We start from the raw sequence: 115,343 nt of genomic DNA, 5'->3' as shown, positions 1-115,343 counted from the left end.
TAGCAAGCGCTAGACAGAATCTGGATGGACTCGAACATCGCCTGTCCGATAACAGGTTCCATCACGTTCAACTGCAGCTGGCCTGCTTCTGCCGCCATGGTGACGCAGGTATCGTTGCCGATCACTTTGAAGCACACCTGATTCACGACTTCTGGTACAACGGGGTTAACTTTGGCTGGCATGATGGACGAGCCCGCCTGCAATTCCGGCAGGTTGATTTCGTTCAGGCCAGTACGCGGACCGGAAGACAGCAGGCGCAGGTCGTTACAGATCTTCGACATTTTAACTGCTACGCGTTTCAGGGCGCTGTGCATCATGACGTAAGCACCGCAGTCGGAGGTTGCTTCGATCAGATCTTCAGCCGGTACGCAAGGCAGGCCGCTGACTTTTGCCAGGTGCTGAACAGCCAGTTTCTGGTACTCATCCGGTGTGTTCAGACGTGTACCGATGGCGGTGGCGCCCAGGTTCACTTCCAGCAGCAGCTCCGCAGTACGCAGCAGGTTACGGTTTTCTTCTTTCAGCAGTACGTTGAACGCGTGGAATTCCTGACCGAGCGTCATCGGTACCGCATCCTGCAACTGGGTACGGCCCATTTTCAGGATGTTTTCGAATTCTTTCGCTTTGCGCTCAAAGCCATCACTCAACTGAGTAATCGCTTCGACCAGTTTCAGGATTGAGGTATACACCGCGATACGGAAACCCGTCGGGTAAGCATCGTTGGTGGATTGGCATTTGTTCAGGTGGTCGTTCGGGTTCAGGTACTGGTATTCACCTTTCTGATGACCCATCAGTTCCAGACCGATATTCGCCAGCACTTCGTTAGTGTTCATGTTGACTGACGTACCCGCACCACCCTGATACACATCGACAGGGAACTGATCCAGGCATTTACCGTTATTCAGCACTTCATCACAGGCTTGCAGAATAGTGTCGGCAATTTTACGCGGGATGGTTTGCAGTTCTTTATTCGCCAGTGCGGCTGCTTTTTTTACCATCACCATGGCACGAACAAATTCTGGAATATCGCTAATAGTGCTATTGCTGATATAAAAGTTCTCAATCGCACGCAGCGTATGGATACCATAATACGCGTCAGCGGGGACTTCACGAGTGCCTAACAGGTCTTCTTCAATACGGATATTCGTTGACATGGGGCTTCTTCCTTTTTCTTGTTCGATGTACGTAGCATCGCTTTCAATATTAAAATTATGATTTTTAAGGATTATTGTTTCCTGTTTTTGCATTTTTAGGTAACAAAAATCCATCACGACTTTGATAAAATCATGACTAAAAAAGAGTTCTCGGGGAGACGAACGTTGAATAAGCATCGTTAAATGACTATTGGTGGATATATTCCTCCATTTTTGCTGCGTCTCCCAATCGTTAAAAATGATACCTAATAGGTTATTCCGTATTATCTGGGTTAATCTCAACCAGCTTTTCTATTCCACGGTTCAGCGTTTTCAATTTTGGAACAAATACGGTTTTGATAATGTCATGCGTGACATCGCACGCTTCTTCAAAGAACGCACTGTATTCATCGCGGTGCCCGATAATATAAAGCGAACGCTTGATATTCAGCTGTTCCGGCATATGTGTTAGCACCTCGCGAGAGTGAGCAACGGATTGCAGGAAGCTGAGAGGGGTGGTTACTGCCCAACCGATGCCTGCCGCCACCATCGACGTTAACGTATCCGCATTATCAAATTCGAGCATGTTCGGCACGCGGATATCGATGCGGCGCAGGTAGCGCTCAATCTGCATTCCAATCTGCGAGTTCCGGTTAAAGCGCACCAGCGGCAGTGCGGCGGAAAGCTCGCGGATATCCTCAACCGTTTTGATGCGTTTGCGGTAATCCGGCGGCGTGATAATGAAATAGCCTTCGGAAAACAGCTGATGGCGCACCACGCTATCACTGTCGATCAACGGGTCGCTGGTTACGATCAGATCCAGCTCGCGGCGCATGAGCGCTTCACCCTGCTGTGGGCTGAGCCCAGTACGAATCAGCAACTGCGATGAACTTTTCATCAAACTCTTGGTAAACACGGAACCGCAGGTGATGGCAAACGAATCGACCAGCCCAATACGCAAGTCGGGTTTGATTCCTTTTCCCGCCTCCAGCACCTGTGCCTTGAGGTTTGCGATCTCCTCCGTCAGGATTTCTCCTCGGTTTTTCAACGCAATGCCATAGGGCGTCAGGACAAAGGGACGACGAGCCCGGTTAACCAACTTGACGCCAAAATCTTCTTCCAATAAGCGGATCGTTTGCGAGATGGCAGAGGGCGTCAGGCCTAACCGCGTAGCGGCTGCCGTCATGCTTCCTGCTTCCGCCATCGTCACAAAAACATAGACGGCGTACATATCGATCGATTTATTGGCGGACACTGTGCGTTTAACCATGTGAGTTTGCCTACGCTGCAAGGTGAATGTCGTCGAAATATGAAGCGTTAGTCTATCTCATCTCGCTGACTACGACCTCGCTAACTGATGTCAGAATAGTCGGCTAACTTCAGAAAAAATACAGGTTGCATCACTGATTAATTTTTTCTTATTTCTAGCTTTAGCGGATCTGAAGATATGGCATTCATGGATTTTACTGCATGAAATAGCATAGAGAAGGACGAAGGATCCCAACAGAAGCTGGCAGTATTTTCGGTAAATAAATAGCCATTATTGAGAAACGGCGAGTCAATAAAATGAGCGTAGAGGGACGGGGGAAAGATTCGTCATAGGGTGGAAAATGCGCCTGTATTTCAAAGGACTAAGGTATGACATTTCCATTTAACAGCTTGTTGACACCTTTGTTACGATACGAAATACTCTCTTACGGATTTACATCCGTTGGCGTTTAATTTCTTCATTTTTTACGCTAATTCAACGAGATAAATATAAAAACTGATTTCGTACCTTGTCCACTTTATTCACATTGAGTGGTGGTTGGGTGCGGAAAAAACTATGCCGAATTAATTAACCATTCTGATTATTGAGAAAGTGGCGCAGTGAGATATTTCATCTGATTCACGACTTTTTTCAAAAATATGACATAACAGCATGTTAATTAAGGGATAAAAGAATTCTATTTTTCGGGGTTCTTTCGCATTTTGGGTGGTTAAGGATGAGGGATATGGAGTGAAGCATTATCAAGTCAGAAGAATTAGCCTGCTTGCTGCCATTGTGGCACTGACAACAAGCTGTGCGACTTTGCATGATGCGGGCCGCAGCTATGGCACGGCGATTGGCTGTATTGGCGGGGCTGCGTTGGGCGGTGGAATTACTTATCTGGTAACGGGTGATGCCAAGAAAGCCGTAGCGGGAGGGTTGTTAGGCGGTGCCGCAGGCTGTGCATTAGGAAACGTTTGGCAGAACCGCGAGGAAGCGCTGGCAAAGATCGCTCAGGAAGAAAATATCGCAATTACAACGCGTTCTCTGCAATCTCAGGAAAAAAGTGGTACTGAAACTGTAGGGCTGGTGGCTCAGGTCCAAGATAGCGGCATGTTTGATACCAATAGTGCGCAGCTTTCTACGGACGGCTTACGGCAGGTCAAAAAGATTGCTACAGCGATGAAAGAGGGAGACCAAAGCGGTGTCATTCTGGTTGTTGGGCATACTGATGCTACTGGGAGTGCAGAATGGAATCAGCGTCTTTCAGAACAACGCGCACAGAATGTCGGTCGGGTGCTTGAACAGGCTGGCCTGAGTGCACAAAAACTTTATTTTCAGGGTGCAGGTTCCGCTCGTCCGGTAGCCGATAACGTCACGGTAACGGGGCGGACTGCCAACCGTCGGGTCGAGATCGTGGGTCTGGCAAATGAAACTCTGTTAAAACAGAGGCTTGAACAGGAAGGCAGTAACCTTGCTTATCTGCGTTATGGTACGGCTGAGCAGGCTACGTCGACAGCTAGCTCTTCTTCTACATCAAGCCGCAAGGCGAAGCTATCTACATCATCTTCCAATCGTAAAGTAGAGCCAACTCGTAAAGCAGAAATGGAGACTGCGGCGGTAACGCCATCAGCCCCGCCACAGCCGTCAGGTGCGCCTACTACGAAGAAAGCCTCCGAGCCCGCTAATAGCAAGAGCTTTGTTGATTTTGGCGGGCAGCCAGTCAACTCATCCACGCCTGTTCTGGCGGCGAACCTCAAGCCACGCAGCAGCGGATTCAGCCTGATTCCAGAAGCGAATGCCAGCAGTATGCTAAAAAGCTGTGTAGCAGATAATGTGCGCGTCAGTGGACAAGCTAAAAACCTGGCTAGCGGGAAAGCGGTTGAAACCCATGAAACCCGAGAATATCTGCCGGGCATGAATGGTCGTGCCTGGGCAGGGCTGGTGAATAATCATCTGGTCACGCTCTCGCCCGTTAAGGTACTGAGCGATAACGCCACGGTAGTGGAAAATCCGAAGGTGTATGTCACGCGCGATTACCAGTCCAAAGGTAACCGTAAAGCTGATGCGCCATTAAATGCGGTGGCGAATGCGTGGGAAGGCGAAGACAGCATTCTGTATCGGGTTTACCTGCAAGATGAAACACAGCAGGCACTTTCCTGCGTAGATTTACTGGTGCCGAAGAAGGCCAGTAAGGCGCAGCAAGGGCAGCTGTTCTACAGCAATTACAGCAAAGAATACATCGCGAGCTACACCCCAACGCGTAGTTAATTAGAAGGTATTGATCATGGAATTATTTCAAAGCATCGCTGAGGCGATTTCGCTTTATCGCTACATTTTCTGGCCGTTATTGGTGCTAATGACGTTGGTACTGGTCTTTATCCGTTGGTGGGATCAGGTCAGTTACTTTTTCCTTAACCTGATGAGCAGCCTGCCGCTGATTGGTCATGTATCTCGTTTGTCTCGCGCGAATGAACCGCGTCGTCAAGGCACGGGTAAACTGGCTTGGTATCCCGCGGAAGAAGCGATTTGCGCGAAATATTGGCAGTACTATAAAACCTCTAATCTGGATGCCGATTTTTACCTGCGCTGCGTCAACTACCTGAACAAGGTGGATGAGCGGGGTCGTAAACAGACGGGCGTGATCTTGTGGGGTTGCAGTGTCGTGTTGGTCCTGCTCGAAGCCTTTATTTTCGCGTTGGTACTCTCTCCGTTTATCGCGAGTAACATTTCTGCCAATCAGGCCGAGTTCTCGGCGATTGTTATCTCCGTTCTGATCGGTGTGGTGCTGGTGCCTGCCACTCATTTGATGGGATCCGAACTACATAAAAACACGCTGCTGAAAAAGATCCGTTACTGGTATTCAGAAGCGCGCCATAGCGGCTCTGCGAAGGGGTTGAGCAAGAACCACGAAATCTCGCTGGAAAATACCCGTTTGGATGACAACGATCCAAACTACATCCAGATGTTGAATCGCGTAACGCACAATGTTCACGTTAAGCCGCAGTATTGGGCAACGGCGGTTGCCCTGGCTCTGATTATTTTCTTCTCTGTTGGTGCCTATCTGGTGCGTGCGGCGACCATCAATGCGATGGATACACAGGCAGTGAACGGTTCGCCGTTTTCACAGGTCGTTCAAACTAGCGAAACCTCTCCGTTTGATTTGCCGTCGGGCGCGGCGGCGGATAATGCCAAGGCGGATACGCAGGCGTCACAAGAGATCACGGACAACCGTGTATTCGCTTCCAAATTGACGTTCATCATCCTGTCCGTCATTTTTGTTGGTGTGCAGCTGATTGGTATTTTGATTGGTATTTATCGCTCATTTGCTGGGATTGAGTCCAAAGCAGCGGCGAAATATATTGGCAATTTCAGTGGTTCTGAAGAATTTGCGTCATGGCACGCGATGCGGCGTGAACGCGTGGAGCGCGATGGACAAGAAAAACTGACCGCGTTGCAAAATCGCCTGATGATGAAGCGCACCAATAGCCAGAGTGAACCGCTCACTACGTTGCCGACGTTTGATGATTACATCAGTGGCAAGCTGCGTGATAAAGCGCGCTCTACTGCAGAGTTGAATGCGCATTTACAGGCGACAAACGAACCCGTACAGCCGAAGGCACCCATTGTTCAATCTGTCTCGGCTCAGCCAATTGAGCCTGCGCCAGTTGAGGTGGTGAGCCAACCTGTTGCACTTGTACCGACGTCTCCTGTCGTTGACACTGTCTCGGTAGCTCAGCCTGTAGCGGCGTCAGCCAGCACGGCAGAAGCGGATGACGAGAAGCAGCGTATTCATGAACTGGGTGATTTGACGTCGTTCAGCGAAGAAGAACTACAGCTGATTGCCGACGATTTGGATCTGTCGCTGGCGTCCTTGCTGAAGCGTCAGCGCGTGCAAGCGTTGCTGAATAAGGCGCGTCCGAAGGAGAACGTATGAGGTCGCTACTCGCGCTGCTGTTGCTGGGGGTAACCTGTATGTCGCAGGCCGCAGAACGTAACGATATCCCTAGCTGCTACAGTTTTGCCAAACTGGACCAACATCGCCCGGCAGACAGCGGTCGGGAACTGGTGGTGATTGTCGACCAGACGGTCAAAGTGCCTGTTGATCTGAAAAAATCGATCTGGAATCAAGTAGTGCGCTATGTGCAGCCCGGCGATCATGTGGTGATGTATCAGTTCTCGGCTCTGTTGCAGGATAATTACATGAAGCGCGTTTTTGACGGCAAGCTGGAAATGCCATTCACCGATCATAAGGTACGCAACAGTTTGGGCATGGACAGTCTGAAATCGCTTGATGGGTGTTTGGTGCAACAACGGCAATTCTTTGCACAAAATATCGGGAAAAAGATGGCAGAAAGCTTCGCCGATCGTGGGGATAATATCGCCAAAAGCGAAATTATGGATAGCCTTAAGCACATTGGTGATGACCTGAAAGAAACGCCCGCGAGCAGCAAAACGATCCTATTGGTGTCCGATATGCTGGAAAACAGCGAGTTTGGCAGCTTTTACAGTAACAACAGTATTCGTTTGTTAGAGCCGGAAAAAGAGATGGCGCGTGCCGGAAAGCAAAATTTGGTGGCGGATTTCACTGGCGCGAATGTGTATATCGCGGGAGCAGGGCTGATTGATACGGATTCGAAAAATAACTATCGATCCGGCAAGATCATGCAGCAGTTGGAAATTTTCTGGCGACAATATTTTGCGGCCTCGAAAGCCACTGTAGTGAGCTTTGGTGCACCCGAGTTGACGGTCGATCTAAAATAGCTTTTATCTGACAGAAAGGCGCTAATGTGTGAACGACATTAGCGCTTTTTTTGTTTTCAATGGGCCTGCAATCATCGATAGATTCGGCGGCAATCGCGCCGAGGTCGCAGAGCTGAACGTCATCTAATTGCGCGAAAGCCCGGCAGCGGATGTTGCCACAGCACAGAGACTCTATTCCAACGACGAAAAACGTGAAATAGGGTGGATGGATTTACAGTAGAGTTACAGCGGGTTTTGGAATGAAGCTCGCAGAAGTATGCTTATTTCTTGAAATAATCAGGATTCTTATTTTATTTCAATTGGCTACCGTAAAGAATGTCGCGGTATTTGCGAAAAATAATTACAAAGAGCTGTCTTGAAAAAGTTCGCATTTGTTAACGATGCTGGATGCAGTGCTGTATCGGACGGTGATGGCGTAAGGCGTCCGTGGATAAACGGAAAAAGGAGAGGGTAGGGAATATGGCATCGTACGAATTACTACTATATCAGTTGGAAAAGCTGGTGGCCTCGTCAGACAACGACTATCAGCCTATGCATTCTGATTCGCTGGATGAAGTGTCACGCCTGATAGCGCTTACGCGTCACTATAACGGGCATATTCGGCAGCGTGCGGTGCTGTGTTTAGGCTTCATGGACGAGGCCTCGGCATTACCGGCATTGGTTGTGCGGGTGAACGATTGGGCTGAGCCGGTACGCCGTGCGGCCAAACAGAGCGTGCGGCTGTTGTTAACGCCGGATAATACCGCGAATTTTGTCGCCAATTTACCTGAGATTTTCTGGCTGCTGCAATGTCAGAGGGAAAATCACCAGCCGCTGGTGGATGAGATTGTCAGCTTTCTGACCGAGGAGGTACACGCGCCGTCGCTACTGGCGGGGCTGTCTTCTGATGATAAAACCGTCGCCAGACTGTCACTGGATATTCTGGCTGAGCGTGACCTGTTTCCGCTGAAGCAGATCTTTGATCAGGCGATGTTACATCGCGATCCGTTAGTGAGGGCTAACGCGGTACGGTATCTGCTAAGCGCGGATCGGGATGTCGATCATGAGGTGATGGCGATTCTGTTGAAAGATACTTTCGCGCCCATTAAGCAGGTGGCGTTGCAGTATGTGATGGACAATGCGTTCCCTGTTCCTGAGCCCCTGTTGGTAGCGCTACTGTTTGATAAAAATGCGCTGGTGCGCCAACGAGCCTCAGCGCTGCTGCGTGAGCAAAACGACGATCCGGTTGCTCATTATCTTACCGCGTTGAATCGGGCAACTACCGTGACCGAGCGTAAAATCACGCTGTGGGGGCTGGATGAACATCGTTACGACGGCATTGTGGCGCTGACGGAACGCAACATGGATGAGCGTTATCCCAGCCTTTATCACAGCGCCTTACGCATTCTCATTCTGCGTACGGGTGACGATGCTCGCGAACGGCTGTTGGCCTCCCTACGCCATCCTTCTATTGCTATTGCGAAGGTTGCGCGCACGTTGTTTTATCAGCAGAAAATCTATTTGTCGCTGCCTGAACTTCAGCGCTGTCTGGAAGACGCGTCTTCCAGAGAACACATTGAGGTGTACTACTTTTTAGCCCAAAAGTTGAATAAATGGGACTGGCTGGTTTTCCTATTGGATAACGCGCAAGCAGAAAATGCTGCGCTAACGCAGGCTGGCGTGACGTATTGGACGCAGCGATTCAACCGTTCGGGCATCCTGCCGAATACCCGACAGCAGGCGCGTTTGCGGGAGTTGTTAGATAAAAACCCGCACGTTATCTCGCGCAAAAGCCCGTACATCGCTCTGTTTTTTTTTGGTGGCTGATTCGTTGCCTTCTATCCCTGCCCCAAAAAAATATGTTCACGATGGTATTCCATGCGTGTTTCGTCCGTTCGTTAGCGCATTCGGTTAGTGATAGCACTAACTATGCCAGGTCAGTTCGAAAAATGCATGCGTTTGCCCCCTGCTGGATAATTGGCGTGAGCTGCGCTAACGTTCTGGCAGCTTTCCTATCATGATGCCGAGAGACTATGCCTCATTCTTATGCTCCCTTGTTCCGTCCCTTGTGTGCGTTGGCTCTGCTGGTGCTGGCGGGTTGTGCCAGCAAAACGGCGACGACGCCGGAATCGCGGCCTGCGGATGTCCGTGCGCAGTTGCTCAAGTTGTTGCCTGATAACGTGAAAGATCGTCAAGGTTGGGCAACCGATATCTCGACGGCGTTTATCGCACAAGGGCTCGATCCCAGTAATGAAAACCTGTGTTCGGTACTGGCGGTGACTGAGCAGGAATCGACGTTTAACGCCGATCCACAGGTGCCGAATTTGTCGAAAATCGCCTGGCAGGAGATTGATCGCCGCGCTGAGAAAGTTCATGTCCCAGCCTTTCTGGTGCGCACCGCACTACTCATCAAATCTCCTAACGGCAAAAGCTACAGCGAGCGGCTCGATAAGGTACGCACGGAAAAAGAGCTCAGCGCGATCTTTGATGATTTCATCGAAATGGTGCCGATGGGGCAGCAACTGTTTGGTCGCCTGAACCCGGTACATACCGGCGGGCCGATGCAGGTTAGCATCGCCTTTGCCGAAGCTAACGCTAAGGGTTATCCGTATACCGTGGACGGCTCTCTTCGCCGCGAAGTCTTCAGCCGTCGTGGCGGGATGTATTTTGGCATTAAGCACCTATTGGGCTATTCGGCGAATTACCCGCAGTCAATTTATCGGTTCGCGGATTTTAACGCGGGTTGGTATGCCAGTCGAAATGCGGCGTTCCAGCAAGCTGTCAGCCGCCTGACAGGGGTTAAGCTGGCGCTGGACGGTGATTTAATCAACTACAGTTCGGATAAAGCCAGCGCCACAGAGTTGGCGGTGCGTGCGTTAGGGAAACGCTTGGACATGAGCGACAACGCCATTCGGCGTGCGCTGGAGAAGGGCAATAGCCTCGATTTTGAAGACACCAGCCTGTATGACCGAGTCTTTGCGCTGGCGGATAAATCGGGCAGTAAGGCTCCGCGCGCTATCTTGCCGGGGATTATGCTGGAAAGCCCGAAAATCACCCGTAAGCTCACCACAGCATGGTTTGCCCAACGCGTCGATGAGCGTCGGCAGCGCTGTTTGGTAAGAGCCAAATAGGCAACGCCCTCAATGAGGGCGTTAGTATCACAATGCTGGAAGAGCAAACCGGCCATTGGTTGGGCGTGATGCCACGTTCTTCGGCATTTTCGCGTAAATCTTCCAGCATCGTGCGGACATGGGGGATATCTCCGCGCTTCTCTAACGGTAGTCTCTACCTTGATAACAGCGCGTGCTGTAAAGGCTGCTGTGGTGCGCTGTCGTCAACCTTGAAGTGGCTGACCAGCGATTCCATTTCAATCGCCTGTTCATCCAGTAATTGGCTGGCGACGGAAGCCTGTGAAACCAGCGTTGCATTCTGCTGCGTGACCATTTCCAACTGGCTGAGCGCTTCGTTAATTTGTGCGATGCCCAGTGACTGTTCATCGGCGGCGACCGCAATCTCATTCACCAGATCGCGCACTTTACGCGTTCCGGTGACGATGTCGTTAATCCCCTGATTAGATTGGTTCACCAGCTTCGTACCTTCATTGACGCTGGCAATGCTGTCGGAGATGAGCGCGCGGATTTTTCCCGCTTCGTCAGCACTACGCTGCGAGAGCTGACGAACTTCCGCCGCGACAACAGAGAACCCGCGACCATGCTGTCCGGCGCGTGCAGCCTCAACCGCGGCGTTCAGCGCCAGCAGGTTGGTCTGAAAGGCAATGGCGTCAATGGCGGCAACCACCGCATTCACGCGCTGGCTGGTATCCTGAATTCTTTCCATCGCGTCGCTGGCTGATTCGGTAATGGTGCCGACGCGGTGAGCCTGATCGTCCACCTCTGTTGTTAATTGACGTGCCTGTCCGGCAAAGTCCGCAGTTTGTTTTACCGTGACGGTAATCTCTTCCATGCTGCTGGCGGTTTGCACCAGTGAAGCGGATTGCTCTTCGGTACGCTGCGCCAGATCCTGATTGCCGTTAGATATCTCGCTACTGGCACGCCCGATGGTTTGTGAACTGCGCTTAATATTCACCACCATGTCAGCGATGTTTTCCAGTGAGGCGTTATAGGCTTGATTCAGCTGTGAAAGCTCGTCGGTTCCCGGTACGCGCAGGCGACGGGTAAGATCGCCGCCCATCTCACGAATGGTCGTCAGGGTTTGCTGAAGCTGCTCGTTGATACTGCGCATAATCATCGAAGCCAGACCCAGCGCCATCAGGAGAGAAATCAATGCACCAGCTAAATAGCTAATCCAGGATTGACGTGCATCGGCGGCTAAGGCGTTAACCTGTGCCGTCAGATCGTTGGTGGCAAGCTGCTCAACGTTCTTCAGTTCATCGATTTTTACTGTTTGCTGGTTAAACCACTGGTTGGCATCGATGGAGAAATTGCCGCTGGGAGAAGCGATAGCCTTATTGCGCATCTGGAGTGCGTTCTGGGCCGCAGGGTTGTTAAGAGCCTGTTCAAAAGCTTTACGCAGCTCGGCATTGGCGAACATGTTATAGGCGGTGATATACGCCTCTCCCTTACCCACCATCTGGTTCAGACGCTCGAACATCCCGGTAGCAAAGCTATTGGCAGAGAAGGTATTAGAAAGCACGGCGCGTTCAAGCCCTGCCTGTTCTTTGACGTTCAGCAGGTTGTAATAGGCTGCCAGACGCTGAGCAATACCGCCGTCGCTGACCAAGTGGGTCATATCTCCGACAATACTCAGCAGATAGCTGACGGAATCGGAATAGTAGCCGAGTGCCTGCGTGACAGAGATCGACATGCTGTCGATATTGCGACGATACTCGCCAAGCTGTTGCATTTTTTGCGTAATTTTACCGATCTCTCCACTAACATCGTTACCGAGTTCACTGTCACTGAGATTCGCAGCCGTTTGTTGAAACTGTTGCTGTGCCCGATCGCTGGCTTGCCGCTGCGTAGTGAGTTCGGCACCAAATTTTTTCCCCTGGCTGCCAAAATAACCTGCGCTCATTCCGCGCTCACGCTGGAGCTGGTGGGCTAACTCGCCCGCGTCACGTGCTAGCGTAATCAGTTTCTCCATACGGACCATCTCATGCTCTGTGCTACGTCGCTCCATCACGCCGGAAAAACTGAACCATAGCAGGGCAAGGATGGGTGGGAGGAGGGCCAGAATGAACTTACTACGGATCGATATGTGATGAAGGGATTTCATAGGTGTGCTCCATATCCTGCAATCCGTCCTTTTCTGACATGTGCAGTTTGCAAAAGTAGACAGGGTTTATTTTAGTTTCGGCACAGGGAAGCAATGATTTAGCATTGATGATGCAACATCCATAAAAACAGTGCGTCTACTCTGGTTGGGCTTCTTTCATAAGAAGATTTCACTATTGCGGTATGGTACTACCCCGTCATCTTTCTTTTTAATAACCAAATGTAGGTATTTTAATTAAGGGTTTATGCCCTAAATAAGATCGTTAACTTATGCTACCGCGAGGGGCGGCTTTTTTTGCCACGGTATCGGTGTTTCTACTGTCTAGATAATGGTGAGCAGCATCGTGACGTTAATCAGTGAAATCAGGGTGAGAAAAAAGATAACGACGAGGAATGTGTGGCGAGAAGGTTTCATATGGGCTCCTAATTCGGCGGGTGAAAAACACCCGCCTTGTTGAAGGGATTAGAACCATTGGCCGAAGCGGCGGATGTAGGCGCGTTTGACCAGTTGTGCGACGGTGCAGTAGCCAATCAACGTGGCGGCCAGCCAAGGGAAATACTCCCACGGCAGCGGCTGTAAACCGACCAGTGGCCCCAGCGGAGAGAACGGCAGATAGATGCCCAGCGCCATCACCAGTCCGGTCATCAACATCACCGGCAGCGCCGCGGTACTCTGAATGAATGGGATCTTCTGGGTACGCAGCATGTGCACGACCAGCGTTTGTGACAGTAGCCCTTCAACGAACCAGCCTGACTGAAACAGCGCCTGATGCTCGACGCTGTTGGCGGCAAACACGAACCACATCAGCGCGTAGGTGGTGATGTCAAAAATCGATGACGTTGGCCCGATAAACAGCATGAAGCGACCAATATTTTTAGCATCCCATTTGCGGGGCTTGCGTAGGAACTCCTTATCCATTTTGTCCCACGGCAGCGACAGTTGGGAGATGTCGTACATCAGGTTTTGAATCAGCAGGTGGATCGCCAACATCGGCAGGAACGGAATAAAGGCGCTGGCGACCAGCACTGAAAACACGTTACCGAAGTTGGAACTGGCGGTCATGTTCAGGTATTTGATGATATTACCGAACGTCTCGCGACCTTTGATGATGCCTTCTTCCAGCACCATCAGGTTTTTTTCCAGCAGAATAATATCGGCTGACTCTTTGGCGATATCCGTTCCGGTATCGACGGAAATCCCGATATCAGCATCACGCAGGGCAGGGGCATCGTTGATGCCGTCGCCCAGAAAGCCGACCGTATGGTCATTACCTTGCAATGCTTTCAGTACGCGGGATTTTTGTAGCGGCGTCAGCCGAGCAAAAATGGTGCGCTGTTCTACCAGCACGCCGAGCTGTTCATCGCTGAGTGCATCAATCTCGTTCCCTTCTAGCACCTCGCCCGGCTCTAGCCCGACATCGCGACAGATCTTACTGGTAATAATCGCGTTGTCGCCGGTCAGGACTTTAACCGTCACGCCGTTTTCATGCAGGGCGCGAATCGCGGCGGAGGCACTTTCTTTGGGTGGATCGAGGAACGTCAGCAGACCGCAGAGGGTCAGATCGCGCTCATCCACGGCGCTGAGCGGCATCGTGCTGCCCACCGGGCTCAGCTCTCGTGTGCCAATCATCAGCACGCGGAACCCTTGCTGGTTGTAGCTCTCTGCCAGTTTTTTCAGCGTGTTGCGACGTTCGTCGTCCAGTTCATGCCGCTGTCCGTTCTCACAGACATGCGTAGCGACGGCTAGCATCTCTTCTACCGCGCCTTTGCAAATCAGGCGTTGCTGGTTGTGTTCATCGGCAACAATGATGGACAGGCGGCGACGAATAAAATCAAACGGCAGTTCATCGATTTTGCGATAGCGACCCAGCGCGGCGATGGCCGGATTATGGCGACCAAAATGCATGATGGCCTGATCCATCAGGTTTTTCATGCCGCTCTGGTGCGCGCTGTTGAGCCAGGCGAGTTGCAACACACTCTCATCGATCTGGCCCTGCGTGTTCAGGTGATGCTCAAGGATGATGCGATCCTGCGTTAGCGTGCCGGTTTTGTCGGTGCACAGTACGTCCATCGCGCCAAAATTCTGAATCGCGTTCAGCCGTTTGACCACCACTTTACGCCGTGCCATGGCAATCGCGCCCTTCGCCAAATTGGACGAGACAATCATCGGCAGCATTTCCGGCGTCAGGCCGACCGCGACCGCCAGCGCAAACAGGCTGGCCTCCATCCAGTCACCTTTGGTGAAGCCGTTGATCAGCAGTACGACAGGCACCATCACGATCATAAAGCGGATCAGCAGCCAGCTTACGCTGTTAACACCACGATCGAAGGCAGTTTGGGAACGCGTTCCGACGATGGATTTTGCCAGTGAACCGAAATAGGTGTGGCTGCCGGTTGCCACCACGATTGCCGTTGCCGTACCGCTGGAAATGTTGGTACCCATCAGGCAGATGTTGGATAGCGCCAGCAGATCGCTCTCGCTGCCGCAGCCAGTGGGCTGACAGCCTTTGGCACTGATATTGCTGAATACATCGTATTTTTCGATTGGCAGCGATTCACCGGTCAGTACCGCCTGGCTGACGAACAGATCGCGGGATTCCACCAGACGGACATCCGCAGGCACCATGTCGCCTGCGGAGAGGATCAGGATATCGCCGGGTACCAGTTGCTGAAGTGGGATTTCCTGCATGACGGCGGTGGCGCTGGCGTGAGGTCGGCGTAGTACGGTAGCTGTTGTCCGCACCATGGATTTCAGTGCTTCTGCGGCTTTATTGGTGCGAAACTCCTGCCAGAAGCGCAGTAGGCCGCTCAGGCTAACCATCACCAGAATAATGATCACGCCAGTGAGTGAGGTCTCTTCGTTATTGCGCTGCGGCAGCCAGTAATCGGTGAAAAAGCTGATAGCGGCCAGCGCCATTAGCACGTAAATAAAGGGGTTATTAAACGCGGCGGCTAACTGCACCAGCGCGTGCGGCGCCTTTTCATGGGCGACGCGGTTTTCGCCATAGGTTTGCTGACGCTCAATGACGTCATCATGGCTTAAGCCGTGCAGATGCGTATTTAGGTTCGCCAGTGTTTGATCGAGGCTGTTTTGTGCCTCACGGGCAATCGCAAAGGTGGCCGTGGGTGTCTTACGGGCGTGGCGATGCCCCGTTTGCGTGATCATATCGGTCATGATGCTGCTCTCTTAATGTTGCCTGTCCGCCGCGCACGGGCGCGCATCCCGGATAAAGGGACGTAAAGCGGAAAAAAATGAAGGTATTAAGGGAGGTAAACGGCGCAGACGGAGAGAACAGAGAAGTCGAGGAAGAAGACGGTCCTTATTCTAACGGATGCGGTTTACCGGGCCATCGAGGGTGTTCGTCCATGTTGTCTCCTTATCGCCGTGTGGCGAGATGTAAAATACAAATAGTTGTCGGCTGACGAAATAGATCACGTAGTTTAGTGGCGTAACCATAACCCTGTTTGCCTAAACCGGACGTCAACGTTTGTTCATGAACCAAACTGGGGGCCGGCGAGAAGGCGTTGCTATGGCGTGTTGCATTGCGGGAAAAGGCTCGGAAAGGCATTGATTAAAAGGAAGTGATTGCCCCGCCGACCACTCGGCGGGGCAGGTGAGAATTAATGAATTCTCAGCAAGTGGTCCTGATTCACCTTGAAGAAACGAACGGCATCGCGCAGCTGTTCGCCCTGTTCTGTCATGGCGTGTGCTGCTGTGGCGGATTCTTCAACCAGCGCGGCATTCTGCTGGGTGACCCGATCCATTTGTTCTACTGCGACGCTGATCTCTTTGATACCGATATGCTGCTCGTTGGAGGCCTGAGAAATTTCTGCAACGATATCCGTCACTTTTTTCACCGACTGCACAATTTCCGACATCGCCTGGCTGGCTTTGTCTGCTCGCGCGGAGCCGTCGGTAATCTTCTCAACGGTGCCTTCGATCAGCGTTTTGATCTCTTTGGCGGCGTTGGCGCTCTTCTGTGCCAGCGTCCGTACTTCACCAGCCACGACGGCAAAGCCTTTCCCTTCGCTACCCGCTCTGGCTGCTTCTACCGCTGCGTTCAGGGCAAGGATATTGGTCTGGAAGGCAATCCCTTCGATCACGGCGATAATATCGACGATTTTCTGTGAACTGTCGGATATCTCATGCATGCGCTTGAGCATGTCGTCCACGATAAGTCCGCCCTGAGACGCCGTTTCTGAGGTTTGCTGGGCTAACTGGCTGGCTTCTTTGGCGTTATCCGCATTCTGTCGTACGGTGTGCGTCAGTTGCTGCATATTGGCCGATGCCTGAATAAGCGATGCTGCCTGCTCTTCGGTACGCTGCGACAGATCGCTGTTGCCCTGAGCAATTTCGCTGGATGCCAGAGAAATGGATTCGCTACCACTCATGATGGTGTGTACGGTATTCACCAACTGCCGATTCATGTGGTTGATGGATGCCAGCAGGCTGCTGTTATCCCCCTGACGCAGTGTGATTTCTGTTGTCAGGTTGCCGGATGCAATCTCGGTCATGATTTCTTGTGCGTAGTGCGGATCGCCGCCGAGCTGACGTGAAATATTACGTGAGATGACGGTGGCGATCATGATGGTTGCCAGCAGGGCGAGTAGCAGTAATCCCCAAACATAGTACTGTGATGTCCGGTACGTCGAATCAGCACTGGCGACGATATTTTTTGCCGTCGCCAATTCCATCTCCACCAGTTTCGCCAGATCTTTCATCAACTGGCTACGATACTTGGAAGAGCTTGCGCCGCTGATTTTACTGGCTTCTGCCAGATCGCCGCGATTCACGGTATCAATCAACGTGGCATTGACCGAATTGAAACCAGAGAAATTTTCGCCAATCACCTTAATCAGCGCTTTTTTATCTTCGCTGTTAACAACGGTTTGATAGTTTTTCAACGCGGCAAGGAAGGTATCGGCATTTTGCAGTAACTCTTTGCGATGGCCTTCGCGTTCCTCAGGGGTTTTGGAGTCAATATACTGTATTTGCTGTAAACGGGTTTCAGATAAGGAGCCGCGCATTTCCAGGCTATATCGTACGCCGGGCAGGCTGCTGCTGCTTAATTCATCAATTCGACTATTATTAACGCTAAGCTGGAGTAGTGAAACCACACCTAATAGCAACATCATCGCTATCAGGACGGAAAAACCGAGTAACAACTTGGAAAGCACTGTGAGTTGAGAAAATTTCATCGCTATTCTTATTGTTTATATAGAGAAGGTAATAGTGATAACGGCAAATAAAATAAGATCTTTATAATGTGGAATTCGATAAATTGGCTTTAAAGAGTAAATGGAGTTTAATGGCGATTAGGTTCTATTTGTCGAAACTAAATCCTGACTAATGATTACTATATAATATATTATTTGTAAAAAAGAGAGGTGGATAGACATTGTCTTAATAGATGTTTTTATTCTTAACGTTGAAGTGGGTCTATTCACAAATAGGGAAAATAAAATGTGATTGCCATCAATAATCAATAAATATTTATGTATTTAAAAATCCTAATGATTATATGTAACGACTTTGATTAATTAAATGACAAATTATTTCTTTTTATATCTTCAACAATAATGATGCAGCGGCAATGTTATTACTGCTGCACGATTATGCGTAGTTCAAAGAATCTCTCAGTCCAGATAGAACACGGGGTCGAGTGCATCGCTGATCGGACTGTTGTCGGGATTCGAGGGCATCACGTCGCCCATGTGTTTCCACCAGCGCTGGCAGACATCTGTTTGCGCAATCGCTTCCCAGCGCGCTTCTGATTCGACTTCCACATAGCCGAACAGCAAATTGCGCTGTTTATCCAGAAAAATACTGTAGTGGTGTGCGCCGTGGTTTTTCAGCACCTCTGCCAGTTCTGGCCAGATAGGGTTATGACGGCGCTGATACTCGTCGTGGCAGTCAGGAAAAACTGACATCACAAAAGCCTTACGCAACATGGATGAGTCCCCGTAGTCGTTGGCAGAACGCCACGGCGGTGATGCCGTGGCGGTGTGAGACTGAAAGCAATTTTAGGTCGAAATGAGTTCTATGCTAAAAACCATTCTATGTATGAAAGCCATGCTACGTATGAAAACCCGTGCTATACGCGCAGCGCGGCTTCCAGTGGCGTAACGCCGAAACGTTTGCCCAGAGCGATCAGTTCTTCGGTCGAGATCGTCTGCTTTTTACCCCCCATTGATCTGACTTTCACCATGACTTCGGCGGATTTTTCCGCGGTATCGATCAGGCCAAAGGCTTCATCCAGCGTTGGACCCGTGCCGAAGATGCCGTGGAAGGGCCACAATACCAGCGAATGACGCTTCATTTGCTCGGAAGTGGCATCGCCAATGGAATCGGTGCCCGGCACCATCCATGGCACAATCCCCACGCCGTCTGGGAAGACGACCAGACACTCCGTGCTGCCTTCCCACAGCTCACGGGTGAACGTCGCGGTATTTAGCTCCAGCACGTAGCTCAGGGCAATCAGATTGGTCGCGTGGCAGTGCATGATGACGCGGTCGCGCCCGTGGGTTACGCCCATACGCACAATGTGCGACTGGAAATGCGAAGCTAATTCAGACGTTGGCAGGCCACCGTTGGTGAGTCCCCAGAAAATACGATAGCCTTTGCCATCACTATCGACCTGCAACACCACCAGTGAATCCGCTGGATCGAGTTGGACGTTGCGGAAGAATTTTCCGGAGCCGGTAACGATAAACCAGCAATCTGCCAGTTCCGGCATCGGCTGTGATAGTGCTTCATGACGCGGCTGCGGAGAGAAATCGCTTTCATAAGGCGTCACATCCTCAGCCGTCAGGCGCAGGCTGACGTTGCCGCCGTTACGTTCGTCCCAGCCTTTGAGCCACATGTCGCTGGTGGCTTTAATCATTCCCTGTACAAACCAGGAAGAGAGAATTGCTTGCATAGTCTTACCCTTGACGTTGAGTGAGGATGGTTTCTTCATACTGACGTACCTGTTGCAGCCATTCGCCGCCTGGGAGTACGTCATGACGCTGGCAGTAGTGTTCCCACACGGCATGCCACGGCAGCGATTTTTGCTCTTCCAGCAGAGCCAGACGCGCGGTGTAATCGCCGTTTTGTTCCAGTTTGCGCAGTGTTTCTGTGGGTTCCAACAGCGCGCGCAGCAGAGCTTTCTTCATATTACGGGTGCCGATGACCCAGGCTGCGATGCGGTTGATCGAGGCATCGAAGAAATCGAGCCCGATGTGCACGCGGTTAAGCAACTGATGACGGATGATTTCGTGGGCGATAGCCTGCGTTTCGTCATCCAGCAGCACGACATGGTCGCTGTCCCAGCGTACCGGACGGCTGACGTGCAGCAGCAGGCGTGGGACGTACAGAATCGCGCTGGAGATCTTGTCGGAAATGACTTCGGTCGGGTGGAAGTGTCCGGCATCCAGACAGAGCGCGGTGCCGCGGCTGGCCGCGTAGCCAAGATAGAATTCGTTGGAGCCGACGGTAAAACTTTCCGCGCCTATCCCGAACAGCTTACTTTCTACCGCGTCGATATGGTGTGCCTGATCGAGCGGCTCAGCGATGATCTCGTCCAACGCGCTGAGCAGCCGCTGGCGGAATGCCAGACGATCGATGGTTAAATCTTTCATGCCGTCCGGCACCCAGATGTTCATTACTGATGGCGTGCCGAGTTCGCGGCCAAAGTAGGCTGAAATCCGGCGGCTGGCCTGACAGTGTTCAATCCAGAAACGGCGTACTTTTTCGTCTGGGTGTGACAGCGTAAAACCGTCCGCGCTCAGTGGGTGAGAAAAACAGGTCGGGTTAAAATCCAGCCCGAGCTGGTGGCGTTTGGCCCAGGCAACCCAGTTGCTGAAATGCTCGGGAGCAATCTCGTTGCGGGCGACGGGCTGTGCGGATTCCAGATAGATGGCGTGCAGGTTCAGTCGTTTGGGGCCGGGGATCAGCGCAAATGCCTGTTCCAGATCGGCACGCAGCTCATCCGGCGTGCTCGCTTTGCCAGGGTAGTTGCCCGTGGCTTGAATGCCGCCGGTCAGTGGCCCGCCAGTGTTCTCGAATCCGGCCACATCGTCACCCTGCCAGCAGTGCATTGACACCGGAATCTGGTCGAGCTGTTTCAGCGCCGCCTCTACGTCAATATTCAGGCCGGCATAACGCGTTTTTGCCAACTGCCAGGCAGCTTCAATAGGTGTGCTCATTGCGTGGTCTCCTTTTTGCCCTGTGGGGCGGTTTCTGGCTGGCTGAGCGCCTGAAAACGACGCCAGTGCCCGGCAAAATCACTCTCCGCACGCGGGGTATAGCGATGCAGAGGGAAGTTATGAGTCAGCATGTGCCGGAATGCGGCAAGGTCTGTAACGGCGCCTAGCGCCATCAGCTGGCAGCCGATATTGCCAAGCGTCGAGGCTTCGACTGGCCCGGCGAGAACCGGAATCTGGCACACATCGGCGCACAGCTGGTTGAGAAAAGCGTTCTGACTGCCGCCGCCGACAATATGCAATTGGCGGATTGGCGCATGGCGCAGTTCACCCAGCTCCAGCACTACCTGACGGTAGAGCAGCGCGAGGCTGTCGAAGATGCAGCGTGCCAGCTCGGCATCACTTTGGGGAACGGGCTGGCCGTGCTCACGACAATAGTCGCGGATTGCCTGATGCATGGAGGGCGGATTGATAAAACGATCGTCATTAGGGTTAATCAGGCTGACGAAGGCGGGTAGCGCGGTGGCGGACTGAATCAGCGCGCCTAAATCTTTGATGTCACGCTCCTGACAAACCCGCTGTAGCAGCCATAGCCCCATGATGTTTTTTAGCACTCGGTAGGTGCCATCTACGCCGCCTTCGTTGGTGATATTGGCGGCCAGCGCCTGCGGGCTGTTAAACGGTGTGTCGCTCTCGATGCCCATCAGCGACCAGGTGCCGGAGCTGAGGTAGGCGCTGTCGCGGCTCTGCAACGGTGCACCGACTATCGCGCTGGCGGTATCGTGCGTCGCGACGGCGGTGACGGGAATCTGGCGTCCACTCGGCGCTGTCCAGTTTCCGACCGCGTGTCCCGGCTGTACGGGATCGCTCAACCAGCGGCGCGGTACACCCAGATAGTCCAGCAGTTCGCCGTCCCAGGTTTGCTGTTCCAGATTAAGCAGTTGGGTCGTGCTGGCGTTGGTATATTCACAGACCAGATTCCCCGTGAGGCGATAGTGAAAATAGTCGGGGATCATCAGCAGATGTTCCACCTTATCCAAATCGTCAGGAGGGGCGTCGCACAGCGCTTTGAGCTGATACAGCGTATTAAACGGCAGGAACTGAATCCCGGTATGCTGATAGATAGCTTCACGACCCAGTTCGGTAGTAACGGCGGCCATTACGCCGTCAGTGCGGTGATCGCGATAGGAATACGGCAGGCCGACACGCTGCCCATTTTTATCGAGTAACACATAGTCCACTCCCCAACTGTCGACCCCAATGCTATCGGGGGCGATACCCATGGCATCGATTTGCTGCAATCCGGTGAGGATGTCGCGTTCCAGTGCGACGAGATCCCACTGGTGATGGTTGTCCTGAAACACCAGCGTATTGCTGAAACGGTGAATTTCTTTCAGCGTCAGATGCTGCGTTGCAGTGTGTAAGGTTGCCAGCATCACCCGACCGCTGGATGCCCCTAAATCCACCGCCACGATATTCTTCACCGCCATAGCCGCACTCCTTTTGTTGGATGTGTTGCAGTGTAAAGAGCGGTAACAGAAGGCACCTTCCGATGAGTGCCACCTAAAACAGGTGGTTGGCAAAATGACAAAGCTGACCGTGAAAGGGCTCACAATCTGGGAAATTATTCAGAAAATAACCCCTAAAAAAGAAGGGAAAAGGCGGTGTGATCCTTGCCACACTTCAATCAATTGGGCGGTGCGATCTTAAAAAAAGAGCAGTCAGACGGCGAGTGGGTGACGGTATTTTAAGGCCAGTTTTGTTGCTTCTGACTACTCTTTTTCAAAGGCTGCGTTTTGCCAAAGGCTGAAGGGAGAACTGAAATGACGTTACTTCGTGGTGATGATTTTTTTACTTCGCGTGCCGTGACGGTCGCGGTAGAGCCGCGTACCCCACAGACGGCCTTTCCTGAGCACTATCATGATTTCTGGGAAATAGTGCTGGTGGAGCAGGGTGCAGGCGTCCATGTGTTTAACGATCAACCCTATGCGCTGTGCAGCGGGTCGGTGTTCTTTGTTCGCGATAATGATCGGCATCTGTTTGAAGATGTAGAAGGGCTATGCCTAACCAACATGCTGTACCGTTCGCCGCGTGGGTTCCGCTTCCTGTCTGATATCGCGGCATTTTTGCCGTATGGTCAAAACGGCGAGTGGCAAGGACAGTGGCAGGTGAATGCGGCGGGGATGCAACAGCTGAAACAGTCGCTGAACAGCCTGGCAGAGCTGGCGCAAAGCGATGTGCCGGAGGCGATTGCTGCCAGTGAAAGCCTGTTTCTGCAAATTCTGGTACAACTGCGTCAACACTGTTTCCAGACGCAGGGCAACGGCTCCGAGCGTCAGGGAGTACAGGCGCTGCTGGGGTGGCTGCAAAATAACTACAGCGAAGACGTTAACTGGGGCGGTTTGGCTGACCAATTCTCGCTGCCGTTGCGTACACTGCACCGTCAGCTAAAACAACATACGGGTATGACACCACAACGGTATCTGAATCGGTTAAGATTACTGGAGGCTCGTCGGCGGTTGCAGCAGAGTGATGACTCCATCACCACTATTGCGCACGCCTGTGGATTTAGCGACAGCAATCACTTCTCGACGCAATTCCGCAAGGCATTCTCGCAGGCACCTAAGTCACTACGCCATCAGGCGTTTTCTCGTGAAGAGTAGGTAACAGTAACTGCGGGTGAGGGAATGGCGACAGCAATTCGGGGTTTGAAATTACAGACTGAAGACTATTTCCTGACTGACAAGAATGCCGTGATGGTTGCCGAACGACACCCGCAGCCGGTATTTCCTCTGCATCATCATGATTTCGACGAACTGGTGATCGTCTGGCGGGGCAATGGTCTGCACCTCTGGAACGATGTGCCTTACCGCATTACTCGCGGTGATATGTTTTATGTCTCCGCGCACGATCGCCACAGCTATGAATCCGTCCACGAGCTTGAACTGGACAACATTCTCTATATTCGCAACCGCCTGACGTTATCCGCCGACTGGCAAACCTTACTGCCGGGCGGAGAGCTTCCACAAAGCCAGCGGCACTGGTGTTTAGGCTCCGAAGGCATGGATACCATCCGCGAGAAGGTAGACGCACTGACGCAGGAGTGTATGAAATCGGATGCGCTGTCGTTGCAGCTGAGTGAGGCGCTGCTGTTGCAGATTGCGCTGCTGGCGGCGCGTTATCGCCATTCGCCGGATAGCCCGCAGTTGGCGGATGCCCATCAGTTGGATATGTTGATGAATGCGCTACGTGCCAGCATTGCCGCCCCGTTTCGCTTTGAAGCCTTTTGCGAACAGCACCACTTCAGCGCCCGCAGTTTACGCTCGCGCTTTAAAGAGCAAACTGGAATGAGCGTGCCGCATTACCTGCGCCAATTGCGATTGTGCAAGGCGATGGAGCTGCTGCGCTACGATCTGCAAACTATCGGCGACGTTGCCGCGCTGTGCGGCTTTGAAGACAGCAATTACTTTTCTGTCGTGTTCCATCAGGCATTCGGCGTCTCGCCCAGCGCCTACCGTCAGCGCTTCCTGAATGTGGAGTGACTATTCTGTTTTAATTCGCGAGCTTTTTAGCTATTGAGAGTGATGAATTAATGGAGGGTTAATAGTGGTAGCGGCATGCGGCGATCATCATGGCATCATCTGTGATGGCATACACTAGACGATGTTCTTCGGTGATACGGCGCGACCAGAAACCAGCAAGGTTATGTTTAAGTGGCTCTGGTTTTCCTTTTCCTTCAAAAGGTGTTCTGCGCGTCTCTTTTATTAATTCATTGATATTTTTGACCATTCGCTTATCGATATCCTGCCAGTACAAGTGGTCTTCCCATGCTTCTTCTGACCAAATTAGCTTCACTCAATGATATCTCTTTCTTCGCCATTGCCAGCCTTAAGGCTCTCAATTGAATTCATCAGCCTTTTTGCATTTGCTGGTGAACGCAGTAAATACGCGGTTTCCTCTAGAGAATTATACTCTTCCAGAGACATAAGCACGCAGGCCTCACCATTCTGTCGAGTGATCAGAATGGGAGCACGATCTTCGACGGTTTTCATCATTGTCGCTGATAGATTTTGACGGGCTTCGCTGTAGCTAATTGTACGCATCTGTACCTCCTGTTTGTACTTGTCATTGTACAATGATGTTGCGTTTTTAACCACTCAATCCTTCTTCGACAAAATTATTCCGCCACCGTCGAGAGCAGCAGTCGCGTATAAGGGTGCTGCGGCTGGTTGAAGATCTGTTCGACGGGTCCAGTTTCTACAATATCCCCGTCTTTCATCACCGCGATACGGTGGCTCATATGCTGCACGACACCCAAATCGTGCGAAATGAACAGCATCGTCAGCCCCAGTTGGCGCTGCAACGCGACCAGTAAATCCAGTACCTGCGCCTGTGTGGTGACATCCAGTGCCGATACTGGCTCGTCACAGATCAGAATGTCAGGATCTGAAGCCAGTGCCTGTGCGATAGAGACACGCTGACGTTGTCCGCCAGATAACGCGGTGGGACGTCGGCTCAGTAGGTCCGGTGTTAGCCCGACATACTCCAGCAGCGTCAGAATACGTAGCTGTTTCTCATCGTCGTTCAGATCGCGACGCAAGCGTAGCGGCTGGCGCAGAATCTGGGCAACGGTAAATTGTGGATCGAACGAACTGAGCGGATCCTGCGTGATCGTCTGAATGCGTGCGCGTAGCGGTCGGCGTTCGCGTTCCGTCAGCGCACTCCAGGCATTGCCCGAGAGTCGGACTTCGCCGCTGTCCGGCTTTTGTAGCGCCAGAATGACTTTTCCCAGCGTGGTTTTGCCCGAGCCAGATTCCCCGACGATACCCAGTGTTTCGCCCCGTTTGATCTGGAGAGAAACCTGATTGACTGCCTGCATCCGGCTGCCGTCTGGTCGCTTGAACGACACCGCAATCTGATCTGCCGTTAGAGCTATTGCGTTAGTGCTGTCGTGATTCGTTGCTAGAGACGAGGCTGATGGCGCAATGCCGTTCTGTAATGGATCGACACCAGCCAGCCACTTTCCACGCGTAGAAGCTGTTGGGATCGCCGCCAGTAGCTTGCGGGTGTAGGGATGTGTCGGCGCTGATAGTAGTTGTCGTGCCTCGCCGCCTTCGACCAACGAGCCTTGCTGCATGACGATAACGCGATCCGCGACGTCTGCGACAACGGCCAGATCGTGAGTGATCAGCAGAACGCCGTGCCCAGCCTGTGCCAATGCGGTGAAGACTTTCAGAACCTGCTTTTGCACCGTGGCATCCAGCGCCGTCGTAGGTTCATCGGCAATCAGCAACTGTGGACCGGCTGCCAACGCGGAAGCAATAAGCGCACGTTGGCGCAGTCCGCCAGACAGCTCGTGCGGATACTGGGCTGCTCGATTCTCCGGATCGGGAATACCTGCTTTTATCAGAAGTTCGGCGACGCGGGCGGGAATCTGCTCGCGGGGTAACAGGCGGTGAGTCAGAATCGGCTCGGCGACTTCCTGCCCGATCTTGCGCAGAGGGTCGAGAGACACCAGCGCATCCTGCAAAACAAAACCGATTTCACGGCCGCGAATTGCTCGCCAGTCGCGATCGGTCAGATAGCGTAAATCACACAGGCTGCCGTCATGGCGCGTGAGCTCAATCGCATTTGCCTGTACGTCAACGTTTTCACCTGATAAGCCAACTAGCGTACGTGCGGTGACGGATTTTCCTGAACCAGACTCGCCGACCAGCGCCAGAATTTCGCCAGCATTCACCTGAAAAGAGAGGTTTTTAACCGAACGAATGGGACCGAAAGGACTCGGGAACGTGACGCTCAGGCCATCTACGCGCAGCAGCGGCGTTTTCGTCGGTGCCTCTGAAGAGAAATGAGAGGTGTGAGGGAGTGGGTTCAGGCTCATCGTGCCTCTCCTTTGGCCAAAATAGCCTGTAAACGACGCCCCAGCAGCGTAATGGAAATCACCGACAGCGCGACGACGCTGGCGGGTAGCAGGCTGACCCACGGCGCGATATCAAGGAAGTTACGTCCGTCGGCCAGTAGCGCGCCCCATTCGGCGGTCGGTGGAACGACGCCCAACCCCAGAAAGCTCAGTGCTGAAGCGGATAGCACCGCGTGGCCGACACCAATAGTGGCGACAATCAGCAGCGGGCGCAGCGTATTGGGGATGATATGGCGGAAAACGATATACAGCGGGTGTTCGCCCAGCGCAATCGCATGCTCAACATAGCCGGATAGCCTGACTTGCAGCACCTGAGAGCGGATCAAGCGCGCATAGCCAGCAATTCCCGCCAGACCGACGGCCAGCATGGTGTTTTCCGGACCGCGTCCTAGCACGGCGATGACCAGCAGCGCCAACAGCAGATCGGGAAACGCCAGCATGATGTCCAGCAAGCGTACCAGAAGCTGACGAATGCGCAGCGGTGCGAGCACCGACAGCGTGCCAAACAGCACGCCGCCGAAGCAGGCGATTAGCATCGCGCCGACGCCAATCCCCAGCGACAGCGATGTGCCGTGAACGATGCGGGAAAAAATGTCGCGCCCGAGTTGATCGGTGCCGAACCAATAAGTGGAGTTTGGCGACTGAAATACCGCGCCCATATCCATTTCATCTGCGGTGCGACTGGTAAACAGCGACGGAAAAAAGACCGCCAGCGCTAGCAGGAAAACAATAGCGGCAGGCAGCAGCGTCGCCGTACTCAGCCACGGACTGCGATAGGTTTTTCTTGATGGCGTCTGCGTGAAGGGCATCGGTTCACTACTCATGGGCGCTCGCCTTCTTGCGTAAGCGGGGATCGATGAGGAGGTACAGCGCATCCACCAGCAGATTGATGACGACGAACAGGAAGGCGGACAGCATCACGACGCCCAGCACCAGCGGCATGTCGCGGTTTTCAATCGCGCTCAGTGTGACTTGCCCAATACCGGCGCGACCAAATACCGTTTCGGTAAGTACGGAGCCACCGAGTACGCTTGCCAGCAATGTGCCGGTCAGCGTTGACGCTGCCAGCGCCGCGTGGCGCAAACCATGACGGAATCGTAGTCGGATTTCGCTGACGCCGCGCGTACGCACCGTTAACGAGAATGGCTGGGAGAGCGCATCTTCCAGACCGTCGCGCAGCACCTGACTCAGAATGGCGGCAATCGGCAAACCGAGGGTGATAACGGGTAACACCAGCGACATAAAGCCGTCGTTGCCCGTGACCGGAAACCATTGCAGGCGAAAACTGAACAGGCTCAACAGCACGATACCAATCCAGTAGACCGGTGTGCTGAGCAGCGTCAGTTCCAACCACGATACGGCGGTACGCAGCGGCCCATAGCGGCCTGCGGTGAGTAATGCGCTGGTAATGGCGAGGAACAAAGCCAGTATCAGGCCACCGATCGCCAGCGGCAGGGTTTCATGCATGGCATCGCTAATCACGCCGCCGACCGGCAGACGGTAGAGATAACTGACGCCAAAATCGCCCTGTAGCGCTTGCCCGCAGTAACGTAAATATTGCACCCACAGCGGCTGATCGAGCCCAAATTGCTTGATGAGTACCGCGCGATAGGCTGCATCCACCACGTTATCGCCGCCGCTGAGAATAGCGACCGGATCGCCGGGGATCAGTTTGACGGCAATAAACGTCAATGTGGCTGCGCCCCAGAGCACAGCCAGAATGGTGAGTAGACGTTTGCCTAACGCGTACAGGTTAACGTTTAATCCAGACATCATAGAAGTTCGGTTTTGCGTTGGTCGCCCAGCTTATGCCCTGTACCTGTTTGGACAGGCCGAGTTGGTAGGCTGGAACGTACAGAGGAACCACATACGCCTGATCGATGACTTCGCGCTGTATCTCGGTGTAGAGCTGTTTACGTTCCGCTTCGCCCGCGCCAATCGCTTTCCTCAGTTTGTCGTCCAGCACGCTGATACGCGTAAAGCCGTTACCGTTCGGTGGCGCATAGGCTGAATCGAACACGGTACGCAGAATATCGGGCTCTGCACGCACGAAGAAGTTAGACGCGATGTCGTATTCGTTAGCGTTGGTGCGCGTGGTGAATTCACCCGCATCGACCGGCGTTAACTGGACGTCAAAGCCTGCCTGTTTCACCTGGAATTGCACGGCCTGGAACAATGCGACGTCAGCGGCTTCCACATTGGTGGTGGCATAAACGAAGCTGACGCTCAGACGTTTGCCATCTTTGGTGCGGTAGCCCGCGCTGTCTTTCTGTTTCCAGCCTGCGTTATCCAGCAGTTCGTTAGCCTTTTTCACATCGAAGCCCCAGCGTGACGCGACGCTCGGATCGTAGTACAGCGTGGCTGGGCCGAGGACGTTATCAGCGGCTTTCAGCGTACCGAAGAAGGCGACTTTTACCGCTGCGTTGGTATCTACTGCGCTCTGGAATGCTTTACGCACCGCGACATCCTGGAATGGGCCTTTGGTGGTGTTGAGATAGAGTACGCGGTTAACACCCGGGTTCTCATAGGTAATGACTTCCAGTTTCGGATTGCGCTTCACCGTTGGGAAATTGGCGGGTGGCACGGCGTCAATCGCCTGAATCTGGCCGCTGCTCAGTGCGCCAAGGCGAACCGACGCTTCCGGCAGATATTTGAACACCAGACCATCGAGATAGGCTGGGCCGGTATGTTTGGCATAGCCTGGTCCCCAGTTGTAATCAGGACGTTTCGTCAGCTTACTGCCGCTGCCTTTGACAAAGGAATCAAGAATAAACGGCCCAGAACCCACCACGGTATTGCTGGTGTTTGGCGTGTTCTTCAGGTAAGTCGGCGATTGAATGCCCAGATATGGCAGGCTCAGACCCTGTAACAGCGGCGCAAACGCCGAGCTGTAGTGGATAACCACCGTATAGGCATCCGGCGTTGATATCTTGTCGATAGGGCCTAACAGTGATTTGGCATAGCTGGAGGTCGTTTTCGGATCGAGAATACGCTCAATGTTGTATTTCACCGCTTCTGCATCTAGCTTGGTGCCGTCGCTAAACGTGACATCTTTACGCAGATGGAAGGTGTATTCGGTGTTGTCATCGTTAATTTTCCAGCTTTCCGCCAGCCAAGGCGTAAAGCGGTTATCTTCTGCTTGTCCTACCAGTGAATCCACCACGTTGCGGGAAATCAGTGCCGTTACGCCATAGGCCGTAATGTGCGGGTCAATAATCGGCGTATCGCTACCCAGCCCTACATTTAGAATACCGCCAGAGACTGGTTTTTCACCGCTTTGTGCGGCGTAAGCACCGGGATTGAGTGCGAAAAGCAACGAAAGTAATCCTGCGGCGAGGGTCGTAACTTGCTGGTGATTTTTTTCCATTCCCTGTGTCCTTTACGATGACATGAGGCCATACACGGCGGTCTTTTCGCTACTCTAGAGGGCGGCCTTATGCATGTAAAAGAATAAAAATGGATTTTCAATTCCATAAAAATATATATATGCGAAGGGCGGTTAGTCGTTTCTAGAAAACCTGTCCCAGAAAGGGGGTGTCGATGACTACAGCGGAATCTGAGTCAAAAAGCGTGGTCAAATATTTCCGATTTATGGCGGCGTAGTCTGGCAGTTATGTCAGCAGTATGGGACGGCATGGGAAAATGGCGGCATTATTCTGGCGTGAGGAGTACGAGTTACTGAAGTGTTATGGTTTCACAAAAAAATAACCAAACTATTTTGTATCGGCTATTTATTGGTGAATTATTATTCATTTCTCTCGGAATAAATATACATTTTGTATACTTTATCGAATCTGGTTTTTCAATTATTGAATAAACATTTCACAAAAAATCAACTCATAATTTCTTCTGGTCATTTTATAAAATTTAAAACTGTATTTCTAATAACAAAATAACCTAGAGAGGTTGTTCGATATGTCAATTAACATCTTTCTAAGAGCATAATACCTATGTAAGAATATAACCTTTAATGGTTAGATTGGTAAAAAAATGAACTTCTTTGAACAAACCCCTCCATCTCGGAGACGCTATGGACTGGCTGCTTTTATTGGTTTGATTGCAGGTATTGTTTCCTCTTTTGTAAAATGGGGGGCAGAAAATCCGCTTCCTCCACGTAGCCCTACCGATATGTTTAGTAGTGCTTGTGTACCTGAATCACTGATTAGAGCGGCTGATCAAATTGATTGCTCTCGTAATTTTCTTAACCCTCCCTACATCTTTTTACGCGATTGGCTAGGCGTTGTTGATCCTAATGCGGCTGTTTATACTTTTGCCGGCCACGTATTCAATTGGGTTGGCGTAACTCATATTATTTTCTCTATTGTTTTTGCTTTAGGTTATTGCATTGTTGCAGAAGTATTTCCTAAAATAAAATTATGGCAAGGGCTGTTGGCTGGTGCGCTGGCTCAACTGTTTGTCCATATGATTTCATTCCCATTGATGGGTTTGACTCCTTCTCTGTTCGTTCTCCCGATGTATGAACATGTATCAGAGATTGTGGGTCACCTGATTTGGTTCTGGTCTATTGAGATTATTCGTCGTGATTTACGTAACCGTATGACCCACGAACCCGATCCTGAAATTCCGCTGAATGCTTCACGATAAGTCGTGATTTTATTTTAGAGATATAAAATATTGCGATGCTTATTATTTCTGTGTCACAGTAAAAATAAGTTCGCAGTAGAAATTGTATTCCAAAATGCCTTGAGATTTTCTCAGGGCGTTTTGATTTTCTGGTCATGAAATAGCCTGGTTTTATTCACTAACAATGGCGACTCGCCCTGTACGGCTTACGTGATGGGAAAGGTATTCGACGGGGAAATGATGGATTCAGACAGCAAATGTCATCTATTCAGCCTCTTCCTGCCAAACATCCTCATATCCAGCTCGATCGATGATGAATTTCGTTCCTTCGGGTAGAAATAGGTACCGTACGACTTCAGGCAATGTTTCTTCCAGATGACTCGTGTGCAAGGCTTGATAAAAGCCGCTCTCTGCTGAATACTCGCCACAATGGATAAACCAGCTTATCGTGCCATTTTCCGGTAATGCGATCCGGGTTCCGTAAATGGGCGAGCGCGGTAAGGTATCTAAAGCAATCGCGACCATTTCCTCTGGGGGATGCAGCGGCAATTGATACTTATCGCAGGTTTGTTTTTGTAGCGCGCTGGGCAGGGTTTGATCCGCTTTTTGCATGGTTAAATTCGCTGTGGTTTTTGAGGCATTCCGAAACTCCCGAAATGCGTTATTTCACTTGAGGGACGGGCTGAATCGTATTTAGCTATCTAGCCACCAATGTAAAAGCGTTTCGTCTTCATCGTCGTCAATGTTCTTATAAATATTCGCAAAGTACCATTCGATGCCTGTTTTTTCGCGAAAGGCGTCGAAAACATCTGCAATCTTATCCATCCCATTTCTTGCTGGAACGGCCAACGTTAAATTTCCCTCAAATCTGCCGTCTAATGTTCCGTTCAACTGGCTAACCACATCATTCTCTAAACAGGTGATGTTTTCAGGGGAGAGCTCATCGGCATAAATATGAATGCAAAAATTGCCGCCTCTTTTCAGCACTTCCGGATGCGCATGCTTGTCTTTAATTCGGAAGATATCCTCGCGAGCCAAATTTAGCGCCAGACCGGGAGAAGACAACAATTCGTAAGTATCCTTCTCGATTTCCCGGACGTGTAGCTGTTCAAACACGGGTCCATCATCATTATTTGCTACGTAGATATGAACTAACATAGGTGGGTATTACCAATATTTGAGTCAGTGACATAAATTTATGCCTCGATGTTAGCCCAAAAATACGTTTTCGTATCTTGTTTCCCATGAGACTGTTTTTTGTGCAGTCGACTGCGGTTATGACTGCGAGACGCTTGTTGGTGTGTCGATAAAGATTTGCCGAAGCGATGCTTCAATTTCGTCAACGCTCCCCAACTCAGGTGCGATTTCTATCTCAATCGTTTTTATCGTTTTGCACCAGTTTGTGGTGCCTGAGCACGTAAAAATGATTTTGTTTGTCGCGATCACAACATCATCAATCCCGCTATATCCAGCCATGCCTGGATTGCCGATCTCAACATAATAAGTATCTTGATCCAGCGCTTCGTCTTGTTCGTCAGGTTCTTCCGCCCGCTGCAAAATCAGAAAATGCTGTGGGTTATCTTCATTGTCTGCAAATCCAACGGTTAAAACCGCCTCTTCAGTGGACGAATCATAGTAGGCTGCCGAAAATTTAACACTCATGACGTTCTCCTGATGTTTTACCCGTGAAAATTAGCCATTTATCTTTCATTAACGTTATATCTGGCGATCCTGATGACGCCTTCGTCTGTATCTGCCAGCAATCTCTCAAGAATGTCAGCAGGTGCTTTCCTGTTAGCAGCAATGGCCACCCGCACTGTACGATTTGCATCACGAGAGAGACGATCGAACAAGGCATAGGACAATTTTCGTTTACTCGCGACACATGCCCTCGTCATTTCATCAAACGCACACAATGCTTCGAGGATCTCCAACGGCACCGTCTTATTATGTGCGACCCACCTTCCGTAGCTTGGATATTTCTTCAGAACGTCGAGCCAGACATCAAGTGGGGCCTCTTCCATGGCCGATCTATCATATTCACTTTTTATGTCGCTACTGCGTAAGGCAATAAACTCTTCGGCAGATTCGATCATTTTTCAGCCTTACCTCTTGGTGTTTGACTTTATATTTCTCGTCATGCTGCCCGTATGTTTGGGAACTCACGATTTTCTTATTTCAACGGTATTTCACCCAGAAATGAGCGAATACAGCAGCAGTTGGAACTTACCATGCAGGGCTGCATCTTTACAGCCGCCGACGCGATGAAAACATTTTCTGGCAAAATCTGTGGCAATATCGATGCAAAATGGAAAACGATGGATAGAAAAAATGGTGAATAGGGTTACTCATGACAGAGACTAAGCTGTTGCTTGATATTCCAATCGTGAAGTCGACGCTTGACGATCTCAGAAAACAATTTCAGGCATTTGATACAACCGATTCGTACCCTGTTTATCTGGCGTGTTGTGATTCGGTCGATGAATGGAAATTTTCTGACGGCGATTATTTTGGACATTTACCGTACAGCGATGAGCGTATGGGTTTTTCGTCACCCCGACTGATGAAAAGGAAATATGCCAATCTAGATGAAGCGCGTTGGCTGGGGAAATATTGCTCTGGTTTCTCTGGTGGCCATCATGTTATTACGGTTTCTCCTGGGCAGAAGGGCGTTCAAGCCATTCAGGCAACCCTATATAACCGTACTGGCGATGCTTTAGACATTGCGACGTTGGGTTTTAAGGGAATGGCTCGTTCAGCGTGTGGTGAATCGAAATTGCTCGGCTTGGGGAGAATGCTGCAATTAGAGGATCACGCGGTAGTTTATGTGGGCGTAGGGATTCGAGAGGCTTTTGCCGTATTTCTTTACCAATATTCCTCTGCTGGCCGCGTGCTGTCTGGCCGAGCCTTTTCCAAAGGGTGGCCCGGTGAAGATGAATGGTTCTGTCACTACGATAATGATGGGCAACTGGTTGAAATAACCTCAGGGAATGCATCCGTTTGGCGCAAGAAATCAGCCAGTTAAACGGCCTGCTGCTATCAATCATTCACACGAGAAATATCTATGTACGATGAACTGATTTTTGCCCATGAGCCTCATACCTCTCATGATGCCTATGTCGGCGGCGGGGCTTATTTACCCAGTGAAATATCCTGGCCATGTTCTGCTGATGGAGTGCCGCTTACTCATCTGGCAGCTTTTCCCAGAGAGTGGTTTTCACCGTCACTTGCTGCTAAGCCCTATTGGGTTTCTATATTTATACCTTATTTGACGGGGGAGGTTTTGCATTACCGGAGACTTCGTGCGATTCATGGTAATTCTGAGGCTATTGTCGTGGGTTATATTCGTTCTGAAGACGAAAGAAACGAAGCCGCTAATCAAATTCTCGATCGTGGAAGCATTCGGCTTTCAAGAAGTACTGAATCCGATGATGAAGAAAATTTAGCCTCTAAATTGGATGGCATTGATGCCTGGCTGCAAGGGCCTATCGCATCAAATATAGGGCAGAGACGAATGTCCATTTATGGGGGAGATTTAGATGTTGCGTTACCCCGTCATAAAGGAATACTGTCAGATGGCATGGGCTATCTCTTTTTAGATGATAACTTCGCAAATAACACAACAAATGAATGCGGCCGGTTTTTTCTGCAACTTGGCTAACAGCCAGCAGGCGGATAATTTTGGTGCGTTTCTGACGATGTCAGAGCGGATTGAGTAATGTGTTGAGGTGAACATTGTATGAAAGAACGCTCTCTATTTTTTTACCTGTAGGGTGTGAATCAACAGAGACATATCGGGAGTGGGGGAAACGATTAAGGTCCTAACTTCATTGAGCAGAGAATTGGCTTTGAATGATATTGCCTCTTTGTGGGCATATGTATTTGCCGCATCAAAAATTACAAGGTTGGTATTGGCCCACTCAATATCGAATTTTTCCTCATATGAGGCCAAACTAAAATCAAACGCATTAATTGCTCTTTGAACGTCAGTTTCACTTTCAGCCCATTTCCACCTGACAATCAATATCAAATTGTCCGCTGTTGCGACTGCCGCCTGCAAAGGTTCATCCCCAAGAATCAATACGTTTGAGTCGTGCATACGCCGCTTTTCTGCATAATCGATGGTCTGGCAGCAAAGATCATAATCCGCATGTGGGCCGAGGCTACCTGTCCACCGTTTGGCGGTATTCTCATCCATGATAACCAGAGGGCCGCCAGAGCTTGATAGCCACTTTGAGAAATTTAACCTATTCATACTCTTAGCTTTTGTCACGTTATTCTCAGTTTGTATTTGCCAGAAAGTAGAACGGTGAGTCGTATAGGGAAATAACCGATATCGGTCACTAACGGTTATGTAGACGAAAAGCCTCGTTGAGTTCAACTTCACTCTCCGCATCCCCATCTTCAAAGCATTTGAAAGATTTCTCGCCTAGTGTCTCCTGCACGAGCGCGTACAGATAGACAGATTTAACGTTAACCTGTAGCCACAGCGAGCCATCGTCTTCATCGATCAGGCGGATGTCATAATCAGCGCGATTGTTTAGGGATTTGTCTTTCAAATAGACATCACCGTTTTCGGCATGAATACAGGCCTCACTGCGTTTAATCGTACTCATGGCATGTTGAACAGTCGAGGCATCATCAAATACTAATTTGTACTCATAGCTCATGTTCTGAGTGTCCGCTGTTAGGTTTCACTATCTTCATCAGAACCCTGTCTCAATATTCTTGCTATTCTGGATACGACATTTATTTTACGTAAACCTCAGGCAGGTCGATATTATTTTGGGAAAGAATCATGGCTATTTTTCCTACAAATTCAACCGGAAGCGCCGTTGGTACCCCATACATATCGACTATGCCGACCTCAACGGCAGCATCAACAAGATAGGTGAATTCTTCAATATCTTGAGGTGCAATGGATAGGGCAAGATCTCGCGGCATATCATCTCCGCGCCCATTTAGCGGCAGCAATGCCCCTTTTCTTTCCCATTCAACCAGGTTGCCACTCTCAGGATAACAATTAAGATGCGCTAGCAACGCGTCGATCGAGGGATGTCGAATCAATTTTGCATCGCAATAGGCCTGTAAACAGGCAGAGGCGTAGCGTTGCAAATCTCTTGGGGAAAGCCTGTGCAGTGCGGTAAAAACGTCTGACATCCTCATGTTCCTCAATGCGTTCCCACAAGACCCAAGTTAAAGGCTAGATAAATTGTAAACTAACGGGGTGGGACTAATCTTGAGGGGAGTTACAGTTCATCACCGACTATCTGCCCTGAAATGGCTAAGTTGAGTGCAGATGTGAATGTCGATGCAATGCTCTTCATCTTTCTTGGGTCAAGATCGCCAATATTCACACTTGCAAATGTTGGCGTGTCTGTGAATCGATAATCTAATAAAAAACAAATGGATCCACCATCTGAGCCAATCGCGAGGACCCTATCGCCTAAATAATGGTTAATTTTATAATCCTGATTTAATTTCACTATCTGTGTTGACGGCCATATCGATAAATAAACATGCGAAAGTCTCCCTTCTCCGCCATCCGACCATTTCATAAACTCTCTATAATCAGGCGGAAAAATCAGTGCCGTACTGCTTTCGATAGTCTCCCACTCGGTGTCAGATGCAGGCACATGGCAATGCCAATGTGGCGTAATGGAAAGGATGCACTGTGCGATGTTCATTTATTATCCATAGAATCGTTAACCCAACGCTGCATTGATCAATGCACGGTTTTATGATGTTTGAATGATCCATTTCCCGGCTTGAAGATCTTCGCCATTAATCCCTTTCTTCAACAGCAAATATCCCATACCACCGGCAAGAATGCCTTTATGGCTGGGCGCTGCTTTATTTAGGCGAGAATGGTTAATTTGCAGGGTATAGCTCAGATCCTCATGACTTTCTTCGTCCTGAATCCATGCTGGAATACCCGCGATCTTGGCAATACCATTTTCATCGTTGTCGTCATTCGGGTTTTGCAATAGGGTTATTCGCCGCGATGGAATGATCGGGTTGCCATAGGCCTCTAACGGCTGGTTAGTGGGGATATAAGCTAACACTTTTCCTCCCTCATTCATTGCCTTCTCAATATAGCCATCAGATAACAGTGAATAGGGCGTGAAGACGGAAACCACAAGCCTATCGTCCAATTCCATGTCTGGAATATGCTGATTAATGAATGTTGATGGAAAACTGGCAAGGTGGAGTAAGTCTGAGCCGCTTGAGTCCGTCGGCCAGGTTATCGATGCTGGTAAAAAGGGACTGCCACCAAGATAGGGATGGTCCTTGTCAGGATTGCCTTCTACAAAAACCAGTTCATTGAACATCGTTATTCCTTCGCCTTCCCAATTGTATTAACCAGCGAGACTCTCATCGATCGAGATGATCATCGATATAGCTAGTGAGTTCTGGATATTCATCCAAAAACTCATCGCTGCGAATGAAGTCGTCGAATGATTTATGTTTTTTGGCCGCTAAAACGATGGCATTGATCTTTTCATCATTTTCCGAATTCACCATTCGCCCGATTAATATTAACGGCCATTCCTTGTCGCTTGCCTGATTCTTTATTTTGGCAAAATTGGTGGCAAGTCTTTCTGCATAAAGGGTGGCATCCGCATGATCGAGAACAACCAGTACTCGCTCCTGAATACCATAATCATCATCATCGCAAAATGTGTCTAACAACACATCTATCGTTTTTGCATCAAGCTTACCAATGACGCCTTTTACCAACGTTGAAAATTGGCGGGCATCTTCGGCATTCTCATATCTGTCCAAAGAAAGCAGCTCGTCTCGCCACGCTTCAAACGCATTACCATTCATATTTTTTCCTATAGCAATCCTATTCCATCAATCCAACCAGCCATCTTTGCTTTTATTAGATCAAGGGATTTGATATCGCCAACCACGACAAACTCGTGCTTATGTTCTTTATCATTGAAACATGTCATTTGGGGGAAATTCTCATCGAAATGCTACCACGTCGTCCCATTGAACGATGCTTTCAGCGAAAGTCCGGTCTGCTTGCTGAGCCGTAAGCTCTCCCGTATACAGTGGATCGCGTTTTATTTTTTCCTCATCGTCATCACTCAATATTGTCGCTTTTCCTTCCTTCTCGTTGAGTAAAAAGCGTTGAGTCGCCATGTAATCATAGGCGTCAATAATCGATGATTCTGCTGCCGTTAAGCTTGCAGTACCTTCAGAGAAAAACATGAGGAAGTCTGAAAAAGCGTAGAGATACAGATTTTTTAAAATCTCGTCACTGTTCGCATCCTGTTCATCTACCACGGCTGTGTCTATAGCCTCAAGCGCCGGGTTGGTATTTATATTTTTCGCATCTGATACAAGGTAGTCCCAAAGATCATCCGTAAGTAAAACAACCTCTTTCGGTAAAATAATACTCATCGATTGAAGTAAGTTACCGAACCGAACGAATGCTTTTAAGAGTACGAAGAAAGCGATTTTTTCTGGATTCCCCATTACTCATCCTTCTTGTCTTGGGTGTTTAGTCGATGAGGCCGGATTCACGCCATCATGAATAATGACGTATTCAGAAAGGCAGAATATAAGGAAAGATACGAAAATATCAATGCGTTAGCGTATTTTTCAGCCTGTGTTTTGAGGTTATTGTTATCGCGTTCGATGATTGTCTGGTAGCACCGAACACGATGATGAAACGCCTATGCGGTGGTGGGCATGGCTTAGCGGCGCACTTCCAGATGCGTGCCGTGGGCGAGAAAGAAACGGCATCGATTTAAAGGTTGATACAGGCAGGATCACAAAACGCGGCACTCACCGTTGACGATGCGATAGTGCATTCCGTAAAGGGTGCATTCTGTTCAAGAATTGATTAACACCACAGCAGGACTTTTCGCTATTATTTCCCTCTTTTCCTCCTGCATATAGTGAGTTATGGAACGTTTTATTGAGAATCTGATGTACTCATCGCGCTGGCTGCTTGCCCCTGTTTATCTTGGGCTATCGCTGGGCTTACTGGCGCTGGCGATTAAGTTTTTCCAGGAAGTGTTCCACGTCCTGCCCAATATCTTTGATATGGCAGAGGCAGATTTGGTGCTGGTGTTGCTATCACTGATCGATATGACGCTGGTTGGCGGGCTGCTAGTGATGGTCATGCTATCCGGCTACGAAAACTTTGTGTCGGCATTAGATATCACCGATGGCAGAGAAAAGTTGAACTGGCTCGGTAAGATGGACTCAGGCTCGCTAAAAAATAAAGTGGCTGCCTCGATTGTTGCTATCTCGTCGATCCATCTGCTGCGCGTGTTCATGGATGCTCGTAATATCCCGGATAACAAGCTGATGTGGTATGTGATTATCCATTTGACGTTTGTGCTGTCTGCGCTCGTCATGGGGTATCTGGATCGCATGTCGCGTTACGAAAAAAGCAAAACGGCATAATCAACGCCGCACGGTTTGCGTAGCCAGAAGAAAGAACAGATCCTATTGTTAACGAAGTGATTTTATCAACGCGCTTTGTCTAATGGAGGATATTATGCCGCAAACCGATCGCATTAACCGCCGTGTGGTTTTGGCTCAACGCCCGCACGGCGCGCCGACACAAGATAATTTTCATCTGGAACAACAGGCTGTTCCATCAATCAATACGGGGCAAGTGTTGCTGCGCACCGTGTTTCTTTCCCTCGATCCCTACATGCGTGGCCGCATGAGTGACGCGCCTTCTTATGCCAAACCGGTCGAACTGAATGACGTGATGGTCGGTGGAACTATCAGCCGCGTGGTTGAATCAAAACACCCGGATTATCAGACGTGCGATTGGGTACTGTCTTACAGCGGCTGGCAGGACTATGCGGTATCTGACGGTAAAGGCTTAACCAATCTGGGGCAGTCGCCCACCAATCCTTCCTATGCGCTGGGCGTACTGGGCATGCCGGGCTTTACTGCGTATATGGGGCTGACGGATATCGGCCAGCCGAAAGCCGGTGAAACGCTGGTGGTAGCCGCCGCTACGGGGCCTGTCGGCGCGACGGTCGGCCAGGTCGGGAAACTGAAAGGTTGTCGGGTTGTCGGTGTGGCTGGTGGGGCGGAGAAGTGTCGCTACGCGGTTGAGGTTCTTGGGTTTGATGTGTGCCTCGACCACCGAGCGGATGATTTTGCCGAACAGCTGAAACAGGCCTGTCCGCAGGGCATCGATATCTACTTTGAAAACGTCGGTGGGAAAGTCTTTGACGCGGTATTACCGCTGCTGAATACCTCGGCGCGTATTCCGGTGTGCGGATTAGTCTCTGGCTACAATGCCACTGGGTTGCCCGATGGCCCAGACCGCTTATCGCTGCTCGCGGGGACTATCCTGAAGAAGCGTATTCGCATGCAGGGGTTCATCATTTTTGATGATTATGGTCATCGCTTTGATGAATTCTGGAAAGAGGTTTCGCCGTGGGTCGCGCAAGGTAAGATCAAATATCGGGAAGAGATTGTCGACGGTCTGGAAAATGCCCCGGAAGCCTTTATCGGTCTATTACATGGTCGCAATTTCGGTAAGTTGGTGATCAGAATCGGGCCAGATGCGTAATACACTAGACTCGCCGCTGCGGCGGCGAGTTTTGCACTCGACAGAGTGTGTTACCAGTACGGGCAGATAGTAACGCGTGTATAGAAACTGCCTGAGTAATAGAGCAGAATGATAAGGTAAGTAATGATTTTTGGAGGAGTCCGCTTAACCAGCAGAAAAGGAATGGACAAAGGGATGATGATGAAATTTGAAAAACTATCAGCATAGCCTCTCGGGTTTTCACAAAAATTTTTAAGTGAGCTGTCACCAAATAGCCATTCATATTCGATTGTAGAAAATGCATGGATTAAAAAAAGACATAAGGCAGAATAAGAATAAAAATAGATGTTATAGATTTGATTTTTTTTAAACATGCTTTCAAATTCCTTTTTGAATCCTGATGAAAAATTAATATTACTATTTAATAAATGAGATATCAATCCTTCTGTTTTTATCATCTTGTATTAAATTAACCTCATCATGTCCTTTTATCCATACTTCAATTATATTTCCATAACTCCATGGGATGCTTTTGGATTTTTTAAATCCAAGTGTCTCTATGTATTTTACCAATTCAGTTTTACGCTCAGGAATTGGGTTATAAAAAACTACGCCATTGGTTAATCGCTGCGTGCCATCTGGTGAGTAATAGTAAAATTCGTAATTGTCAGAAATAACAGATATGTCTTTTACTTCATCTAGGGTTAAAGTATAATGTGTAAAATGATCATCTTTTTTGTAGTGGTAACTTCCTTCGTGGAATAATCCTGCGAAAATAACAAATATGCCAATTGAGATAAATAGTAAAAATATTGATTTTATTAAGTCACTGTATTTGAATTTCAACATGTCATTGTATTTTTTGTTTGTTATCCAATTCGTCAGTTTTATTAGTTTATAGTTTACTCAAAATAGACTAATTTGGACAAAGACTGATTCGTGTATAAAAACGGTATGAATGATACCCGAGGATGATAAGATAAGTAATGATTCTAGGCAGGCTTCTTTTAAAAATAAAAAAAGGGATAGATAAAGGAACAATAATGATACTGAAAAAACCATCAGCATCGGCTTCCGGCACTTCACAGAAATCTGCAACTGAGTCGCCATCTATCATCCATTCATATTCAGTGGTAGAAAAAGCATTGATTAAAAAAAGGCATAACGCAGAATAGGCATAAAAATAGACATGATAGAGGAATTTTTTTGCTCGTGACATTGATATTTTTCCTGGCTGCATGTTTATCCTACGGTCTTTGCATAACAGTCGTACTACTATAAAGTAATTTTGTTACTTTTTCGCGATGACTTAACATTCTTCTACCATATGATGTCCAGTCCCTTACATCTACCAAACTTTTTTCTGCATTTATCGAACGAATAAAATCACTGTGACTGCGTTCAATGCCTCTATTATAGCGTGAACCAGCAAGAATAAACTGCTCGTCTGTTAGGTTCAACGTGTCAGCACCAGGGTAGTCGTAATTGATTAACTCATAAAGATGGCGTGCGACCATAGTAAGGTTGAAATTATCTTTATTTAGGCAGATAGAAATATATGTTGCTTCTGCATTTTTCAACTCACTTGGGGTTTTTCCGAAAATCTCGGCTACTACTCTAATTTGCATTGCGATAATACCTATCGATGTTTTCTCAGGGCTGGACGTAGAGGTATCCATCTCTGTCCAACTATTGTAGGTATACTCTGCCTGCCTGTAAAATAAAACTGGATATTTAAGATAATCAACCATACCTCCGGCTTCGGAACGAGCAACCAAAGCAAGGAGCGTTGCTGGTATTTTATATTGTCGAGCAATATCTTTTATTTTCTCTTTATGGAAAATAATATAACTATCCTTGTATTTATTTAAATAATCATCACCGCCAAATGTTTTCCACCAAACGAAGTCAATAGGCGACCAACGCGGATAGTTCTTTCCCCAATCGGAAAAACTAAGGTCGCATTCGTTGATAATATCATTGAATTTATTCATGGTTTATCAGTACATATTTTCAGTTAATATGCTGTATCCCGATGTCCCTGCGATATTGTGCTGGCAGGTAATACTCTCATAACGCAGGCTTAGGGTTTCAAATGGCTGCATATCGTTATGCGTCAATGAGTTGGGATTCTGATTAGAGATATTGACAATAGAGGCATCCCTTAATGTAATTGTCATGTAGTTCTCTTGGGTCCCGCTGGCGGAGGTACGGTAATACCTCAATTCAACTTCCATTAGCTCATTGTTGGCGATGCTGGTTAGTAAGAGCGGTGTGGATTTATCAACGACTTTGGTCACAGAAAAGGGGTGATGATTGACGTGTCGATCTCTTGATAAGTCGTAATTCGTTGCATAAACAAAAATCTCATCTTCGTGACCAGAGATATGTTTATTTCCTACAGAATCGATACTTAAACACCCTTCAGAGATCAGACCCTGAATTTTTCCGGTAATCTTCATGAAAATAGAATTAGCCATTCGTGTAACTCCCTGTTAAAAATCCTTGTTGGGAAACTTATAACGTAAATCTTGATTGAACAAAAGAAGAACTCGACTATTTAATAAGAAATATGATTCCTATCAGAAAGATATCCTTTCCAAAATTCTATAATTGATTGTTTTTAATGGTAAGTCACCATATAGGATGAAATTTATTTATTAGCCTGATAATTATATTCAATGATAAGTTTATCATACCCAATAAACCTCAAGATGTAGATTTTGGCATCTGAAAGCGATCGTGAATTCTGGACATCAGTGAGACCGGCTATTTCTGGCGCTTGGTTGAGAAAGAAATTAATATTGTATTTCGAAACTCGCTCATGTTTTCAAAGTAGTGATTATTCCATGCATGTTCGTTCATCACTCTCCTTCAGCGCTGAAGGAATAGATTAATAAGATTTTTTATTAATGATAACGCCTTTTTGACTTATTTCTAAGCCAAGGACAGCTCAAACGCGAATGTACTCATTTTTTAATCCATTACGCCATTCACTCAATCATAGTATTAATTAACGTTGTTCCTTGGATAAATCCAACATTAGACATTCTATTTCTTTCATTGTTACTCTGTCTTGCTCTTTTGTTTTAATGATCTGAAAGTATTCATCGAATGATGGGTAATTACCTAAGGAGAAATCATCAACTAATGGGATGCCAGTACTGTTAACATAATCGAGCAACTTATCGTAAGCCTCATTAATGTTATCTAGATCGCATGAATATATCGTACTTATCTGAGGGTTTGCCTCATCACTCGGCCCATAAGAAAAGTAATACTTCTTTGACAGTCTCGGTGCGTCCCTGATTTCTTTATAGGTTAATGTATAGTACTTAAAAATGTCTTTTTCCGTATAAACGGTATCAGGAACGATGATAAGCCATCCCCAAAAGAACAGCAGGGAAGATAATAAAATGAAGATAGTTAAGATCGTTTTCATAAGATGAAAACAGCTTTCTCGAGACCAGAAATATGTTTATTCCCTACAGAATCGATACTTAAACACCCTTCAGAAATGAGTCCCTGAATTTTTCCCGTTATCTTCATAAAAATAGAATTAGCCATGCTTGTAACTCCCTGTTAAAAATCCTTGTTAGGTTGTTATAACGTAAATTTTTTTTGAAAAAAAGGATCACTCGAATATTTAATAAAAAATATGATTTATGTCAGAAAGATCTCCTTTCCAAAAATGTTTAATCGTTTGTTTTTAATGGTAAATATTGAGGGGGAGAAAAGCATATCACGCTAATTATATCTAAATTATAAAGTGCGTTATGTAAGTAAAAAATCATTAGTAGATTAAATAACAAGATAAGTGGTTAAGATTACTGATTGAATTAAAAAGGCGTCGTTATTGATAACTCGCCGCCTAAGCAGCGAGGTTTATTATCCATTCCGGTTTTATTATTTCCCAGCACTAAGCCAGTCTGGCAGATCGTGTAATCCCATAGCCTGACGTACCAACGTCGGTTTAATACCGGGGAGTTTATCTGCCAGCACTAGTCCCACATCACGCAGCAGCTTTTTCGCCGGATTGTCGCCGTCAAACAATTCGCGGAACCCCTGCATGCTGGCGAGCATCACGGCGGCGCTGTGTTTGCGGCGGCGTTCATAGCGTCGCAGATAAAGGTGTTGGCCGATATCTTTACCCTGCGTCTGTAAGCGCTTCAGTTCTGCAATCAGTTCGGCGACATCCATGAAACCCAGGTTGACGCCTTGCCCTGCCAGCGGGTGAATGGTGTGCGCAGCGTCGCCAACCAGCACCAGCCGGTGTGAGGCGAAGCTGCGGGCATAACGCCCCATCAGCGGGAAAGTTTGACGTTCACTTTCCAGTTCACACAGCCCCAACCGCATATCAAACGCCATGGCGACCTGACGATTGAATTCCTCCACTGGCAAGCCCTGCATCGCTAGGGCCTGCTCCGGTGAAAGCGACCAGACAATCGAACAGAGGTGCGGATCGTCCAGCGGCAGGAATGCCAGAATGCCGTCACCGTGAAATGCCTGACGTGCTACGGACTGATGTGGGTGTTCGGTACGAATATTGGCGACCAGTGCGTGGTGGCCGTAATCCCAAAAGGTCAGCGGAATATCCGCATGCTGGCGCAGCCACGAATGCGCGCCGTCCGCGCCGACCACCAGTCGGGCGGTCAGCATGCTGTCGTTCTGCAACGTAATAAAGGCTTCGTTCTCGCCCCAGGCGACCTGTTTTAATGACGCAGGGGAAAGCAGAGTGATGTCGCTTAATTGTGAGGCACGTTGCCACAGAACCTGCTGAATCACTGGGTTTTCAATGATATGCCCGAGATGGGAAAATCCAAATTCTTCACCGCTAAAGCTGATTTTACCGAAGCTGTCTTTGTCCCAGACCTGCATAGCGTTATAAGGGCTGACACGCTGCGCCACGAGATTCTCCCAGACGCCGATATGGCGCAGAAGGCATTCGCTGGCGGCATTGATGGCGGAGACGCGCAAGGCATGGTGTTTCCCGAGCGGTTGAGGCTCGGCCGCCTGTTTTTCCAGCACGGCAATGCGCAGGCCGCTACCCTGTAGGCCGCAGGCCAGCGCCAGACCGACCATACCGCCACCGGCAATAACCACGTCGAATGATTGCATTTCCGTATTTTCCTGTTGGCGAGCTTAATTAACGTTCTACCCAGCCTAGCGTGCGACGGGCAAACGCATCGCGCATCAACGGCAGGTTATTCATAGCGATCAGGCCCAGATTGCGACCGACCGCCAGCGCGGTATAGCGGTTAGCGAACAGCCTGACCAGACCATCGGTGATCGCCACGGTTGCGTGTTGATCGGGTTCGCGCCGTTGCTGATAGCGGCTGAGTACACTGTACTGGCCGATATCCTGCTGGTTCTTCGCCGCATCGACGAGCGTTTCCGCCAGCGACATGACATCGCGAATTCCCAGATTAAAGCCTTGTCCGGCAATCGGGTGCAGCGTTTGTGCCGCGTTGCCCACTAGCGCTAGCCGATGGCTGATGTGCTGGCTTGCGGTTAGCAAGCGCAGCGGATAGCTATGGCGTTCGCCAGTGTGGGTGAATTGCCCCAAACGCCAGCCAAAAGCCTGCTGTAGCTGTTGGCGAAACTCGACTTCGCTCCATCCATCGATGTCGTGTTGACGATGTTTATCATGGCACCAGACGAGTGAGCTGCGACCGTTACTCATCGGTAACAGCGCCAGCGGACCGTGCGGGGTAAATCGCTCAAATGCGCATCCGCGATGGGGTTCGGCGGTGGTCACGTTGGCGATCACCGCGACCTGATCATACTCATGCTGTTGCCAATGAATCCCGCAGGACTGCGACAACATAGAGTGCGATCCATCGGCGGCAACCAGTAGCTGGCCTGTAAGCTCAGTGCCATTATCCAACGTTAGCGTGGCGTTCTCTTGCGTCCGCGTGACGGCAACCACTTTCGCCGGGCAGTGCAGACGCACGCCCGGTGCCTGTTGCAGCAGGGAAAACAGACGCTGCCCGACGTCATGCAGTTCAACCACATGGCCCAATGCCTGAACGTGATAATCCGACGCGTGCAGATTCACCACGCTGGCATGACCGCGCTCGCTGACGTGGATGTCGGTTATCGCCGTTGCATTGCCCGACAGTGCTTGCCAGATACCCAGCGCCGCTAGCTGTTGGCGTGTGCCATCAGACAGCGCGAGAGCACGCCCGTCAAAACCGGGATGTTCCTTGTCGAGTGGTGAATATGCCTCGATAAGGTCAACCGGTATTGTGCCCTGTGAAAGCCGTGATATCGCCAGCGCCAGCGTCGCGCCCGCCATTCCACCACCGACAATCATGACCGCCATGCTGTTGTCCTTTGCAATTATGCCGTTGTCCTTTGAAAGAACGGTTTAGTACTGTGTGTCATGCCGTTGCGCCATCAGCGCTTCGATGGCATCAGCGTCTTTGATTACGCCAGCAGTCAGGTTTTCATTACCGTTTTCGGTGATCACGATGTTGTCTTCAATGCGCACACCAATCCCCCGATACTGCTGCGGCACTTTAGCATCGGGCGCGATGTAAAGACCCGGCTCGATGGTTAGCACCATACCGGGCTCAAGCGGACGGCCTCGGTCGGTGGTGCCGTAATTGCCCACATCGTGCACATCCAGACCCAGCCAGTGGCTGAGGCCGTGCATGAAGAACTGACGATGTGCCTGTTCGGCGATCAGCTCTTCGACTTCACCCTTCATCACGCCGAGTTTGATGAGCCCACTAACCATGATGCGCACCACGTCTTCGTTGACTTCGCGGATGCTACGGCCCGGCCCAAACAGCTCTAGTGCCCGCAGTTGGGAGCGCAGCACGATGTCGTAAATGGCACGCTGCGGCGCGGTAAACTTACCGTTGACTGGGAAGGTACGGGTGATATCGCCAGCATAGCTTTTGTATTCACAGCCTGCGTCAATTAGCACCAGATCGCCGTCGCGCATTTGCGTTTCGTTTTCGGTGTAATGCAGGATGCAGGCGTTGTCACCGCTGCCGACGATGGTGTTGTAAGACGGGTAGCGTGCACCGTGACGGGTAAATTCGTGGTGAATCTCGCCTTCAAGCTGATATTCATACATGCCAGGACGGCATTTCTGCATAGCTCGTGTATGAGCCAGCGCTGTAATTTCACAGGCGCGACGCATTACGCTGATTTCCGCAGGCGATTTGAACAGGCGCATTTCATGCACCCAAGGACGCCAGTCGGTCAGTGTCGCGGGGGCAGCAAACCCTTGGCGGGTTCCGTTACGCAGGGTTTCCAGCGCGGCAAAAACCAGCTTGTCGGCGTAATCGTACTGCCCTTGTGCGTGGTACACCACGTCTAATCCATTCAACAATAAATGCAGCTGTGTGCTGATTTCGCCAAACGGCAGTGCTCGGTCAACGCCGAGCTTGGTGGGTGCCGCTTCCTGACCCAGGCGACGGCCAAACCAGATTTCCGCTGTCAGGTCGCGCACGCGGTTGAAGATGACGCTGTGATGATGTTTGGTATCGCTTTTTACCAGCAGCAGAACGGCTTCTGGTTCATTGAACCCCGTAAAATACCAGAAATCACTATTTTGACGATAAGGGTAGTCACTGTCGGCATTGCGCTGCGCTTCTGGCGCAGAAAAAATGATCGCCGCGCTGCCCGGTACCATTTTTTCCAACAGTACCTGACGACGACGAAGAAATTCTTGTGGATTCATCACCTGCTCCTGAAAATTGTCCGTGCGGTTACCTTTCCCTTCAGCCCTAAATAAGGCACGCCTTCAATAACATAGCGTTTTTCATAAGACCGCCCTGCATAAAAAATCAATGCAGCGTTGGTTTTTGCTGTTCGGGTGCCGTCACAACGTGTTGGCTGGTAAATTCGGTATGGCACAAAATGGCAGAAACGCGAACATACTCAATCACTTCTTCCAGTGATTGCTCCAGCTCTTCCTGATCTTCATCTTCGTCGTAGCCAAGCTGTGCGATGTTGCGTAAATCTTCGATGGCTTCTTTCAGCTCGCCTTTAACTTTGTTCAACTTCGGCTGAATGACGCCCAGGCCCAGTAGGAAGTGGTTGACCCAACCTGCCAGCGCATCGGCGCGATCGAAAACGCTCACCTCGTCCAGTGAATCATCTGGCAGGAAAAGCTGAAACAGGAAGCCATCATCTTCCAGCGCTTCACGCGTGGCTTGATACAGGTCCTGAAGCGGTTGCGACAGTGTTTGAGTAAACGCCATACCTTCATTGGTCAGTTCAAAAACCAGCGTTCTCCAACTGTCGTCATGGTTTCCACCACACAGCATTCCGCTGATCAAGCCGTGCATTTCTGCTGCGGTCAGCGCGACTTGCTGTTGGTGAAGCAGTTGGTTAAGGCCTTCATAGGCAGGAAACGTATTCTCTATAGACATGCGGATTCGTCATCGTTGGCTGGATTGGTTCATGCTATGCTACCACCAAGCTCCCTTTGGATTCCAGAAAGGGCTTGTATCTTAGATCTCGGCTATATATAGTGGCGCCCGCTTTAACGAACCCGATGTAACGGGTAATGCTCATGCTATGCGACACGCGGGCGCAAGAACGAAAAAAGGCAGGAAGGTGGTATGTCTGCACAACCAGTAGATATTCAAATTTTTGGCCGTTCGTTAAGAGTGAATTGTCCGCCAGAACAACAGGAAGCGTTGAATCAGGCAGCGGAAGATCTTAACCAGCGGTTGCAAGATCTTAAAGTTCGCACTAGAGTCACAAACACTGAGCAACTGGTGTTTATTGCCGCGCTGAATGTGTGCCATGAACTGGCGCAGGAGCGGGGTAAGACGCGTGATTATGCATCGAATATGGAACAACGTATTCGTATGTTGCAGCAGACCATCGAGCAAGCGTTGCTGGAACAGGGCAAGATCACGGACCGTCAGGGTGCACAATTTGAATAACGTCGTATTTTGACAAAAGTACGGTGTTTTTACGCGATAAGACGTGCTAAGGTTTATCGCGAGTAACGAATAAAATTTCTCTGAGATGTTTGTCAGCGGGCCAGTCCCCTGAGCCGATATTTCATACCAAACAGAATGTAATGCTCTGCGGTTGGTGAGCAAGCTCGGTTCGTCCGAGAAGCCTTAAGACTGCGACGTTATGTTCACCTTGAACCAAGGGTTCAAGGGTTACAGCCTGCGGCGGCATCTCGGAGATTCCCTTTCTTTTATCACTCTTGACCCGTGGCGAACACAGCCCATGTCATCTTCTGGCACGTCAATTATTCCCAAGACTTCACCTTCCTCTACGGCAGCATCACGTCAGCAGATTCGTCAGGCTGTGCGTCAGCAGCGGCGTTTACTGACGCCGGAACAGCAGAGATTATTTGCCCAACAGGCGTGTGAGCGCGTCATAGCACACCCGAAGATCATACAAGCAGATAGCGTCGCAGTATTTCTGTCGTTTGATGGCGAGTTGGATACGCACCCGTTGATTCAACAGCTGTGGGAGCAGGGGAAGCGTGTTTACTTGCCGGTTCTGCATCCATTTCGCGTTGGGTATCTGCTGTTCCTACGCTATGCGCCGGACACCAAGCTGGTGCGCAATCGTCTGAAGATTATGGAGCCGAGTCTGGACGTGCGGCAGGTGTTGCCGTTACCGCAGTTGGATATTCTGCTGACGCCGCTGGTGGCGTTTGATCATCAGGGGCAGCGTTTGGGCATGGGCGGCGGTTTTTACGATCGTACGTTGCAGTATCGCAACCAGATGTCTCGCGGACCTTACCCGATTGGGCTGGCCCACGATTGTCAACTGGTCGATGCACTGCCGGTGGAAAGTTGGGACATTCCGCTGCCGGAAATTATTACCCCTTCCCACCATTGGCAGTGGAACTCGCGCTAGTTTTTTATCTGTTCGGGCGACCGATCGTGGCCCAACATCTGCTGTACCAATTCCACACAATGCAGGAACCGCGAATCGTAGTCCGACTCTTTGATGTAAACGTACGGGATATTATTTTTAGCCAGCATCGTTTTCAGCAGGTTCTGGAACTCCGAACGGGCGGTTGAGCTGCCTAAACTGCGTAGCCCATCGGCTACCCACGGCGTGTTGTTCTCCAGCAAAATCACCAGATCGAAGCGGTATTCGTCGACCAGCGCCTGAACGAACGGGTGTTCACGGCCTTCGTATTTCTTGCAGAACGCCTGCGTGGTGACAAAGTCGGTGTCGATAAAGGCCACTTTGTTGGCGTATTTGACCGCAAAATCAATGTACTGTGCCTGACCCAGTGCAATCTTGTCGTAGTCGGAATACTGCAACGCCATCTCGTCGCCACCCAGATGGGAGAAGACATAATCGCGACCATATTCCCAGGCGCTGGTGGTGTTGAAGATATTAGCCAGCTTGTTCACCAGCGTAGATTTACCACTGGATTCCCCGCCAAGAATGGCAACAGTACGCACAAAGAACGGCTTCACTTCGGTTGGGATATAGTCCCAATAGCGGAAAGGATCGTGGCGGATCTGCGAGCCGCTGATGTTCATAAAGGAACGCTGCGGGTCGATCAAAACGGCCTCAATCCCCAGATGCTCGCGGTACTGTGGAGCATCCTGCTCTTCGCTGGTGTAGACGAAATTGGGCGTGATGCTTTTTTCCTGCATGAATGCCTGAATCCCTTTACTCCACACATCCCAGCCGTGTGGGTAGGGCTCCATTCCTTGCTCATTAAAGGCATGAATATGAATATTTTTCTGATATTTAAAGGTCTGCAGCAGCCAGCGTAGACGATCGCTGACGGTGGGCTGTTGTGACATCGAACTGCTCTCAAACAGCAGGCGGTCGCGCGGTTCGTCGTAACCTAAAATCACATGCAGTTCATCGACCTGGCTGCAGGCGCGTTGAATCAGATAAATGTGGCCGGTGTGTAGCGGATAGAACTTGCCGAAGACGATGCCAATATTCTTTTCGTAGCGAGGGAATTCCAGCTCAAGAAACCGATGCAGTGCTTCCAGCTTCTGTGCGCTAGGGCTTTTTATTTTGGCATTAAGTAATTGACTGAGATAGCCTTTGGTCATATCGGTTGCGTCGGCAACCTGCTGTAGGGTGCAACCCTTCTGGCGGATAGCGGATTTCAGGTAATCAAATGATGACATGGTGCAACACTCTTGTTTAGCTTACTAAACAAAATACCACAAGATAAGGCAACCTCCGCAACTCTTTCACGCCCCTGTTTTAGCTTAAGGTGAACAGGGGAAGAGTCGCGAATGCCTTTCTGCGGTTCGTTTAGAGATCGTCGAGGATCGCCAGCGCGTCGGCCAGCTTTTTCACGCCGAACACCTGCATACTGGCTGGGGCTTTCTTCGGCATATTGGCATGAGGAACGATGGCGCGGGTGAAACCGTGCTTGGCAGCTTCGGTAATCCGCTCTTGGCCGCTGGGAACCGGACGAATTTCGCCGGCCAGACCGACTTCACCGAAGATGACCAGATCCTGCGGCAGCGGGCGATCGCGGAAGCTGGAAACCAGCGATAGCAGCAGCGCCAGGTCGGCGCTGGTTTCGGTGACTTTGACGCCGCCAACGACATTCACGAACACATCCTGATCCGACATTTGCAAGCCGCCGTGGCGATGCAGTACCGCTAGCAGGATCGCCAATCGGTTTTGCTCCAGCCCAACCGCAACGCGACGCGGATTAGCCATCATCGATTGATCAACCAAAGCCTGAATCTCGACCAGCAGTGGACGCGTACCTTCCCACACCACCATGACTGAACTGCCAGACGTCACTTCGTCCCCACGACTGAGGAAAATAGCTGACGGATTGCTGATCTCACGCAGTCCTTGCTCCGTCATGGCGAACACGCCTAGCTCGTTAACGGCGCCGAAACGGTTTTTATGGCTGCGCAGCGTGCGGAAGCGCGAATCGGCATCGCCGTCCAGCAGCACGGAGCAGTCAATGCAGTGTTCCAAGACTTTCGGCCCGGCGAGCGAACCGTCTTTGGTGACGTGGCCGACCATCACGATGGCGACGCCGCGCGTTTTAGCGAAGCGCGTCAAGTAAGCTGCGGTTTCACGCACTTGCGCCACGCTGCCGGGAGAAGATTGAATATCGGCGAGATGCATGACCTGAATGGAGTCGATGACCATCAACTTCGGCTGTTCTTGCTCGGCAATCAGGCAAATCTGTTCGATGCTGGTTTCCGACAGCATGTTGAGATTCTGCGTTGGCAGATTGAGTCTGTGTGCCCGCATTGCCACCTGCTGCAATGATTCTTCCCCAGTGACGTACAGGGTTTTCATCTGTTCTGACAGCTTGCAGAGCGTTTGCAGCAGCAGCGTACTCTTACCCGCGCCGGGGCTACCGCCGATTAGAATGGCGCTGCCCGGAACGACGCCGCCGCCCAGAACGCGGTCAAACTCCAGAAAGCCAGTGGAAAAGCGAGGCAGGGCTTCAAGGCTAATTTCTGAGAGTTTTTGCACCCGGCTGACGCCCGCACTTTCGCCCGCATAGCCGGTGAGACGGTCGGAACGTGATACGGACGCTGATGCCAGGCGAACTTCGGTAATGGTGTTCCAGGCGTGGCAGGCGCTGCACTGCCCTTGCCAGCGCGGATAGTCGGCCCCGCATTCATTACATACAAACGCTCGTTTGATGGCTTTTGCCACGTATCACCTCCTACTGATTAACGCTTTTCGTGTCTCATGCTGCCGCTGAGGATACAGAGCACGCCGGTCAGATCGGCATGACGGATGGTTACCGCAGATTGCTCATTAACCTTGGGTTTAGCGTGATAGGCAATCCCTAAGCTGGCTGTCTTGATCATCGGTAGATCGTTTGCGCCGTCGCCGATAGCAACGGTTTGATGCATTGGAATTTCCAGCTTTTCCGCTAACTGTTGCAGCGTAGTGGCTTTATATTTTGCATCGACAATCGTGCCGATGACTTCACCGGTCAGCTTGCCATCTTTCATACCTAATTCATTGGCAACAGCGGCGACCAGGCCTAATTCGTCACGCAAATAATCAGCAAAGTAGGTAAACCCGCCTGAAGCAATGGCAACGTGCCAACCCGCTTCCTGAAGCTGGCTAACCATATTATTCAGGCCCGGCATCAGCGGCAGTGTTTTGCGTACCGTCTGTAAAATAGTGGCGTCGGCACCTTTTAATGTCCCAACTCGCTGACGCAGGCTGGCGGCGAAGTCCAGCTCACCGCGCATTGCGCGTTCGGTGACTTCGGCCACCATTTCGCCAGTGCCCGCCAGCTTGGCGATTTCATCAATGCATTCGATCTGAATCGCAGTAGAATCCATGTCCATGACCAGTAAACCCGGCGAACGCAGCGTTGGTGCGTTGCTCATGGCCGCGACATCGATACCCAGTTCGTGAGCCAGTTTGGTTGCACGCGGCGTCAGTGTGCCCGCTAAACGGATAACCTGATAATCGCCCACGTTCCAGGCGCTCACGATAACCATGGCGCTTCCCAGCTTGCGCTGGTAACGAGAAATCAGATTTTTATCGAGGACATCGCTATAAATCAGCCAGCCGGTATCGCCAGCGCGGTAGTCAAGCGGCATCACTTCGTCACCGCTCAGTGATAATGGCAGTCCCGGCCAACAGTTGATCTCATTCGGGAGATCACGATAGGTCAGACTATTCGACATGGGGTAAATCCTCTGCTGGCAGTAGCGCGATAAAGTCGTGCGATAAAAAGGGATGGGGCGTTGGCCAAACATATCCCTTCAAAAACTGGGCAACAAGCTATCCTATCGTCGGCGCTTCTGGCAACATGAAAGTATCCAAATCGTGTAAGGATTATCATGGTTCGCGCCCGGTTGAAATTTCGTCTACACCGCACGGCAATTGCGTTGATTTGCCTCGCTCTGCTGGTGGTATTAATGCAAGGTGCGTCCTATTTCAGTTTGAGCCACCAGATGGCGCGTTCTGAGCAGGTTGAAGATCTAGCGCGCACGCTGTCCAGACAGGTGGCGTATAGTCTTTCCCCGCTGATGGGCAACGTGGATGATAACGGCCAAAAGATTACTACCATCCTCAAACAGCTTACCGATCATAGCCGTATTCTAGATGCTGGCGTGTACCAACAGGACGGTTCGCTGGTGGCGCATATCGGTGAACAGGTGCAACTGCGAGACCGACTGGCGCTGGACGGTAATCGGGTTGGTAGCTACTTTAACCATCAACTGGTGCAGCCGATTGAGGGAAAAGAGGGGCCTATTGGGTTCCTGCGCATTACGTTGGATACGCATGTTCTGGCGACCGAAGCCAGACAGGTAGATAACACCACCAATATTCTGCGTCTGATGATTTTACTTTCACTGGCTATCGGCATCATTCTAACTCGCACGCTGTTGCAGAATCGCCGTACCCGCTGGCAGCAGTCACCTTATCTTCTTACTGCAAGTACGCCAGTGAAAGAAGACGATGAGGCGGAGAGCGACACGCAGCCGGATGGCAGTGTAATCGTGAAAAAAGACGGGGAAGAGAAAAGCCTCTGACACGCTGACGGCCACCCCGTACAAACGCCCTGTTTGTACGGAGGGCGACGCGGCTATTTCAACTGTTGCTGGAACTGAAGCCAGTGGGTCTGAAATTTGCTGACTACCGAGATATGATCGCTCTTGGTATAGCGGTCAGCCGTGGTTGCCGAGATATAGCTGCGAAAGCTGTCAAACAAGGAATCCGCACGCGTTGAGGCTGCCAGAGAAAAAATTTGCTGGCGCTGAACCTGCGTGGCTGATGTACCTTCCGCATTTCTTTGCAATTCCAGAAAAGTAGAATTCGTCTTATCGGTGTCTCCCGCGTCGACGCTGCGCTGATACTCATCTTGCAGAATGTTTTTTTCCAGATTACTCAGCGCGTCAGACTGGAACGTGATGAAGTCCTGAATATCCTTATCGGCCTTCTGATGAGCGCCGCTATCCACATAGCGGTTTTTCAATTCTTCCAACTTTGCGGCTTTTAGCGTGATTTCGATACTATCGGTGGTATAGCTCCACGTTGTCACGTCGGATGGTTTAGACAGCGCTTGATGAACCAGATCGACAAAATCATCTTTACTGATGCCGCTGTCAGCTTTGAGGTTATTTGACCACAGTTCAAGGGCCATTTCGTTCGTGCTGATGTAATCAACAGACAGCTTGATATCCAGATTGGGGGCATTGCTGGAATGGCTTTGTATTATCAGATCACGATTTTTAAGCATCTCCTCTCTCAGTGTGTCTTGATCGATTTCACTCAGGTCAGGATGCGTGGGATTGGCCATATTTTCTTTCAAGCGCGCCATTGCTTCCGCTGAAATCTTTATATTGGTGGGGAAGGTGACGGTTTTTCCGGTAATAGGATCGACGATTTTTATGCTGTCACTGCTTGTTGTGGTGGACTCTGCCGTTGTCGATTTTTCTGTCGCTGACTGTGCTGTAGCTGATGATGTCGCGGTGCTTTGGGCCTGAGAATTGCTATAACCCGTATTATTTACAGACAAGCTCATACTCTCTCCTTAAGTGCGATCAAATGGTTAAATATTGACCCAAACATTATCGGCAAAGATAAATGATAACTTTATAAATGATTTATGGCGCAATTGTTGATCGCGGTACCAGAATGGCGACTCAAGACATGATGCTTCCGCGCTGTTTATACCATCACCGATTGTGTCTGCACGTTAAATCAGGGAAAATGCTCGGCTACAGTTTATTTCCGCTTTGCCTGACGATCTGACATCGGTGTGTTGTTGACTTGATGCTGACGCCGGGTGGCTAACAAAAGAAACCTGAAAATCATGTCTCCAAGTGAATACGCCCGCGAAGTCTCTAAAAGAAGAACGTTCGCTATCATTTCTCACCCCGATGCCGGTAAAACCACGATTACCGAAAAGGTTCTGCTATTCGGACAGGCGATCCAGACTGCCGGTACGGTAAAAGGGCGTGGTTCCAACCAGCATGCGAAATCCGACTGGATGGAGATGGAAAAGCAGCGTGGTATCTCAATTACCACGTCCGTGATGCAGTTTCCCTATCGTGAATGTCTGATTAACCTGCTGGATACCCCAGGGCACGAAGACTTCTCCGAAGATACCTATCGTACGTTGACGGCGGTGGACTGCTGTTTGATGGTGATCGATGCCGCAAAAGGGGTCGAAGATCGTACGCGTAAACTGATGGAAGTCACTCGTCTGCGTGATACGCCGATTCTGACGTTCATGAACAAACTCGACCGTGACATCCGCGATCCGATGGAAGTGCTGGATGAAGTTGAGAGTGAGCTGAAAATTGCCTGCGCGCCGATCACCTGGCCGATTGGCTGCGGCAAGCTGTTCAAAGGCGTGTACCACCTTTATAAAGACGAAACCTATCTGTACCAAACCGGTAAAGGTCACACGATTCAGGAAGTGCGCATCGTTAAAGGGCTGGATAACCCTGAGCTGGATACCGCCGTTGGCGAAGAACTGGCTGCGCAACTGCGTGAAGAGCTGGAACTGGTTAAAGGGGCCTCGCACGAATTTGAGCTGGAAGCGTTTCTTGCTGGTGAACTGACGCCAGTCTTCTTTGGTACCGCGTTGGGTAACTTTGGCGTCGATCACATGCTGGACGGGTTGATCGCTTGGGCACCGACGCCGATGCCGCGTAAAACGGATACCCGCGAAGTTACGGCAGCGGAAGATAAGTTCACTGGTTTTGTGTTCAAGATTCAGGCCAATATGGACCCGAAACACCGTGACCGCGTGGCATTTATGCGCGTCGTGTCCGGTAGATATGAAAAGAGCATGAAGCTGCGTCAGGTTCGTACGGGCAAAGACGTGGTGATCTCCGACGCGCTGACCTTCATGGCGGGCGATCGTTCCCACATTGAAGAAGCCTACCCGGGCGATATCATCGGGCTACACAACCACGGCACGATCCAGATTGGCGATACGTTTACCCAGGGTGAAGATATGAAATTCACCGGTATTCCTAACTTTGCGCCAGAATTGTTCCGTCGCATCCGCCTGCGCGATCCGCTTAAGCAGAAACAGCTGCTGAAAGGGTTGGTACAGCTGTCTGAAGAAGGCGCAGTACAGGTATTCCGGCCATTGACCAACAACGACCTTATCGTTGGTGCTGTCGGCGTGCTGCAGTTCGATGTGGTGGTCGCCCGTCTGAAAACGGAATACAACGTTGAAGCGATTTACGAGTCGGTTAACGTTTCTACCGCGCGCTGGGTTGAGTGCAGCGATGCGAAGAAGTTTGAAGAGTTTAAGCGTAAGAACGAACAGCATCTGGCGCTGGATGGCGGGGATAATCTGGCTTATATCGCACCGACGATGGTGAACCTGAACCTGACGCGGGAACGCTACCCTGAAGTGACGTTCCATCAAACGCGCGAACATTAATTTTATAACGACATTAATTTCTTATAACGGCATGAATTAGTTCGATAGCGCCACGGTTTCACGAAAAAATCGTGACTGTGGCGTTCAAATAGTAACCACATTGTTAAAATAATCATCACCCGGTTATATTTGGTTTTAGGCCAAAAATGCCGGGTGCTTTTATTTTTAAATGATTTAAAAATCAATGTGTTAATTTTGTATTTTTCACTGCATGCTTTCTCGTCTTGGCGCAACAGACAAATCTGAATTGCGGCACATGCTCCTTCCTTCCCCTGTGATTTTCCATTCTGTAGGCTATAGTTAACAGCGTGTTAACGGACTTGGCTTGTTCAACTGTTAACGTAATTTAAGTTGGTTCATTGTTTTGATTTGTTTCGCCTTTGCAATTTAATGCTCTGATTTTTTATGCAAGAAGAGAGAATTATCGGAGTGTTGGTAACGTCATTATCACCTTGATTTGCTGATGACTGTGCAGGCGTTAACGTGGCTCACACACAGACTGTGTCGGGCTGACAGAAAAGCATAAGAAGGAAGACATCGATGAAAAAGACCAAATTGACACAATCGCTGATCGTAATTGCTCTGGGTTCGATTCTGGCTGGCGGTGCCATGGCTGAAGAAACGTTAGGGCAGAAGGTAGAACGTATCGCGGACACAACTGGTGCAAAAATCGATAGCTCCGCCAATAAAGCGTCTGGCTACATGAGTGACAGCGCTGTCACGGCAAAAGTGAAAAGCGCGTTGCTGGAAGATAAATCGATTACCAGCAGCGACATTTCAGTCGAAACATCAAAAGGTGTCGTTACACTGAGCGGCTTTGTCAGCAGTCAGGCACTCAGCACCCGCGCAGTGGAAATTACCACGCAGGTTGAGGGCGTCCAATCTGTAAGCGATAAATTGCAGGTTAAAGATAATCCATCACAATCCGTTGGTGCGTATGCCGATGATGCCGTGATTACCAGCACGATTAAGGCCAAATTGCTTGCGGATGACATTGTTCCGTCCCGTAAGGTGAAAGTCGAGACTCACGAAGGCGTAGTGTTACTGAGCGGTGAAGTGGATAACAAAGCGCAGTCCGACCGTACTGAAAGTATTGCGAAGGCCGTTGATGGCGTGAAAAGCGTCAAGAACGACCTGGCAGTGAAATAACCATCGCCATGTTGTACAGGGTTATCCGTAATGGCGGATAACCCGACCTAATCCGCATAATAAAACACGACCTGTGGATACGCAGTCAGGACGCACGAAGCGCGTCAGGATGACCACCATGATTTTTCATTTTGTCTGGTAAGGAGAGCGTATGTTTCGTTGGGGCATTATATTCTTAGTTATCGCACTGATCGCGGCAGCACTGGGTTTCGGCGGATTGGCCGGTACGGCAGCTGGCGCGGCGAAGATCGTCTTTGTAGTCGGTATTATTCTGTTTCTGGTTAGCTTGTTCACAGGTCGGAAACGGCCGTAGCACAGCACAGCGCATTATATACTCTAAATAATGTCATACAGAGCACACAGCCGCGCCATGCGGCTGTCACATTTTACCGGCACACTGTTCACGTATTTGCTGCATTTCGACAGTTTATCAGGAGGTTTATGATGAATAGCGATATCGTTGTTGGCAAATGGAAACAGTGGAAAGGGAACTTTCTGGCGCTGTGGGCCGATTGGTTTGACAGCGACTGCGCCTGGCTGGAAGGGAGTAATGATTACTTGTCTGGCGTCTTGCAAGAGGGTTACGGAAAAGCCCACGAAGAGGTATCCTCAGAGAAAACCACGTTACACTGAGGCTTCACTGCAACGGCAAGTCCGATTCTGCCATGATGTGTTGGCAGGATATTACTTGTGCGTAGATTAGGTTGCCTCATCTTGACGGGGTTAATCTTAGCGGAGAAAAGTGACGTGCCTTCTGAACGATACCGTTTTATCGATACCCACTGTCATTTCGACTTTCCCCTCTTCTATGATGATGCACCGGAAAGCTTGCGTCTGGCGCAAGATGCTGGCGTTGAACGCATCATTATTCCTGCCGTCGCCTCCCAACATTTTGAGCGCGTGTTGACGCTCGCTCGCACCTACTCCCCGCTTTATGCCGCACTTGGCCTTCATCCGCTTTATATCGCCGAACATCAGGAGAGCGACCTGCTTCGTCTGGAAGAAGAACTGCGCCAATGGCCTGCAAGACTGGTGGCGGTGGGTGAGATTGGGTTGGATCTCTATATGCCGGAGCCGCAGTTCGAGCGGCAGCTTACTTTCCTTGAGGCTCAGCTTCGGCTGGCAAAAAAATACGATCTTCCCGTGATCCTACATTCGCGACGCAGCCACGACAGGCTGGCACAATTACTCCGACGTATTGAAGTACCACGCACTGGTGTGGTTCACGGTTTTGCCGGTAGTCTGGCACAGGCGCAGGCTTTTATCCGACTGGGTTATTACATCGGCGTAGGAGGAACGATTACCTATGGCCGAGCGAATAAAACCCGTCAGGCGATCGCGCAACTGCCGCTAGATCGGCTGCTGCTGGAAACCGACGCGCCCGATATGCCGATGAGTGGCTATCAGGGGCAGCCAAACCGGCCTGAGCGTATTTCGTGTGCGTTTCAAACGCTGTGTGAGCTGCGAACGGAGCCGCCTGAAGACATTGCCGAGGCGCTCTTGCAGAATTCGTTTAGGCTGTTTGGGCGACTGACTCCGGTGTAACGCGGCTGCTGTGGCGCGACTACCGTTCCTCAACGCGGAAGGCGATACGGCTTCTGCTTTTCTCTTATTTCTGTGCAACAACAGACAGAACAGCCATTTCGATTTCATATACCAACCATGAAATTGTGATGAAGATCACTTTTTGATGTTTTGGACTGTTCGATGTTGTATGTATTTGTGACATAAATTAGCGACCTTCACGGGCCTGTCCTTATACTCTCGTCATACTTCACGTTGCATGTACGTTGGCTACGCCAAGTAACCCGAATCACTTACTTGTGTAAGCTCATCGGGATTCCTTTGCTTGCCGCCTGCCTAAAATGTGAATTATTTAGAGTATAGGATTGGTTCGCCAGCGCGCGCTGACCGTTCTGGCGAAATGATTTTTTATTATGCATTCACTTTTTTCACGCGTTTTATAGGGAACTGCACATGCAACTCGTTATGAGTCTCATCGGCATGATTGTTTTGATACTGTGCGCGGTTATGTTGTCCAATAACCGTAAAGCTATCAGATTGCGCACCGTAGTCGGTGCTTTCATTCTTCAGATCGCTATCGGCGCGCTGGTGCTGTATGTGCCAGTTGGGCGCAAGATCCTGGAGGGTTTGACGGGCGGTGTAGCAAACGTTATCGCCTACGGAAATCAAGGCGTGTCGTTCATGTTTGGCGGGCTGGTCTCCGACAAAATGTTTGAGGTCTTTGGTGGTGGCGGGTTTGTTTTTGCACTCCGCGTATTGCCGATCATCGTCTTTTTCTCTTCCCTGATCGCCGTGCTGTATTACATAGGCGTGATGCAATTGGTCATCAAGGTACTTGGTGGTGGATTGCAGAAACTGTTGGGAACCTCCCGTACTGAATCGCTCTCTGCGACGGCCAATATCTTTGTCGGACAAACGGAAGCACCGCTGGTGGTTCGTCCGTATATTGCCAACATGACGCAATCAGAGCTGTTTGCGGTGATGTGTGGCGGTCTGGCATCCATTGCTGGTGCCGTGATGGCGGGCTATGCCCAGATGGGCGTGCCGTTGGAATACCTGATCGCTGCCTCCTTCATGGCTGCACCGGGCGGGTTACTGTTTGCCAAACTGATGGTGCCAGAAACAGAAAAAACGCACGACCATGATGAGATGGTTGGCTTTGTTGATGAAGACGACCGTCCCGCCAACGTCATTGATGCGGCGGCAAGCGGTGCAGCTTCTGGTATGCAGCTGGCGCTGAATGTCGGTGCGATGCTGCTGGCGTTTATCGCGTTGATCGCCGTATTGAACGGTATTCTGGGCGGCATTGGTGGCTGGTTTGACTATCCGCAGCTGTCGCTGGAAATGATTCTGGGTTGGTGCTTTGCACCTGTTGCATTCCTGATTGGTATTCCCTGGAGTGAAGCGACCGTTGCGGGTTCGTTCATTGGGCAAAAACTGATCGTCAACGAGTTCGTCGCGTACATGAATTTCAGTGAATATCTGAAAGCCGATGACGTGGTGCAGGCTGCTGGTTTGCAGGTTCTGTCGGATCATACCAAAGCTGTGATTTCGTTCGCGCTGTGCGGCTTTGCTAACCTTTCGTCTATTGCTATTCTTATTGGAGGTTTGGGCAGTATGGCACCGACTCGGCGTCAGGATATTGCCCGCTTTGGTTTGAAAGCGGTTGCGGCAGGTACGCTTTCTAACCTGATGAGCGCCTGCATCGCAGGGTTCTTTTTGGCTCTGTAGATGTAACCTGGCATTCTTGCGGTAGCGAGATGATGGGCGGCGAAAGTCGCCCATTGTTCGTTTAAATCCCTGTATCGTTTCGGGTTTAAGCGGAGCTTCCGCAGTGTTTACCGAGTGCTGGTGCGATATGCTTGCCTGAGTGGAGTGACATGCTTTCTGCTTTTATTGATGATGTTGAATGGATTACTTTTCCACGGGCAACGGACGGTGCCGCCTACCCAGGTATTACTGCTCGCTGCCATTTCCATTTGTCTGCCTATGACGACGCGCTTTTTGCCGAGGCGAACATTCCTTTTTCCGACGCGCTAGAGCGTGCGGTACCGAAACGACGCGCCGAATTTCTGGCTGGCCGTTGTCTGGCCAAGCGTGTATTAAACAAGTTGGATCATCCTGATTTTATTCTGCATAGCGGAGAAGACCGTTCACCGCAGTGGCCGGAAAATGTTGCTGGTTCACTGAGCCATAACAAAGACAGCGTACTCTGCGCCGCACATCTGCGTAGCGATGAAGTATCGTGCGTGGGTGTTGATATCGAAGGATTTATGTCCGACGAGCGTGCGCAATCGTTGTGGCCCGGCATCATTGGCGATGAAGAGTTCCAGTGGTTTCAGGAACGAGATGAGGGGTTTAGCTGTTTGCTGACGGTAAGTTTCTCGGCGAAAGAGAGCCTGTTCAAGGCACTTTACCCGCAGGTTCGGCACTATTTCGATTTTCTGGATGCCAGGCTGGTGGCGCTGGATATCACCAAACGCGAGTTTGAGCTGGAACTGCTGACCGATCTGACACCGACGTTTTATGCCGGACGCCGTTTTAAAGGCGCGTACCTGCTGAGAGAGTACGACGTCACCACCTTTATCTGCTGCTAAAAAAGCCCGCGTTAGCGCTGAGGTTGCTGACAAAGTCCCGTAGGGCGGGAGTAACGGATAGATCGTAAAGACGCTGTAAATACGTCCATGTAAGCTCGGGTTGCGCCATCCTTGGCGCAAACGCTTTACTCTTCTATTCCGTTACGCCCGTTTTCATTCGGAAAATAGGTTTGTCAACGGTCTGAAGCCCGCGTTAGCGGGCTAGAGTCATTGGCATCAGAACTTGTAGCTAACGCCGCCGTACACCGTACGTCCAGACAGGAAGTAGTCTAGGTTAGTTGCTACGTAGTCCCGCTTTTCGTTGGTCAGGTTAGTAACACCTAGTTTTAAATCCACATTTTTAACTGGTGTATAGGTGGCACCGATATCTACGGTATTAAAGCCGCGAGTTTTATTTGCTTCTTTATCACGCAAATATTGGTTGCCCGTGTACTGGTAAGATATGTAGGTAGAAAGGTTATCCAGCGCCTGCCAGTTCAGTTGAGTGTTAACTGTATTTTTTGGCGTTTGCTTCAGGCGTTTCCTGGTGGTGCGGTCTTCGGCATTAACTACAGTCCAGTTAGTGGTCCAGTTGAGATCCTCTGTTACATCGACCCAGAATGAGGTTTCGAGCCCTTGGATACGAGCCTTGCTGACGTTGAAATAGGTAACTGTCGGTGCTTTATTGTCCCACGCTTCAGCTTGGATCATGTCCTTGATATCATTATTAAACAAGGTAGCGCCTGCGCCGAAGCGTTCTGCCTCATAGGCGGTGCCGATTTCATAGCTGATGGAGGTTTCTGCTTTTAGATCTGGATTACCTATGCGTTGGCATCTTGTGCGGCAGTCAGCTTTGGAATAACCTTCGGTGAATTGGGCGAGCGTAGGGGCTTTAAATGCCTTATTAACACCGCCTTTAATCACCCAGTTGTCGGTCAAACTATAAGTGGCGTAAGCACGTGGGCTGAACTCGGTTCCATAGACCTCATGATGGTCGACACGGCCGCCAAAGGTGAGGGCTAAATCAGCGATTTTGAACTCGTCTTGCAGGAAAAGGGCGCTCTGATTGACGTCCACTTTGCCATTTTTCATGTTCATGCTGTGTTCCAGCGACGTTATTCGGTATTCGCCGCCACCTGTCAGTAGGTGATCGCCAAGATAACCAGATATTTGCCCATCAACCGTCTGATTGTTCTGAGTAATATCGGCTATGCCTTTATTGAGCTCGGAGTTATCCATTAAATCGATGTTTTCATAGTAGTAGCGCAGTCGCGTATCGAAATTATCCCAGCTACCGTTATGCGCTAGGCCTAAGCCGAGGCGATCAAGTTTTTGTGTATTACGGACGGTTGCGCCAAAGTTATTCCAGTCAACAAAGCGGTCATCTTTGGTATAAGTCGCATCAAAATCCAGACTCTGCTGGGAATCGATTAACCACGTCAGGTTACCGATCACACTGTAGTTATCACGCTTTTCCAAGGCATCTGAGTTACGATTCTTTGATTGATCAGTTCGCCAAGCATCACGCTTGCCACCGTCGACAATTAAACTACCCAGCAGCGTATTTTCTATCAATGGGCCGCTGACGTAGCCATTCAGGCGATTATGGTCACCGCCAGAGCCTTCGGTTGGTGCTTCAAAGTTATAGCCGATCTCACCAGCCACTTTCTCCCCCGGCTGGCGCAGAATCACGTTTACGACACCGCCTAGCGCATCGGCACCGTACAGCGAAGACATCGGGCCACGGATGACTTCGATACGTTCAATCGCTGACATAGGAATGGAATTTAGATCGAAATCGTTCCCCATATCGGTCGCGAGTGATTCTTGAGCGTTGATACGACGACCGTTCACCAGCAGCAGCGTGTAGTCAGCCCGCATACCACGGATCTTGATTTCGTTACGGCCATAGCTGGTAGATGGGTTGATATTAATGCCCGGTAGCTTTTTCACCGCGTCGGAAACGTTATTTACCGACATCTTTTCCAGCTCGGCGCGAGTGATGACAGAGACGCTGGCGGGAGCGCTTAGCGTGGTGTGTTTCGTCTGTGTTGCTGTCACGACGATTTTTTCATCTGCCGCGTTTTCTGCCTGTGCGAGCGCAGGCAGTGCCAGTAGTCCCGTCACCAGCAGGGCGTGATACACCTTGCTGTGTGGAAAATGATGATGTGAAAAACGACTTTCCGATTTTAGCTGCATGTCAAAGACCCCATCAAAGAGTGGAAAAAACATCCCCGTAAGTAACGTGTTGCCGACCCATTCGTTGCATGAATCGATCAGTTTATTGCTCAGTCACCTGTGCCGACTGGCGTGCTGCCATTTTCCGGCCACGTTCAGCCAACTGTGGAATCAAGCGCATGGTCAGCAGCATGGCTGCCAGTGCAAAGATGGTGCTAGCGACGGCGAGCTGTGAGAATCCGTCAATTCTTCCCTCTGCGGAGGTGTTCAGATAAGCGGCAGAGGCGACGCTGGCAAGCCCCGAGGCCACGTTGGCCGCAGTTCCCTGATAGGACATGAACGCGGCGCGCTGATGCGGTAGCGGAATACCCGCGGTAATTGCCAGCGTGCTGCTGGAACGCGCCGCGCTGAGTGCCATGAACAGGGGGAATACCAGATACAGGGAAAGTGAAAAGGGCAAAACGAATCCGCAGAGAATGACAACGGCCAGCAGCAGCGTCGTTACCACGATCGTCCGGCTGGCATACCCTCGATCCAGCAGATTGCCGCACAGTTGCATGGTCACCATGCTTGCCAGCCCACCGCAGAAATAGAGCAGTGAAATATCATCGCGCGGGAAAGCGAGGTTGAACTGAAAATAGTTGGAAAAATGAGGGATCAGCAGGAAATGACCGAACATTTGTAGCGAAATCACCGTTAGCCCTAGCACGAAAAGAGGAGAGGCCAGCAGGTCATGTAGTACAGAGGTTGGCGCTTTACTGGGAGCAAGATCTTGCTGAACTCGATGCGTCGGCGGCATGGAAGGAAAGAGCCACAGCACTAACAACACCAACAGCAGGCCGCCGATGCCGAACGTATAAAACGGTGCTTGCCAGTTAATACGGTGAGCTAACTCCAGCGACAGCGGCATGATAACAATGGCCGCGAGTGAAAAACTCATGCCGACATAGGCCAGCTGCTTTCCACGTTCGTTGGCTGGCACAATATCGACAACCGCCGCCATCAAGACGCCGGATGCCGGCCCGGCAACACAACCCGCCAGAATGAACAGCAGCAAAAGATCGGTTTGGCTGGTGGAAAACATGCAGGCTGCCGTCAGGCCGAAGCGCAGCGTCAGTAGAACGATCAGGGCATGTTTACGGTTAAATCTGTCCAGATAAGGCGCAGCGAGGAAGCCGACGATGGCAGAAGCAAATGTTGCGCCGCCGCTAATGTAGCCGATGTTCTTGGCATCCATGGACAGGGCGCTGACGAAGTCAGGACCTAACGGCATCACCATCATCAGACTACCGAGGGAAAGCATGTTGATGAGCAACGCCAGATGCACAACGTATCGGGTGTGCGGGCGGTACATGCTTTCATCCATGACAGGCTCACATTTAGACACAGTTAGTAAAATATTTGCGCAGTCTAGCGCAGCTTAATTTCATTGACAATAAATGATAACTATTTTCATTATCATCTGTGATGTGGGTTTTATAATCAATACATTCTTATTGCTAACCATTAACTGTTATGAAAGATGAACAATAAAATTGATTAACATCAATATAACCCGCAATTAATGAGCGTGAATAAGCATTGTGTGGAAGGATTGACCGAACACGTTACTTCAGTGTAATTTAACTGCGCTTAATATGAATGATAATGATTTTAATAATCATTGGTATTTAATTTGCGAGCGCAGGAGCTGTCTTGTGGATACACTGATTACAGAAACTGAAACATTTAGCGGACTAACCTATTCGGAACAGACCGCTTTTTTATATGCATCGGAACACCGAAGCCTTTCTACTTCCGGCTTATTTGAACGTATTTCGTCCCCTGTTTGTGCTCCAGGCTCGCACGATGACGGGCTCAGCCCTGCCATCTCGCAGGCGTTCCAGCGGGCGCGTCAGGCAGGGCAGTCGCTGCCTATTGTTGTGGGGGCGATTCCTTTTGATACCACGCAACCATCTTGTCTCTATATCCCTGATAGTTATACCGTTACGACGAAGTCTGAACTCGTCAGCCGTGCTCGTAAGCACACGACTGCGGCACCAAAAGCGTTAACGCTAAACAGTGTCCCGGACGAATGTCAGTTCAAGTCCATCGTGGCAGAGGCCGTTGAGCGCTTCCGCCGTGGTGAACTGAGCAAGGCAGTGCTGTCACGTATTCTGGACATTGAACTGGCGAGCCCTGTTAAGGCGCAAACGATCCTCAACAATCTGATGGTGCAGAACGCGGGGGGATACCACTTCTCGCTGCCGCTACCCGATGGTTCGGTATTACTGGGTGCCAGCCCAGAACTGCTATTGCGTAAGCAGGGGAACGTGATTGTCTCTAATCCGCTGGCGGGGTCGGCGCGACGGATGAACGATGAACATCTGGACTATCTGAACAGCCAGCGTTTGTTGAATTCAGGCAAAGACAAACACGAGCATAAGCTGGTGGTGGACGACGTTCGTCAGCGCCTGATGCCGCTGTGCGCGTCGTTAACCATTCCATCGGTTCCTTCGCTGATGAGCACTGCTTCAATGTGGCATCTGTCCACCGCGATCCGCGGTGAATTGGCAAACCCGGACATGACAGCACTTCAGGTCGCCTGTCAGCTACATCCGACCCCCGCACTGTGCGGCTTCCCTACACAGGAAGCGCGTCAACTGATCGCCGAACTGGAACCGCACGATCGTGGCGTATTCAGCGGCATCGTCGGCTGGTGTGATGTCAACGGTGATGGCGAATGGGTGATAGTCATTCGCTGCGGCACCATCAAACACAATAAGGTCCGCCTGTTTGCTGGCGCGGGTATTGTTGAGGCATCCGTCCCCGAGGATGAATGGGCTGAAACCGCCGCCAAATTAAACACGATGCTGAATGCGTTTGGGCTTAACTCAGGTGTGGATGGACTATGAGCATTGAATTTACGCCCTGGCCAGAGGAACTGGCACAGCGTTATCGCGACAAGGGATACTGGGTCGACCTGCCGTTAACGGATGCCTGGGAACGTCATTTGACGACACAGCCGGATGCCGTTGCCGTCGTGTGCGGCGAGCGTCAGTGGAGCTATCGGGAATTGGATCGGCAATCTTCCGCTCTTGCATCTCGCCTGACGGAAAGCGGTCTGCGCGGTGGTGACACCGCGCTGGTGCAGTTGCCGAACGTGGCCGAATTTTACCTGACCTTTTTTGCGTTGCTGAAAATGGGCGTCGCGCCAGTTAACGCGCTGTTCAGCCATAACAAGCTGGAGCTGCTGTCGTACGCCACGCAGATCGAACCGCGCTTGCTGATCGCATCAGCCGAACATCCGCTGTTTGGCAATGGTGAGTTTTTGGATCGGCTACAAACGCAGGTCCCTAGCCTGAAAACAGTGGTGATGCTTGGCGACAGCCCGTTGGGGCACAGTCTGACTGACTGGCTGCAACCGAGTACTTTGGCCAATAAGTATCAGCCTTCCGCGTCGGGGCAGGTCGCCTTCTTCCAGCTTTCTGGCGGCAGTACCGGTACGCCGAAGCTGATTCCCCGTACCCATGATGATTACTACTACAGCGTGCGCCGCAGCGTGGAAATCTGTGAGCTGACGCCACAAACCCGCTATCTGTGTGCGTTGCCGGCACCGCATAACTTCCCGTTAAGTTCACCCGGTTCACTGGGCGTATTTTACGCTGGTGGACGGGTCGTGTTGGCGTCCGATCCGGGGGCGATGACCTGCTTCCCGCTGATCGAACGTCATCAGATAGATATAACTTCGCTGGTGCCGCCTGCTGCCGCGCTGTGGATCCAAGCGGCAGAACAGTTTGGTGAAGCGCTGCGTAGCCTGAAGGTCTTGCAGGTGGGCGGGGCGAAGCTGAGTGAAACCGTCGCACGTCGTATTCCGGCGGTGCTGGGCTGTCAGTTGCAACAGGTGCTGGGGATGGCCGAAGGACTGGTGAACTACACCCGACTGGACGACAGCGACGAGCACATTTTTACCACGCAGGGCTACCCGATGAGCCCGGACGATGAAGTGAAGGTGTTGGACAGGGACGGTAATCCGCTGCCGAGAGGCGAGGCGGGGCTATTGGCGACGCGTGGCCCGTATACCTTCCGTGGTTATTACCGCAGCCCGGAGCACAATACCCGCGCTTTCGACAGTGACGGTTTCTACCACTCGGGCGATGTGGTGCAGATGACCGAAGAGGGCTACTTACGCGTGGTCGGGCGGGAAAAAGATCAGATTAACCGCGGTGGTGAAAAGATCGCTGCCGAAGAGATCGAAAATCTGCTGCTTAAACATGACGGCATTCTCCATGCCGCGCTGGTGTCCATGCCCGATCCGGTCATGGGCGAAAAAAGCTGCGCTTTTCTGGTGGTCAGCGATTCTTCGCTGAAAGCCATCACGTTAAGAAAATATCTTCGCAATCAGGGTATTGCCGAATTCAAACTGCCGGACCGCTTCGAGATGATCGACACCTTGCCTGTCACACCGGTCGGCAAGATTGATAAGAAATCACTCCGTCAGCGTATCCAGACTCAACTTAGCATTCACGACCCAATTTAGTATTCAAAATAAATAAGGATTTTGTGATGGCAATCCCTTCTATTGCTTCTTATCCCCTGCCGCGCGCACAGGATTTCCCAGAAAACAAAGTTTCCTGGGCGTTTGAACCTGAACGTGCGGTGCTGCTGATTCACGACATGCAGGACTATTTCGTGAATTTCTATGGTGCGGATAGCCCGCTGGCACAGCAGTTGATTGAGAATATTTCGGCGCTGAGAACCTACTGTAAAGCTCTGGGGATCCCGGTGGTGTATACCGCGCAGCCTAACGCGCAGAGCGCCGCTGATCGTGCGCTGCTGAATGATATGTGGGGCGCAGGACTGAATAATCATCCTGAGAAACAGCGTGTTGTGAGTGCCTTGGCTCCGGATGAGCATGACACGGTGCTGGTGAAGTGGCGCTACAGCGCATTCCATCGTTCCCCGCTGGAACCGATGATGAAAGAAATGGGCAAAGATCAGCTGGTGATCTGCGGCGTTTACGGGCATATCGGCTGCATGATTACCGCGACGGATGCCTTCATGCGCGATATCAAACCCTTCATGGTGGGCGATGCGATTGCAGATTTCTCACTTCAGGAACACCTGATGGCGCTGAAATATGTGGCTACGCGCGCCGGACGGGTTGTCAGCACAGCAGAACTTACGGGAGAGAAAATGGCACAGGCACTGACGAAACAAGGATTGAGAGCGCATCTGCTGAGCTTGATCGACGAAGAAGAAGATCAGTTCGATGAAGATGAAAACCTGATCGATTATGGTCTGGACTCGGTGCGCATGATGGCGCTGCTGACCGAATGGCGTAATCAGGGCGTTACGCTGAGCTTTGTCGATCTGGCACGTAACCCCAGCCTGAATGCCTGGTGGGCGCTGATCGAAAAACAGCAGGGAGCCGCATTATGAAGCCGTTGAGCGTTGCGCAGCGCGGGCTGTGGTTAGGCCATGCGCTGAATGATGATAAGGCGACGTTCAACACGGCGGAGTGCATTGCATTTGATGGCAAAGTCGATATTGACGCCATGCTGAGCGCGATCTGTCAGGCCGTGATGGAATGCGAGTGCCTGTACTGCCAGTTTATTGAGGTTGCGGGTGAACATGCGGAGCAACCAGAGATCGGTTTTGTGGCTTCGCAACTGCCCGTTCCGATTGGCGTGCTGCCGATTGCAGAACTGTTGCCTGCACCGATGACGGACGAAGAGCAGACGATACGTCAGTGGGCGCGTGACGAAATCTCTCTGCCGCTGGATTTACTGAACGGATTACCCTGCCGCTTTGCGCTGCTATGCGGTGAAAAACGCGATTTTCTCTACAGTTGCGTTCACCACATTGCATTAGACGGCTTTGGCACCACGATGCTGTTTCAACGCATCGCCCAGATCTACACCGCGCTGACGGCGGGGCAGTCCGCACCGCTGACCGAGTTTGGCCCGTTCAGTGAGGTGTTGGAAGAGGAACGGCAGCGCGATGCCAGCGGGCAGACGGCGCAGGCGCGTGATTTCTGGCTAGAGACGTTGAACTCGATGCCGGAACCCGCCAGTTTCAGCGAGAAGAAAGCACCGATAGCCGCGCGTTTTTTGCGTCAAAGCTGTGATATGCCTGCGGATCTCTGGCAGCCGCTGACCGCGCTGTGTGAAGGCAATAAAATCAGCTGGCCGGATCTGTTTTTAGCGATGTTGGCGACGCACCTGAAACTGGTGTCTGGCAGCGACCGACTGACGTTCGGCATGATGGTGATGAACCGTATCGGTTCTGCCTCGCTGATGGTGCCGAGCATGCAGATGAATATCGTACCGTTGTGTATTCAGGTGGATGAACAGGCGGATTTTGTGGCGCTGGCGCAACAGGTTGCCCGCACCAAACGCACGCTGCGTCGTCATCAGCATTATCGCTATGAGCATTTACGCCGCGACCTGAATCGCGTTGGCGGCGAACAGCGCCTTTTCGGGCCGCTGATCAATATCATGCCGTTCGATCATCCGCTCAATTACGGATCGCTGTCGTCCAGCACGCTGAATCTCAGTGCCGGGCCGGTAGAAGATCTGACGATCGAGATCCATTTCAAACCTGATGGCACGCCGGTGTTGGACTTTGATGCCAATCCAGCCTGTTACAGTGCAGAAGCGCTTGCCAGCCTGCAAGAAACTCTGTTCACGCTGCTTCAGCGCTGGCTGACGCAGCCGCAGCAAACCAGTGGCGAACTGCTGGGACGCTGGCTGCGTGAAGAACGTGAACTGGCGCTGATCACGAGCCGCGAGCCTGAACCGTTTGTTGAGCCGGTTCTGACGGCGATTGGCAAGCAGGCGCGTAAAAACCCGAGTCATATCGCATTGGCGCAGCGCGATCGGCAATACAGCTATCAGCAACTGCTGGATCTGAGCGGTCAGGCCGCGGCGGCGCTACATGAGCGCGGTGTACAACCCGGCGAACGCATCGGGATTATGCTGAACCGTAGCCCTGAAACCATTATCAGTTTGCTGGCCGTGATGCAGTGCGGCGCGGTTTATGTGCCGCTTGACCCTGAACAGCCGCGCGAACGTCAGCAACACATCATCCAGATTGCCGGGCTGCGTACGATTGTGACGCAGGCGGATTACCAGCATCGGCTGGCCTCCGTCTTTTCCGGTGAAATCGTTCTGGCGGGGCATCTTCTGTCATCTAACGCACAGGCTGTGGCGCTGCCGATGGCGGAATCGAGAGAAAGCCAGATTGCCTACGTAATGTTCACTTCGGGATCGACCGGATTGCCCAAAGGTGTGGAGATCGGTGCTAGCGCGCTGGATCACTTCACGGCGGCGGCACGTCAGCGCTATGGCCTGCGTGCAGCGGATCGCGTGCTGCAATTTGCTCCGTTTAACTTTGATGCCAGCATCGAAGAGATTTTTGCCACACTGACCAGCGGTGCGACGTTGGTGCTGCGTACCGATGAAATGTTGGAATCGATTCCCACCTTTGTCGAACAGGTAGACGCACAGGCGATTACGCTACTCGATCTGCCGACCGCATTCTGGAACGAATGGGTGGTGGGGCTGAAAACTGGCACGTTGGCCATGCCTTCGGCACTGCGCGCTATCATCATCGGCGGTGAAGCCGTGTATCCCGAACAACTGGTGCAGTGGCAACGCCACGCGCCGGACACGCTGCGCTTAATCAACACGTATGGCCCCACTGAAACCACTGTGGTGGCGACCAGTTGCGACCTGCAAACCCAGCCTGCTGATGTGGCGCAGCTCCCTATCGGTCTGCCGTTGGCAGGAGTAAATGCGCTGGTTCTGGCGGTGGGCGATCGCCCTGCGGCGGAAGGTGAACTGGTGCTGCTGGGGCCAACGCTGGCCGCCGGTTACATCGGCACGGAACACTCGGCGTTTACGCAGCTAGCAGTGGGCGATCGGGATCTTCCGGCTTATCGTACGGGTGACAGAGTGCGTCTGGAAAAAGGACAGCTACTGTACCTTGGGCGCATGGATAACGAATTTAAAATCAGCGGCTATCGGATTCAGCCAGGGGAAGTCGAAGCCCATTTGCTGGCGCAACCGGAAGTCGATGAAGCCTGCGTGCAGGGCATTGTTTACCCCAACGGGGTGCGACGTCTGGTGGCGTTTATCGCCACGAAAGAGGGCGAGATCGATGCCCGCGCATTGAAGCAACACCTGAGCAGCGTACTGCCGCCTGCCATGATCCCCACTGATTATCGTGCTTTCCATCAGTTGCCGAAAACCGGATCCAACAAGGTCGATCGCAAGCGTCTGCTGGCGGAATATCACGATGATGCACCGACGCAGGCGCTAGCCAGCGACACCGAGAATCGGGTCAGCGCCATCTGGCAGCAGATCCTCGGTGTGTCGGGGATTCAATCGCGGGATAACTTCTTCGAACTGGGCGGACAGTCATTACAGACCATCCAGATCGTCAATCGTCTGGCCGCAGAGTTTTCCGTCAGCATCAAAGTCTCTGATGTGTTCGATCATCCACAGCTCAGCGACTTCTGCCGCTATCTGGACGACAGGCTGTCACAGGATGAAAACAGCGTGGAAATGGTGTGGTAGGGAAAATGATGAACAAGGCACAACCTCTTCAGTTTGATTTCAGCGGGCAGACCGTCTGGGTAACCGGCGCGGCGAGCGGCATTGGCGAAAGCATTGCCCGCCAGTTTGTCGCGCTGGGCGCGAACGTGATCGGATTCGATCGCGCATTCCAACATAACGCTTCCCCGTATAACGAGCGCCGGTTTACCTGCGTGACGCTAGATATCAGCGAACCGAACAGCGTGGCGGCGGTGTGTCGTCAGCAGTTGGCGGAAACGGGGCTCGACGTTCTGGTCAACGCCGCCGGGATTCTGCGTTTAGGTGATATCGACGCGCTGAGCGTGGACGACTGGCACCAGTGCATCAACGTCAATGCCTCTGGCGCATTTTATCTGCTGAACGCGATGGTGCCGCACTTTAAGCAGCAGCGTCGCGGCGCGATTGTCTGCGTCGGCTCTAATGCCGCACATATTCCTCGCATGCAGATGGCGGCGTACTGCGCCTCGAAAGCGGCGCTCACCAGCCTGTCTCACTGTGCCGGTCTGGAGCTGGCGCCTTACGGCGTGCGCTGCAATCTGGTGTCACCAGGATCGACGGATACGCCGATGCAGCGCGGTATGTGGCACAGCACCGATGCGGAACAGCGCACTATCGCGGGCTTTCCTGACCAGTACAAGCTGGGGATTCCGCTGGGCAAGATTGCTCAGCCGGAAGAGATCGCCAATACCGTGGTTTTTTTGGCTTCCGATCTGGCCAGCCACATCACCATGCAGGACGTGGTGGTGGATGGCGGGGCAACGCTAACGGCCTGATTTGCTGAGAGAGTGACAAGTCATGAAAGATATCGTAACGCTGTTAAAGCAGTTGGAACGGCAGGGTGTGCGTCTGGCGTTAAATGCGCAAGGACAGCTGATTTCGCAGTCCAATAAAGAGGCGATCACGGCAGAAATTGGGCGCACGATTAAGGAAAACAAAGACGCCATCGTGCGCTGCCTGACGGCGCAGCAGGCGTTTGACCGTCCGATCACACCACAGAATGCGACGTCTGGCCCGTTGTCGTCATCGCAAAGCGGGTTGTGGTTTATCGAACAATACGAAGAGCAATCACACCTCTATAACATGCCGGTCTATTTTCGTCTGACTGGCACGCTGGATGTGGCCGCGTTGGAGTTTGCCTTTGACGCGCTGGCGCAGCGCCATGCCAGCCTGCGCACCCGCTTTGTGGTCAATGAACAGGGTAAGGGTGAACAGCGTATCGATGCCTATCAGCCGTTTGTTATACAGCATGATGACTTCTCACGGTTGCCGGAAGCTGAACGGGAAGGGCGTTTACAGCAGCAGGTGAAAGCGGAAATCAGCCGTCCGTTCGATCTCAGAGCGGGCGATCTCACTCGCGTGCGGCTGGTAAAGATCAGCGAGCGGGTACATGTTCTGATGATCACCCAGCACCACATCATTTCCGATGGCTGGTCAGTGAAGAATCTGTTTGCGGACTTCAAACCAGCCTTTTTGGCCTGTCAAAACCGCCAGCCTTATCCCGTCGAGACCACCCAGCTTAACTATATCGACTACGCACACTGGTTCAATTCCGACGCATTTTTGGATTACCACAACGAATTCAAACCGTTCTGGGTTGAGCGGCTGACGGGCATTCCTGAAGTACACAGCCTGCCGCTGGATAAACCGCGTCCGGCGCACCAGAACAGCGGCGGTGAGGTGATCTTCTCCGCGATCAACAACGATCTGTGGGATAAATTCAAGCGCCTGTGTCAGCGCTACAATACGTCTAACTTCATTGGCCTGCATGCGGTGTTCTCCCTGATGTTGGCGCGTATCAGCGGCGAGAAAGACATTGTGATTGGCTCCCCGCTGGCTTATCGCGAGCGGCCGGATATTGAAGATGTCGTCGGCTTCTTCGTTAACACCATCGTGCTGCGTACCCAGTTGCAGGACAGCCAGAACTTTGTCGATTACCTGCAATACTGCCGCGAACAGGATCTCTCAGCCTTCGATCATCAGATCTATCGCTTTGAAGCACTGAGTGAGGCGATCGGGTCCGATCGCACCACGGCGATCAACCCGATCTTCCAGGTCATGCTGGTTTATCAAGCCAAAGTGGATTTCAACGATCTGATCCCTGGCTGTGATGCGGCGGAGGAAACTTCGCCGGTGCTGCCCGCCAAGACGGACATTTCGGTCAAGGTGACGGAACTGATGGGCGAAGTGCGGCTGGACTGGTTGTTTGCCACCTCGCTGTTTGAACGCCAGACGATCCAGTATTACGCCGACCGCTTTATCCGGCTGATCGAAGCCGTGGTGGAAAATCCGGAAACCGATGTCTGGCATCTGCCGTTGATGGAAACGGATCGCTTTGCCGCTGTGCTGGCGGAAACGCAGCAATTGCCGCGTAGCTATCCGCAGCCACAGCTGACGGTAACCGACGTGATTGAAGCCGTGGCACAGCGCGATCCACAGCAGTTGGCGATTGCCTTTGATGGTGAGCAGCGCACCGACACGCTGACGTATGCCGAACTGAACAGGCAGGCTAACCAGCTCGCGCACTGGCTGCACCGTCAAGGGCTGGGCGAACAGTCGCTGGTTGGCGTGCTGGCGAAACGCGATCGCTATTTTGTCATTGCGCTACTGGCCATCTGGAAAGCAGGCGCAGCCTATGTGCCGCTGGATCCTGACTATCCGCCTGAGCGACTGCGCCACATTATTACCGATGCCAATCTTGCTGTTATTCTCGGCGGCGATGGGCAACAGCTGGCGCAATGGTCAGCCGAACAGCGCATCGATCTGACCGATCCTGCGGTTGTCGAGCAGTGGCAGGATCTGCCGGGTGATGAACCCCCTGCAATTCCGCGTCATGCACAGCAACTGGCACAGGTGATCTACACCTCGGGATCGACCGGCTTGCCGAAAGGCGTGATGATCGAACACGGTTCGCTGATCAATCTGCTGGACGATCATCGCGATCGCATCGATTTCACGCCAAAAAGCACGATGTTCAACTGCATGTCGCTCTCGTTTGATGCCGGTAACATGACGACGCTGCTGCCGCTAAGCAGCGGCGGAACGTTGGCGTTTGGTGAACCTAACGATCGCGCAATTATGCAGGCCGAACAGGCGGGTGCGACGCACCTGATCCTGCCGACGGCGCTGATGTCGATTCTTGACCCTAAACAGGTTAACGGCATTCAAGCGATTGGCATGGGCGGGGAAGCCTGCCCGAACGCGGTGGTGGAAAACTGGGCCGATAAGGTGGCGCTGTACAACATGTACGGGCCGACGGAATGTACCGTCACGGCATTGAGTACCCGTCTGCGTAAAGGCCAGCCCGTCACCATCGGTAAACCGCTCACCCATATTCAGGCGCTGATTCTGGATGCGGCCGGACAGCTGTGTCCGGCGGGCGTGCCGGGCGAGCTTTGCCTTGCGGGGCTTGGGCTGGCGCGTGGCTACCTCAATCAGCCGCAGATGACTGCCAGCCGCTTCGAGCACATCACGCTAAACGATGTGAACAATGCGGGGCAAGGCGCGGCAACGTTGCGTATTTATCGCACGGGTGACAAGGCCAGACTGCTGAACAACGGTGACTATGAATACTGTGGCCGTATTGATGAGCAGATCAAGCTGCGCGGTTACCGTATTGAACCGGGTGAGATCGAGGCTCAGCTGTCGACAGTCTGTCCATCGCTGAAGCAGGTTAAAGTCATCGTGGCGCAGGTGGGAAGCCGCCCGGCGCTGGTCGCTTATGCTACGGTAAAAGCCGACAGCAGCACGCCGGAACCTGCCGCCGTGCTGATTGATGTTGCAAAGTACCTACCGGAATACATGGTGCCTTTCCGGCTAATGCTGTTGGAAGACATGCCGCTGACGCCGAACGGCAAGCTCGATATGAAACAGCTGCCGCCGGTGCTGGAAGCAAACGAGGGTGACGGTGAAGCTGACAATCCGCTGGAAGCGGACGTGTTGGCGATTTGGCGCAGCGTGCTGAATACGCCGCTGGGCGTTGAGGATGATTTTTTCCGCTTGGGCGGCGATTCCATTCTCAGTATTCAACTCACCACCCGACTGCGCAGTGCAGGCTATGTCTGCACGGTGAAAGACGTTTTCGAGGCGAAGAGTGTGCGGCGTTTGTGCCGTGTGCTGGCGCAGAATGATCGAGACACAGGCACTGTCGCGGAGCAGGGCACGCTGGAAGGCGAGTTCGCGCTGCTGCCGATTCAGCGTTGGTTCATGGAGCAATCTCTGGCACGTACTGAACACTGGAATCAGGCGGCGATGATCCAACTGCCGGACGTGGATACCGAACGGCTTGCCACGATGTTGCAGGCGCTGATGGCACAGCACGATGCACTGCGTCTGGCCTGTGATGCCGAAGGGCAACGCTATCTGGCGGATGTGCCTTGCCCTGCTTTGCCGACGCTGGATTATCGCCAGCTTGGCGACGATGGCCTGCAACAGGCATTTACCGTATTGCAGAGTGAATTCGATCCTGCGCAGGGAAGAACGATGGCCTGTGCGCTGGTGCGGCACCATCCACAGGCGGATACCGCCTTGTTCCTCGCTTTCCACCACCTGGTGATTGATGCCGTGTCCTGGCGCATTCTGGTTGACGATCTGGAACGGTTGTACCTCGGTGAACCGCTGCTGCCGAAAACCTCCAGCTATCGTCAGTGGGGCGCGGCGCTGCAACACTACGCCACACAGCATGTGGAACAGCTGACGTACTGGCAGGCGCAGGAAGACGGCGTAGATCTGACGGCGCTACTGGCGGCGAAAGATCCACAGGGCCATGCCAGCGCCGCCATTCTGACTCTGGATACGGAAACCACGGGCCAACTGGTGAGCGAGGCCAATCGTGCCTTTAACACCGACGTCAGCGATTTGCTGCTGGCGGCGCTGACCCGCACGCTAAACGATCTCGGCTGGGGCGATAAAGCACGCATCATGCTGGAAGGGCATGGTCGCGAAGCGATTGATCCGACGCTAGATGTCAGCCGCACCGTCGGGTGGTTTACCAGCACCTATCCGGTGTGTCTGCAAGATAAGCCAGACTGGGCTTCTCTGATTCAATCCAGCAAGGAACGGCTGCGTCAGGTGCCGGATAAAGGCGTCGGGTTTAATCCGCTGCGCTACCATCACCCGCAGGGCAATTCGCTGACGCTGTCGCCGATTGTGTTCAACTATCTTGGGTTGTCGGTTCAGGCCGCGGGTACGTGGCGTCCTGTGGACATCGCGCCGGGATGCTGCGTATCACCGGAGAATAAACCAGCAGAGGTTATCAGTCTCCACGGTGGTATTACGGGCGGACAGCTGACGCTGCGCCAGGTTGGTTGCCTCAACCAGCGTGACAGCGAACGCCTGATGGCGCGGCTGACCGAGAATCTGCGTGCGTTGACGGAAGCCTGTCTGGTGCAACTGAGCCACGGAATTGTTTTTACCCCCAGCGATTTCCCGGCCGTCAATCTGAGCCAGACGCAGCTCGACAGCCTGTCACAGCGTTATGACATCGACACACTGTTGCCGCTGTCATCGCTTCAGCAGTCAATGTTGTACCACCGCCTGCGCTGTCCACAGGACGATGCTTACCATCTGCAAACGCCGATTCGCTATGCGCAGGCGCTGGATATGGAAGGCTATCGTCAGGCGTGGCAGCGTCAGATTCAGCGTTTCCCAGCCTTGCGTGCCGCGTTGGAAAGCGAGTTTGCCAGCATCCAGATGATTGTGAAGCAGGCAGATCTGCCTTTCTATTATCAGGATTTGATGCAGGATACCGATCCGCTCGCAGTCATCGAACGCTATCGTCAGCAGGATTTACGCACCGGATTTGATTTGTCACAGCCGCCGCTGTTGCGCATTGCCTGTTTCCGTTTGGGCGAGCAGGACTATCGGGTACTTCTGAGCTGTCATCACAGCGTGATCGATGGCTGGAGCGGGCCACAGCTGCTGGGTGCGGTACACCGCGATTATCAAATGCTGATGCAGGGACAGGTGTTAATGCACAGCGAAGCACCAGCGATTCAGGTAGATCGCGCCTATGTGGATTATGCATTGCACGCTGTGGCGCAGCAGCCCGCCGTCGATGCCTTTTGGCAGCAGCGGCAGCCGCTGCTGGCACAGACGAACGATGTGGGCGTGCTGTTTGCGGCTGCGGGGAAACGCGCCGATCTCAACCAGCATCTGACGCAGATTGAACCGCAGGTCACCAGCGTGAGCCTGAACGAACAGGATCAGGCGACACTAACCGTTTTTGCCCGTGAAGTGGGCGTTACGCACAGCATTATCGCGCAATACGCCTGGCATCGACTGCTGGCGCGTTCGACTGGCGATGCGGTCAGTATTGTCGGGAACGTGCTGTCGGGCAGGGAAAGTCCGGTGGAGGACGTGGCGAGCAGTGTGGGTCTGTACATCAACAGCCTACCGTTGGCGCTGAGCTGGCAGCAGCCCGTGTCGCTGCAACAGCATCTGGTGCAGTTGCAGAATGAACTGATGGCGATGAATCAGCATGCCACGCAGTCGCTGATTGCGCTTACGGCTGGACGTTCTCGTCTGTTCAACAGCTTGTTTATCTATGAGAACTATCCAGATGCGAAAGCGGAGCAGGGCCAACGCGCTGACGATCCGCATCGGCTATATCCCGAGTTTTCAGCCGCCTATGAAAAGGTAGAAATGCCGCTGAATCTGGTGGTGCGTGAGCAGGCGGGCTGCATGCTGCTGCGCTTTGAGTTTGATGCAGACGCGCTGGACAGCGCGCAGGCGCGTCGGGTGTTGATGCGCTGGCATGACGAAGTGGTGGCGCTGATCAATAGCGCGCCGCAGCAACCAGCCGAGATTATCGGGCATGAGAAAGCGACAGGCTCGGTGGCTGCACAGAAAACCGTGCCGGATAGCAGTATTAGCCAGCCTGATACGCCGTTTGCCCAAGCGCTGCTGCGCGTGTGGGCGCAAACGCTACATCTCGGTGAGCCCGGCCTCTGGTCACGTACGTTGTGTGAAAGTGGTGTCGATTCGCTCCAGCGTATTGCGCTAGCACAGGCGCTGAGCCGTACGCTAGCGCAGCCAGTGAGCGTGGCGCTATTGCAGCGCTACTCTTCACCGCAGGCGCTGAGTGGATATCTGGCACGGTCGAAGGCTACCGCCAATGAGGAAACGCTGTCATGACAGGGAGTAATGATGTCATTGAAAATCTGTTGGCAGATATTCAGCAACCGACAGCTTTTGGGCAGCGTGTGGGTGCTGCGCAGGGTGAACAGCGCCACAGTAGTGAGTTGTCTCGCCAGTATCCAACGTCACTGGTGTGCGTGGCGTGGGGCTGGCTGCTGTACAAGTACAGTGGTGAAGAACAGGTCTGTACGGCGTTCGTTACGTCCGATCTCCCTGACGACGTGAGGCCGCTGATCGCTCATTTTCAACAGCGCGATCGTCTCGTCAGCGAGTGGATCGCAGAGGTGGGATCGTCGTGTGATCCGCAGTCTGCTCCAGCGGTTCTGACCGCTGAAACCCTGCATGCGTTGTTTAGCAGCCTGCTAATTGCGGGAGATGTGGCGTCGTTACCTGAAGCCGTGCAAAAAGTGGCGCTGATCGTACAGGTGCAGAACGATCGGTTAATTCTGACCGCGCCTGATGGACAGCTCGATAATCAGCAGCTTCAGCGTATTGCGCGCCATCTCACGCGGCTACTCGATGGCCTGTTGGCACAGCGCTGGGAGCGGCTGGCGCAAATTCGCCTCAGCCCGCTGGTGGCGCCGTTACCCCACAGGCCGCTGGCGCGTGCACTGCATGACGAACTGTTCATGCGACTTGCTCAGGATGCGCGTCAGGATCGTGTCGCGATCCGTTTTCAGGAACGTGCAATTAGCTATCGGGAGCTACTGCAACGTGTGGCGTTGATTCAGCAGACGTTAGCTGCGCAGGGCATCACTGCCGGTCAGCGCGTGGGGCTGCATCTCAGTCGGCAGCCTGACACGGTAGCGGCGCTACTCGCCTGCCTGTTTTCTCAGGTAGCGTTTGTGCCGCTGGAACCGGATTTTCCGAGTGAGCGGCTACAGGCGATTCAGCAGGAAGCGGCGATGGCTGCGGTCTTGCAGGATGGTTATACCGGTGGATCGCTAACGTTTGACTGCCCGATACTCAACCTCTGTGATTTACCGGATGCAGAGCGTGCTCCTTCAGCGAGCGTACAGTTGGCACTGGCGGGTGGGCCGGAAACGGCAGCCTATATGATGTTTACCTCCGGTTCGACGGGGAAACCGAAAGGTGTGGTGATTGGTCAGCGAGCGCTGCAAACCTTTATTCATGCCAGCGTAGAGCGGCTGGCCTTAACGGATAACGCGAACTGGCTGCTTATCACTACGCTCGCCTTTGATATCTCTATGCTGGAAGTGTTTGCGCCGCTGTGGGTCGGTGGCGTGCTGCATCTGACCACACATGAGGAGTACAAAGATCCGCAGGCGGTTGCGGCGTATTTGCAGGATCGACCGGAAATCAACGTGTTGCAGGCCACACCTGCTTTCTGGCGCATGATGTTCAAAGTGGGCTGGCAGGGTAAACCTGATCTGGTGGCGCTATGCGGCGGCGAAGCGCTGGATCTGCGGCTGGCACAGCGCTTGGTCAGCCGTTGCAAGATGCTGTGGAATTGCTATGGGCCAACCGAAGCGACAATTTGGTCGCAGATGGCGCAAATTGATGGCGCTGCACTGGAGAACCCGCACACGATCGCGCTGGGGAATACGCTGGCGGGCTATCAACATCTGGTGATCGATGACGATCGTCACCCTCTGGTGGAAGGAATGGTGGGTGAACTGTGCATTCTCGGTGAGGCGCTGAGCAGCGGATACTGGCAGCGTGACGATCTGACGCAGGATCGTTTTGTTCAGCAGATGGAGTCTGGGCAGCGAATGTATCGCACGGGTGATAAAGTCCGGTTGCTGGGGGACGATCGCTATCAGTATCTCGGGCGTTTCGACGACCAAGTGAAATTACGGGGATTTCGCATCGAGTTAGGGGAGATCGAAGCGCAATTGAAACGGATCGAACAGGTTCAGGATGCGGCCGTCAAACTTCAGGGCGAAGGGGATGACGCGGTACTGGTTGGCTACGTTGAGTACAAACCCGATTCAGAGATGACCAAGCTGGCGTTGCGTAAACAGCTGCATCAGTTCTTGCCTGCTTACATGGTGCCAGGGCGCATCGTGACGTTGGATAAGCTCCCCAAAACTGGCAGCGGTAAGGTCGATCGTAAACGTCTGACGGACGTTTGAAAGTGATAAAGGGCAGCATCGCTGGCCAATGACATGATGCGGTGATTTCTCCGCGATGGGAGGTTTCCGAATACACAAATAATTAGGGAGTGAAATCGGAGTTGGCCGTTATCCGGCGTAAGAAATTATGCTGAGGAGATAGCAGGCTTAGGATGAGCCGCAGGGACGCGGCGAAAGCTTGCGCCACGTCGGGAACGTGTCGCAAGCGGTCCGTTAAGCCTGATGCCGACGAAGGCATCGCGCAGCGACATAATTTAGCCAAAAGCCAGGGTTCACAGGGCGACGGCGCTGAGCCGCCCTGTGTCGGGCGCGTGCTACGAGGTAGCATGAAAATGACGGTATTGTGGCGCACGAAACTGTCTCCGCATTCGCATAAAATATGACGAAGAGACAGCACGATGGGGAAAGCCTACTGGTGTTCCTGATGGGCGTCATCACCAAACGTGATTGCACGTCCACGCGCATCTATTTTCGCTTTATCGCGGTTGAAGGCCATCTTCGCCCGGACGCCACCCAGCATACCGCCGCGTTGATAGATTTCGTTCGCCCGATCGTGGTTGTATTGGCTATCAGGGCTGATTTCCAGCGCGCGATCGATCCACACTTTCGCCAGATAGCTATTTTGGGCTACGCCTGCACCGTTACGGAAAGCATACGCGTAGTAACCTGCCGCATAGTCGCGGTTGGCATCGTCGTCGTCGTCCCATAACACCGGCAGTACGTTATCAACACAGAGCGCCTGATCTTCAGGGATATTGCTAAACAACAAAAGTGTGCTCAGTTCTCTTGCCGAGCGTTGCCAGACGGTTTTTCCCAGATTAGGGCTACGCAGTACGCTGAACAACAGTGTGCTTGCACGCTCATATTGTTCCGGCGTCAGCGTGTCATTTTCATTAATCAGATTGTAGGCCACGTTGTACATGCTAATGACATGGCCTTTCTCCGCCGACACACCCTTCCAATAGCGTGATTTTTCGTGATCTTCATAAGGTGAAGGATCCCGGCCGTGCATGCGTGATAGATGGCCTGAATAGAGGTCACCGAGTGACGCCATTGAGGAGACTTCTCCCCAACTCGCGGCCTCGTGTAGCAGGAAGACCCCTGCTTCTTCGGAAACCGACTCAAACAGGTTAGCGGCGGCTTGGCCAAAATTGACATCGGATTCGAGAGTGCTGCAACGCGCAAGCAAGGCATCGCTATCGAATTGGCCTTGAGCGATGCCATAGAAACCAAATTTGCTGGCGAGCGCGGCGATAGTGGTTTCATACGCCGAATCTGCCCACGCCTGACAGCGTTCCAGAAATTTTGGCATCAAATTGAAGCTGTCTTCGATACCGGCAAAATTCACACAGCTGATTAAGGTATCGAGCGCACCCTCATCAGGGTGTGATTCAGGAAGATCAACCTGCCAGGCTTCAACCATTAGGTCATAAGCCTTCTGCATATCGGCCTTATTCCAGTGGATCTCGTTACCTTCTTCGGTTCTCGCATACGTGCTGAGGAAGCTGGCGTATTTACGTAGAACTCTAGCCCGAACATCGACATCAAGTTCAAGCGTCAGCAACCAGTCGAAGGTTCTTCGGCAGTACGCCACGCTTTCTGTGTCCTGAGCATCGGGCAGTAGCCCGTTATAGCCAATATAGTCCCAACACTGCGTAACACGCAGGCTGTTACGTTCTGGCTCTGTCAGCGCTTCACACAGCGGCCCATCAATAAATTCAGTCATTATTTCATGACTACCGCCCCAGCGTGGGTACAGGAAGTAAACGCACTCGTTACGAATGGATAAGTCCTGTGGGCGAGCGGCTAAGGTGACCCGCAGCCAGTAGTGCATGGGCTCTTCCCATTCGTGCTCCTCTCTGGCTGGCAGCGGAGTAGGCAGAGCAACAGGAAGCTCAACAAGCACTTGTGCACCTTCATTACGCAAGTGCTGTAGACCCGCTTCCCAAAGCTCGGGTTCAACCTGCGTCTGACGCTGCGTGTAGGTCAGAGGTTTACCGCCTTGCAGTAATACGCCTAGCCACTGTGGTTCACCTAAATAGCAGGTCAAACGAAACAGGCGCGAAAAGGTCAGGGCAGGTCGCTGATGTAACGCGCTGGCGCGCAGGTAGGCCGCGACGCCCAGGTCGCGAGCCAGTTCGGCCCCCATCCAGCGATCGTCTTCTACATATTCCCCACCATTCGAGGTACGAATCCGTGCTGCCGCATTTTCCCAGTACTGTCCGGTGAGGTGGTGGGCGTGGTAGCTCTCAGGACGTGCGGCAACCCAGGCCTGCAAGTGCGACAAAATGTCGGTATGAGACACTGCTGGGTCAAAGATCGAATTGATATTCCAGTTATAGGTATAAGGCAGATTCGGGCCATCCAGCCAAATATGGTGCTCTTGTTCCAGCAGGCTATCGAGTGCATCGAATTGATGCGTCGCGAACATCTCGCGCAGCTGCGCGCGGCGATTAATCAATACGGTGAGTGATTCAGAGATTGATGTCATAGAGTAAATTCTTAGGCCGTTGTTGAGTCATTACGCCGACAACATCACGCTTTATCAGCACTATGCGCAGGCAGGATTTCGGAGAGATGTCGTGCTGTATCTCATTGATAATGAATATTGTTATACCAATAAATCGTTACGTAGACATCGATATTTACATAAATGTAAATAATCTTTTAAAACGGTGTGATGGCGGGAAGGGAGAAGAGGCATATCTGAGGGGGCATGTTAAACCGCTATCGTGAAACAGAAATCGGATTGTCATAAAACCATGAGAGTTTATAACTCTCTCCTACATTTTCATGATCATTATTTACCCGCGAATAATATACTCAACGGTGAATACACATAAGAATAGTATTTCCTCTCTCTACCCCATCGATAAGAATAGGTGTTGAAGTAAAAAACTAAAGATTGCTATTTTTTTAGTTTTTTAACATGAATAAAGGTATGTGCGTTAATTAATATCCTGTTTTATTAATTTTGATCTAGTTCAAATTGATTCCATTTCAATAAGGTAGGTGAAATTAAAAAATAAACAAAAAATTTTTACCCCTATTGAAGTGTTGTTTTCAAGGAATAGAATCACCCTGTTGGTATATTTAATTTAAATAAATATAACGTTGCGTGTTCTTGTGATTGTTGCGCTTGGTTTACTAGGGAAAGTATACCCCCAACTCTATGGTACATAGGAGATAACCATGTCTGTTATTTTATCTAATCATACCCCGACGGATTCATATAAGGGGTGCACGCCAGGTTCGCGCCGCAGCGCACTCCGTGAATTATTACAGCAGCAAAAAGGCATTCGTGTGATGGAGGCTCACAGTCCGCTTTCTGCTTTATTAATTGAACAAGCCGCTTATGAAGATGGCGATATTCATTATCAATTTGATGCATTTTGGTCTAGTTCACTCACCGATTCTACTTTGCGGGGAAAACCCGATACGGAGTTGGTCGATATCAGCCATCGTTTCCATGCAATTACGGAAATATTTGATGTTACCAGTCGCCCATTAATTTTTGACGGCGATACTGGCGGGCAAACTGAGCATTTGGCCCACCGTATTCGTGCTGCCGAAAATCTGGGTATTTCTGCCATGATTATCGAAGATAAAACCGGTCTGAAGAAGAACTCTTTATTTGGTAATGATGTAAAGCAAACGCAGGCTTCCGTTGAGGACTTTTGCGAAAAAATTACGACCGCCAAAAAAGCGCAGTTGACGCCCGAGTTTATGCTGATTGCCCGTATTGAAAGCCTGATTCTGGACGTCGGTATGGAGGATGCGATCAACCGTGCGCTGCATTATGCTGATGCCGGTGCTGATGGGATTATGATCCACAGTCGACATAAGAACCCTGGCGAAATTTTAACTTTCGCCAAACAATTCCGCGTTCATTACCCACATTTACCTTTGGTTTGCGTTCCCACCAGTTTTAACGATATTACTTTCGATCAGCTGATTGATGGTGGATTCAATATCGTGATTTATGCAAACCATATGTTACGTGCGGCTTATCCTGCAATGAAATCCATTTTGCCAGAAATCCTCAAGCATGGTCGGACGCTGGAAGTTGAGGATAAATGTATGTCGATAAAAGATATTCTGGACCTTATACCCGGAACGCGCTAACGCAATATATTGGGGTGTCAGTATGATCATTTTATAACGCTATTATTTGGCGCTATAAGATGGTCGTTCTTCTTGATAAGAAAATGTTATGTCACCTCTAATTATCTGTATCACATAATGAAAAATTAAGGCGTCATCATTGCTGTTAAATACAGCATGATGCGAAGGGGAGGTTTATTGTGATTGACCCTAATAAGCTCATCGAATTTCTTGCTCAGCGCGGCGTGCATTTTTTTAGTGGCGTCCCTGACTCATTATTAAAAGCATTCTGTTTGGCAATTGGAAGTAATAACGGTGGGCTTTCACACCGTATCGCGAGTAATGAAGGTTGCGCGGTGGGTATGGCGATTGGGCATTATCTGTCTACTCGAACGCTGCCCGTGGTCTATATGCAAAATTCGGGGTTAGGCAATGCGATTAACCCTCTCTGTTCTCTGGCTACGCCGGATGTTTATGGTATTCCGCTGTTACTGATTATCGGCTGGCGTGGCGAAGTTGATGACAGCGGTAAGCAGCAGCACGACGAGCCTCAGCATGTTATGCAGGGGCGAGTCACGTTACCTCAACTTAATGTGCTTGATGTTCCGCATATTGTGCTGGATAGCCATAACCCACCCCCGTGGGATGACATTCAGGCTTTGCTCCAGCGTGCGCATGATGAACACCGTCCTGTGGCACTGGTGGTGAGAAAAAATACCTTTTCCTCGCCAGTAGTACCTGCCAACCCAGCAACTGAGCCAGCGTTGATGCGGCGAGAAGCTATCGTTGACGCATGCCTGAAAGCGCTGCCATTCACGATCCCGATTGTGAGTACTACGGGCATGTTATCCCGTGAACTCTATGAACTACGCGAACAGCGTGGTGAAGGACATCAGAGGGATTTTCTAACCGTCGGTGGCATGGGTCTCGCCAGCCAAATCGCACTGGGCCTGTGTGATGCGCAGCCGCAGCGGAAAGTGGTCTGTCTGGATGGAGATGGAGCGCTATTGATGCACATGGGCGGCCTGACGAACACCGCCCAGGCAAGCAACCTGATACACATCGTCATCAACAATGGTGCTCATGATTCTGTGGGAGGGCAGCCCACGGCGGCGTCCCACTTACCGCTGGCACCCATCGCTGCCGCCAGCGGTTATGGAAAAACCTACTACGCCGAGACGGAAGAAGCCTTACAGGCCGCGCTGCAACAGGCTTTGCGGGCGCAAAGTAGTCAATTCATTGAGGTGCAATGCCGCGTAGGTCATCGCAGCGATCTGGGGCGGCCGGCGACGTCTCCTGCCGAAAATCGCGATGCGTTTATGCAGTTTCTTAATACAACCCCTCAGGCCTCTTGATGAGCGGCAATACCCTGAGTATTGCCACCCCTTAGCGACAAGGATTGCCGATATGACCCATTCTGTTTCTTTAGTTGGCGTTGGTGTATTAGGAAAAGCTATCTCGCTCAGACTATTACAGCGTCAGTTCTCGCTCAGCGTGTTCAACCGGACTCACAGTAAAGCGAGCGAGGTTGCTGCCGAAGGCGCTCAAGCCGTCTCTGAACTGCACCAGCTGTTCACGCAGGAAAAACAAGTTGTGCTGATCTGCCTGAAGGATGCGGAGGCGATACGTGACGTTTTTCAGTCGGAGGAGGTCACACAGAAACTGACCCGCTATCGCCCTTTGTTAATCAATATCAGTACGATAGGGCCGGAAGAAAGCCGCTGGATGGAGGCTTTTTTTCATCAGCACGGTGCACATTATGTGGAATGCCCGGTGTCGGGCGGGCCGGAGGGCGCGCGACAGGGCAAGCTTGCCGCCTGGGTGGGGCCGTGTGTGGATGATTTTGCCAGCGCGGTTAACGGTGTCGTCACCAGCCTGTCGGATCGCTATGTGCTGATGGCGAGTAACTACAGTGCACAGACCATGAAGGTGATTAATAACTATTGTGAGGCGGTGCATCTGCTGGTGGCAGCGGAAGCGCTATTGGTGGCGGAAGGCCACGGCATCGCCCCCGATGTACTGGCAGACGCGTTAACGCTGGGGCGCGGCCGTTCGACCTATATGGACGTCATGTTAGATCGCTATCTGAACCCGCGTGAAGCTGTGTCTGTCCCTTTATCCATCCGACTGAAAGATCTCGATCTGGCGCATACGCTTTTCCAACGCGCCGAGATCCAAAGCGAATTCTTCGATACGGCGCGTCAGTGCTATCAAAATACGGCGGATCTCTCGGCTGAGCCTCAGGATCAAACTGCCTGCTTTTCTTATCTCTCACGCACTTTGTCTGCGGGGAGGGAGTAGATGTCAGAGTTAACACAGCGACAACGCTGGATGTCCATTCTTGCTCACAGCGATCCTGCCGAGCTGGAAGAACACTGGGGAACGTTGAGTTTCCCAACGAGTTACCAGCTATTACGCCCGACACAGATTGGTTTGATCCAGCTACAGGGAAGAATGGAGGTTGATGGCCCGCGCTTTATTGTGGGCGACATGACGGTGACCCGTGCGGCGGTACAGCTGGAAGACGGAACGTGTGGCTACAGCTATATCGCGGGCAGAAACAAACCGCATGCTGAGCTTTGCGCCTGGATCGATGCGCTCTTGCAAACCCGATCCTATTTCCATGAAATCTGGGAGCGCATCATCACGCCATTAGCAGACCAGCAATGTGCGCACCGGGAACAGCAACAGCATGAAGTGGCTGCTAGCCGGGTAAATTTCTTTACTTTGGTCAGGGGGGAATGATTTGTCATGACAACGATGACGGGCTTCGCCCACCCTGTATTTGGCACACAGCTCTGCTTTCGTAAAATCGTGAAGGCAATGAGCGAGCCTGGCTCTCTGGTGACGGTGCCGAATGTTTCCGGTCTGGAATCGATATCGTCTGCCACGGCGGCCACGCTGCTTACGCTGACCAGCCACACTACGCCGCTGTTTATCGATCCTCGGATTGGTAACCCGCTGCTGCTGCGCACGCTTTGCCTGCATACGAACGTGCCGATCGCCACGACGCTGGAAGAGGCCTACTTTGTGCTGCTGAGCGGCAACCCTTTTTCTTATGATCTAATGGCGCTCTCCTGCGGCAGCGAAGTTGAACCAGAAAAATCCACCACCGTTATTGTCGAAGTGGAAGGAATGCATGACGGGCCTTGTTTAAAACTGACCGGGCCGGGCATCAAGACACACCGCATTATCTCTCCCCGTTTGCCCGGTAGTGTCAGGAACTATCTGTGCAACCGCCCTCATGCTTTCCCTACAGGATTGGATTTTCTCTTTACCTCTGGGAAAAAGCTCTTTGCGATCCCCAGAAGTACCCACGTGGAGGAATGCTAATGTACGTTGCCGTCAAAGGTGGGGAAAAGGCCATTGAGGCCGCTCACCAGCTACAGTCCTGTCGCCGCCGCGGGTGCACGGATATTCCAGAATTAGACTGTTCACAAATAGAACAGCAGTTGAATTTAGCCGTCGATCGCGTCATGACCGAAGGCAATATTTACGACCGCCAACTCGCCGCGCTAGCCATCAAGCAGGCCAGTGGCGATCTGGTAGAAAGTATCTTTCTCTTACGAGCCTACCGTTCCACGCTGCCACGCTGGGGAATCAGTCAGCCGCTTAATACGCCTGATATGCGTCTTGAGCGCCGCGTTTCGGCCATTTTCAAAGATTTACCGGGCGGGCAGCTATTGGGCCCGACCTACGACTATACCCATCGCTTGCTGGATTTCTCTCTATTGGCCGACGGTGAGGATCCTGTCGCACCACAGCCTGACGCTGTTGTTGATGAGGATGAAGGAACTCGTGAGCATATTCCTCATGCGTTTCAGTTCCTTGCTCAACAGCACTTGGTCCCTGAACGGAATATCAACGACGACAGCGATCCGCCAGACATCACGATGGTTCCACCAAGTTACCCCGGCACGCGTGCAGCGCGTCTCCAGCAGCTGTTTCGCGGCGACGAGGGGTTTCTCCTGTCACTCGGGTATTCAACCCAGCGTGGCTATGGGCGCAACCATCCGTTTGTCAGTGAGATCCGCACGGGATATATCACCGTCAGTATTGTTGCCGAAGAGGTGGGCTTTGCCATCGATATTGGGGAGATCCTGCTTACTGAATGCGAAACCGTGAACGGCTTTGTTAAACCCAGCAACGACGCGCCGCATTTTACCCGTGGATACGGGCTGGCATTCGGCCGTTCGGAGCGTAAGGCCATCACGGTGGCATTAGCCGATCGCGCGCTTCAGGCCGCCGATTATCAAGAGGAAATTCGCGGCCCGGCTCAGGATGAGGAGTTTGTGCTTTCCCATGCGGACAATGTGGAGGCCGCGGGGTTTGTCTCGCACCTGAAGCTTCCGCATTACGTCGATTTCCAGTCAGAGCTGGAGCTATTAAAACGACTACGTGAGGAATACCTCGCGTCTGTGCCAAGGAGTAACGCGTGATGGGCCAGACAACGATCTCCCGCCAGAAAGGTAGCCGGCCAGAAACGGCATACGACGATTCAGACACGGAATACAACTATGCTTATCTGGATGAAAGCACGAAGGGCATGATACGGCGCGCGATCTTGAAAGCGATCGCCATCCCAGGGCATCAGGTGCCGTTCGGCAGCCGGGAAATGCCAATGCCTTACGGCTGGGGCACCGGCGGCATTCAAATCACCGCCAGTATCATCGGGCCGGACGATACGCTCAAAGTGATCGATCAAGGCTCCGACGATACGACCAATGCGGTATCGATCCGTACCTTTTTCCGCAAGGTGACAAACGTGCCTACCACGGAAAAAACCAGCGAAGCGACGCTGATTCAAACGCGACACCGCATTCCTGAAACGCCGCTTAAGGAAGATCAGATCTTGATCTTTCAGGTGCCGATCCCTGAGCCGCTACGCTTTATTGAACCGCGTGAAACCGAGACGTGCAAAATGCATGCGCTGGAAGAATACGGTGTGATGCAGGTGAAGCTCTATGAAGACATCGCGCGCTTTGGGCATATCGCCACGACTTATGCTTACCCGGTGAAGGTGAATCACCGCTATGTGATGGATCCATCACCCATACCGAAATTCGATAACCCGAAGATGGACATGATGCCCGCGCTGCAACTTTTTGGTGCCGGGCGTGAGAAGCGGGTCTATGCCGTTCCGCCGTATACCGTGGTGGAAAGCCTCGATTTTGACGATCACCCTTTCACAATACAGCAGTGGGACAAGCCGTGTGAGCTTTGTGGCGCACGCGACAGCTTCCTGGATGAAGTGGTGATGGATGATGACGGTACACGCATGTTCGTCTGCTCCGACACCGACTATTGTCAGCAGCGCCAGAGTCAGGGAGGAAAAACGTCATGACGACAGAACATCACGTATCTGACAGCCCTCTGCTTGATGTGCGACACCTCACGCATTTATATGCGCCGGAAAAAGGCTTCCGCGACGTGTCGTTTCAGCTGTGGCCGGGGGAGGTGTTAGGGATTGTTGGCGAATCGGGTTCAGGGAAGACGACGTTGCTGAACGCGATCTCTGCTCGTCTGGCACCGCAGGACGGTGAGGTTATCTATCGTAACGCCGAGCAGCAGGCGCTCTCGATCTATGACATCAGCGAACGTCAGCGGCGAGCGCTAGTGCGAACCGAATGGGGAATCGTCTGGCAGCACCCGCTGGCAGGGCTACGCCCGACCGTGTCTGCGGGCGGTAATATTGGCGAACGGCTCATGGCTATTGGTCATCGGCACTACGGCGATATCCGCAGTAAGGCAGCGCAATGGATGGCAAACGTCGAACTGCCCGAAAATCGGCTGGACGATCTGCCTACCACCTTTTCCGGCGGGATGCAGCAACGCCTTCAGATCGCGCGCAATTTGGTCACCGCACCGCGGCTGATATTTATGGATGAACCCACCGGCGGGTTAGATGTGTCGGTTCAGGCGCGGTTGCTCGATCTGCTCAGGACGCTGGTGGTGGAGATGCAGCTTTCTGTCGTCATCGTGACCCACGATCTTGGGGTGGCTCGTCTGCTGTCACATCGCCTGCTGGTGATGCAGCGAGGGCGGGTCGTCGAGCAGGGATTGACGGACAGGGTGCTCGACGATCCGAGCCATCCCTATACCCAGTTGCTCGTTTCTTCCATTCTGTAAATCCAGACAAAAGGACGCTTGATGGATACGCAATTACGCATCGAGAACGTTGATAAAACGTTCGTATTATATAATCAGCAGGGCACTCGGTTGCCCGTTTTCCACGATATTAGCCTGTCCGTGAAATGCGGTGAATGCGTCGCGCTGCATGGGCATTCAGGGACAGGGAAATCCACGCTGCTGCGCTCGCTATACGGCAACTATCGGCCCGATGGCGGCCATATCTGGGTGCGCCACCGCGAACGCTGGGTCGATATCGTCAACGCGGATGCCCGGCATGTACTGGAAATCCGCCGTGAAACGGTGGGCTGGGTAAGCCAGTTTCTGCGCGTCATTCCGCGTATTAGCACATTGAACGTGGTCATCCAGCCGTTACTGGAACGCGGCATGTCGCGTCAGGAAAGCGAGATTCGTGGCGGTGAACTGCTGACGCATCTGAACGTCCCCGAACGGCTTTGGTCGCTCGCACCCGCTACCTTTTCAGGCGGTGAACAGCAGCGCATCAATATTGCTCGCGGATTCATTGGTGATTACCCGATTCTGCTGTTAGACGAACCGACGGCCTCGCTGGATGCCAAAAATCGGCTGGCCGTCACACAGCTCATCGATGAGGCAAAAAGCAAGGGGTGTGCCGTTGTCGGTATCTTTCATGATGATGAGGTTCGCCAACACGTCGCCGATCGCCTTTACTCAATGGCAATGATTTCCCGCACTCAGGAGAACGTAAATGATCATTAATAACGTCAATATGGTGCTCTCGCAGGAAATCATTCATGGCTCATTGGAAGTGCGCAACGGCGTAATTCACCGCATCAGTGATAGGCCCAGTCGTCATCCTGGTGCGCTGGATGGTGAACAGGCTTGGCTCCTGCCTGGGCTTGTCGAGTTACATACGGATAATCTTGATAAATGTTTTACACCGCGCCCCGGCGTTAACTGGCCTTCTGAGGCGGCGATGCGCAATCACGACGCGTTGATTATCTCCAGCGGGATCACCACCGTTTTGGATGCCGTTGCGGTCGGGGATGTGCGCGACGGTGGGCATCGGCTTGAGAACCTGCGGCGCATGACCGATGCGGTACTGCACAGCCAGCAACATGGCACCAATCGGGCTGACCACCATCTACATCTGCGCTGTGAGCTGCCGCATCAGGATACGTTTCCCCTCTTTGAACAGCTGGCGGATATTCCACTAGTCGCGCTTGCGTCATTAATGGATCACTCTCCGGGGCAGCGGCAATTTTCTTCCCAAGAGAAATATCATCAGTATTACAAAGGCAAGTATCACCTCAATGATGAACAAATGGCTGCGTTTGAGGAGGAACAACTCGCCGGTTCACGCCGCTGGTCGCAGCCGAACCGTGAGGCTATCGTTCGCCTTTGCCATGGAAAAGGCATCACGCTGGCTAGCCATGACGATGCGACGCCTGAACATATCACCGAGTCCCACCAGCATCGTGTCGCCATCGCCGAATTTCCCACCACCGAGATCGCGGCACAGCAGGCACACGGTGTTGGAATGGACGTGCTGATGGGGGCACCGAATGTCATCTGCGGCGGCTCGCATTCCGGCAATGTATCGGCACATCATCTGGCTACGCTTGGCGTGCTTCACATCCTGTCTTCGGACTATTATCCAGCCAGCTTGCTGGAAGCGGCATTCATGATCGCAGAAGACGCTCGCAATGATTACGATCTGCCGCGAGCCATTGCTCTGGTTAGTAGCAACCCCGCTCAGGCACTGAAATTTGACGATCGCGGCTGCATTGAAGAAGGGCGGCGAGCCGACCTGCTGCTCGTCAAACGGCAAGCGCCGCAAATGAAGCTGATGCGAGTGTGGCGTCAGGGTGTTCGGGTATTCTGATCATGACAAAACTCATCTACCTCATTGGCCCTTCCGGCGCAGGCAAAGACAGCCTGCTTCGGGCGATCCGTCAACTGCCGCTGCCACGCCTGCTGGTGGCGCATCGGTACATTACCCGCCCCGCAGAAATTCAAGGAGAGAACCACATAGCGCTTACCCCCGAAGAGTTTGCGATCCGTCAGCAGCTTGGTATTTTCGCACTCGATTGGCAGGCGCATCAGTGCCATTACGGCATCGGGATAGAGATTGATTACTGGTTACAGCGGGGGAGCTACGTCATCGTTAACGGCTCGCGAGCTTATCTGACTCAGGCGCGTGAACGCTATGGCAATATGCTATTTCCGATATGCCTGACCGTCTCTGAATCTGCACTGCGGCAGCGGCTACGCGCCAGAGGACGGGAAAGTGAACAGCAAATTGCCACACGTTTACAGCGTGCCGAGGAAGAGCAAAACCGCTTACAAAGCGACTGTGTTTTGTTGAATAACGACGGCGATCTGCAACGCACCTTATCCACCTTTCAGTCGCTGCTGCCATTCGACAGGGCTTGCGCGGCGCACCGCGAAGAATAATAGGTGAGGTGGTGAGCGTACCGAATAGCAGGAGAAAACCGATGGCAGCAAATAGTGACGGGATCGTTTTTCACTTTCTGGGAACCGGCGGTGCGCAGCAGGTTCCTGCATTTGGCTGTGAATGTGAAGTTTGCCAGCAGGCGCAACGCGATGAAAGCAAACGGCGTCGTGCCTGTAGCGCGGCAATCACAACAAAAGACCGAATCATCCTGATTGATGCCGGATTGCCCGAGTTAGCGCCGTATCTGCTTCCCTATCAGACTCGGCATATTTTGCTGACCCACTATCATATGGATCATGTTCAGGGATTATTTCCCCTTCGCTGGGGCTACGGTGAGCCCATTCCTGTCTTTGGCCCACCAGATGAGGTGGGTTGCGACGACCTCTTCAAGCACCCTGGAATTCTGCATTTCCAAAAACCGCTGATGGCTTTCCAGCCCTTCGAACTGGACGGTATCAGGATCACGCCAGTGCCCCTAATCCATTCCAAATTAACCTATGGCTACCTCATCCAGACGCCGACGCATACGCTGGCCTACCTGACCGACACCGTCGGGCTGCCGCCTGAAACTGCTCAGTTTCTTGCATCACGCACGCTGGATTATGCAATTGTTGATTGCAGCCATCCTCCCCAAACGACGCCTCCGCGTAATCACAACGATGTCACTCGTGCGCTGGAGATCTTCACCCAGCTTAATCCCAAACAAATGTATCTGACCCACATCAGCCACGAACTGGATCGCTGGTTACAAACACAAACGCTGCTGCCTGAGAACGTCTATGCGGCGTATGACGGGCTGGTGCTGGAGCTTTCGTGAGCAGCGTTCAAATTGGCTTCGCTCATCCCAGTCACTGACCGATGTAAGCTTCTGGGGATTCCCTGCGCCACCATCTTCCTAAAACTCGAATTATTTAAAGTATACCCGTAATACTTCAAGCTGCATGTGCGTTGGCTGCGTTCACTCACCCGAATCACTTACTTGAGTAAGCTCATCGGGATTCCCTCTCTTGCCGCCTTCCTGCAACTCGAATTATTTAAAGTATATGAATTTCACGTTAATTAATTTTGAATGTTACCCGTCAATATGTCGTGGTAATTGATTTTATAGATCTTTATTTATATTTAAATGGTTAAATATAAACTCTTATTAAATGAGATAATGATCAATGTCTGTTATTTTTAAAAAAGTTTTTTATGATTTATTTTAAATATAGTTAAATCAAATGCATGTTGTAAATAAACACCATGGTGTTAATTATTCTAACTGATATTTTGTTAATTAATGGCTTTTTGTTGGGCGGTTATCGTGATGAATATATTGAATTAATTATTTACGGTGTGTTTTTTAATGCGTAAATAAATGTTTATTTTGCTATTAAATAGGCTGGTGTTTATTTTTTAAATGAAAAATATATTTGCATAATATGGAATAGTGGCAACAATTAAATGGTTCTTTCTGGAACGTAGTACCGTAGTCAATTTTCTAAAAATACCGTTCCCATAGCTAATTACACTCTAAATAATTCGAGTTTTAGGAAGGCGGCAAGAGAAGGATAAATTCGTCAGGAACGAATTTATCCATCCGGCGGCTGGCCTTTGGTGAGAGACATTCTGTCTCCCATTTCATCCCGATGAGCTTACACAAGTCAGTGATTCGGGTGACTGACAAATCTGTCATAGGCAGGTTTGAACGCTGCTTGCAGCGGCCCCAGCGGGGCGAGATATACGTAGTAAGTGTATCGAGTCGCGCAGCCAACGCACAGGCAACTTGAAGTATGACGAGTACATACTTAAAGGAAATACATTTATGTCTTCATATAGTCTTTCTGTGTTAAATGCTAGTGGTGCTCCAGCAAACATTGCCATCTATCAGACTTACCCTAACCTCACTGCAGGTTTGCCCTTAGTATGGTTGCTGCAAACGGTTAATGATGGAAATACCAACACTTACAATTGGACAATCGATTGGGCGCTTAACTGGGGTACAACTCAACAGCCCCTGGCGCCGGGCGTTAAGTGGACTTCTGGTGGGCCGCTCCAAAGCATGAACCCTACAGCATCTAGTGGAAACAACTCGATGGGGGTAACTTACTCCGGCGGTCAGTTCAAAACAGATCCTTTGGCATTCCACAACCAAGACGTGTCAAGCGGCAGCATGTTAGTAAGTACCGACTCAACATTTACCGTCACACAATCACAAGCGATGAGCCTTGCTGTTTACATGAACTCTTTACCGGCATTTGCCATGCAAGGCAAACCGAATGGGAATTTCTTGTTTGATACACATCCAACCTATTGGATTTGTACTACTGATTCAAAACAAGGCGTTGCTGTATCGGGAACATTTGTTAGTAGCCCAACGCAATTCTCCTTCGCGGCTGGCATCACGTCGTTGCAGTTCAAACTCAATGAAACGTTGCAATTTATTCCAGTCTAATAGTGCGGCTTTCTTAGGAAGAAAATAGAGCATTTTGTTTATGAAGAACCAATCTGTAGTAAACCGCAGATTGGTTCCTCAATATTTTGTATTGAGAGTTAAGTATTCCTCTTTAACCATGTTAATTTAAAATTTATTTTAAGTCTGTTAACCAATACGTTAACTATTCTATTATCCACAATGTTTATTCATATTTACTTTTAAAGAGGACGCCCGATCGTGACTTATTCTGTAAACGTAACGAATAGCAGCGGGGCGCAGCAAAATATCGCTATATTCCTGTCTGATGCCTCAAATAACAGCGGATTTTCTCTGGTTTGGTCACTGAAGACGATAAATGATGGTGGGAATTACTTATTTCAATGGGATCAAAATGCCTTTGGACTAGGTTGGGGAAGCAGCTCACTACCTATTGATGCCAGTGTTCAATTCAACAGCGGACAGTCCCCAACGGCGGTTTACCCTGGTGTCGCAGGGGGAACGAATGGGCTTCCTATTCAATACAAGAGTAGTAGTGGCTTTTTTTCGGGATCCCCTTATGTAAATAGCAGCCTTTACAATAAATTAGAAATTATGACAGACACCAGCTTTACCGTTCAAAATTCATTGACGATGAGTGTTGCTCTATATATGGGTACATCGCCGGCCTTGGTAATTCAAGGTGCGCCGAATACCTACTATTATTTCGATCTCTCACAAATTTCATACTATTTAACGGTAACTAACCTTACACAAGGAAGCTCTCTGCCAAAACCTAATACAAATAGTAACCTTCTTCTCAAGCCAACGGCGAGTATAAGTAATCCGACTAAGATTGAATTTTCTTTAGGAGATCAGAGTCTTGCGTATATTTTGAATGAAACGCTGACTTTCAAAAAAATCTGAATTGAGTGGCGATTTTATTGATGGCATAAGGAATACTGGTCAGGCAGCCATTTACGGGTGAGCCATGTCCGGCTGTTCAACGTCGATACCGTAATCGTGTGGCAGGTATAACAGTCATTGTGGGTACACCCGATAATAAAATAATGGATGCAATTTATCGCCTATCAGACTTAATTGTGATTAAAGAAAAAATAGTATATTTTTCGAAACGGAATTACTGAACGAGAAAGAATATATAAAACCGTATTGATCGATTCCAGAATTTTATTGAAAGAGCATAGCGTGAAACAGCGCAAATGTATGGCTACCATATTACAGACGAAGATATGCATAAACCTATTCATGGTCACCTGACCTTCCCCCAGTCATTAATGGTTTTTTTGCGTGAACGATATCGCTGAACCAGTGCTCATTCAGACATTCGGCACGACGTTGCGACAGATCCGTTACCTCACACATGACTTCCACGGCTTCCCGCTTCTGGTCTGTCGTCAGAACTTTCGGCCCAGAGCCACCTGAAGCGCCTCCTTATCCAACATGGCTTCAGCCTCGCGGAGGATACTAATGATCTGTTCGTCGGAAAAACGCTTCTTCATGGGGATGTCCTCACGTTGTTGATGAAGACATTACTAACATCGCGGTGTGTTAATTAACGGGGAGCAGGTCACTGCCATCAATAATGATGGCAGTGACCTATGTTAGTGCATGACTCAGCCTGATAGTCGGCGAGGCGCTGTGAGCGGACTCGCAAGCCTTACTGTGGGAGAACGAAATAGCGTATTGAATAACTCAGTGACCGTGAACGGTCAGTCCTACCAACCGGGTAACAATAGGACGGACAATCAGTATGCAAACAAAAGCAGCTGGCATGGCAACCTGATAAGCATTCATCACATTTTCCATGTAATGTGGCCCCATTCCAAATTCGGCCAGAATGATGACCAGACACATCAGAAATGCCATGATGGTCGCCATATAAAGAGCAAATACGTAGGGTGAAGTGTGCTTAGGGAAGCGGAATCGCGGGGTATTTTTGGCAACAGCATTAGTCATCAAGTTATCCTGGTTAACAACGGTTAGTGAAACGGTTGCTAACCTATCAAGCTAACTAGGATGGTAGTAGAGCAGCTATGCTTTAATCATTATTAAATAAAAGTAACGAATCAAGCGTTGGGGATAATATGGATGTGTTAGGGCTGATTAGCAATTTTATCCGCGTGGTGGAGAACGGCAGTATCGCCGCGGCGGCACGAGCTAAAGGTATGAGTCCGGCGGCGGTAAGCCAGAGCCTTTCACGGCTTGAGACACATGTGGGCGTGCGTCTGATATCGCGCACCACTCGTAGCATGACATTAACCGAAAACGGTAAACGTTATTTCGAGAAAGTACGTCATATTCCACATGATATCGAGCTGGCTTCGCAGGCTGCTGCGAGTGAAACCAAACTGCAAGGTCCGCTTTGCATCGCGACGACTGCCGCGTTTGGTCGGTACGTTATCGCTCCACTGATGCCTGCTTTCAAAGAATCTTTCCCCGATATTGATATCGAACTGATTAGTACCGATCGTAACGTCAACCATCGGTCGGAAGGCGTTGACGTCAGCATTCGCATCGAGGCACAGCTGAACGATCAGTTGATTGCCAGAAAAATCGCATCGCTGCCATTTATCTTCTGCGCGGCCCAGGCTTATCTGGATCGTGCGGGCACCCCTCAGACTCCCGAAGAACTCAGCCAGCACGCCTGCCTGGTTTTCCGCTATCCTACAGACGGACGTTTTCTTCCCTGGACATTTATGGTTAATGGACAACCTGTTAACGTGAAGCTCAACCCTAAATTTATCAGTGATGATATTGATATTATTGCAAAAATAGCAGCAAACGGAGGCGGAGTTACCCGTCTGGCAAGCTTTGTTGCCCAGCCGTTGATAGACAGTTGTCAACTCACGCCTTTGTTCTGCTCAGACCGCAGTAACGGTAACCACGTAGAGTCTTTACCGATGAATATTTATGCCTGTGTCAATGAACGTTCGGCACTGAATTCAAAGGTAAGGGCATTTATTGCGTTTTTAGAAGCTGAGATTTAAGACGAGGACGCAGCGATTTTCTGCGTGAATACAGTTAAATGTAGGCTCAGTAGCTAGGCTGGTTTTTTGAGTAAGTGGCCTGTAGTGTCGTTATGTGTGGAGTAGTTCCACACATAACAGGGCTAAAAACCCACATTTTGGAACGGGTGTTTCGAGATAATGCATCGAAATCATTGTGATAAATATATTGATTTAACTGATATTTTTTATTGTTTTTTGAGATGTTTCTAGGCGTCAGTTGAGATAACTAAACAGCGTGGCTCAATTCAATCTCTTTAAGCTTCTGAGTCCGGGCTAAAAATGTTGTTCCAGAACCTTCTCAAGCTTACCTACTGCCGCGCTAAATTTGGCCGGATTTTTAGCATGTAAAGCCGATAAATTACGCTGTTTCCAGCGAATGGCGGGAAGATGTTGAATATCAGGATAGCGATACAGCGACCAGTCAGGGTTGTTTTGCTTATAGCTGAGTAAGAATTGCCGGTCCTGAGCGGTAAAATGAGATTTCAACGCCTGCGGCAGTAGAGTCGCTACTGATAACAGCGATTCCAGTGATGTTTCCTGGTGCGTCATGCCTGAAAATTCCTGTGCGTATAGTGTGGCGATCCGCGATGTGTCCCAATTCGGTGACAGCAGTTCGGCAATAGGGCGAGGATGTCCTGCCAGATAGCAAAGAAAACCATCAAAAATCTCACGCGTCAGGCACGGTTTTTCCAGCATATTAAGTACATCAAACAGATCGCGCGGATGCTGGCGGTCAAGCGCAGCGCAGATTTTACCGCCGTAAAGATCTGCCAGAGAGACGAGATTCATGGTGGTAAAGCCGAATTCCATTTCCGCCTGCTCGCATACCGGCATTTCTGCTGGAGGTAACAGCAATCCACGCCAAACCGGGCTGACTTCAATCTTTATCTGCGCATCAACGGTGTTAACGATGATGCGTTTTTCATCGGCTTTATTCTCCTGCCGGATCGCTGTGATCCCCTGCCTGCCGTTCAGCGATTCCGTAATACGCATCAATGCATCGTCAATAGCGATTAGATCGGTATCACGATCTATGAAGGTTTGATAAACCAGATCGATATCTACCGATAGACGAGGAAAATCCTGCACAAATAAATTAATTGCTGTGCCGCCTTTCAGCGCGAAACAAGGTTCTTTCGCCACATACGGCAGGGCGGTCATTAACAACTTGACCTGTCGGGCATAAATATCACGCTGATCCATCTTCGACTCCTTCCGATTTAAACTCCCTGGGAACAGTGATCTGGTAATCCGGTTCCAGCCAGCCGCCGGGGACAATTTGCCGCTTTCCAGCGCCTGTTTCTATACCACTTTTATCGAGATACTGAAAATAAGGATGTCCATTGCGCTGGGCAAGGTAGAGCATCACCCTGTTGGTTTTTACCGAATGGCTGGCATAGAGCAGTGCCTGTAATTTACGCGGACTGAGAAGGTGTAGACCCTGAAACAATGCATCAGCATGCTCAAATGATATTTGTGTGGGAACACCGCTGGCGATTTCATATGCGGCAAGTTCTGGCATGCTGCCAGTCAGCCGCCGATCGCCGATTCTCAGGTCTGTCGTGAATGGCATCACATCAACCGACAGGCCCGATGTATAGAGCACGACAAAGGTGGCGGATGGCTCAAAGGCGGCGAACCATCCCGGCAGCTTTATGTAAGCCGGGAGCGTGAGCCAAACTTGAGGTTTACCAAGTTCGGTATAATGGGAATAGCCCTGTAGCGCAAGGCTGGTCAGCCCTGCCACCCGCACAGGCTTTTCCCACTGTGTTTGCAGGCAGTAAATCGCATCCACCCAGTCTGGTTCACGACCCGTCCGGCAGTAAACGCCGTGAGCGATCCGCCTGAGCCAACCGTTTTTGACATAGACGTAAGAGAGCTTACGGTCTATGCCGTTGCGGGTAAGCCATGACTGTAGCAACACCTGACCGGGCAGGGTGTTTTGCATCAGCCAGTTTAGATAATTTTTCAAATGTCGCCTCTGAATAGACAATTTTAAAAATTATTAAACCATCTTAGGTTTATCCGTTCTGCATAACAAGATTGAGTTTGATTATTTTATGATTTGTCGATTATCAATCGACATATTGTGAAAAATATAAACCTTGAATGGAAACGGGTACCCTCAGCTCAACTGATTGTAGGCTACGTGTTACCGCAAAATATGGCGCGGACGCTGACCGTGCTGTTAGGGGAACTGGTTCGCTATTTTGCCGCAGGGCTGAAAGCACCGCGCTGGATACGCACCGCGGACGGGGTGAAATTTATTGATGAGGTGACCGAATGAATGAGCAAGATTGGCATCCTGCCGATATTATTGCTGCGCTGAAAAAGCGGGGAACATCGCTGGCGGCGGTTTCACGTAACGCTGGGCTGGCTTCTTCCACGTTGGCAAATGCGCTGAAAAGGCACTGGCCCAAAGGGGAACGGCTGATTGCGGAAGCGTTAGGTTCATCACCTGAACAAGTATGGCCGTCACGCTATAACACATAGCCGAACCCAGTTCAGAACCCAATCCCCAAAAGCAAAAAACCAGCCGTTAGGCTGGTTTCTTTAAATTAGTGGTGCCCGGACTCGGAATCGAACCAAGGACACGAGGATTTTCAATCACCGTGTTGAGATATCTGCACACTCTACCGAGTGTGCAAAATGAAAATTCTACCCGTAATTTCCACTAAAGGTGGCGAAGGAAAATCTACACAAGCAGCTAACTTAGCAGGTTTTTTTGCCGACTCAGGCTTGAGAACCTTGTTGATTGATGGTGACTATTCGCAGCCTACGGCCAGTAGCATTTATGCGCTGGAGCATGAGGCTCCATTTGGATTGTTTGAGCTGTTAATGCAGACAACCGATCTGAACCAGCCAGACAGCATTATTTCTCGAACAGCCATACCCAACCTCGATCTCATCATTTCCAATGATCCTGATGATCGCCTCCCCACAGCTATGCTTCACGCCCCTGATGGACGCATGCGCCTCAAGAACATCCTTCAGCATCAAAGTTTTCAGAGTTATGACGTCATCATGATCGACTCGAAAGGAGCTGCTGGCGTGATGGTTGAGCTTGTGGTTCTGGCTGCCACAGAAAATGTCGTTGGCGTGATTAAGCCGATACTTCCAGATGTTCGGGAATTCATGCGCGGAACGGTGCGTCTAATGTCCCGCTTACTTGCGTTGCAGGCATACGGAATTCAGATCCCTGATATCAAAATTCTAGCCAACTGTGTTGAGAACACATCATTAGATCGTAAGACCTTGGAAGAATTGGGTAATATCGTTTCTGAGAAGAAATACCTTCAATCCGAAAGCATAAACATCTCCATACTTGAAACAAAAATTGACCAACTCGAAGTCTATAAGCGCGGCCACGCCTTTGGCCAACCAGTCCACCGTCTTGAATATGTAACTGATCGCAAAAGCCCAGCGGCGGCAGTGACCATGCATAGGCTCGCTTGCGAGCTCTTCCCACATTGGAAAGAGCAGTTTGATTCCGTGTTACGGAACCAAACTGGTGCAATGGAGGGGGGACAGTGAGGACTCTCTATCGGGCATTCTGCTCCTGCAATCATTGGCGCTATAAAGACGTTGATGAACAGACTGTTTTTTTTGAAACATTTCACACTGAGGATGCGGGGGAACGCTTACGGGCGCTCCTGGCGAATATGTGGTGCGTTCCTGAGTCCTCAGTCATTGTTTATAACGTCTATTCCGAGAAAGAATTGCGCCTGAATTCAATGGATAACTCACCAGTCAGTGGTGATGAAAAATTGTTTGAGGCTGGGTGGAGTAGCGAGAAGCAACAACCTGTTTATATAAATCAGGAGGGCTGGCCTCTGATGCTAGTTTCTCCTCGTACTCATGAACGTCTAGTGAAAGCATTCATGAGCATTAGTCAGATTGGCCGTGGCGAAATGAAGGAGGCTGCGCATGGCTAACCAGATGCAATTTCTTCCTTCTTCTTTGGAGGCAGAGCAATCAGTCCTCGGTTCGCTAATGCTTGAAAATAATCGCTGGGATGATGTGGTTGAGAGGATTGCTGCCAGCGATTTTTATAACCGAGCACATCAGCAGATATTTCAGGCTATGCAACGACTGGTCAACAGTGGCCAGCCGATCGATCTTATTACCCTTTCGGAATCGATGGAGAAAGCCCCTAATAGTCCGCTGGAGTCTATAGGGGGATTTGCGTACCTCGCAGAACTGGCAAAAAACACCCCTAGTGCTGCGAATACGAATGCTTATGCAGAGATTGTTAGAGACCGGAGCCAGGCTCGCCAGTTGATCTCGTTGGGTAAAAAAATCAGCGCTGATGCCATGTCCACGGCACATGGACGAATAAAAATTTCAGATATCGCGGAACAGGCTGAACAGACACTTTTCGACATATCGGAACAGCGCGAAGCCAAAAGTGAAATACCACTCCAACAGGGATTGACGCTGGTTGTCAATCGGCTAGAACGCAACTATGCCGTACCCGACGGAATAACGGGAACGCCTACGGGATATATCGAACTGGATAAAGAAACGTGCGGTCTTCAGGAAGCGGACCTGATTATTCTTGCTGCGCGTCCTTCCATGGGTAAAACATCGTTAGGGCTAAATTTCGCTGAAAATGCGTTTGGGCGTGTATCTGATAAACCCGTATTCATATTTAGTCTGGAGATGCCAGCAGACCAGTTACTCATGCGTATGGCCGCATCTATTGCACATGTGAGTGTCCAGGCCATGCGCAGCGGCCAATTGAATGATGAAGATTGGGCGCGAATATCAGATGCATTGGGCGTCATGAAATCCTGGGGCGATCGTCTGGTAATTGATGATAACAGTGATTTAACCCCATCTTTATTACGTTCTCGTCTACGCCGTTTTATTCGTAAATACGGTCAACCTTGTTTAGTCATGGTTGATTACTTACAGCTAATGAGCTCTCCAGGTTCTGAAAACCGCACTCAGGAAATATCGGTAATCTCTCGTTCTCTAAAGGCCATTGCCAAGCATTTTAATGTTCCTTTGCTTGCGTTATCTCAGCTAAATCGTGCGTCACAAACTCGGGCCGATAAGCGACCAACACTCTCTGATCTTAGAGATGGTGGTTCTCTGGAACAGGATGCGGACATGATCATGTTTATCCACCGTGAAGAAGTTTATGACTCGAATACTCCGGATAAAGGGTTGGCAGAAATCATCATTGGTAAACAACGTCAGGGGCCTGTGGGTACGGTAAAACTTGCCTTTGATGCGCAATATACGCGTTTTAGAGAATGGAATTTAGGCTATGGAGAGAAATACTAATGAATAAAAAAATAGCCTCGTTGCAGCTCGGGAACGCGATGCTGCAAGGAAGTCGGGAACCAGCAACAGCTCAAATTTCCGCGTTGCCAGTTAATGAAATGCCAATGGTACTGACGTTGGATCAGATGGGTCCTCATCCAGATAACCCGCGTACCAAGCGTAATCCCAAATATAATGAGATTAAAGAATCCATCCGTCACCGGGGCTTAGACACCGTACTCAAAGTAACGCGTGATCCGAACGTACCTGATATTTATGTCTTCAGTGACGGTGGTAATACACGCTATGAAATTCTGAGCGAACTGTGGGAAGAGACGCAGGAAGAACGCTTTTTCCGTCATACCGTTATTTTCAAACCGTGGCCCGGACGCCTTCAGTGCGTCATTGGTCATCTGGCTGAGAATGAAGTTCGTGGCGAACTGACTTTTATTGAAAAGGCTTTCGGCATCCAGAAAGCCCGCGGCATTTACGAGGAACAACTCGGTAAATCCGTATCATTGCGTGAGTTGGCCACGTTGCTGACGGAGGCAGGTCTACCGATTGATAATTCGAGTATTAGTCGAATGGAGAGCACGATAACCTTCCTGTATCCATATATGCCAAATTTGCTTGAATCTGGATTGGGGGCTCCCCAAATCAGGAACTTATTATCATTAAGACATGATGCTGAAAAAATTTGGTCTGAATATAGCCTGACTGCTTCCCCTGAAGTGTCTTTTGAGGGGGTTTTTGGCGAATGCTGCAAAAAATTTGATTCTCCGGATGACTGGTCACTGGAAATGTTCCGGGACGAGTTTATCGGTGACTTGGTCAGTGCCTTGCCGCATCCATCGCTTAACTACGATCGTTGGGTTATGGAATTAGATCCGAAGGTGCGTAATCAGCGCAAGCTTTTTGGTGAAACCGAGCCATTACCCGCATTCGTCCATGAACCCTCTCTTGAAGCTATAAATAAAGACAAAGGCGATGATGCTGATGGTTCAAAATCCACAACTCCATCGTCCTTAAAGGCTGGAAATAATGATGATAAACAACATTTTTCAGCACCGGCTTCAACATCTTCTGCTCCCCCGTTAAACAATCAAAGTGATGAACATCGTCAGCATATTGATGAAGACGATGAGCATCATGATGATGACTGGGAATTTCAGGGCAATGACAATACCTTCTCCCATAACGATAACCAAGGCAATCTTTCTAGGGTGGCAAATCGCCAGAGTGAAGACTCAGAGAGTCAGACGACATTTTCTTCACCTTCGGGTGGGCATTCTACCCAACAACTGGCCTCTTCTGCTTCTGTACTTTCTTTTGCTAACGGAGGTCTGGAGCCAGTCACTGATATCTGGCAGATCTCTGCGTTCCAGGATGACATCGAACATTTACAGGATAGCGCGTATCGACTGGCATTTGAGCTGGCTGAGGCTATGGGCTATCCCAATGAGATCTTGGAATCGAAAGAGCCTTTTGAGGCTGGCTATATTGCATCAAGCTCCAAATCGCCATTCATTCTTTTTCTCAATGGACTAACTGGCCAGCAAAGCGATGAACCATTCAACATGTTCAGCTTTTGCCTGAATGTTATTGGCTCTGCAAACAAAGGGGACTCACCCGTTCTCGACGATGCTTACACCGTGAAAATGTTACGCCTGATTCGAGTATTGCGTCGTTTACGTGAACATCAGCGTCAGATCGCCATGGAACAAGCTGAGCAGTAAAGGATGGGGAAATTACGTTTAGAAAGCGGCACTTATTATGAGGTGCTGCTTAATGCACTATCCAGTGCCATAAAAGAGAAAGAGCGTCAGATACAGGATGCATATACGGATGATGTCAGAATTTTAGATCGGCGCGGTGAAATACTCAGCCAGCATGATGAATGTGACATTTTCTTAAAAACTGCGAATGAATGCACGCCGTTAATAGATGATTTTCGGCGTATTCATATGTATTTGTCGGGTAAGTATTTAGATAACGCAAAAAGAAATAAATAATATTTTATATATGGAGAAAAACTTATGAGTGAAAATTTACTACAAATAGCAAATGCCTCTCAGTCAGCAAATAATCTCTTGACTCAACTAGTGATGGACTTAAAGAGTGGTTATATACGCCGTTGTGAGTCTCTCGGATTAAAGCAAGAGGAAATGCAATTACTGCAAAGTCTGACGATTGAAGACCTGCATTATATTTCCAATAGTTCCGTTTCTGTATTGCAATTCAACATTCACCATGAGAATTTTTACCGCCTAGTTCAGCATGCCCGCCGTGAACAAATGCGTACACAACGTATTGATCGTGCGTTATCGCTGGGGGGGTCTATTGAACTTATGCAACACATGTTTGGGTTATCCAGTCTTGAAGTCGCCAATCGGCGGCGCATTGCCGGTATTGACGTGCGACCAGGGCGAGGTGTTGTCTTGAGTGAAGAAGAAAGTACAACACTTTGGCAGCGTTGGCAGCTTGCTACTGTAGATAATGTCGACAGTGGCGAGGGGTTGGATGTCATGATGTTAGCCGCAGAACAGATGGATGTGTCGTTGACTGCTGTTTGGCACGCCGTTCGGTCGTGGAGTCAAACTCATCGCATAAATATTTCCGCTGAATCAGTAAAAAAAACGATATCACGGAGAGGATAATAATGCGTTCTCGTTTATGCGAAATCATGCCGGGATTATATGCTCCGGCAACAATTCCAAAATCACATTATCACAAAGCTAAAAGTCAAATTCGACGTTTTCGAGACGGAGAAAGAAATTATACTCGGCTGACGGAAAGAGGCTCTAAATATCTGAAAATTGACATAGGCCCATTTTGGCGATTGTTGAGCCGAAATCATGGTGATTCGTGGGAATTAATGAATCACGAACGATATAACAAAGAAATACGAAAATAATATAGGTGATTCATGGCTAAATCGGAATGTTAAAATTGAGTCAATAAATGATGACTAATCAGTGTTTTTATACTGCATCTGACTATTCGGATGCAGAAACAAGCGCATTGATGTTTTTCATCGCGAGCCAGCAGACGGATAAGAAACCGTCAGCGATAAGGATAATAATGATATGAATCTGCCGGCAGACAGCCTGATAGCTTACACCGTTGAGAAGATGAATCTCCGGTTGGCTGAACGAATACCCGCAGATGATGCGGGACAGTTGCGTAGCGGGCTGCTTTATATGGGGAACGTACATGATGCATACCCCAGGCGTTTACTATTAGACACTCGGCTATCTCCTCTGGATAAGATGGCCTGGCTGATGATCCGTCTGTATGCCCAGCAAAATGAAGGGGCGATTTTCCCCACCTATGATGAATTACAACTTCAACTGGCTTCCCCACATAAAGGTGGGGCGTCCCGAGAGACCATTAGTCGCGTGCTGTTGATGCTGAGGATCACCGGTTGGCTAAGTTTGTGCAAACGCGTTCGCGATGAAAAGGGACGTGTCCGCGGGAACATTTATGCTCAGCATGATGAACCCCTTTCATTTCGTGATGCGGAGATTTTAGATCCCGGCTGGCTGGACACGGTTGCTGAAGCGTGCCGGAATAAAAACAAAACTATCAGTCAGACAGCATGGGAAGTTCTGAACGAGATCAAAAATGATACAACGATGCGGCATCGTCATAGCCGTATTGCGCTTATTGAGAGTCGCCTTGGTTCCGCCCAAACACCACAACAAATGGCAGCCAGACAGAGTGTTCGCCACCTCAGTTCGGAATCCGAACTAAGACAAAAATCACACAGTTCGGATACAAACTCACTGAATTCGGTATCCGAACTCAGTCATCCAGAAGGGGATAAATCACCTAGTTCGGAATCCGAACTCAGTGGTATTTCAAGGGGTTGTCACTCAGTTCGGAATCCGAACCGTTACGTACGTAGTAATTCACACAGTGTAAAAAGAAATACGTACGTATTGCCGGACACGTTTGAGACATTACTATCGATGGATGACCGCAACATGGTGACAGAGCAACTGCAGGCTTTGACTAGCGAACAGGCCGAGCAGGTTATGCAATCGCTGAAGAGGGTACTTTCTGACGGTGGACTCACTAACCCGATTGGCTGGATACTGGCTGTATTGAAACGGGCCCGTGCTGGAAAGCTTTTTGCCCAAAAAACGTCGACGCCGTCTGCACAGCCAACGCAATCTCAAGCAGTAACATCTCCTGCGGTGACAACCGATGATATGCCTAAGCTGGCTACGCAAGTTTCTGATAAAGCCCACGTCCAGAGTGTGCTGGCTGAAATCCGGGAAAAGTGTTCTGGGAGATAAACTGAAGTAGTTTTGGTTAAAAAACAATCACCGCTGGTACTGCCAACAGTGATTGAAAAGTGACCGCTTTGTGGATTCAGGCACTGGAATGGCGTGATTTTGGGTGGTGAACGTTTGTTTGGTTAAAAAATATGCACTGCTGGCACTGCCAGCAGTGATTAAAAAATAACCATGCCATCCTGTTTGCTTCATTTACGGATATTTATAGATCTGTAAAACTGGTTTGGAATTGAGCTGGCCACTCCTTTGCCCTGAATATTTCTAACCCATATCAGAAATATTTCAGGTCAACACAAGGAGTTATCAATGTCAGAGTTAGAGAATGGTGTGAATACGGCCATCCATCAGGAACCCGCTTCCCTAGAACCAGCCACTTCATCTCCCGTAAGTCAGCTTCCTCCCCGTGAGCGAGAGTCCCGTTCCGGCGCATTGAAATCATCTTTGACCCTTGAACTCCATACCCATTATGCAATCCGGTTGTGGGATGGACGCCGTAAAGAACAAACGGCCACTGCTGATGTGAATTCACAAAGACGCCCTCGCCATATTTTTAGCATGCCTCAGGTGATATCGCGCGCTGGTCAAGCATATCAGGCATCAGTCGCTGATAATCCTTATGCTGATGCACTGCTGGTTAGGCTAGAAGAGGCTATTGAAGTATCGACAGATAAAGTACAGCAAGTGGTTCAAGAGATATCTGAGATCCTGAAGTCTATCCCAGTGTCTATCACGCTAACCGATGTTATGTCTGTTTCTCCATTAAATATCGGTGTTTATAGTAGTTCTCCACTTGGATACCGTTGCGTTTGGCTATTGGTTGGCTATGACCAATTGGCGATGAAGGTATTTCAGGCTTTCCATTATGGTCTTATTTCTCGGGCAACTCGCGATCAATACTTGGATAAGGGGGGGTATGCAATCAGGCAGATATACAGCATCGTGCAGAATTATCGTTACGTTGTTGTTACCCGCAATGATATTTTTGCCAGAACGCCAGCAGGCCTGAAAGCTATTGAGCTTTATGGGGAGCCTGATGCAGACATTATGTCCGGAAAATTGCGTTCTTCCTTTTCTGCACGGCTTTCTCCTACTGGGAGGGAGTAATGCGCTTATTTTTATGCGAGAAACCTTCTCAGGCCAAAGATATAGCGAAAGTGATGGGGATAACCCAGCGTGGTAAAGGGTTTCTTTTCGGCAAAAATATCACAATTACCTGGGCTATCGGTCATCTTCTGGAACTAGCTAATCCTGAATCATATGGCGATGAATTTGCTCAGTGGAACCTTGATTCTCTGCCAATGCTCCCCTCTCAGTGGAAACTTCTTGTAAAGAAGGATACGTCAGATCAATTTTCTGTCGTTAGCCGTTTGTTGAAGCAGGCTGACGATGTTGTGATTGCGTCAGATGCGGATCGGGAGGGAGAGGTACTGGCCAGAGAATTACTGGATTATTGCCATTTCACTGGAAATGTAAAACGCTTGTGGTTGAGTGCACTTGATGACGCCAGTATTCGAAAGGGATTAGATAATTTGCTGCCTGGTGAGAAAACGGTTCGCCTTTATTATGCAGGGATGGGGCGCAGTAAAGCGGATTGGCTGATTGGCATGAATTTGACCCGCCTCTATACCTTAAAGGCCCGTGATAAAGGTTTTGGGCGGCGTGATGTATTGTCTATCGGACGAGTGCAAACGCCAACGATGGCGCTTGTGGTGCGCCGTGATCTTGAGATCGACAGTTTTGTGCCAAAGCCCTATTGGCGAGTTTTGGCTGAGTTAGAAAAAGATGGTATTCGGTTTACTGCAACCTGGGTTCCAGCTGCGGGTTATTGTGATAGCGAGCATCGATGCATACAGCAAAATGCAGCATTGTCTGTAGAGCAACTGTGCCGAAATACGGAAGCAGCTGTGGTACTTAATGTCACAATGAAACGAGATAAGGTTGCTGCGCCTTTATGTTTTAGCTTAAGTGCTCTTCAGCAGGCTTGTTCTCGTAAATGGGGAATGGGTGCAAATCAGGTACTTGGCATCGCGCAGGCTCTGTACGAAACGCATAAAGCCACTACATATCCAAGAACGGATTGTGGGTATCTGCCAGAGTCAATGAGAGCAGAGGTTGATGAAGTATTTTCTGCGCTTATGCAATCCGACCCTATGATAACGACTGCAGTGCAAAGAGCCGATCTTACCTTTGTCTCCCGTGTCTGGAATGATAAAAAAATCACTGCTCACCATGCCATTATTCCTACCAGGCAATCCTTTGATATGGCGAAATTATCACAGGATGAATTGAATGTTTATTCTCTCATTCGACAACATTATTTAGCTCAATTCTTCACTCTTCAGGAATCTGATGTAACCGAAGCAACGTTTAATATCGGTGGACAATTATTTCGGACTCGAGGGCGGATTAGTATCGTTCCTGGTTGGAAAATACTTTTTGTCGATGAGAAAGAAGATAATGTGGCTACGAAGGAGTTGGATGATAACAGCGGGGGGGATCTACCCAAATTAAGTCAAAACGATTTCTGCCAGGTAAAAGGCGGTGAGATTAAGTCTCTGCAAACGAAGCCACCGTCTCATTTTACTGACGGAACGCTGATTGGTGCGATGGAGAATGCGGCAAGTTTTGTTACTGATCCTGAATTGAAAAAAGTACTTCGTGAGAATGCAGGCTTGGGAACAGAGGCAACGCGCGGCGGAATTATTGAAACATTGTTTAAACGGAATTATCTGGAGAGAAAAGGAGCCCATATTCACTCGACCCTAATCGCCAGGGAGCTGGTATCAGCTTTACCAGAGACGTTAACCAGCCCTGGTATGACCGCGTTGTGGGAGCAGTCTTTGGAAGACATATATCAAGGAAAACTCTCTCTTGAAGTCTTTATGCAGCGCCAGACAGAATGGACTCGCTTCTTAGTTGAAAAGGGTAAACAGCAGGCAATTTCACTAACACCTCCCGTTACTCCTCCATGCCCAACATGTGGCGGTATCACTCAAAGAATAAAAGGCAACAATGGAATGTTTTGGGGATGTATAAAGTACCCTCTTTGCAAAGGTGTTGTAAGCGAAGGAGCAAAGACGAAAAGCAAGTCAGGTAAAAGGATAGTAAAAATTAAGAATAAACCGGTTACCTGACAAGTGGTATTTTTGATATTGTGATCCTGCTTTGATGCAATAGTACCTCGCAGGCTACGAAGTAGTGCGACGTTCTTACGGGGAACTGACCGCTACCAGCCCAACAGATGGCTACCGCACACTCAGTCGATCTGTAAGACGCATACCCTCCGTGAAAAGCGCGTCGGGAAATGGAAATTTCCTCGGAGCCATGCTGAAGACCTCAGGGATATGGTACACCCCGCTAAACGGTGTCGGATAAAACCGACACCGTTTTAATTTTCGCAGAGTAGTAAATGATTTTTCCGTTAATTTTCATTCTATACCGACTACTCTGCATTGGCTTTTTGGCCATGGCGAGAACAGTCCGAGCCAGACGTATCCCAGCGTCAAACAGGGGCGAATAGGCATTCGATTGCCGCTGAACCAGTAGCATCGGTCAGGCGTTCTTACAAACTGTTGTTCCCCCACGGCACCCATCTCAGGTGCCGTTTTTTATTTTCACTGACATATAAACAATTTAGGTTTGACGATATTGCTCAGTGATTTAAAAATGACCGTGCTTACTCGTCATCTCTGATGACCACCAATGATCCAGTGGCTTGTGAGGATCGCTTTCGGGTAGTCACAAAAGAACACTTCTGTAGCCTGCAAGGAAGAACACGCTCAGTTGCGTGTGGTAAATCTGCCCGCCTTTGGAAGCAGATATCACCAAGTAGTTTAAACGCCGTTGCGAGCGTGGTGATGAAGGTCCGATTTTACTAACCAGACAAGTCAGGATAACAGCTGATCCTGACCCTTGACGGGAAATACAATTCCCTCAAGGGAACTGTTTTCTCCGCCACACCTTATTTAACACTCCTGGAGAAATACAATTATGTCTGCAAATAACAACGCTCAAGCTCAAAACAATTCTCAAACTGGTAAATCAGAATATTTTAATCTTCTGATTAATGGATTGGGATATGTCAGTAATATTCGTCACGTTACTGGCCAATCAGGACAATTCCTGAGTTGTGTCATTAATGCCTTAAGTGGTCCAGCAGATAAAGCGAACTATGTTCGTTTTGATGTCACAGTGGCTGGTAAAGAGGCGACTGACCTGATCGCACGCTGCCAAAAGGCGTCAGATGAGGATCAGAAAGTTCTTATCGGATTCACACTGAGCAATCTCTCTGCTGAGATTTTTACATTAAAATCCGGTGACCATGCCGGTGAACAGCGTGTTAGCCAGAAGGCCCGATTGATTAAGGTTGACTGGATTAAGATAGGCCAAGAACAGGTCTATAAAGCTGAAAAATCTGACTCCGTGCCTCCTCAGAATAATGGTACCGCTGCGGCTAAATCCTATGCGAATAATTCATTCTGATAACTGGTACTCATTATAAACACCTCGCTTGCGGGT

Annotated in this window: 103 protein-coding genes, 1 other RNA gene and 1 pseudogene (1 of these 105 running past the window's edge); 58 read left to right on the top strand and 47 right to left on the bottom strand. The window is 50.6% G+C overall.

What is annotated here, in order from left to right:
• Positions 1–1,151, bottom strand: the 5' portion of a protein-coding gene (aspA, locus tag A0G03_RS04700) for an aspartate ammonia-lyase (protein ID WP_005971181.1). Its footprint begins 289 nt before the window's first position; only the first 1,151 of its 1,440 coding nucleotides appear in the window; it begins with the start codon at positions 1,149–1,151; its stop codon lies beyond the left edge, outside the window.
• Positions 1,152–1,404: 253 nt separating this feature from the next.
• The gene (locus tag A0G03_RS04695; protein ID WP_039289739.1) at positions 1,405–2,400 is read right to left on the bottom strand and encodes a LysR family transcriptional regulator; all 996 of its coding nucleotides are present in this window, start codon (positions 2,398–2,400) and stop codon (positions 1,405–1,407) included.
• Between the two features lie 729 nt (positions 2,401–3,129).
• Here A0G03_RS04695 and A0G03_RS04690 point away from each other — a divergent pair.
• The 5 genes from A0G03_RS04690 to A0G03_RS04670 all read left to right on the top strand — a co-directional run bounded on the left by A0G03_RS04690 (position 3,130) and on the right by A0G03_RS04670 (position 10,253).
• Positions 3,130–4,650: an OmpA family protein gene (locus tag A0G03_RS04690; protein ID WP_053075281.1), complete on the top strand. Its 1,521-nt coding sequence runs from the start codon at positions 3,130–3,132 to the stop codon at positions 4,648–4,650.
• 16 nt (positions 4,651–4,666) lie between these two features.
• Positions 4,667–6,316: a hypothetical protein gene (locus A0G03_RS04685; protein WP_047710142.1), complete on the top strand. Its 1,650-nt coding sequence runs from the start codon at positions 4,667–4,669 to the stop codon at positions 6,314–6,316.
• Positions 6,313–7,143 carry a hypothetical protein gene (locus A0G03_RS04680; protein ID WP_011092052.1) on the top strand — a complete coding sequence of 277 codons (831 nt, stop codon included), beginning with the start codon at positions 6,313–6,315 and terminating at the stop codon, positions 7,141–7,143. Before A0G03_RS04685 ends, A0G03_RS04680 begins: the two co-directional genes overlap by 4 nt.
• A gap of 459 nt (positions 7,144–7,602) precedes the next feature.
• The gene (locus tag A0G03_RS04675) at positions 7,603–8,949 is read left to right on the top strand and encodes a HEAT repeat domain-containing protein (protein WP_048258469.1); all 1,347 of its coding nucleotides are present in this window, start codon (positions 7,603–7,605) and stop codon (positions 8,947–8,949) included.
• A gap of 206 nt (positions 8,950–9,155) precedes the next feature.
• Entirely contained in the window at positions 9,156–10,253 is a 1,098-nt protein-coding gene (locus A0G03_RS04670; protein WP_048258470.1) for a DUF1615 domain-containing protein, read from the top strand.
• Positions 10,254–10,407: 154 nt separating this feature from the next.
• Here A0G03_RS04670 and A0G03_RS04665 read toward each other — a convergent pair whose 3' ends face one another.
• The 7 genes from A0G03_RS04665 to rhaB form a co-directional block, all read right to left on the bottom strand.
• A complete protein-coding gene (locus tag A0G03_RS04665) occupies positions 10,408–12,357 on the bottom strand; it encodes a methyl-accepting chemotaxis protein (protein WP_048258471.1) in 1,950 nt (649 codons plus the stop codon).
• Positions 12,358–12,819: 462 nt separating this feature from the next.
• The gene (gene mgtA, locus A0G03_RS04660; RefSeq protein ID WP_048258472.1) at positions 12,820–15,531 is read right to left on the bottom strand and encodes a magnesium-translocating P-type ATPase; all 2,712 of its coding nucleotides are present in this window, start codon (positions 15,529–15,531) and stop codon (positions 12,820–12,822) included.
• 446 nt (positions 15,532–15,977) lie between these two features.
• Entirely contained in the window at positions 15,978–17,555 is a 1,578-nt protein-coding gene (locus A0G03_RS04655; protein ID WP_039289753.1) for a methyl-accepting chemotaxis protein, read from the bottom strand.
• Positions 17,556–17,993: 438 nt separating this feature from the next.
• A complete protein-coding gene (gene rhaM / locus A0G03_RS04650; RefSeq protein ID WP_048258473.1) occupies positions 17,994–18,308 on the bottom strand; it encodes an L-rhamnose mutarotase in 315 nt (104 codons plus the stop codon).
• A gap of 143 nt (positions 18,309–18,451) precedes the next feature.
• Complete coding sequence (gene rhaD / locus A0G03_RS04645) at positions 18,452–19,276, bottom strand: rhamnulose-1-phosphate aldolase (protein ID WP_011092060.1); 825 nt, start codon at positions 19,274–19,276, stop codon at positions 18,452–18,454.
• Between the two features lie 4 nt (positions 19,277–19,280).
• The gene (locus A0G03_RS04640; protein WP_048258474.1) at positions 19,281–20,543 is read right to left on the bottom strand and encodes an L-rhamnose isomerase; all 1,263 of its coding nucleotides are present in this window, start codon (positions 20,541–20,543) and stop codon (positions 19,281–19,283) included.
• A complete protein-coding gene (rhaB, locus tag A0G03_RS04635) occupies positions 20,540–22,030 on the bottom strand; it encodes a rhamnulokinase (RefSeq protein ID WP_048258475.1) in 1,491 nt (496 codons plus the stop codon). Before rhaB ends, A0G03_RS04640 begins: the two co-directional genes overlap by 4 nt.
• Before the next feature lie 333 nt (positions 22,031–22,363).
• Between rhaB and rhaS the strand changes: the two genes are divergently transcribed.
• The gene (gene rhaS, locus A0G03_RS04630; RefSeq protein WP_048258476.1) at positions 22,364–23,203 is read left to right on the top strand and encodes an HTH-type transcriptional activator RhaS; all 840 of its coding nucleotides are present in this window, start codon (positions 22,364–22,366) and stop codon (positions 23,201–23,203) included.
• A gap of 24 nt (positions 23,204–23,227) precedes the next feature.
• Positions 23,228–24,082 carry a helix-turn-helix domain-containing protein gene (locus tag A0G03_RS04625; RefSeq protein WP_039289761.1) on the top strand — a complete coding sequence of 285 codons (855 nt, stop codon included), beginning with the start codon at positions 23,228–23,230 and terminating at the stop codon, positions 24,080–24,082.
• Positions 24,083–24,140: 58 nt separating this feature from the next.
• Here A0G03_RS04625 and A0G03_RS04620 read toward each other — a convergent pair whose 3' ends face one another.
• The 6 genes from A0G03_RS04620 to A0G03_RS04595 form a co-directional block, all read right to left on the bottom strand.
• Positions 24,141–24,395: a Txe/YoeB family addiction module toxin gene (locus tag A0G03_RS04620; protein WP_048258477.1), complete on the bottom strand. Its 255-nt coding sequence runs from the start codon at positions 24,393–24,395 to the stop codon at positions 24,141–24,143.
• A complete protein-coding gene (gene yefM / locus A0G03_RS04615) occupies positions 24,392–24,643 on the bottom strand; it encodes a YoeB-YefM toxin-antitoxin system antitoxin YefM (protein ID WP_039324900.1) in 252 nt (83 codons plus the stop codon). The genes A0G03_RS04620 and yefM overlap by 4 nt, the downstream gene beginning before the upstream one ends.
• 74 nt (positions 24,644–24,717) lie before the next feature.
• On the bottom strand, positions 24,718–26,424 hold the full coding sequence (locus A0G03_RS04610) for a dipeptide ABC transporter ATP-binding protein (RefSeq protein ID WP_048258478.1): 1,707 nt from the start codon (positions 26,422–26,424) through the stop codon (positions 24,718–24,720).
• Entirely contained in the window at positions 26,421–27,287 is an 867-nt protein-coding gene (locus tag A0G03_RS04605) for an ABC transporter permease (RefSeq protein ID WP_048258479.1), read from the bottom strand. Before A0G03_RS04605 ends, A0G03_RS04610 begins: the two co-directional genes overlap by 4 nt.
• On the bottom strand, positions 27,280–28,239 hold the full coding sequence (locus tag A0G03_RS04600; RefSeq protein WP_048258480.1) for an ABC transporter permease: 960 nt from the start codon (positions 28,237–28,239) through the stop codon (positions 27,280–27,282). Before A0G03_RS04600 ends, A0G03_RS04605 begins: the two co-directional genes overlap by 8 nt.
• Positions 28,217–29,830 carry an ABC transporter substrate-binding protein gene (locus A0G03_RS04595; protein ID WP_048258481.1) on the bottom strand — a complete coding sequence of 538 codons (1,614 nt, stop codon included), beginning with the start codon at positions 29,828–29,830 and terminating at the stop codon, positions 28,217–28,219. Before A0G03_RS04595 ends, A0G03_RS04600 begins: the two co-directional genes overlap by 23 nt.
• Positions 29,831–30,453: 623 nt before the next feature.
• On the opposite strand from A0G03_RS04595, the gene A0G03_RS04590 reads away from it, so the two are divergent.
• Entirely contained in the window at positions 30,454–31,068 is a 615-nt protein-coding gene (locus A0G03_RS04590) for a YagU family protein (protein ID WP_048258482.1), read from the top strand.
• 243 nt (positions 31,069–31,311) lie between these two features.
• Here the strand turns inward: A0G03_RS04590 and A0G03_RS04585 are convergent, their stop codons facing one another.
• From A0G03_RS04585 to A0G03_RS04570, 4 genes are all read right to left on the bottom strand, one after another.
• On the bottom strand, positions 31,312–31,659 hold the full coding sequence (locus tag A0G03_RS04585; RefSeq protein ID WP_048258483.1) for an immunity protein Imm33 domain-containing protein: 348 nt from the start codon (positions 31,657–31,659) through the stop codon (positions 31,312–31,314).
• Between the two features lie 81 nt (positions 31,660–31,740).
• Complete coding sequence (locus A0G03_RS04580) at positions 31,741–32,205, bottom strand: DUF4265 domain-containing protein (protein ID WP_048258484.1); 465 nt, start codon at positions 32,203–32,205, stop codon at positions 31,741–31,743.
• 117 nt (positions 32,206–32,322) lie between these two features.
• The gene (locus A0G03_RS04575; RefSeq protein WP_048258485.1) at positions 32,323–32,709 is read right to left on the bottom strand and encodes an Imm10 family immunity protein; all 387 of its coding nucleotides are present in this window, start codon (positions 32,707–32,709) and stop codon (positions 32,323–32,325) included.
• Positions 32,710–32,747: 38 nt separating this feature from the next.
• On the bottom strand, positions 32,748–33,143 hold the full coding sequence (locus A0G03_RS04570; RefSeq protein ID WP_048258486.1) for a hypothetical protein: 396 nt from the start codon (positions 33,141–33,143) through the stop codon (positions 32,748–32,750).
• A 272-nt stretch (positions 33,144–33,415) separates the two neighbouring features.
• Here A0G03_RS04570 and A0G03_RS04565 point away from each other — a divergent pair, with 272 nt between their 5' ends.
• Together A0G03_RS04565 and A0G03_RS04560 are read left to right on the top strand one after the other, a co-directional pair.
• Entirely contained in the window at positions 33,416–34,072 is a 657-nt protein-coding gene (locus A0G03_RS04565) for a hypothetical protein (protein WP_131701678.1), read from the top strand.
• Between the two features lie 39 nt (positions 34,073–34,111).
• Complete coding sequence (locus A0G03_RS04560) at positions 34,112–34,708, top strand: hypothetical protein (protein ID WP_048258488.1); 597 nt, start codon at positions 34,112–34,114, stop codon at positions 34,706–34,708.
• 93 nt (positions 34,709–34,801) lie between these two features.
• Here the strand turns inward: A0G03_RS04560 and A0G03_RS04555 are convergent, their stop codons facing one another.
• From A0G03_RS04555 to A0G03_RS04525, 7 genes are all read right to left on the bottom strand, one after another.
• Positions 34,802–35,320: an Imm21 family immunity protein gene (locus A0G03_RS04555; protein WP_157860047.1), complete on the bottom strand. Its 519-nt coding sequence runs from the start codon at positions 35,318–35,320 to the stop codon at positions 34,802–34,804.
• 70 nt (positions 35,321–35,390) lie between these two features.
• On the bottom strand, positions 35,391–35,717 hold the full coding sequence (locus tag A0G03_RS04550) for a hypothetical protein (protein WP_048258489.1): 327 nt from the start codon (positions 35,715–35,717) through the stop codon (positions 35,391–35,393).
• Between the two features lie 79 nt (positions 35,718–35,796).
• The gene (locus A0G03_RS04545; RefSeq protein ID WP_223250545.1) at positions 35,797–36,207 is read right to left on the bottom strand and encodes a hypothetical protein; all 411 of its coding nucleotides are present in this window, start codon (positions 36,205–36,207) and stop codon (positions 35,797–35,799) included.
• Positions 36,208–36,296: 89 nt separating this feature from the next.
• Positions 36,297–36,734 (bottom strand): SMI1/KNR4 family protein, encoded by a 438-nt coding sequence (locus A0G03_RS04540; protein ID WP_053075282.1) that lies wholly within the window; start codon positions 36,732–36,734, stop codon positions 36,297–36,299.
• 51 nt (positions 36,735–36,785) lie between these two features.
• A complete protein-coding gene (locus A0G03_RS21900; RefSeq protein ID WP_189315185.1) occupies positions 36,786–37,379 on the bottom strand; it encodes a DUF1963 domain-containing protein in 594 nt (197 codons plus the stop codon).
• A 43-nt stretch (positions 37,380–37,422) separates the two neighbouring features.
• Positions 37,423–37,878 (bottom strand): hypothetical protein, encoded by a 456-nt coding sequence (locus A0G03_RS04530; RefSeq protein ID WP_048258491.1) that lies wholly within the window; start codon positions 37,876–37,878, stop codon positions 37,423–37,425.
• A 141-nt stretch (positions 37,879–38,019) separates the two neighbouring features.
• Entirely contained in the window at positions 38,020–38,535 is a 516-nt protein-coding gene (locus tag A0G03_RS04525; RefSeq protein ID WP_048258492.1) for a hypothetical protein, read from the bottom strand.
• Positions 38,536–38,967: 432 nt separating this feature from the next.
• Here A0G03_RS04525 and A0G03_RS04520 point away from each other — a divergent pair, with 432 nt between their 5' ends.
• Positions 38,968–39,474 (top strand): TIGR00645 family protein, encoded by a 507-nt coding sequence (locus A0G03_RS04520; protein ID WP_039289774.1) that lies wholly within the window; start codon positions 38,968–38,970, stop codon positions 39,472–39,474.
• Between the two features lie 94 nt (positions 39,475–39,568).
• A complete protein-coding gene (locus A0G03_RS04515) occupies positions 39,569–40,606 on the top strand; it encodes an NADP-dependent oxidoreductase (protein WP_048258493.1) in 1,038 nt (345 codons plus the stop codon).
• 50 nt (positions 40,607–40,656) lie between these two features.
• Here A0G03_RS04515 and A0G03_RS04510 read toward each other — a convergent pair whose 3' ends face one another.
• The 10 genes from A0G03_RS04510 to A0G03_RS04465 all read right to left on the bottom strand — a co-directional run bounded on the left by A0G03_RS04510 (position 40,657) and on the right by A0G03_RS04465 (position 48,975).
• Positions 40,657–40,959 carry a DUF2645 family protein gene (locus A0G03_RS04510; RefSeq protein ID WP_048258494.1) on the bottom strand — a complete coding sequence of 101 codons (303 nt, stop codon included), beginning with the start codon at positions 40,957–40,959 and terminating at the stop codon, positions 40,657–40,659.
• Between the two features lie 43 nt (positions 40,960–41,002).
• Positions 41,003–41,434: a hypothetical protein gene (locus tag A0G03_RS04505; RefSeq protein ID WP_048258495.1), complete on the bottom strand. Its 432-nt coding sequence runs from the start codon at positions 41,432–41,434 to the stop codon at positions 41,003–41,005.
• A 67-nt stretch (positions 41,435–41,501) separates the two neighbouring features.
• Complete coding sequence (locus A0G03_RS04500; protein WP_223250546.1) at positions 41,502–41,825, bottom strand: DUF2645 family protein; 324 nt, start codon at positions 41,823–41,825, stop codon at positions 41,502–41,504.
• A gap of 7 nt (positions 41,826–41,832) precedes the next feature.
• Positions 41,833–42,579 (bottom strand): hypothetical protein, encoded by a 747-nt coding sequence (locus A0G03_RS04495; RefSeq protein WP_048258497.1) that lies wholly within the window; start codon positions 42,577–42,579, stop codon positions 41,833–41,835.
• A 6-nt stretch (positions 42,580–42,585) separates the two neighbouring features.
• Positions 42,586–43,065, bottom strand: coding sequence for an Hcp family type VI secretion system effector (locus A0G03_RS04490; protein ID WP_039524420.1), 480 nt, complete (start codon positions 43,063–43,065; stop codon positions 42,586–42,588).
• A gap of 533 nt (positions 43,066–43,598) precedes the next feature.
• Positions 43,599–44,027 carry a hypothetical protein gene (locus A0G03_RS04485; RefSeq protein WP_048258498.1) on the bottom strand — a complete coding sequence of 143 codons (429 nt, stop codon included), beginning with the start codon at positions 44,025–44,027 and terminating at the stop codon, positions 43,599–43,601.
• Between the two features lie 464 nt (positions 44,028–44,491).
• The gene (ubiI, locus tag A0G03_RS04480) at positions 44,492–45,703 is read right to left on the bottom strand and encodes an FAD-dependent 2-octaprenylphenol hydroxylase (protein ID WP_048258499.1); all 1,212 of its coding nucleotides are present in this window, start codon (positions 45,701–45,703) and stop codon (positions 44,492–44,494) included.
• A 28-nt stretch (positions 45,704–45,731) separates the two neighbouring features.
• Positions 45,732–46,910, bottom strand: coding sequence for a 2-octaprenyl-6-methoxyphenyl hydroxylase (ubiH, locus tag A0G03_RS04475; RefSeq protein WP_048258500.1), 1,179 nt, complete (start codon positions 46,908–46,910; stop codon positions 45,732–45,734).
• 45 nt (positions 46,911–46,955) lie between these two features.
• Positions 46,956–48,281, bottom strand: a complete 1,326-nt coding sequence (pepP, locus tag A0G03_RS04470) for a Xaa-Pro aminopeptidase (RefSeq protein ID WP_048258501.1) — start codon at positions 48,279–48,281, stop codon at positions 46,956–46,958.
• A gap of 106 nt (positions 48,282–48,387) precedes the next feature.
• A complete protein-coding gene (locus A0G03_RS04465) occupies positions 48,388–48,975 on the bottom strand; it encodes a YecA/YgfB family protein (protein ID WP_048258502.1) in 588 nt (195 codons plus the stop codon).
• Between the two features lie 192 nt (positions 48,976–49,167).
• Here A0G03_RS04465 and zapA point away from each other — a divergent pair, with 192 nt between their 5' ends.
• From zapA to A0G03_RS04450, 3 genes are all read left to right on the top strand, one after another.
• Positions 49,168–49,497, top strand: a complete 330-nt coding sequence (zapA, locus tag A0G03_RS04460) for a cell division protein ZapA (RefSeq protein WP_048258503.1) — start codon at positions 49,168–49,170, stop codon at positions 49,495–49,497.
• Between the two features lie 74 nt (positions 49,498–49,571).
• A non-coding RNA gene (ssrS, locus tag A0G03_RS04455) (6S RNA) lies at positions 49,572–49,756 on the top strand.
• A gap of 39 nt (positions 49,757–49,795) precedes the next feature.
• Positions 49,796–50,437 (top strand): 5-formyltetrahydrofolate cyclo-ligase, encoded by a 642-nt coding sequence (locus A0G03_RS04450; protein ID WP_048258504.1) that lies wholly within the window; start codon positions 49,796–49,798, stop codon positions 50,435–50,437.
• On the opposite strand, the gene nadR is transcribed toward A0G03_RS04450, so the two are convergent.
• The 3 genes from nadR to serB all read right to left on the bottom strand — a co-directional run bounded on the left by nadR (position 50,434) and on the right by serB (position 54,195).
• The gene (gene nadR, locus A0G03_RS04445) at positions 50,434–51,687 is read right to left on the bottom strand and encodes a multifunctional transcriptional regulator/nicotinamide-nucleotide adenylyltransferase/ribosylnicotinamide kinase NadR (RefSeq protein WP_048258505.1); all 1,254 of its coding nucleotides are present in this window, start codon (positions 51,685–51,687) and stop codon (positions 50,434–50,436) included. The genes A0G03_RS04450 and nadR overlap by 4 nt on opposite strands.
• 130 nt (positions 51,688–51,817) lie before the next feature.
• Positions 51,818–53,200, bottom strand: a complete 1,383-nt coding sequence (radA, locus tag A0G03_RS04440) for a DNA repair protein RadA (RefSeq protein WP_048258506.1) — start codon at positions 53,198–53,200, stop codon at positions 51,818–51,820.
• Between the two features lie 17 nt (positions 53,201–53,217).
• The gene (gene serB, locus A0G03_RS04435) at positions 53,218–54,195 is read right to left on the bottom strand and encodes a phosphoserine phosphatase (protein WP_048258507.1); all 978 of its coding nucleotides are present in this window, start codon (positions 54,193–54,195) and stop codon (positions 53,218–53,220) included.
• A gap of 156 nt (positions 54,196–54,351) precedes the next feature.
• On the opposite strand from serB, the gene A0G03_RS04430 reads away from it, so the two are divergent.
• A complete protein-coding gene (locus A0G03_RS04430; RefSeq protein ID WP_048258508.1) occupies positions 54,352–55,047 on the top strand; it encodes a YtjB family periplasmic protein in 696 nt (231 codons plus the stop codon).
• Positions 55,048–55,100: 53 nt separating this feature from the next.
• Here the strand turns inward: A0G03_RS04430 and A0G03_RS04425 are convergent, their stop codons facing one another.
• Positions 55,101–56,039 (bottom strand): hypothetical protein, encoded by a 939-nt coding sequence (locus A0G03_RS04425; protein WP_048258509.1) that lies wholly within the window; start codon positions 56,037–56,039, stop codon positions 55,101–55,103.
• Positions 56,040–56,330: 291 nt separating this feature from the next.
• Between A0G03_RS04425 and prfC the strand changes: the two genes are divergently transcribed.
• The 7 genes from prfC to A0G03_RS04385 all read left to right on the top strand — a co-directional run bounded on the left by prfC (position 56,331) and on the right by A0G03_RS04385 (position 63,190).
• Positions 56,331–57,920 carry a peptide chain release factor 3 gene (gene prfC / locus A0G03_RS04420; protein ID WP_048258510.1) on the top strand — a complete coding sequence of 530 codons (1,590 nt, stop codon included), beginning with the start codon at positions 56,331–56,333 and terminating at the stop codon, positions 57,918–57,920.
• A gap of 540 nt (positions 57,921–58,460) precedes the next feature.
• The gene (osmY, locus tag A0G03_RS04410; protein WP_048258511.1) at positions 58,461–59,069 is read left to right on the top strand and encodes a molecular chaperone OsmY; all 609 of its coding nucleotides are present in this window, start codon (positions 58,461–58,463) and stop codon (positions 59,067–59,069) included.
• A 151-nt stretch (positions 59,070–59,220) separates the two neighbouring features.
• A complete protein-coding gene (locus tag A0G03_RS04405; protein WP_003019081.1) occupies positions 59,221–59,382 on the top strand; it encodes a DUF1328 domain-containing protein in 162 nt (53 codons plus the stop codon).
• 131 nt (positions 59,383–59,513) lie between these two features.
• Entirely contained in the window at positions 59,514–59,702 is a 189-nt protein-coding gene (locus A0G03_RS04400) for a CsbD family protein (RefSeq protein ID WP_010284712.1), read from the top strand.
• A 114-nt stretch (positions 59,703–59,816) separates the two neighbouring features.
• The gene (locus tag A0G03_RS04395; protein WP_048258512.1) at positions 59,817–60,614 is read left to right on the top strand and encodes a TatD family hydrolase; all 798 of its coding nucleotides are present in this window, start codon (positions 59,817–59,819) and stop codon (positions 60,612–60,614) included.
• 432 nt (positions 60,615–61,046) lie between these two features.
• Positions 61,047–62,324, top strand: coding sequence for a NupC/NupG family nucleoside CNT transporter (locus A0G03_RS04390; RefSeq protein ID WP_048258513.1), 1,278 nt, complete (start codon positions 61,047–61,049; stop codon positions 62,322–62,324).
• 149 nt (positions 62,325–62,473) lie between these two features.
• Positions 62,474–63,190 (top strand): 4'-phosphopantetheinyl transferase family protein, encoded by a 717-nt coding sequence (locus tag A0G03_RS04385; RefSeq protein ID WP_048258515.1) that lies wholly within the window; start codon positions 62,474–62,476, stop codon positions 63,188–63,190.
• 216 nt (positions 63,191–63,406) lie between these two features.
• Here A0G03_RS04385 and A0G03_RS04380 read toward each other — a convergent pair whose 3' ends face one another.
• Positions 63,407–65,368, bottom strand: a complete 1,962-nt coding sequence (locus A0G03_RS04380; protein WP_048258516.1) for a TonB-dependent receptor domain-containing protein — start codon at positions 65,366–65,368, stop codon at positions 63,407–63,409.
• An 82-nt stretch (positions 65,369–65,450) separates the two neighbouring features.
• Positions 65,451–66,713 (bottom strand): MFS transporter, encoded by a 1,263-nt coding sequence (locus A0G03_RS04375; protein WP_241771471.1) that lies wholly within the window; start codon positions 66,711–66,713, stop codon positions 65,451–65,453.
• A 331-nt stretch (positions 66,714–67,044) separates the two neighbouring features.
• On the opposite strand from A0G03_RS04375, the gene A0G03_RS04370 reads away from it, so the two are divergent.
• Genes A0G03_RS04370 through A0G03_RS04340 form a run of 7 tightly spaced genes read left to right on the top strand, consistent with a single transcriptional unit; the run spans position 67,045 to position 83,156 of the window.
• Entirely contained in the window at positions 67,045–68,241 is a 1,197-nt protein-coding gene (locus A0G03_RS04370; protein ID WP_048258517.1) for an isochorismate synthase, read from the top strand.
• Positions 68,238–69,866 (top strand): (2,3-dihydroxybenzoyl)adenylate synthase, encoded by a 1,629-nt coding sequence (locus A0G03_RS04365; protein WP_048258518.1) that lies wholly within the window; start codon positions 68,238–68,240, stop codon positions 69,864–69,866. The genes A0G03_RS04370 and A0G03_RS04365 overlap by 4 nt, the downstream gene beginning before the upstream one ends.
• 26 nt (positions 69,867–69,892) lie before the next feature.
• Positions 69,893–70,768, top strand: coding sequence for an isochorismatase (locus A0G03_RS04360; RefSeq protein WP_048258519.1), 876 nt, complete (start codon positions 69,893–69,895; stop codon positions 70,766–70,768).
• The gene (locus A0G03_RS04355; protein ID WP_048258520.1) at positions 70,765–73,908 is read left to right on the top strand and encodes a non-ribosomal peptide synthetase; all 3,144 of its coding nucleotides are present in this window, start codon (positions 70,765–70,767) and stop codon (positions 73,906–73,908) included. The genes A0G03_RS04360 and A0G03_RS04355 overlap by 4 nt, the downstream gene beginning before the upstream one ends.
• Before the next feature lie 5 nt (positions 73,909–73,913).
• Positions 73,914–74,699, top strand: coding sequence for a 2,3-dihydro-2,3-dihydroxybenzoate dehydrogenase (gene dhbA / locus A0G03_RS04350; protein WP_048258567.1), 786 nt, complete (start codon positions 73,914–73,916; stop codon positions 74,697–74,699).
• 22 nt (positions 74,700–74,721) lie between these two features.
• On the top strand, positions 74,722–81,057 hold the full coding sequence (locus tag A0G03_RS04345; protein WP_048258521.1) for a non-ribosomal peptide synthetase: 6,336 nt from the start codon (positions 74,722–74,724) through the stop codon (positions 81,055–81,057).
• Positions 81,054–83,156 (top strand): amino acid adenylation domain-containing protein, encoded by a 2,103-nt coding sequence (locus tag A0G03_RS04340; protein WP_048258522.1) that lies wholly within the window; start codon positions 81,054–81,056, stop codon positions 83,154–83,156. The genes A0G03_RS04345 and A0G03_RS04340 overlap by 4 nt, the downstream gene beginning before the upstream one ends.
• A 409-nt stretch (positions 83,157–83,565) precedes the next feature.
• On the opposite strand, the gene A0G03_RS04330 is transcribed toward A0G03_RS04340, so the two are convergent.
• Positions 83,566–85,647, bottom strand: coding sequence for a DUF4034 domain-containing protein (locus A0G03_RS04330; RefSeq protein WP_048258524.1), 2,082 nt, complete (start codon positions 85,645–85,647; stop codon positions 83,566–83,568).
• 701 nt (positions 85,648–86,348) lie between these two features.
• Here A0G03_RS04330 and aepX point away from each other — a divergent pair.
• The 14 genes from aepX to A0G03_RS04260 all read left to right on the top strand — a co-directional run bounded on the left by aepX (position 86,349) and on the right by A0G03_RS04260 (position 99,148).
• A complete protein-coding gene (gene aepX, locus A0G03_RS04325; protein ID WP_048258525.1) occupies positions 86,349–87,281 on the top strand; it encodes a phosphoenolpyruvate mutase in 933 nt (310 codons plus the stop codon).
• A 179-nt stretch (positions 87,282–87,460) separates the two neighbouring features.
• Positions 87,461–88,615 carry a phosphonopyruvate decarboxylase gene (aepY, locus tag A0G03_RS04320; protein WP_048258526.1) on the top strand — a complete coding sequence of 385 codons (1,155 nt, stop codon included), beginning with the start codon at positions 87,461–87,463 and terminating at the stop codon, positions 88,613–88,615.
• Between the two features lie 52 nt (positions 88,616–88,667).
• Positions 88,668–89,561: an NAD(P)-dependent oxidoreductase gene (locus A0G03_RS04315; RefSeq protein WP_048258527.1), complete on the top strand. Its 894-nt coding sequence runs from the start codon at positions 88,668–88,670 to the stop codon at positions 89,559–89,561.
• Positions 89,562–90,005 (top strand): phosphonate C-P lyase system protein PhnG, encoded by a 444-nt coding sequence (gene phnG, locus A0G03_RS04310; RefSeq protein ID WP_048258528.1) that lies wholly within the window; start codon positions 89,562–89,564, stop codon positions 90,003–90,005. It abuts the gene before it with no gap.
• 6 nt (positions 90,006–90,011) lie between these two features.
• Entirely contained in the window at positions 90,012–90,593 is a 582-nt protein-coding gene (phnH, locus tag A0G03_RS04305; RefSeq protein ID WP_048258529.1) for a phosphonate C-P lyase system protein PhnH, read from the top strand.
• The gene (locus A0G03_RS04300; RefSeq protein WP_048258530.1) at positions 90,593–91,699 is read left to right on the top strand and encodes a carbon-phosphorus lyase complex subunit; all 1,107 of its coding nucleotides are present in this window, start codon (positions 90,593–90,595) and stop codon (positions 91,697–91,699) included. The genes phnH and A0G03_RS04300 overlap by 1 nt, the downstream gene beginning before the upstream one ends.
• Positions 91,700–91,806: 107 nt before the next feature.
• Entirely contained in the window at positions 91,807–92,604 is a 798-nt protein-coding gene (locus A0G03_RS04295; RefSeq protein WP_048258568.1) for an alpha-D-ribose 1-methylphosphonate 5-phosphate C-P-lyase PhnJ, read from the top strand.
• Positions 92,601–93,389 carry a phosphonate C-P lyase system protein PhnK gene (gene phnK / locus A0G03_RS04290; RefSeq protein ID WP_048258531.1) on the top strand — a complete coding sequence of 263 codons (789 nt, stop codon included), beginning with the start codon at positions 92,601–92,603 and terminating at the stop codon, positions 93,387–93,389. The genes A0G03_RS04295 and phnK overlap by 4 nt, the downstream gene beginning before the upstream one ends.
• A gap of 21 nt (positions 93,390–93,410) precedes the next feature.
• Positions 93,411–94,127 (top strand): phosphonate C-P lyase system protein PhnL, encoded by a 717-nt coding sequence (phnL, locus tag A0G03_RS04285; protein WP_048258532.1) that lies wholly within the window; start codon positions 93,411–93,413, stop codon positions 94,125–94,127.
• Positions 94,117–95,253: an alpha-D-ribose 1-methylphosphonate 5-triphosphate diphosphatase gene (gene phnM / locus A0G03_RS04280; protein WP_048258533.1), complete on the top strand. Its 1,137-nt coding sequence runs from the start codon at positions 94,117–94,119 to the stop codon at positions 95,251–95,253. Before phnL ends, phnM begins: the two co-directional genes overlap by 11 nt.
• A gap of 2 nt (positions 95,254–95,255) precedes the next feature.
• Positions 95,256–95,825, top strand: a complete 570-nt coding sequence (gene phnN / locus A0G03_RS04275) for a ribose 1,5-bisphosphokinase (protein ID WP_048258534.1) — start codon at positions 95,256–95,258, stop codon at positions 95,823–95,825.
• Positions 95,826–95,866: 41 nt separating this feature from the next.
• A complete protein-coding gene (phnP, locus tag A0G03_RS04270) occupies positions 95,867–96,643 on the top strand; it encodes a phosphonate metabolism protein PhnP (protein ID WP_048258535.1) in 777 nt (258 codons plus the stop codon).
• Positions 96,644–97,633: 990 nt separating this feature from the next.
• Positions 97,634–98,263 carry a hypothetical protein gene (locus tag A0G03_RS04265; RefSeq protein WP_048258536.1) on the top strand — a complete coding sequence of 210 codons (630 nt, stop codon included), beginning with the start codon at positions 97,634–97,636 and terminating at the stop codon, positions 98,261–98,263.
• A gap of 219 nt (positions 98,264–98,482) precedes the next feature.
• Positions 98,483–99,148, top strand: a complete 666-nt coding sequence (locus A0G03_RS04260) for a hypothetical protein (protein ID WP_048258537.1) — start codon at positions 98,483–98,485, stop codon at positions 99,146–99,148.
• Between the two features lie 423 nt (positions 99,149–99,571).
• Here A0G03_RS04260 and A0G03_RS04255 read toward each other — a convergent pair.
• Positions 99,572–99,744 (bottom strand): annotated as a pseudogene (locus A0G03_RS04255) (IS3 family transposase); the annotation flags it as partial.
• 193 nt (positions 99,745–99,937) lie between these two features.
• Entirely contained in the window at positions 99,938–100,201 is a 264-nt protein-coding gene (locus tag A0G03_RS04250) for a DUF2798 domain-containing protein (RefSeq protein ID WP_010286385.1), read from the bottom strand.
• Positions 100,202–100,329: 128 nt separating this feature from the next.
• On the opposite strand from A0G03_RS04250, the gene A0G03_RS04245 reads away from it, so the two are divergent.
• Positions 100,330–101,232, top strand: a complete 903-nt coding sequence (locus A0G03_RS04245; RefSeq protein WP_048258538.1) for a LysR family transcriptional regulator — start codon at positions 100,330–100,332, stop codon at positions 101,230–101,232.
• Between the two features lie 294 nt (positions 101,233–101,526).
• On the opposite strand, the gene A0G03_RS04240 is transcribed toward A0G03_RS04245, so the two are convergent.
• A complete protein-coding gene (locus A0G03_RS04240; protein ID WP_048258539.1) occupies positions 101,527–102,456 on the bottom strand; it encodes a nucleotidyl transferase AbiEii/AbiGii toxin family protein in 930 nt (309 codons plus the stop codon).
• Complete coding sequence (locus tag A0G03_RS04235) at positions 102,443–103,225, bottom strand: type IV toxin-antitoxin system AbiEi family antitoxin domain-containing protein (RefSeq protein ID WP_048258540.1); 783 nt, start codon at positions 103,223–103,225, stop codon at positions 102,443–102,445. The genes A0G03_RS04240 and A0G03_RS04235 overlap by 14 nt, the downstream gene beginning before the upstream one ends.
• A 117-nt stretch (positions 103,226–103,342) precedes the next feature.
• On the opposite strand from A0G03_RS04235, the gene A0G03_RS04230 reads away from it, so the two are divergent.
• The 13 genes from A0G03_RS04230 (at position 103,343) to A0G03_RS04165 (ending at position 115,307) form a co-directional block, all read left to right on the top strand.
• The gene (locus A0G03_RS04230) at positions 103,343–103,540 is read left to right on the top strand and encodes a hypothetical protein (RefSeq protein ID WP_072061987.1); all 198 of its coding nucleotides are present in this window, start codon (positions 103,343–103,345) and stop codon (positions 103,538–103,540) included.
• On the top strand, positions 103,537–103,746 hold the full coding sequence (locus tag A0G03_RS04225) for a helix-turn-helix domain-containing protein (RefSeq protein ID WP_048258541.1): 210 nt from the start codon (positions 103,537–103,539) through the stop codon (positions 103,744–103,746). The genes A0G03_RS04230 and A0G03_RS04225 overlap by 4 nt, the downstream gene beginning before the upstream one ends.
• Positions 103,747–103,902: 156 nt before the next feature.
• Positions 103,903–104,787 (top strand): ParA family protein, encoded by an 885-nt coding sequence (locus A0G03_RS04220; protein ID WP_048258542.1) that lies wholly within the window; start codon positions 103,903–103,905, stop codon positions 104,785–104,787.
• Entirely contained in the window at positions 104,784–105,188 is a 405-nt protein-coding gene (locus A0G03_RS04215) for a hypothetical protein (RefSeq protein WP_053075283.1), read from the top strand. The genes A0G03_RS04220 and A0G03_RS04215 overlap by 4 nt, the downstream gene beginning before the upstream one ends.
• Positions 105,181–106,545: an SPI-7-type island replicative DNA helicase gene (gene dnaB-PI / locus A0G03_RS04210; RefSeq protein WP_048258543.1), complete on the top strand. Its 1,365-nt coding sequence runs from the start codon at positions 105,181–105,183 to the stop codon at positions 106,543–106,545. Before A0G03_RS04215 ends, dnaB-PI begins: the two co-directional genes overlap by 8 nt.
• Positions 106,545–108,260, top strand: a complete 1,716-nt coding sequence (locus A0G03_RS04205) for a ParB family protein (protein ID WP_048258544.1) — start codon at positions 106,545–106,547, stop codon at positions 108,258–108,260. Before dnaB-PI ends, A0G03_RS04205 begins: the two co-directional genes overlap by 1 nt.
• Before the next feature lie 3 nt (positions 108,261–108,263).
• Entirely contained in the window at positions 108,264–108,536 is a 273-nt protein-coding gene (locus A0G03_RS04200; protein ID WP_048258545.1) for a hypothetical protein, read from the top strand.
• A gap of 24 nt (positions 108,537–108,560) precedes the next feature.
• A complete protein-coding gene (locus A0G03_RS04195; RefSeq protein WP_048258546.1) occupies positions 108,561–109,181 on the top strand; it encodes a DUF2857 domain-containing protein in 621 nt (206 codons plus the stop codon).
• A gap of 2 nt (positions 109,182–109,183) precedes the next feature.
• A complete protein-coding gene (locus A0G03_RS21940; protein ID WP_072061988.1) occupies positions 109,184–109,438 on the top strand; it encodes a ParE family toxin-like protein in 255 nt (84 codons plus the stop codon).
• 172 nt (positions 109,439–109,610) lie between these two features.
• On the top strand, positions 109,611–110,825 hold the full coding sequence (locus tag A0G03_RS04185; RefSeq protein ID WP_048258547.1) for an STY4528 family pathogenicity island replication protein: 1,215 nt from the start codon (positions 109,611–109,613) through the stop codon (positions 110,823–110,825).
• 306 nt (positions 110,826–111,131) lie between these two features.
• On the top strand, positions 111,132–111,929 hold the full coding sequence (locus A0G03_RS04180) for a PFL_4669 family integrating conjugative element protein (RefSeq protein WP_080965209.1): 798 nt from the start codon (positions 111,132–111,134) through the stop codon (positions 111,927–111,929).
• Positions 111,929–113,959 carry a DNA topoisomerase III gene (locus tag A0G03_RS04175; RefSeq protein WP_048258548.1) on the top strand — a complete coding sequence of 677 codons (2,031 nt, stop codon included), beginning with the start codon at positions 111,929–111,931 and terminating at the stop codon, positions 113,957–113,959. The genes A0G03_RS04180 and A0G03_RS04175 overlap by 1 nt, the downstream gene beginning before the upstream one ends.
• Before the next feature lie 856 nt (positions 113,960–114,815).
• The gene (locus A0G03_RS04165; RefSeq protein WP_048258550.1) at positions 114,816–115,307 is read left to right on the top strand and encodes an STY4534 family ICE replication protein; all 492 of its coding nucleotides are present in this window, start codon (positions 114,816–114,818) and stop codon (positions 115,305–115,307) included.
• Positions 115,308–115,343: the final 36 nt, after the last annotated feature.

Origin of the sequence: Pectobacterium peruviense (assembly GCF_002847345.1) — a bacterium.
Classification (GTDB): domain Bacteria; phylum Pseudomonadota; class Gammaproteobacteria; order Enterobacterales; family Enterobacteriaceae; genus Pectobacterium; species Pectobacterium peruviense.
Note: the sequence above shows the minus strand (reverse complement) of the source record. Positions and strands in the feature narration are given on the sequence as shown.

Excerpts from the sequence above, each read along its gene's own strand:
- A0G03_RS04495 (WP_048258497.1), bottom strand. The coding sequence starts at position 42,579 with ATGAATAAATTCAATGATATTATCAACGAATGCGACCTTAGTTTTTCC.
- A0G03_RS04220 (WP_048258542.1), top strand. The coding sequence starts at position 103,903 with ATGAAAATTCTACCCGTAATTTCCACTAAAGGTGGCGAAGGAAAATCT.
- A0G03_RS04185 (WP_048258547.1), top strand. The coding sequence starts at position 109,611 with ATGAATCTGCCGGCAGACAGCCTGATAGCTTACACCGTTGAGAAGATG.
- A0G03_RS04450 (WP_048258504.1), top strand. The coding sequence starts at position 49,796 with ATGTCATCTTCTGGCACGTCAATTATTCCCAAGACTTCACCTTCCTCT.
- A0G03_RS04655 (WP_039289753.1), bottom strand. The coding sequence starts at position 17,555 with ATGAAATTTTCTCAACTCACAGTGCTTTCCAAGTTGTTACTCGGTTTT.
- A0G03_RS04340 (WP_048258522.1), top strand. The coding sequence starts at position 81,054 with ATGACAGGGAGTAATGATGTCATTGAAAATCTGTTGGCAGATATTCAG.
- A0G03_RS04365 (WP_048258518.1), top strand. The coding sequence starts at position 68,238 with ATGAGCATTGAATTTACGCCCTGGCCAGAGGAACTGGCACAGCGTTAT.
- A0G03_RS04315 (WP_048258527.1), top strand. The coding sequence starts at position 88,668 with ATGACCCATTCTGTTTCTTTAGTTGGCGTTGGTGTATTAGGAAAAGCT.
- A0G03_RS04250 (WP_010286385.1), bottom strand. The coding sequence starts at position 100,201 with ATGACTAATGCTGTTGCCAAAAATACCCCGCGATTCCGCTTCCCTAAG.
- A0G03_RS04625 (WP_039289761.1), top strand. The coding sequence starts at position 23,228 with ATGGCGACAGCAATTCGGGGTTTGAAATTACAGACTGAAGACTATTTC.
- phnL (WP_048258532.1), top strand. The coding sequence starts at position 93,411 with ATGGATACGCAATTACGCATCGAGAACGTTGATAAAACGTTCGTATTA.
- ubiH (WP_048258500.1), bottom strand. The coding sequence starts at position 46,910 with ATGGCGGTCATGATTGTCGGTGGTGGAATGGCGGGCGCGACGCTGGCG.
- A0G03_RS04380 (WP_048258516.1), bottom strand. The coding sequence starts at position 65,368 with ATGCAGCTAAAATCGGAAAGTCGTTTTTCACATCATCATTTTCCACAC.
- A0G03_RS04640 (WP_048258474.1), bottom strand. The coding sequence starts at position 20,543 with ATGAGCACACCTATTGAAGCTGCCTGGCAGTTGGCAAAAACGCGTTAT.
- A0G03_RS04680 (WP_011092052.1), top strand. The coding sequence starts at position 6,313 with ATGAGGTCGCTACTCGCGCTGCTGTTGCTGGGGGTAACCTGTATGTCG.
- pepP (WP_048258501.1), bottom strand. The coding sequence starts at position 48,281 with ATGAATCCACAAGAATTTCTTCGTCGTCGTCAGGTACTGTTGGAAAAA.
- A0G03_RS04355 (WP_048258520.1), top strand. The coding sequence starts at position 70,765 with ATGAAGCCGTTGAGCGTTGCGCAGCGCGGGCTGTGGTTAGGCCATGCG.
- A0G03_RS04675 (WP_048258469.1), top strand. The coding sequence starts at position 7,603 with ATGGCATCGTACGAATTACTACTATATCAGTTGGAAAAGCTGGTGGCC.
- A0G03_RS04605 (WP_048258479.1), bottom strand. The coding sequence starts at position 27,287 with ATGAGTAGTGAACCGATGCCCTTCACGCAGACGCCATCAAGAAAAACC.
- dhbA (WP_048258567.1), top strand. The coding sequence starts at position 73,914 with ATGATGAACAAGGCACAACCTCTTCAGTTTGATTTCAGCGGGCAGACC.
- A0G03_RS04545 (WP_223250545.1), bottom strand. The coding sequence starts at position 36,207 with ATGTCAGACGTTTTTACCGCACTGCACAGGCTTTCCCCAAGAGATTTG.
- A0G03_RS04530 (WP_048258491.1), bottom strand. The coding sequence starts at position 37,878 with ATGAATGGTAATGCGTTTGAAGCGTGGCGAGACGAGCTGCTTTCTTTG.
- phnM (WP_048258533.1), top strand. The coding sequence starts at position 94,117 with ATGATCATTAATAACGTCAATATGGTGCTCTCGCAGGAAATCATTCAT.
- A0G03_RS04595 (WP_048258481.1), bottom strand. The coding sequence starts at position 29,830 with ATGGAAAAAAATCACCAGCAAGTTACGACCCTCGCCGCAGGATTACTT.
- A0G03_RS04560 (WP_048258488.1), top strand. The coding sequence starts at position 34,112 with ATGTACGATGAACTGATTTTTGCCCATGAGCCTCATACCTCTCATGAT.
- A0G03_RS04195 (WP_048258546.1), top strand. The coding sequence starts at position 108,561 with ATGAGTGAAAATTTACTACAAATAGCAAATGCCTCTCAGTCAGCAAAT.
- A0G03_RS04505 (WP_048258495.1), bottom strand. The coding sequence starts at position 41,434 with ATGTTGAAATTCAAATACAGTGACTTAATAAAATCAATATTTTTACTA.
- A0G03_RS04500 (WP_223250546.1), bottom strand. The coding sequence starts at position 41,825 with ATGCAGCCAGGAAAAATATCAATGTCACGAGCAAAAAAATTCCTCTAT.
- A0G03_RS04400 (WP_010284712.1), top strand. The coding sequence starts at position 59,514 with ATGAATAGCGATATCGTTGTTGGCAAATGGAAACAGTGGAAAGGGAAC.
- ubiI (WP_048258499.1), bottom strand. The coding sequence starts at position 45,703 with ATGCAATCATTCGACGTGGTTATTGCCGGTGGCGGTATGGTCGGTCTG.
- A0G03_RS04200 (WP_048258545.1), top strand. The coding sequence starts at position 108,264 with ATGGGGAAATTACGTTTAGAAAGCGGCACTTATTATGAGGTGCTGCTT.
- nadR (WP_048258505.1), bottom strand. The coding sequence starts at position 51,687 with ATGTCATCATTTGATTACCTGAAATCCGCTATCCGCCAGAAGGGTTGC.
- osmY (WP_048258511.1), top strand. The coding sequence starts at position 58,461 with ATGAAAAAGACCAAATTGACACAATCGCTGATCGTAATTGCTCTGGGT.
- phnP (WP_048258535.1), top strand. The coding sequence starts at position 95,867 with ATGGCAGCAAATAGTGACGGGATCGTTTTTCACTTTCTGGGAACCGGC.
- A0G03_RS04330 (WP_048258524.1), bottom strand. The coding sequence starts at position 85,647 with ATGACATCAATCTCTGAATCACTCACCGTATTGATTAATCGCCGCGCG.
- A0G03_RS04590 (WP_048258482.1), top strand. The coding sequence starts at position 30,454 with ATGAACTTCTTTGAACAAACCCCTCCATCTCGGAGACGCTATGGACTG.
- A0G03_RS04550 (WP_048258489.1), bottom strand. The coding sequence starts at position 35,717 with ATGAGCTATGAGTACAAATTAGTATTTGATGATGCCTCGACTGTTCAA.
- A0G03_RS04580 (WP_048258484.1), bottom strand. The coding sequence starts at position 32,205 with ATGTTAGTTCATATCTACGTAGCAAATAATGATGATGGACCCGTGTTT.
- A0G03_RS04180 (WP_080965209.1), top strand. The coding sequence starts at position 111,132 with ATGTCAGAGTTAGAGAATGGTGTGAATACGGCCATCCATCAGGAACCC.
- A0G03_RS04295 (WP_048258568.1), top strand. The coding sequence starts at position 91,807 with ATGATACGGCGCGCGATCTTGAAAGCGATCGCCATCCCAGGGCATCAG.
- A0G03_RS04570 (WP_048258486.1), bottom strand. The coding sequence starts at position 33,143 with ATGATCGAATCTGCCGAAGAGTTTATTGCCTTACGCAGTAGCGACATA.
- A0G03_RS04670 (WP_048258470.1), top strand. The coding sequence starts at position 9,156 with ATGCCTCATTCTTATGCTCCCTTGTTCCGTCCCTTGTGTGCGTTGGCT.
- A0G03_RS04300 (WP_048258530.1), top strand. The coding sequence starts at position 90,593 with ATGTACGTTGCCGTCAAAGGTGGGGAAAAGGCCATTGAGGCCGCTCAC.
- A0G03_RS04695 (WP_039289739.1), bottom strand. The coding sequence starts at position 2,400 with ATGGTTAAACGCACAGTGTCCGCCAATAAATCGATCGATATGTACGCC.
- A0G03_RS04360 (WP_048258519.1), top strand. The coding sequence starts at position 69,893 with ATGGCAATCCCTTCTATTGCTTCTTATCCCCTGCCGCGCGCACAGGAT.
- A0G03_RS04225 (WP_048258541.1), top strand. The coding sequence starts at position 103,537 with ATGAATGAGCAAGATTGGCATCCTGCCGATATTATTGCTGCGCTGAAA.
- yefM (WP_039324900.1), bottom strand. The coding sequence starts at position 24,643 with ATGCGTACAATTAGCTACAGCGAAGCCCGTCAAAATCTATCAGCGACA.
- A0G03_RS04240 (WP_048258539.1), bottom strand. The coding sequence starts at position 102,456 with ATGGATCAGCGTGATATTTATGCCCGACAGGTCAAGTTGTTAATGACC.
- mgtA (WP_048258472.1), bottom strand. The coding sequence starts at position 15,531 with ATGACCGATATGATCACGCAAACGGGGCATCGCCACGCCCGTAAGACA.
- phnK (WP_048258531.1), top strand. The coding sequence starts at position 92,601 with ATGACGACAGAACATCACGTATCTGACAGCCCTCTGCTTGATGTGCGA.
- A0G03_RS04405 (WP_003019081.1), top strand. The coding sequence starts at position 59,221 with ATGTTTCGTTGGGGCATTATATTCTTAGTTATCGCACTGATCGCGGCA.
- A0G03_RS04510 (WP_048258494.1), bottom strand. The coding sequence starts at position 40,959 with ATGTTTAAAAAAAATCAAATCTATAACATCTATTTTTATTCTTATTCT.
- phnN (WP_048258534.1), top strand. The coding sequence starts at position 95,256 with ATGACAAAACTCATCTACCTCATTGGCCCTTCCGGCGCAGGCAAAGAC.
- rhaB (WP_048258475.1), bottom strand. The coding sequence starts at position 22,030 with ATGGCGGTGAAGAATATCGTGGCGGTGGATTTAGGGGCATCCAGCGGT.
- rhaD (WP_011092060.1), bottom strand. The coding sequence starts at position 19,276 with ATGCAAGCAATTCTCTCTTCCTGGTTTGTACAGGGAATGATTAAAGCC.
- A0G03_RS04665 (WP_048258471.1), bottom strand. The coding sequence starts at position 12,357 with ATGAAATCCCTTCATCACATATCGATCCGTAGTAAGTTCATTCTGGCC.
- A0G03_RS04685 (WP_047710142.1), top strand. The coding sequence starts at position 4,667 with ATGGAATTATTTCAAAGCATCGCTGAGGCGATTTCGCTTTATCGCTAC.
- A0G03_RS04485 (WP_048258498.1), bottom strand. The coding sequence starts at position 44,027 with ATGAAAACGATCTTAACTATCTTCATTTTATTATCTTCCCTGCTGTTC.
- A0G03_RS04175 (WP_048258548.1), top strand. The coding sequence starts at position 111,929 with ATGCGCTTATTTTTATGCGAGAAACCTTCTCAGGCCAAAGATATAGCG.
- A0G03_RS04385 (WP_048258515.1), top strand. The coding sequence starts at position 62,474 with ATGCTTTCTGCTTTTATTGATGATGTTGAATGGATTACTTTTCCACGG.
- A0G03_RS04345 (WP_048258521.1), top strand. The coding sequence starts at position 74,722 with ATGAAAGATATCGTAACGCTGTTAAAGCAGTTGGAACGGCAGGGTGTG.
- A0G03_RS04430 (WP_048258508.1), top strand. The coding sequence starts at position 54,352 with ATGGTTCGCGCCCGGTTGAAATTTCGTCTACACCGCACGGCAATTGCG.
- zapA (WP_048258503.1), top strand. The coding sequence starts at position 49,168 with ATGTCTGCACAACCAGTAGATATTCAAATTTTTGGCCGTTCGTTAAGA.
- phnH (WP_048258529.1), top strand. The coding sequence starts at position 90,012 with ATGACAACGATGACGGGCTTCGCCCACCCTGTATTTGGCACACAGCTC.
- A0G03_RS04610 (WP_048258478.1), bottom strand. The coding sequence starts at position 26,424 with ATGAGCCTGAACCCACTCCCTCACACCTCTCATTTCTCTTCAGAGGCA.
- A0G03_RS21940 (WP_072061988.1), top strand. The coding sequence starts at position 109,184 with ATGCGTTCTCGTTTATGCGAAATCATGCCGGGATTATATGCTCCGGCA.
- A0G03_RS04205 (WP_048258544.1), top strand. The coding sequence starts at position 106,545 with ATGAATAAAAAAATAGCCTCGTTGCAGCTCGGGAACGCGATGCTGCAA.
- A0G03_RS04585 (WP_048258483.1), bottom strand. The coding sequence starts at position 31,659 with ATGCAAAAAGCGGATCAAACCCTGCCCAGCGCGCTACAAAAACAAACC.
- A0G03_RS21900 (WP_189315185.1), bottom strand. The coding sequence starts at position 37,379 with ATGTTCAATGAACTGGTTTTTGTAGAAGGCAATCCTGACAAGGACCAT.
- prfC (WP_048258510.1), top strand. The coding sequence starts at position 56,331 with ATGTCTCCAAGTGAATACGCCCGCGAAGTCTCTAAAAGAAGAACGTTC.
- aepX (WP_048258525.1), top strand. The coding sequence starts at position 86,349 with ATGTCTGTTATTTTATCTAATCATACCCCGACGGATTCATATAAGGGG.
- A0G03_RS04390 (WP_048258513.1), top strand. The coding sequence starts at position 61,047 with ATGCAACTCGTTATGAGTCTCATCGGCATGATTGTTTTGATACTGTGC.
- phnG (WP_048258528.1), top strand. The coding sequence starts at position 89,562 with ATGTCAGAGTTAACACAGCGACAACGCTGGATGTCCATTCTTGCTCAC.
- A0G03_RS04540 (WP_053075282.1), bottom strand. The coding sequence starts at position 36,734 with ATGAACATCGCACAGTGCATCCTTTCCATTACGCCACATTGGCATTGC.
- A0G03_RS04425 (WP_048258509.1), bottom strand. The coding sequence starts at position 56,039 with ATGAGCTTGTCTGTAAATAATACGGGTTATAGCAATTCTCAGGCCCAA.
- rhaS (WP_048258476.1), top strand. The coding sequence starts at position 22,364 with ATGACGTTACTTCGTGGTGATGATTTTTTTACTTCGCGTGCCGTGACG.
- A0G03_RS04575 (WP_048258485.1), bottom strand. The coding sequence starts at position 32,709 with ATGAGTGTTAAATTTTCGGCAGCCTACTATGATTCGTCCACTGAAGAG.
- dnaB-PI (WP_048258543.1), top strand. The coding sequence starts at position 105,181 with ATGGCTAACCAGATGCAATTTCTTCCTTCTTCTTTGGAGGCAGAGCAA.
- A0G03_RS04600 (WP_048258480.1), bottom strand. The coding sequence starts at position 28,239 with ATGATGTCTGGATTAAACGTTAACCTGTACGCGTTAGGCAAACGTCTA.
- A0G03_RS04245 (WP_048258538.1), top strand. The coding sequence starts at position 100,330 with ATGGATGTGTTAGGGCTGATTAGCAATTTTATCCGCGTGGTGGAGAAC.
- rhaM (WP_048258473.1), bottom strand. The coding sequence starts at position 18,308 with ATGTTGCGTAAGGCTTTTGTGATGTCAGTTTTTCCTGACTGCCACGAC.
- A0G03_RS04490 (WP_039524420.1), bottom strand. The coding sequence starts at position 43,065 with ATGGCTAATTCTATTTTCATGAAGATTACCGGAAAAATTCAGGGTCTG.
- A0G03_RS04525 (WP_048258492.1), bottom strand. The coding sequence starts at position 38,535 with ATGGGGAATCCAGAAAAAATCGCTTTCTTCGTACTCTTAAAAGCATTC.
- A0G03_RS04165 (WP_048258550.1), top strand. The coding sequence starts at position 114,816 with ATGTCTGCAAATAACAACGCTCAAGCTCAAAACAATTCTCAAACTGGT.
- A0G03_RS04515 (WP_048258493.1), top strand. The coding sequence starts at position 39,569 with ATGCCGCAAACCGATCGCATTAACCGCCGTGTGGTTTTGGCTCAACGC.
- A0G03_RS04520 (WP_039289774.1), top strand. The coding sequence starts at position 38,968 with ATGGAACGTTTTATTGAGAATCTGATGTACTCATCGCGCTGGCTGCTT.
- A0G03_RS04375 (WP_241771471.1), bottom strand. The coding sequence starts at position 66,713 with ATGGATGAAAGCATGTACCGCCCGCACACCCGATACGTTGTGCATCTG.
- A0G03_RS04265 (WP_048258536.1), top strand. The coding sequence starts at position 97,634 with ATGTCTTCATATAGTCTTTCTGTGTTAAATGCTAGTGGTGCTCCAGCA.
- serB (WP_048258507.1), bottom strand. The coding sequence starts at position 54,195 with ATGTCGAATAGTCTGACCTATCGTGATCTCCCGAATGAGATCAACTGT.
- A0G03_RS04465 (WP_048258502.1), bottom strand. The coding sequence starts at position 48,975 with ATGTCTATAGAGAATACGTTTCCTGCCTATGAAGGCCTTAACCAACTG.